The organism is Streptomyces sp. NPDC053426 (assembly GCF_055585405.1).
Window position 1 is genome coordinate 461373 of record NZ_JBVJKE010000001.1, and the last position, 113208, is coordinate 574580.

The window sequence follows — 113208 nt, forward strand, 5'->3', positions numbered from 1 at the left end:
CGATCTCTGCGGGTGCATCGCGAACGGCACCAAGGCGCAGCCGCCGACCCGCTTCCATCCGAACGGCAGGACACCACCGCACCAGGATGGTTCCGCCTCCTCGAACTGGTGGAGGAGGAGGAAACTGTACGGGTGAGCGATTCCGGTGACTCCCGTGGGCCGGCGTCGGCCGAAGAGATCCACGCCTGTCTCGTCGAGCAATTGAACAGGGCGTTGAGGGCGCCGGAGACGTTCGGGGGTGAGATCGCCCTTCGGATGCTGATCGACCATCTGCTGACGGTGGAACGGGAGCGGGAGGCGTACGAGCGGCTGCGGCGATCGTGGGAAGAGCGCGTGATCCTCGGGCACCTCACGCAGGACGGGCCGACCGACCTCTTCTCGTCGTCCGGCATGCGCTCTGATCTGTGCTTCGAGGCGGCCGGCAGCCGCCGAACGCTGACCAGGACAGCCCTTTCAGTTCTTGCGGATGCGGCGCGCCTCGGCCACGAGTCTGCGGGGCAGCTTCGGCCCCGCACATGCGTAGTCGATCAACTGATTCCGGTAGGTGGTGTTCGCGAGTCCCGGCGCCAGGGCGATCAGGTCCCTGAGGTCGTTGGACGAGCCGGAGAGGCGGGTGCGGTAGGCGGCGGCCGCCGCGCGCAGCAAGACTTCGTGAGGTTCGTGTTCCAGGCCCTGCGCGGCGAGGCGTGCGGCTGCGGCGAAGTCGCCCTGCTCGGCGCGTACATCCGCCAGGTCCAGGTGGAGGGACCAGTTGACGCAGTCCAAGCGCAAGGCGTCTTCGAAGGCTGCCGCAGCCTGGTCCAGATCGCCCATCACGCGCCAGGTGGTCGCCCGCGCGACCGCGGTCCACATGACCCGATCGACGGCATCGGCGCGGTCGCACAGCGCGAAAGCCGGCTCGTAGCGTCCGCAGGCCCGGGGCAGCCGGGCCATGGCGGCCGGCGCCTCGGCACTCACCGCGTCGAGAAAACGCTCGTCGCCGAACCAGGGAGCGGCACCCCGTGCCACCTCGGGTCGCGCGCCCGTGACCGAACCGAGGGCCATCACCGCGTCGTCCATGTCCCCTTCGAGGCTCTCCTCCAGTTCCGAGCGGCGGTCCCGCCACAGCTCCGCGAGGGCCGCATACGGCTCCGGGGCTGCCGGTGCCGATGCGATCGCCCCCACCAGAAGTTTCAGGGCGCCGACCGGACTTCCGCCGCAGTGCGCCATCACGCCGGCGAGACCGACTCCCGCCGCCACCGACTGATTCGGCATCTCCACAGAATATTCGTGGCCAAAGGTTCTGTGAGCGCTTCCGCTTGGACGGCGGTACCGCCTCGGTGAACGTCCCGGAGCCGTCCTGCTGAGGTCACAGCAGCGAGAGATGGATCAGGCGGGCGCTCCCTCCCTCCCCCGTGTCGGTCGTCAGGGCCACGTAGCGGGTGGTCGTGTCCGTCGCGAGGCGGCGGGTGCGGCCGTGGCCGGTGAGCTTGCCGGCCGGTGTGTAGTCGAGGCCGTCGCTGCTGAACTCCACTCGGAGTGCGGGGACATGGCCGCTCGTCCAGTCCGTGCGGATGTCGTGGACCCGGAGTCGGCTACCGAGGTCGACGACCATGCGGCCTTGCGGGCCGGGCGTCCACGCCGTCGACGGCGGCTGAGGGGTCCGACATGCCGGCCCCACGTGGCAGATCGACTGACCGACGACGGGATTCGCCGCGTCGGTGATGTCCCGGACGCCGGTGCCGCTGCCCAAGGAGACCTCGCCCGGGTAGGCGACCTGCGTATTCGTGTAGCGAACGGTCGCGTAGTCGTTGCCCGGGAAACTCACTCCCGCGGCGACACCGACGACGATGGTCAGGGCGGCGTCGGCCTACCAGGTCCGGGCTCCCTGGGCGCACCAGCCCGGGACGAGCGCGTACAGCGTGGAGCCGGAGCGGGCGTTGAAGCCCACGGTGCAGCGGATGCCGGTGCTGTAGAGGGTGTCACCGCCGCGCACCGCGACGGCCGCCCGGCGCCCCGCCCGCTCCTCCGCGTGGGCGGCCGGCAGGCCGAGAAACCGCCGACCGCAGGGTTCCGGTGGTGAGCGGCGTCAGCGGTCCGGAAAGCGGGACACACCGATCAGGACGGTTCCAGTGAGGAAGAGCCCAGCGCCCACTGCCATGAGCCAAGGGAGCACGTTCCCTGACAGGGCGAAGGCGAAGACGACGAGAACGCAGCTGAGACCGCACCCCGCGAGCATCTGGCCGAGCCCATGAGGAACAGGACGCACGACGTGAGCCCGCTCCCAGGGATGGACCCATCCGGTGAGAAGCTCCACCACACCACTTGCCGCGACAGCCAGGGCGAACGCGATGAACGTCCCCAGCACCACATACTGCATCCCGCCTCCTCGGCGGTCATCGTGGCACAGCGGCGTGAGCCCGCCTGACCGCCGTGCGCGACCGGCGGTCGGTGGACGCCACGGCGTATCCTGCGCGTGTGGGGCTACGGTTCGAGACGCGCGGGTCCGACTCTCCGTGGGTCGACGCCGTGTGGACGTGCACGAGTGAGCAGGTCGCGGCGATGACGTCCGTCGCGGGGGTGCGGCTGGGCCTGGTGTTCTGGGAGCAGGACGGGCAGGCGCACGCGGGCGTCACCGGTCCCGAGACCCGGAGCGGGACGGCGCCGGTGCCGGAGGGTGCGACGTTCACGGGCATCGAGTTCGCCGTGGGCACGTCGTTGCGGGCCGTGCCCACGTCGGCGCTGGTCGACGGCGGCATCGGGCTCCCCGACACCTCCCGCCGTTCGTTCCGGCTGGACGGCGCGCGCTGGGAGACACCCGGGCCCGACGACGCCGAGGCGTTGGTCGAGCGGCTCGTCCGGGCCGGGACCGTGGTCCGTGACCCGCTCGTCACCGAGGTGCTGCGAGGACGGTGCCCGGCCGTCTCGGGGCGCACGGTCGAGCGCCGGTTCCGTGCCGCGACCGGGCTGACGCGGGGCGCGGTCAGGCAGATCGAGCGGGCGCGCACGGCGGCGGAGCTGCTGGCGGCCGGCGAGCAGGCCGCCGACGTCGTCGCCAAGCTCGACTACTTCGACGAGCCGCACCTGGCCAGGGCGCTGCGCTCCTACGTCGGACGCACCGCCGGGCAGCTGCGCGACGGCGCCGGCGGTGCGATCGCCCTCGACACGGGTCAGCGCTTGACGTCGTAGACCAGCTTGAGGATCCCGTTCGAGTAGGTCTCCGACTCCCTCGGCCTCAGCATCTGCTTGTCCCGGTCGGCCCGGCCGAACAGGCTCTTGCCGGCACCGAGCAGCACGGGGAAGACGAGCAGGTTGTACCGGTCGATCAGGCCCGCGTCCGACAGCCGCCGGGCCAGCTCCGCGCTCCCGTGGATGAAGATCGCGCCGCCCTCGCCCTCCTTGAGCGCGGCGACGTCCTCGGTCGAGCGCAGGATCGTCGTCGGCCCCCACCCGTCGACGAGGGCGTCCTCGGACAGGCTGCCCGACACCACGTACTTGGGCAGCTCCTTGTAGGCGGCGTGGTCCTCGGAGCCGGGCCAGACCGGTGCGAACGCCTCGTAGCTGCGACGGCCGAACATCAGCGCCGTCGTGTCGGCGAGCTCCTCGCCCTTCAGCGACCAGGCTTCCTCGACGAACTCGAGGTCCTTGAAGACCCAGCCGCCACTGCGGTGCCCCTCCTCCGGACCGCCGGGCGAGTCCACGACGCCGTCGAGCGACATGAAACCGGTGTAGACCAGGTCACGCATGCTGTTGTCCTCCTCCTGCTCGGGCAAGCCATCGGGGTTCACCGTAGACGGCGCCGCAACAGCCGTCTTGGACGGAAACGACACGCACCCCCGACGCCGCGGGAGTCGGTACGTACGGCACGTCGACTCCCCGTGGAGGACGGCATGTCCCTGGACCTCTTCGCCGGCACGAGGCGGTGTGGGAGGTCGCCGAGCGGGGCATCAAGGCCGTCGGCCGCGAGACGTACGAAGGTGGTGTGCCCAAGGTGCTCTACCGGGATCCGGAGGGCAACGAGATCAGCCTCGGCCGCGGACCGGGCTGACGACGATCGTCCCGGCCCGCCGGCGGAGGGCTGCTGCCATCATGGCAGTGCCATCGCCCGGCGCGGCCCCGGCAGACGAACGGAAGCACACGGATGACCACCCCGGATCATGAGTACCTCGCGGACGACTGCTGGATCATCGACGCGAACCTGCGGCCCTTGTGCGAGTCGGTGGGAGCCTTCGCCGGCTACGAGTTCGGCGACTCCGACTGGCAGGCCGTCGAGACCGCGCTGCCCGCGACGGACGTCGAGCGAGACGCCTGGTACGACTACCCCCTGCTCGGCCACGTGCCTCTCACTCTGTTCGTCGCAGCCGATCCGGGGTCGTCCGTGGTGTTCGTGAGAGTCGCGGGCGTGTCCGACGACCGCACCGCGGCGCAGGTCGAGGCGGCGCTGCACATCTTCGCGACATGGGAGGTGGCCTGATGGTCGCCTCGCTGCCGCTCGTGCCGGTGCCGGCGGCACGAGCGGGGGCGGGGACACGTCACGCGACGGCGGTGCCCTCGATCTCGACCATCAGGGTGGGGATCGCCAGCCGTGTCACCCCGAGCATCGTGGTGGTCGGCGCCACTCCGGCGGCGCCCAGCCGCGACGCCAGCACGCCGTAGTGCTGGAAGAGCAGGTCGACGTCGGTGGTGTAGACGTTGAGCCTGACGAGGTTCGCCAGGGTCATGTCGGCCCGGCCGAGGACGGCCTCCAGGTTGTCGAGGCTGAGTGCCAACTGCGCCGCCATGTCACCGTCGTGCAGGGGTTCGCCGTCGCCGCTCATCGCGGTCTGTCCGGCGCAGTACAGGGTCCGGGTGTGCCCGGTGACGACTTCGCCCTGGTTGTAGCCCAGCTCCGCCGACCACGTCCACGGGTTGACCGTCGTACGCTCCATGGCCACATGTCTCCAATCGATTCATCGACAGTACGAACGTCCATCGGCTCGGCAGCCGTTCACCTCTGACGTCGTGCGGAGAGCCTCGCAGCAAAAGCGTGACACCTTGTGTCATGTATTTCGGTAGTGTTTTCGGATGCGCGCCAACCGGTTGGTCTCGCTCGTGCTGCTGCTGCGCCGGCACGGCCGGCTGTCCGCGGCCACGCTGGCCCGCGAGCTGGAGGTGTCCACCCGCACCGTGCTGCGCGACATGGAGGCGCTGTCCGCAGCCGGCGTCCCGGTCTACGCCGAACGCGGCCGGAACGGCGGCTTCGCGTTGTTGCCCGGCTTCCGGACCGAGCTCACCGGGCTGAACCACGACGAGGCGCTCGCCCTGCTGGTCGCCGGTTCACGGCGCGGCGGGCAGGTGCTCGGCCTCGGCTCGGCGCTCGCCTCGGCCATGCTCAAGGTGGTGGACGCGCTGCCCGAGAGCCATCGGGACACGGCGGCCGACGCGGCGCAGCGGCTGCTCATCGACCCGGAGACCGACCTCCTCGCGCGCCGCACGGTCGCCGAGGAGGTGCCCGACGCCATAGCGGCCGAGGTCCGGCGCGCGGTGCTCGCCGGACACAGGCTGCGCATCCACTACGCGGCCGCGGACCAGGCCCCGAAGTGGCGCACGGTGGACCCGATCGGCCTGGTCACCGTACGCGACCAGGGCTACTTGCTGGCCACGAGGTCCGGCACGGACCGAACGTACCGGCTGTCCCGGGTGCTGGCCGCCGAGGAGCTCGACGAACCCGCGCAGCGGCCGGACCGGGTCGATCTGGACCGGGCCTGGCAGGAGCGCAGCACCCGGTTCCGGGCCGGCGGTGACCAAGTCGCCGTGCTGGTACGGGTGGACCCGGCGCGGCGGGAGGACCTGGTGGGCACCGCGCTGGCCGTCCTCTCGGAAGAGGCCGACGCGGACGGCCGACTGCGGCTGGAGGTGACCTTCCAGGACGCACGGCACGCCGAATGGGCGCTGTGGCAGCTCGCCACGCACGCGGAAGCCCTGGCCCCGCAGTGGTTGCGTGCCTCCCTGCGCGACCGCGCCACCGCGATGGCCACTCGGTACGGGGTGTCGTCCTGAAAGCCCGCCGACACAGCGGGACCCCCGTTCCCGAGAACCTGCCGCGCCCTTGATCGACACGGTCCCGGCACCGGACCGACGGATCACCGCAACCCGCTCCCCGTAGCCTGCGGGGCCGCGAGGGCCGCGTGCCGTGCTCTCCCACCGGTCGCCAGCCGGGTCATGGCCGGCCTGCGCAGCCCGCGGCCCTCCCCCACCGACCGCGAACGCGACATCCTCACCCACATGCGCCGTATCTACGGCAAACTGGGCGTCGACACCCGGGCGGGCGCGGTCGCGGTGGCGAAGGAACAGCGGCTGCTGCCCTGACCGCCGCCCGAGCCGGAGTACGGGCCTGCGAGAGGACTCCATGTGACTGCGTCGGCGTCAGGGGCGGGCGACCGGGACCCCGGTGCCCGGGAGGACGAGTACCGGCCGGATCCGCGCCGGTGGCGAGCCCTGTGGGTCACTCTGGTGGCCGGCTTCATGAGCCTGCTGGACGTCACGATCGTGGCGGTCGCGCTGCCCACCGTCCAGAACGACCTGCATGCCTCTCCCGCACAGGTGCAGTGGGTGGTGTCCGGCTACACCCTCACCTTCGCCCTCGCCCTCGTCACCGCCGGCCGGCTCGGTGACGCCCTGGACCGCCGCCGGATCTTCCTGCTCGCCCTCGGCGGCTTCGTGCTCTTCAGCGCGGCCTGCGGGGCCGCTCCCGACATCACCCTGCTGGTCGTGGCCCGCCTCGCCCAGGGCCTGGCGGCGGGCTTCATGGCGCCCCAGAACTCCGCGCTCATCCAGCAGTTGTTCCGCGGCGGCGAACGCGGCCGGGCCTTCGGCTACTTCGGCGCCACCGTCGGCATCTCCTCCGCCTCGGGCCCCGTCATCGGCGGCGTGATCCTCGCGCTGGCCGATCATCAGCAGGGCTGGCGCTGGATCTTCTACGTCAACGTCCCCATCGGCATCCTCGCCGTCCTGCTCGGACGCCGTCTGCTGCCACGTACCCGACGGTCCGGCCGGGGACATGTGGACGTGCCCGGCGTCCTGCTCCTCGGTCTCGGAGTCCTCGCGCTCATGTATCCGCTGGTCCAGGCGGAGTCCGGCGGATTGAGCCGACTGTGGTGGATGTTCCCGGCGGGCGCCTTGATCCTCACCGTCTTCGTCCGCCGACAGCACCGCCTCGTCGCCCGTGGCATCGGACCGCTGCTCGACCCGCGCCTGTTCACCACGGTGCGCGGCTACGCCGTCGGCGCCGGCGTCGGCACCCTCTATTTCATCGGCTTCAGCGGCGTCTGGCTGGTCTTCGCCCTCTTCTACCAGCACGGGCTGGGCTTCTCGCCCCTCCGGTCCGGCCTCGCTGTCACTCCGTTCGCCCTCGGCTCGGCGGGTGCGGCCGTGGTCGCGGGCCGGCTGGTGGACCGGCTCGGCCGCCTGCTCACCGTGTGGGGACTCGTGGGTGTGATCGTCGGCCTGGGCGGCACCGCTCTGCTGCTGCGCCTCGCGCCCCTGGACATCGCTCCCTGGATCGCCGCCCCCGTCCTGTTCCTCGGCGGTGTCGGCGGAGGCTTCGTGGTCTCCCCCAACATCACCATGACCCTTCGGGACGTACCCGTGCGGATGGCGGGCGCGGCGGGCGGCGCCCTGCAGACCGGGCAGCGGCTCGGCGCGGCGGTGGGCACCGCCGCCCTGCCGGGGCTCTTCTACCTGGTGCTCGCCAGGAGCGACGACTACCAGGGCGCCCTCGTCGTCGCGCTGGGCGCCGCCCTCACGGCGATGCTGGCGTCGCTGGCCCTGGCGGCGTTCGACTGGCGGCGCGACCGGCGAGCGCGCGACCCTCACCGGAAGTGCCCGGAGGAGGTCGCGAACAGCCCGGTGCACGCCCGGCAGAGCTGACCCACCCACCGGGCCCCTGTCGGAGTACCGGCGATGACGCGAACGACCGACGCGGATGCTGGACGTAATCGGCACGGCTGGTGTCGAGGAGCCGTTCCACCACTGACAGCACGTTCTCCGGTCCCGGCAGACGGCCGCGCCGATCCGGACCGCGATCGGCGCCGCCCGCACGACCACCGCCCTCGGACAACACCGAGAGTGGGTCGTGGTCGCCGCCGTGCCCCACAGGGCGATCGGTCGGGCGGGGCATGGCTTCGTGACGGCCAGGGCCTCGATCGGTTCCCGCGTGGCGCGGGCGTTGGTTCCGCGCTCTCCTTCCGGATCACAGCTCCGGCTCCCGGCCGCGACGAACCCGACGTCCGCGCCGAAGCCCTCGTCGCACGTCCCGACGGCCCGCCGCACCGCGCGGACGACGCCGCCCCGCTCGCGCCGCGCAGGATCGCACCGCCCGACGCCGGCCGGCCCCGGCTCGCGGTCGGCCGGACCGTACGCCTGTCAGGTCCGCACCCTCGTGGATCGTCCGGACCAGGGCTCCCATCCCGCTGCCCTCGCCGAACGCCGCGTGCACCAGGACGCGGCCGAGCGACAAGACGCCCCACGGCGGCTGCGGTTCACGCAGGTGACGACGGGGAGGACCAGGCCCGTTCAGCTCCGGCGGGGCCTCCCACTCGTCGGTCTCGGCCCTCAACCCGCGAACGCCGAGCACTCCGTATACGTATCCTCGCAAGGATCGCTTGTTCGCCGCGGGCGGACGCATGACGTGCTGGAGCGTCACGCGGGGTCCGCGCGGCGTTACGGTCGACCGGCCGCACCGGTCCGCCGCCGTGCGCCCGCCCACGGGCGGGCAGTGACTGCGGTTGCCCTGTCGGCGGGCAACCGCCCGGCCGAGCGGTTCCGTCAGTCGATCCCGTCGGCGCGGGGCAGTGCGGTCCGCGCCGCGGGGAAGCCACGGGGACCGCCTGGCCGCGGACAGGACGGTACGTGGGGAAGCACGGACTCACGAACCGAGTACCGTCCCGCCCTCTGCCGCCTTCCGGCTGTCGACCATGCCCGCGACCTGGACGCGGGAGGTGACTCCCAGCTTCGTGAGAATGTGCTCGACGTGGGTGTCGGCAGTGCGCTTCGAAATGACGAGGCGTTCGGCGATCTGCCGGTTGGTGAGTCCTTCGGCGATCAGGTCGGCGACCTCGCGTTCGCGCGGAGTGAGGGGGCCCAGAGCGCTGCCGTTGTCCACGTCCGGGGGCGGCGCGGACGTGCTGCGGTGCCCACGCCCGCAGGCGATGTCGATGAGGGCCGGCACCTCCAGCTTGGCTCCGTACGCGTAGACGTGGGTGAAGCGCTCGGCGCCCAGACTGAGCATGAGGGTGTTCTCGGTCTCGGTGTGCAGGGCGCTCAGCGCGCGCACTCCCCACAAGGTGGTGCCGACCTGCCGCCAGAGTGTCGTGGAACCGCCCAGGAGCGTCGCGGCGTGTTCGTATTCCTGTTCGGCGCACGCGACCCAGGACAGGAATTCCACGGTGGCCGCCAGGCTCATGGTCTCGCCCTGGTCGAGGGCGGACGGCAGCACCTCGCGACCCAGTTCCCGGCTTTCCGTGAGCCTGCCGTCCGCCCACAGCGCCAGCACGCGGGTGATGGTCATGTAGTTGCGTACCCATCGCTCCCGCGGGAGGTGCGCCAACTCCCGCAGACACTCCTCCGCCTCCCGCAGGGCTTTGGCGGGACTGCCGTGGGCGGCGTGGAACACCGCGGTGTTGATGTAGCCGGCCACCAGAGGGAACAGGTCGCCGGACGCCCTGAGCAGCCGCCGCGATTCCTCGTACGACGCCATGACGCGCTCGACGTCCCTGCTCCACATGAGCATCTCGTAGGTCTCGACGTAGAGGGCGCGGGCGCGCAGGAAGTCGTCGTCCAGGGACTCGGCCACGGCCCGGCAGCGCCGCACCATCTCCTGCGCCGCCCGGTCCGCCTGGAGCAGCCCGTAATAGGACCCGTAGTACAGGGCGACGCCCTGCTCGACGGTCGGCTCCGCCTCGGCTGCCAGGGCCTTGTCGATCCAGCGTCGCGCCTCGGTCAGCCTGCTTCTGCCCAGCCACAGCCCCCACAGTCCGTTCACGATCCGGAGCGCGGCCTCATCTGCCGGACGGGCGATGGCGAAGTCCATGGCGACCCGGAAATTGTCGAAGTCGGCGGTGAGCCGCCCTCCCCACTCGAGTTGCTGGTCGCCCAGCCACTCTTCGCCTGCCCGCTCGGCCATCCGCAGGAAGAACTCCTGATGACGCCGCGCGTACTCCTCGGTGTGGCCGTCTTGCTCCAGTCTCTCGGCTCCGTATTCCCGGACCGTGTCGAGCAGTCGATAGCGGTACTCGACGACGCCTTCCACTCGCTGCACCACCGACTTGTCCACCAGGGCACCGAGGAGGTCGAGTACGTCCCGCCCTTCCAACTCGCCTCCCGACCCGACTTCCTCGGCAGCCGCCAGGGTGAAGCCTCCGGCGAACACCGAGAGCCTTGCCCAGAGTTCCCGTTCGGCTGCCGAACACAGGCTGTGGCTCCACTCGATCGTGGTGCGCAGGGTGTGGTGGCGGGCCTGTGCGGTCCGCACTCCGGCAAGGAGCCGGAACCGGTCGTCGAGACGTCCAAGGATCTGTTCGAGGGGCATGGTCCTCAGCCGCACGGCGGCCAGTTCGATGGCCAGGGGAATGCCGTCCAGGCGCCGGCAGAGAGCGATGACTTCGGACCGGTTCTCCGCGGTGAGCGCGAAGGACGGCAGGGCGGCCTTGGCCCGGGCGACGAACAGGGCCAGCGCGTCGTTGTCGTGTTCGTCGGCGTCCGTGTCCGGGCTGGGCATCGGCGGGATCGGCAGGACGAACTCGCCGGGCAGGGCGACGGGTTGCCTGCTGGTCAGCAGGAACACCAGCCCCGACGAGTGGCTCAGAAGGATGTCGACGAACACGGCCATCGCCTCGACCAAGTGCTCGCAGGTGTCCAGCACCAGCAGGGCCTGCTTGTCCGAGAAGTGGTCGATCAGCTGATCCATCGGCTCCGTCGAGGCGACCTCCGGCAGGCCGACGGCGGAGGCCACCGTGTTGGGCAGAAACTCGGCGTCCCGCAGTCCGCTCAGTTCGGCGATGCTGACGCCGTCGGGAAAGTCGACGGCCATCTGGTGGGCGGCCCGAATCGCAACCCGGGTCTTGCCCACACCGCCGAGCCCGGTGAGGGTCACCACCCGGGCCTCCGTCGCCGCCCTGCGGACGGCCTCCAACTCGGAGGCGCGGCCGATGAACCCGGTTGTCTCGTTCCGGGCGCCGACTCGAGCCCACTTCCACTGCGTCACGAATTCCTCCCTCTGCGTAACCAAGAGCATCGCACGCAACGAGCGACCGACGTACCGGAGTTGCGGACGCGGACCACGTGTGCGGTCAAGCGTTCGCCCCCTCGTGGCCCGGCATGCAGGCGGCCACCGCGGCCGACGCTCGACCTGCCTAGGTGCACCTACGTGCCGCCCCACCCGTACGTATCTCCTCCCGCGCAGATACCGATCTTGCGCGGGACTCACATGGGCGGCAGGTGGCACAGGGCATAGTCGTCGGTGCCGCAGGGCCCGGCGGCACGCGGCGATTCGGCATCCCTGATGCGCTTCGCCCTGTTCCGATCCGGCACCGCCTACCCGAAAGCGAACCCACGTGACCAATCTCGCCGCCTTGTTGCTGGAAGCGGCCGTACGATTCCCACTCCGATCTGCTGTCCGGCTGCGGGAGACGATCCTGAGCTACGCCGAGCTGAACGAGCTGAGTGCCCGGGTGGCGGGCGGGCTGTCCGCCCACGGCGTGCGTGCGGGTGACCGGGTGGGGATGATGGTGCCGTACGCTCCGGCCTTTCCCGTTCTCTACTTCGGTGCTCTGCGTGTCGGGGCGATCGTCCTGCCGATGTACCCCCGTACCGAGTCGGCCGCGGCACGGCCTCGCGGAGACGCCCGCGGTGCGCGACTGGTCTTCACGTCTCACGACACCACGCAGGTCGACGGCGTCGAGACGGGCGACACGACCGCCGTCCCGGTCGGCCCCGACTTCCTCACCCAGATGGGACTCTGGCCCCAGGCCCAGGACGTGGTGAGCCGCGCCGACGAGGACCTCGCGGTCGTGGTTCCCGCCGAGGGCCCGGCGAACAGCCCCCACAGCCTGGCACTCAGCCATGGCACCTTGCGTGAACACGCGGTCGTGGCTGCCCGAAGGGCGTTGGAGCAGACGTTCACACCTGGCACGTCCGAGTTCCCGGGCAGCGGCCAGTCCCACGGCCTCAACGCCGTGATGCTCGCCGGAGCCTGCCTGGCCTTTGATCACGCGAGTACCGCGCCGGTCTCACGCGCCCTGCCAGGAAGACGCATGCCGGCCGACACCGCTCTCCCGGACGGGACCGCTGACAGTACCGGGTAGAAAGCCGTCGTCGCCCGGGGTGGCGTCCTCGGACACGGTGATCGACTCCCTGATCGTCCGCCGTCGGCCGGGCATCACGGCAGCGCGCACGCGGTCAACAGGCCACCGGCGGGGTCCTGGTAACGCTCTCTCGCAGCGCGGCCTCGTGGCCCGTCGACGGTGGAAGGCGCGCTGAACCGGGCAGCATGAACCCGCCGCGTTCTTCCCGAGCGGTACGACGGCCTGTACACCCCCCCCGCGAAGGGACTCGGCATGACTCTCGGAAAACTGTGCGCGCTCCTTGTCGCGCCGCTGATGCTGATTGTCGGGTTCGGGGCATCGTTCGCCGGAGCGTTCGCGCTGATCGCCGGGCTGCTGGCCGGCTCCGAAGACGGACCTCCGACATGTGACGGCAAGGTCATGCGCCCCGGCGACCAGTGCATGGTCAGCATCAACGGGCAGCGCTCATCGGCCGGTTACGACGAGATGATACGACGCCGCGAAGATACGCCGCGTAACTCGCTGATCCTTGGAAGTTCCTGCCTCGGCGGCGGCGTGGTGCTGTTGCTCGGCGGCTGGGGAATCGTGCGCCGGATGGGATCGAGTGACAACTGGTGAGCCCATGACAGCCTTGCTTCGGTGCGGGCGCCAAGGCCGTCGGGCTCTGGAAGCGGGTCAGCGGGGCACGTCCACACGCTGTGCGCCGACGACCGACAGCGGTTACGGGGCTCTCTCCGCTCGGAAGCCGGGGGTGACCGTGCAGATCACGACTCGCTGGTCCTGATCGGTGATGTCCGGGACGGCAGTCGAGCGTGAGGGGACCGATCACGGGGTGCCGAACGGTCTTGCGTGGGGCAGGTTCGGCCGACAGGTCGTGGGCCGCCCACAACCGGGCGAACTCCTCACCGCCGCCGGGACCTTCGATGCTCACGCGATTCACGTCTCCGGCTGAGACGGCCACCGCTCCCCGCTGCGGAACAAGCGCTCCAGGAAGGGCGACTGAGAGGGTGTCGACGGTGCGGGCGCGCCGTCCCCGCGTGCCACGGGCGGCCTTCTCCCGGTGCACGAGGTGGCATAGCGCCATGTCATTCGCACCATGGCGTGGTCGGACAGGTCATGGGGCGCAGCCGTTCGGCCAAGGGCCGCCGGACCGCAGGTGGATGCGCACTCGGTGGTCCCGCTCGGTGTCCGAGGTCCCCCGGCTCCAGGGCGCGTCCACGGCACGCGGCCGCGACCCGGAGCCGGGGATGCCGCCCGGCTCGGTCAGCCGGTGTGGACCTTCAGAGCGGAGCGGACGGCGGATTCCAGAGCGCCCTCGATCCAGGCCGGCTTGATCGAGGTGTGATCCCCCGCGAAGTGCAGGGGTCCTTCGGAGGTGGGGATGTCGGGAAACAGCTCCGTGTGCTGGCCGGGGAAGAGCACGGACGCCTCTCCGTAGGCGTAGTGGTCCCGCGTCCACGACTGGGTCCGGCATTTGCCGGTGAAGAACACCTCGCAGCGGCGGCCGAAGACCGCCTGCACTCCGGCGAGGGCGCGCAGACAGCGCTCCTCGTCGGCGTAGGCGTCCCACTTGAGGGCGTCGTCGGACCAGCTGTAGGAGGCGAGCACGATGCCGCCGTCGCTGCCTTCCATGGGCTGGGCGTGCTCGAAGTACATGAAGCGGTTGGCGTTGTCGCTGACGGCGCCGCCACCGCGGACGTGGGCGGCCTCGACCTCACCCTCCATGGCGGGCCTGAAGGCGGTGAAGCAGTGCTTGTAGTCATCGGGGATCGTCACCCCCAGGTCCTTCACCGACTTGTGGGCACCGAGATATCCGGCGTCCCTGACCTTGCCCGCCCGATACTTCTCGTAGAGGCCGTCCTCGATCGTGTCGAGGGCCCGCTTCCACTGTGCCTCCGTGAACTCCCACCAGCGCCGCGAGAATTCGAGCAGCACCTTGGTCGCGGAGTCGTAGTGCAACTCCGTGATGGCCCGGCGCTTGCCGTACGACAGCGGGGGGTCGAACGCGACGTGCCGCAGTCCGGAGAAGGGCACGGTGATGATCGCCTCGTCGCCCTCGAAGACCTCCGTGGTGCCGCCCTTACCCGTCTGGCAGTCCTCCGAGACGGTGTGCACCCGCACTTTGCCGCCCGCCCGTTCGACGCGTACGGCGCGCCGGTCGAGCCGTACCTTTCCCTTCACGGGCGCGTACAGCGCGTCGGCGAGCAGCGCGGTCCCGCCCTTGATCTCCCAGAACTTGGTCCCCGGGGAGATCAGTGCGCTGGACAGGAAGCTGTGCAGGAAGGAGAGGTGCAACCGCGAGGTGAGGTTCTGGACGGTGCCGACCAGGTCGATGGTGTGGGTGTCGAGCCCCGCGGCTTCGGTGAGGTAGCGGTACATGGACCAGTGTCCGTACCTCTCGAGCACCTCGGCCCACCCGTCGACAAGGGCGGTCCCCTCCTTGCCCCGGACGAGTCGGTGTACGGGTTCGAGCGCGTCGGCGAGGATGGCGGCGGCGGTCTTCTTCCGGTGCGCGCCGGTGACGTTGAAGGTGTCGTTGACCCTTTCCGGGTTCTTCTCGTAGTCGGCCCGGCGCTCATGGATGCCGTTGACGTGCATCCAGGTGCGATTGGTCTTCGTCGCCGGGTCGTCCGGGTCGACGTCCACCAGGTAGAACTCCTGGCGGGGAAGGTCGAACTTCTTCAGCAGGGCCATCAGGAGCGGGTGACTGTCCGGCAGCCGCATGGCACCGGCCTCGGCGTACTGCCGGGGATCGGCGAACGGCTGCGCGCCGTTCTCATGGCCGCCCTTGCGGAAGGTCTTGACCCGGCCGCCGACCCGGTTACCGTTGGCCTCGATCACGACGACGTCGTGGCCCGCCCGGTTGAGCAGGTCGGCGGCGAGCAGGCCGGCCGGCCCCGCCCCGACGACCAGTACCCGCTTGGTGGCCTTCCCCCTGCCGGTCGGCAGACCGTTGTCGACGATCTTCACGTAGGCCGGGACCAGGGGCTTGTCGTGTTCGTCGTGGACCACGACGGCGCGGGCGACCGTCCGGTACGCCTTCGGATCGGTGCCGGGCGGGGCCGCACCCGGCTTGACGGCGGGCGCGGTGGCGGGACTGAGCGCGGTCGCGGGGGTGGCGGAGGCCGCGGTGAGCCCGACCGCGAGCGCCGAGGCGCCGGTCGCCGTGACCACGGTGCGCCGGGAGGGAGCGGCGTCCTGGTGTGTCGACGGAGTGCTCACGTCTGAGGTGTTCGCGTTCTGAGTGTTCATCGCGCATCACTCTTGGTGCGCGAGCGGCACTCGGGGTAGCGCCTTCACACGGACGTGCCGCTCAAACCACCCGAACGGGTCTGCGGTCCGTGCCCATGTTCACCAGGGACCCGGGCGACCGGGCCCGTCGGCGGAACTCGGCGACGGCGCTTTCGTGTTCGGGGCATCTCCCGGCGTGACCGAGCGGGGCGGTGGAGACGTCGACGCGCGGCTCCGTAGTGCGGTGGCGGCGTGCGACGGCTTTCGGCGAGGTCGGTGAACCCCACCGCGCAGGAACGAGCGACCGGAGGCCGGCAGTCGTCCCGTCCGCCGGCCCGCGGGGCGAAGAAGTCGCCGAGGTCCGCCACGTCGTGCAGGGCGGCGGTGACGGACGCCGCCGAGGCAGGGGCTTCGTGCACGGTTCCTGTCTCCTTCCGACTCTCCGTCCGTACGGTCAGGGAGCCGTACGCCGTCGTGGCGGCGTGATGACGTACAGGTCGAGGACGTCCGGCGAAGGTGCCACGCCCGGTCCGCCCGCGCGTGCCCAGGCGGCGACGTCCTCGGTCGCGTCCGGGTCGTTGACCAGTCCGAGCCAGACGGGTCGGGCGCCTGCGGCCCTGCCCTCCGCGGAGGGCTGGACGACGATGACGTCGGCGTGTTCGCAGACGTCGAGGCAGGCGGACACCCGCACCGGCACCTGAGCGCGCAGACGTGCCGTCCGGGCCGCGTGGTCGGCTCCGGTCACTTCGGGGCTGCCGCAGCAGCAGTCGCGGCACCCGACGACGCGGCACGGCACGGGGCCGGCCGCCGCTTCGGTCCTCGCGTCGTCCGTCGTCCGTCGTTCGTCCGGTCGGCGTCGCGGGCATGCGGTGCCGTCCCTCTCTCCGGGGAGATCCGCCCCGGTGGTCCGTCGAGGAGGCGACCGCGTGAGTCTCCTGGCTCTCGGGTCGATGCTCGTCCCGGCCTTCCCACCCGTTGCCGGGCAGTGGCCTGTCGGGAAGCGCTCGCCGATCACAGTGGCGGGACCGCGCCGGATTCAGACCGGCTTCCTCGTTCCGCCGCCGCCTTGTCGCCGGACACCATCCCCTCCCGGGACACCGTCCCGCCCGCCCGGTGCCGACCGTCAGTCCGTCTCCTGGGCGTGGGGGGCCGTCGCGGGCGGATGGGCCGGACGGTCCCGTCCGCCGTCACGGCCCGACACCACCACGACGACCAGCCCTACGACGACGGCCCCGACCGCGACCCGTCCTGCCGCCCGCACCCACCACCCCGGACGGGCCGCTCCCCCGCCGGGGGAGCCCAGCCGTCCGGCCCGCCGGGCAGGTCTCAGCAGACGCAGCAACAGCAGCGCGGCGACCGGGAGTTGCAGTAGCCACAGCACGGTGCGCGGCCACTCCCCGTACCAGACGTTGGTTCCGTACAGGAGCGTGTGCCACACGCTCAGCACGTAGACGACGATCACGAAACGGTGCAGCCGTCGCCAGGTGTTCGCTCCGATGCGGTGCCGGACGTAGAACAGCAGCCCCAGCGGAATCGCCAGGTACAGGGCACCCTGCCCGATCGGGATGGCGACCTGGCCGGTCCCGGAGTCGTACCAGCCCGGCACGAAGGTGTCCGCGAAGGCCACCCACAGCCGTTCCGCCCAGTCCACCTTCGTCTCGTAGCGGACGAGTTCCGCCGCGAACATCAGCGCGTGGGCGAACATCAGCGCCGTCGTCGTCAGGCTCGTGGTGCGGTGCCAGCGCTCCAGCACCTGCCGGGAGACCGGCAGCCGGGCGGGGCGCGGCCCCGACAGCAGCAGACCGAGCATGACCGTGCCCCAGGCCCACAGCAGGCCCGACCACCCGAACGCCTGACTGAGCAGGTACATCCAGTAGGTGCCGGGGTCGTCCATGAACGGCATGACCGCGACCGTGTCCGACTCGCCGGACTCCATGCGCGCCCACAGGAGGGCGAACACGAGCGCCGTGACCACCATCGCCGCGGTGGCGTCGGGCAGGGCGGCCCGCAGGTCGCCGCGCAGCGCGACGCGGTCACCAGGGGGCCGTCGCCGTTCGGGCGGGGCTGCCGCCCCGTCTTCGTCCGGCCTCGCGTCTGACGTCATCAGGGGCCTCCGGGGCACGGGCCACCGCATAACGGTGCGCATGTGTCGTGAGGCAACGAGTCTGGCTGATGGGGCAGCGATCCCCAGAGGCGTTATCCGGCCAGAACCACCACGAGAACTGCGCGGGGCACACCTGGTTTCCGCCTCCCTCCACATTCAAGTCAACCGCCGGAGCCCCGCTGTCGCAGGAACACGAGCGCCTCCGCGCTGATACACGCAGCCGGTTCGCGCCTCCCGTCCGCACCGACGCCCGGTGGCGCGACGCAAGCGGGGACCCGGCGCGGATCCGGGGCTGTCCGCGGCGGTGAGCGGGAACGAAAGCCGTCGACCTGCCACCGCTCCCGCGTCCCGCGGGCTGTGCACGTGACCTCGTGGACCGGGTCGGCGGCATGGACGGTCGTACGTCGTGCGTGTGGCCGCGCCTCCTTCCCTGCCGGTGTCCGAGGACCGGGACGGAGGAGGAGTGTGTGCGTCACCCAGCCGGTTCTCTTCGGGCACACCGTCCCTGCCTGGGCCGACGCGCTGGCCGGTGGGCCGGGGCCGACGGCGCCGGGGCCCGGCATTCGCACCCGCCGGGGACACCATCCTTCGGGCCACACCGTGCCGGGTGTCTGCCACGGCGCTCCGGGCGAGCTGTACCGGGGCCCGTCGCGACCGGGCACCGAGCCTGAGATCGCGGTGGTGTCCTTTCCCGTGGACCGCCACACGCGCCGCCGCTCGGGGAGAAGCCGGTGCAGGCGGCCCGGCCCTTCCTGGACCGCTACGGCCTCGCCTCGCCCCCGGACGACCGGCGCAGCCACTCCGAACTGCCGGTGGACGCGGGTACCTGTCCTCCTTGAGAAGGAGTCGCACCCACCCGCTGGTCGTTCGACGGCGGAAGCGACAGCACCGGTCAGTGCTCAGCGGGCTCCCACCACATGAGATTGGCGGCTGCCCGGGCCACCGGCTCGATGATCTCCCATCCTTCGGCGATCAGCCCCTCGTCGATCCGCCAGATATCGACGACCGCGATCTCCGGCCCGCCGTCGGGGAGCCGCCGCCGCGAGTGCATCACGACGTGATCGCCGTCGGCCAGCAGGTGGTGGACGTCGACCCGCATATCGGCGAGCGGGGTGAGTGCCGCCTGTACGGCAGCGAGCCATTCCGCTCTGGTCGAGGAGGTCGAGTCCGGCCTGTGATGGACGAAGTCATCGCTCAGCGACCGTTCGAGCGCGTCGACGCCGCCCGTCTCGATCAGTTCCGCCAGTGCCCGTTGAACGACGCTCTTGTTGTCTGTGGTCATGGACGCAGTGTTTCCGCGGTCGCAACGGTTGTCGATGAAGTCGGATTTCATGGCGCGCGGCTCCACGATGAGTACCCTCGATGACGTGTATACGGTCGGGGAGTTGTTGCGGCAGTGGCGGCATCGCCGACGACTCAGCCAACTCGATCTTGCGATCGCGGCCGACGTCTCGGCTCGTCACGTGAGCCTGGTCGAGACGGGCAAGTCCAACCCGAGCGCCGACATGGTGCTCCGGCTCGCGGACCGGCTCGATGTGCCGTTGCGTGATCGCAACCGGCTGCTGCTCGCGGCCGGCTTCGCACCCCGGTACGCCGAGCGGTCCCTCGATGACGACGCGCTGTCGGCGGCCCGTGACGCGGTCGAGAGGGTGCTGCGCGCACATGAGCCGTACCCGGCGGTGGCCTTCGACCGCCGGTGGAACATCGTGCTGACCAACCGCGCGGTCGAGCCGTTCTTCGCGGACGTCGATCCCGACCTGCTACGGCCGCCGGTCAACCTGGTGCGGCTGGGACTGGACCCGCGCGGGCTCGCCCCTCTGGTCGTCAACCTGGACGACGTGCGTGTGGTGTTCCGCTCCCGTATCAGGCGTCAGCTCGCCGTCGCTCCCGACGCTGAGCTCACCGCGCTCTACGAGGAACTGCTGGAGCCCGATTCCGAGGACGCGCCGAGCCGATCGGTCGAATCCGATGTCCTGATCCCGATGATCCTTCGCTTCGACGGACGAGAGCTGCGGTTGTTCTCGACCATCACCACATTCGGCACCCCGATGGACATCACGCTCGACGAGGTCGCGATCGAGTCCTACTACCCGGCGGACGCGGAGAGCGCCACCTACTTCGAGGAGTCCGACGGTGGTGTTCGAGCAGCCGTCTGTCCCTGATCTCCTGCCGTGACGGTGGAGGGGGCGGTGCCGATGGTGTCGTTGATCGAGGAGCTGGAGGCCCGGGAGGCGGCTGCCGGGTGCGGGCCGCGCAAAACGAACCACGGCCGCTGGGCATCTCCCCACTTCGGCCATCACCGCTCAAGGGCACGCGGTGGGTTTCCTCGTCCTCCAGGACAAGGAGCCCTTTTCAACCTCGCGCCGAAGCTGCGAGGCGGAGCGCTCGGACGAAAACCCCTTGCGGCCGGGGGAGGCGATCGCCCTACGGTTGCTCCCCGTGACCATCGAGATGCCCTACCAGTCACTTCCGGTCGACCAGTCGGACGTGCGCTACGTCCATGGACCCGATTCCGCTCCACAGTTGGGCGTGCCCGCTGGTGAGACGGTCGCGTTCGAGTGGAGGGACAGCGAGGTCTACCCGGGCACCTTCCGGAAGTTCTGGGTACACGTGCCTGCACAGTACGACCCGGCGGAACCGGCATCCTTGATGGTCTTCCAGGACGGATGGTGGTACCTGGACCCCGCAGGGGAGGTACGCGGCGCGATCGTCCTGGACAACCTCGTCCACCGCGGTGACATCCCCGTCACCATCGGCGTGTTCGTCGATCCTGGCGTCTTCCCCGATGCCGAGAAGCCGAAGAACCGCAACAACGAGTACGACGCCTTCGACGACCGGTACGTCACCTTCCTCCTCACCGAGATCATCCCGCAGGTCGCGGAGCGGTACACCATCGCCCAATCGCCCGAACAGTGGGGCATCTGCGGCGGGAGCAGCGGCGGCAACTGTGCCTTTACCGCCGCGTGGCTGCGTCCGGACAAGTTCCGCCGCGTCATCGGATACCTGTCCAGCTTCGCGCAGATGCCGGGCGGCAACCCCTACCCGGACCTCGTCTCCCGCGTCCCCCGCAAGCCGCTGCGCATCTTCATGCAAGGCGGCCACCGTGACCTGCGCTGGAATGAGCCGCAGTGGAACTGGCTCGCCGAGAACCTGCGGGTGGCGGCCGCTCTCGCTGAAGCGGGCTACGACTTCCGCCTCGTCCTGGGAGACGGCGGACACAGCCCCAACCACGGCGGTGTCCTGCTGCCGGACGCTCTGCGCTGGCTGTGGCGGCCCGACGAGGATTGATCGGTACACGGCATCATCCGACCTCGCGCCGACTGCGTGGACCTCCTGGCCGCGCTGGTTCCCACGCTTCGACAGACCCTCGACCGTGCGGTGGCCAAGGCGTTCGTGATCCTGGACGGCACGCTGCTGCCCATCGACCGGATCGCCGCCGCACTGCCCGGCGCCATGCGCGACATCAAGGCGGCCCGCACCCACGGCATCATCGACGCCTTGGCCGAGGTCGGCCTGGTTCGCTACGGCGACGAGGGCTACCAGGGTGCCGACGGCACCGTACGGGTGCCTTCCGTGGCAAGCACCGCGACCTCTCCATCGGCCGGCAGGCCGTCCTCGCACCTCACATCGCACGGGCCTGAGATCGGAAAGGGCTCATGGTCGAGAGCGTGCTGCGAGTGCGGGCAGGTCACAGCACCGGAAAGCCCCGTCCGGTAGCCGTCCGAGTGGGACGGGTCAGGAGGACGTGACGGCTGGAGCCGTGCGGCAAGACGCACGGCAAGGGCCGGGGGCACGGGGCACGGGGCACGGGGCACAAAACTCACTCCTTTCCGGGGCACAGCAGGCCCGAGCAGTCCGACGGAACGCCCGACAGTGGCAATGGCCCATAAGCGGGCGTCAACGGATCATCGGACCCGCCACCGAGGTGAACAGCGAAGACGTCGTGAGGCACCCGAGCCGGCGATGCCTGTCCCCGTTCTCGTCCCTGCGCGAGATCGTCGTAGTCGTCGGGGGCGTCGCTCGTGCGCATGCGACCGGTGCGGGTGGTTCGGCCTTCCATGCTGTTCCCCACTGGTGCCGTGTCTGCGTTGAGTCGCCCGGTCGGCGTGGGCACATGTATCAAGGCCGCGGTCGTGCCGGCTGACGATCGCGGGCCTGGCGCCTGCGAGTTCGAGGCAGAGGGCCTTCAGCGGAGATGACCTGGACGTTGCCGCCGTGGTGCTTGTGCTTCCCGGACCACCAGAGGTCGGCGCCTTTGGGCCCGGGGGCGGCGACGCGGTCCGTACGGATGACGGTGCCGTCCAGGTCGAGATGGGTGTAGCCGGCGGCCGCCGCCCGTTCCAGCGCGGTGGACAAATCCGGGGCGTGGTCGGCGAGCACCGTCAGCCCTTCGTGCAGGTAACGGTACGCGGTGGGCACCGAAACCCGGTTGCCCCGGGCGAGTTGGGCCAGCCGGGCCCCGTCGACGAATCACCGCAGCACCAGGACACCCTGCTTGAAGACGCCCAGAGCGCGGGTCCCCCTGCGGGTGCCGAGCCGTTCGTGGTGCTTGCGCAAGAGTTGGGCGAGAGTCTCGGCTGTCTTCCTGCCGACGTCGAGTGTTGCGGTGTAGGTGATACTGGTCAACCCGTGAAGCCTCCGGGTTCCGGAACGTGATCTTCGCAGACCAGCTCCTACCAGGGGCTTCTCGCGTATCTGTTGCCAGGTCGAGCCCGTCTGACGGCCCTGGTCAGCCAGGAAGATCGCGGATCTGTCGGACGGGCGGCGTGGCCAATACCCTGAGCCCCGTCCGCACTACCTGGGGAGAGTCATGACAAGCAGGTTCACCGAGTTGGCCGTTGACTGCCATGATCCGGAGAGGCTCGCGGCCTTCTGGTGCGAGGTCCTGGACTTCAAGGTGATCGACCGGAGCGAGGGCAAGGTCGAGATCGGCTCCTGGGTGCCGACCGTCGAGGACGTTCGGGCCCGTCAGATGCCGCCCACCCTGCTGTTCATCCAGGTACCCGAGGGCAAGACCGTGAAGAACCGGCTTCACCTCGACGTCAGCCCGATCGACGGCAGCACCGAGGACGAGGTGACCAGATTACTCGGCCTCGGCGCCACCAAGACGGATGTGGGCCAGGGGTCAGACCGAAACTGGGTGGTCATGGCAGACCCGGAGGGCAACGAGTTCTGCGTCCTACGCACCCTGGCACCACAGACCTAGGGTCTGTGGTGAAAGTGCTGGTCACAGTCACTCGTTGACGGCCGCGACCAGCACGGTCGCTTCATGGCGGACGGCGAGTTCGTCGTACCGAGTGGCAACGGCCCGATGGCGCTTGAGCCGGTTGATCCCGCATTCGACCGCGTGCCGCTGCTCGTAGTCGTCCTTCTGGTGCCACGCGGCCGCTCACCACAAGGAGGAACGGACCTGAGTGAGGCTGACGCGACTCAACACGACGTCCCAACCCCGAAGGCTGGGACGTCGGTAGTTTCAGCCGCGCTTCCGGCAGGCCCTTACTCCTCGCGGCTGAGGGTTTGGAAGTTTCCACGATCAGGATTGCCCACGCTGCGCCGCATCTTCGGATGCGCCTTCGAGCCGCCGAATTCCCACGGGTTGCCATCGCAGACGCTGATCGACAGCTGCTTCGCCGCCTTGTCGTCGGGATACAAGCCCCACTCACCGGAGCCGCTGCACTCGGACACCTTGTCGCCGTCGCGGTTGTACTCGGCAAGGTTGGTTACGACAACGGTGCCATCGTCCTTGAAGTGCAGGGTCCCGGCCTCGCCACCGGTCCAGGTGCCTGGGATGTCGGCCCGAGCCAGTCTCTGCTGCTGCCACATGCACCCCGTGGCGAACACCGACACCGCGACCACGACCGCGACCGTCGAGACCACCGCACGCAACCTCACCGCAGCGACTCGCCCTCGTTCATCACGCATGACTCCCCCTTGCGTACGTCGCACCTGGTCGACGCTCGTGCCGGATCGGCAAGCGCGCTCACGATGCCACGAAATTTGAACATGTTCAACTCTGCGAGATCGTGAGCGTTGAGACCGATGAAGCCCATTTCGGCGATGGCAGCGGGGCCGGGCCGCCGAGACCCAGAGCAGTCGGCCACGATCGTCGGTGACGGCGATCACGAGCAGGCCGTGGCACACACCTTTGCCCGAGCAGTCGTACCGGTTCCCTTCCGGGTGCAGCGTCGGGTGCGGATCAGTGAACCGTCCGGCAGCATGATGCCGCCACCGTCCCGGTGATCTTCCTCAGCGCGCGATCCAGCCGTTGAGCACGGGCGGCCAACAAGCCGGCGACCTCGCGCACCTGGCGGGTGGCGGTCATGCGACGCACCCCGCTTCCACCGGCCAGAACGCCAGGCCGCCGGTCACAGCGCAGCTCCACCAGCACCAGGGCGGCGATCTTCCCGAGCGGCAGCGCCCGCCAGGTCCTCCCCGTGGGGTGCCTGCGGACGGTGGTTTCCGGGAGCTGCGCACGTGTGGGAACCGTGCGCGGTGGGCAGAGCGCTGAAGCGGGTCCGATCAGTTGGCTGACGTGTTCCGTGTCATCTCGGCTGCCTCGGTGAGGGCGCGTTGTCTGAGGTCGCCGAACAGTTGCATCGTGACGGCGGCCAGGACGTCGTCCCCGCCGACAGTCCGCCTGTCCCCGCGGCGGGTGGACAGGGCGAGGAGCGGGTCCTTGAACAGCGGGGCCAGGGCCGGCTCGCCGGGCACCACCAGACTGACCGTCCCGAACCGCTTGACCCCGCCCTCGCGGACGACCTTGGCCGCGTCCCGGGCCAGATCCGTCAGGAACACGCTCGCGATTCCGTCCAGGTCGCGGACCATCACCGGGACCGCCCTCACCCCCCGGCTCCCCAGCAGCCTTCTCACACCGGCTTCGAACCGGTGGGCGCCGGCCACACCACTCGGTGTGCGCGCCCCGCGGCGCTCACGGACAGACACGAGCGCACCGTCGGCGTTGCGCACCTCGCCCAGCAGGCCGTGGAAGGTCGGACTGTGCAGGTACCACGCCGATCCCAACTCCACCTCGACGTTCCGCTCGATCGCCGAGATCAGGTCCTTGGGCATCAGCCTCTTCCTGGCCTCCTCGGCCGCCGCGCTTCTCGCGGCGTCGATGATCTCCGTCAGCACGGTCCGCGTCACCGACGCGGCGGCCCACGCGGCTGACCGAGAGACGTGCAACGAGGTCACGTCCCTGAACACCGCTTTGACGAGCTGAGGCTTGAACGGCAGGTCGGTGACGACGGAAGCGGTCTGCGGCCCGCTGCGCTGGGTGCGTGGGCGTTGTGTGGTCATCGAAGAATGTGCTTTCTGCTGTCGGTGGTGTCCGTGGTTCGTGCCGCGCCGGAGGAGCGAGACGACAGAGTTCTGCGGAAGGCGCCGAGCCGACGCAGGGCCTGCCGGGCGGGGGTGCCGCCGGGCGACGTGCTGTGGTGCGGCGCCGTGCCGGTCAGGCGACCTGGTACCTGCCGACCTCCAGGAAGTGGCGCAGTGCTTCGGGTGTGTTGTCGTCGAGGGCGGCGTTGGCTGCCGCACGCAGGGCCGGGCTGGCGGCCGGGTCGGCGAGGATCCGGACTACGGCCACTCTCAGGTCGTCTGCGTCCGGCTCGTCCGCGGACGAGGACGCCGCGGGCACCGTCGCCGCAGTCGGTGCCGCCGTAGCGGCGAAGGACGGGGTGGCAAGCAGGAGGGCCGGGGCGAGGATGCCCGCGGCGATGCCGGGCGCTACACGATGCAGTCGCAAGGGTAAAGCTCCTCTTGGTCGGCCGGGCACGTGAGTTGAGAACGCCTCAGGGCGTTCACTTCGGTCATGCTGCCACCCGGGTCTGACAGTGGCTCACTGCCCTGCAGCGGTCGCATGGCACCATGGCCACGGACATGGCGATCGAGCTGGCGGTGAAGGTGAAGCGGGAGGTCCCGGACTGCTTCGTCTCCTTCGGCGGGCACAGCGTCTCCTTCGTCGCCGAGGACGTGCTGGAGCAGGCGGCCGGGGCGGTGGTCCGGGGCGAAGGCGAGCCGGCGATCGCGCCGCTGCCGGAGGCGGTGCGCGACGGCGGGGTCGACGGCGTCCCCGGTATCGTCACCGCCGCCGGACGCAGTCCCGCGCCGCTGATGATGCACGGCGTCGACGGACCGCTCCCGGCCCGCGACCTGATGCGCGTCGTCGCCGCGTCCCTCATCGGCACCACCATCGAGTGGTACGACAACTCATCAGATCAGAGCTGCGACCTGCGCGTTTGCCGAGTCTGCCCCTTCGAAGTCAGCACCGAACCAGCACCGAACCAGCACCGGAGATTCTCGTGCCGGGTGAGAGAGCGGGAAAGTACGCCCAGGCCGGCTCGGAACTCGGCCACGGACCCCGAAGCAGGTCACTCACCGTAACGAGCTCACCGTCCGGCTGCGCACCGGTCTGAGCCATCGCGCCGCCGGCGGGGCCTGGGGCCGGGAGACCGAGCGTGACCGCGCACGGCAGCGCCGGGACGCCGAGGCACAGCCGCTCCTGCACGCCTGGGAGACGTACCAAAGCTCGCCACACGGTTTCCGCGGCCTGCGTGCCGTCACCCGGTCCGTCTTCCACCACACCCGGATCCTCGTCCTGGACGGATCCGGCGTGGAGGTCGGCCGGTACCACCAGCCGGACGGCCCGCTCACCCTGGTCGACGAGCGGGTGCGCCGAGGCACTCGACGCCCTGCGCGCGCACGGGGTGGACGTGGACACACCCGAGGACCTGGCGTCCCTCAGCGACTTCCCGGGCGCCGTGATCGTCACGGGCGGAGACAGGTGACCGATCCGCCTCTCGAAAGTGGTCCGCCCATTCCAGCTCGAAGTCCATCTCGCTGCGCGGCCGCCGGAAGGACGAACCGCCGGACTGCAGCTCCCGCTCCGTGGCCACCGCGGTCCGCCGCCACCCGGTCAGCCCGCCGACCCCGGTGAGGACCAGCCGCTGGGCGAGTTCGTCGGCGGTCTCTGCGTACGGGTCGGCGAGCGCGTCGCAGCCCTGCTGCCGGAGCATGGAGTGCGGACTTGGTGAGGTTGCCGAGCTTGTCGTAGCCGTAGGTGGTGACCGCGCCACCGGGGGCGGTGACCTTGGTCAGCCGGTCCAGGTCATCGTAGCCGTAGGAGGTGGTGCGTCCGTCGGCGTCCTTGCGACGGACCGGAACCCGTCGCCCGGGACGCTCCCACCCGCCTGTGCCCGTCGCCCCCGGTCGCGCGGTGGACCGCGTCTGAGAATTCCGGCTTATCTGCTGAAAGGCAATCGGACTTGGACGCGAAGAGAACACCATGGATCAATCAGTGCATGCGAACTCTTCGGCGAACCCTGGACTCCGGCGGAGCCGCGGACGGCGCGGGGGCGGGATATGGCACGGTGCTCGTGTCCATCCTGACCGCGACCTTCATCGGCGGTTTCGACTCCAGCATCATGCTGCTCGCGGCTCCCACGCTGCAGAGCGCGCTCGGAGCGTCCTTCGCCCAGACCCAGCTCGTGGTCGTCGGATACACGACGGCGTACGCGGTCGCCCTGATGACCGGGGGCCGGCTCGGTGACGTCTTCGGCCGCAGGCGGGTCTTCCTCTGCGGCGCCGCGGGCTTCACCCTCACCTCGGCCGTCTGCGCCCTCGCGACGACACCGACCGTCCTCATCGTGGCCCGCGTCGCCCAGGGCCTGACCGCCGCGCTGATGCTGCCCCAGGTCCTGGCCATCATCCGCGCCTCCCTGCCCCCCGCGGTCCAGCGCCGGGCCGTCGGGCTCTACGGCGCCACCATCGGGCTGGCCTGGGTCGCCGGACCGGTCTGCGGCGGCGCGCTGATGGCGTGGGACCCGTACGGCCTCGGCTGGCGCGGTCCCTTCCTGGTCAACCTGCCCATCGGCGTGCTGATCATCGCCGGTGCCTGGAAGCGGGTGCCCGAGAGCCACGGGCCGCGCAAGCGGCTCGACGTGACGGGCGCGGTGCTCCTCGGCGCCGCCCTCTTCCTGCTACTGACCGTGCTGGGCGGCTCCCTCGCACTCGCCCCGGCCCGGCTCGCCTTGGCGCTGGGGGCGGTCGGGGCGCTGCTGGCGGTGTTCTGGGCGCGGGAGCGCCGACTCGAAGCGCGTGCGCTGTCGCCCGTCGTCCCGCCGGACCTGTTCCGGCAGCGCCGCTTCGCCCGGGGCCTGGCCGCGGTCCTGGCCTTCTACGCCAGCAACCAGGGCTTCCTCGCCCTGCTCGCCTACTACGTTCAGGACGGCCTGGAACGAAGTCCGCTCGCGACGAGCCTGCTCTTCGCGCCCCTGTCGGCCGGTTTCGCGCTGGCGAGCGCCGTCGGCGGGCGGATCCCCGCGCACTCCGAACACAGGACCGCGCTGGGCGGCATCGCCCTGATGGCGACTGGCCTTGCGGTCTTCGCCGCCGTGGTGTGCTGGGCCCCGGTCTCCCTCCAGCTGGCCGTGATGCCCGGCGCGCTGGGCATGCTGGGCCTCGGGCAGGGGCTGGTGGCGGGCCTGCTGATCTCGCTGGTGCTGAGCACCGCGCCCCAGGAGGACAGCGGCGCGGCCAGCGCCGTCCTGCTGACGGTCACCCAGCTCGCGCACGCCGGTTCGGTGGCGGTCGTCGGCTCGGTCTTCAGCGCCCTCCTCGGCGGGGACCCCGGCGCGGGCGCCCACTCCGCGGCGGACCACGCGCGGGCCGCCACCTCCACGACCCTGGTGGTGCTGGCGGTGTGCGTGGTGGCGGGGTTCCTGGTACACCGGCTGTTCTCCGGCGCCGCGCGGCGACCGGAACCCGCCGGAGCCTGATCCGGCCGGTCCGGAGCCGACGGCCGTCGGACCGTTCGCGGTTCGCCGGGAGTTCACACAGCGGCCGCACAGCGTGTGCGGGAAAGTGAAAGGCGGACGCACGAGCGGCAGTCGAAGGCGGGTCCGCGCTCTGTAGAATCCGTCCTCGTGGAGTTACGGCACCTTCAGTACTTCGTTGCGGTGGCGGAGGAGCTGCACTTCGGGCGTGCGGCGGAGCGCTTGGGCATCGCGCAGCCCGGCCTGAGCCAGCAGATCAAGGCACTCGAGCGGCGCCTGTGTACCGAGCTCTTCGAACGCGACCGGCGCGGGGTGGAACTGACCGAGGCGGGGCGCGTCCTGCTGCCCCTGGCGCGGGATGTGCTGAGCAGGTGCCGCAACCTCCAGGACGTCATCCGCACCTACGGCACGGGCGAGGTCGGCCGGCTCCGCATCGGGATCGCCCGGTCCGCGGCGGGCGGCATCACCGACGTCCTGGTCGAGAGCTTCATGGCGGACTCGCCCCGGGTGGAGGTGCGGCTCTCCAGCGGGCACACGGCCGCCCACGAGCAGGAGCTGAGCGCGGGCGCGATCGACGTGGCGTTCGTGCGCCTGCCCATACAGAACACCGGCGAGCTGGTCAGCCGGGAAGTCGCCCAGGAGCCGCTGGTGGTCGCCCTGCCCGAGCGGCATCCGCTGAGCGCGCGGCGCACCGTGGCGCCGGGGGACCTGTCCGGCGAGCCGCTGGTGTGGTGGCCCCGCGAGAACGGGCCGGGGATGTGGGACAGCATCCTCGACCAGGTGTTCGGGCCGGGCAGCCGTCCGGAGATCTCCCGCTGGGAGCCCGAGGAGGAGCGGATGCTGCACGCTGTCGCCCATGGGCACGGGATCACCGTCCTCGGGGAGGGACGGGCCGGCCGGCTGTCGGTGCCCGGCGTCGCGATCAGGCCCTTCGCCCGGCCGGTTCCGACGCTCGCGCTCGGTCTGGCCTGGCGGAGCGACAGCACGCTGCCCACCCTGCACCGGTTCCTCGATCACGCCGCGGCGCTGATCGACGCCTGCGCCTGACGCGGGTGCCGCGGCCGCCGGTTCGCCGCGGTCTCAGCCGTCGAGGCGGGCGCGGAGCGCGGGAAAGTCGTTGGTGACGACCGTGCGGAAGTTGCGCACCACGGGGCTCGTCTCGCCGCGCCGCCACACGAGCTGGATGGGCAGCGGCTCGGGTCTGGGGGTGAGCTGGCGGAACTCGACCCCGGGCTGCCGCAGCGCGGCCATCGTGCGGGGGACGATGGAGACCCCCACCTCGGCGGCGACCAGCCCGATGATGGTCTGCATGTGACCCGCTTCCTGCGAGACCTGGACCTCGAAGCCCGCGGCGCGGGTCAGGCCGGTTATTCGGTCGTGCAGCGCCGGTCCCATCCGCCGGGGGAACATGATGAAGGGCTCGCCGGCCAGCTTCGCCGTCGGCAGCGGCGAGATGGGCGCCAGCGGGTGCCGGCGGGGCAGCGCCGCGACCAGGACGTCACGGAAGATCTCCTGGCTGGCCAGGCCCTCCGGGATCTCGCTCTCGCCCAGGGCGTGCAGGATGCCCATGTCGATCCGGCCGGCGAGCAGTTCGTCGACCTGGCGGGCGCTGGGCAGTTCCCGCACCTGGAGCTCCACGCCCGGGTAGACGCGCCGGAAGCGGCGCAGCAGCCGCGGGATCAGCTCGGGGACGGCCGAGCCGACGAAGCCCAGGGACAGCTCGCCCACATCGCCACGGCCCGTCTGCCGCGCGGTGAGCTGGGCCCTCTCGACATGGTGCAGGGCGCGACGGGCCTCGGCGACGAAACTCTCGCCCGCCGCCGTAATGCTGACCTCCCGGGTCGTCCGGTCGAACAGGGAGACGCCTAACTCGTCCTCCAGCTTCCGTACCTGCTGACTCAGCGTCGGCTGCTGGAGACCCAGACGCCGGGCGGTGCGACCGAAGTGGAGCTCTTCCGCCAGTACCACGATGTAGCGCATCTGTTCAAGATTCATACCTCCATGCAATCACAGGGGTTGAATCCGATGAACAGTCAACGGAGCGCCCGAATCCATCAACGACACTGTGAAGCATGCGACTTCGATCCTCCGTTTCCGCACTGGCCATGACCGTCGCCGCACTCGCCGTCGCTCTCGTGCCCGCCGGTCCGGCGGCCGCGCACCACGGCTGGGAGCACTACGACACGACCACTGCCTACTACGTATCCGGCACCGTGACGGGCGTGCGGTGGGGCAACCCGCATCCGGAGGTGACGCTGCGCGTCGAGGACAAGCAGGTCCCGGACGGCTGGGCCGACCGGGAGATCCCCTCGGACCTGGAGGACATCGGCGGGCGGCAGGTCATGGAGGCAACCCGCGACTACTCCGGGTCCGGTGACGAGCTGACCCTGTTCCTCGCCCCCATCGAGCGGCTGTCCGCCTGGGGCATGGAGGGCGAGGTGGAGGAGGGAGAGAAGCTGGAGGTCGTCGGCTACCTGGACCGGGAGCACGACGACGAGCTGCGCCCCGAGCTGATCGTGCTGGAGGACGGGCAGGCGATCCGTCAGCGCTCCGTGCCCCTGCCGGTGGCGCCCGAGGCCGCGTCCGGGGACGACACCGCGGCGGCGCCGGGCGGGTCGGCGACCGGCGGTGACGGTGGCGGGGACGGCGCGGCGGACGGCGCGACGGACACCGTGGCGTCCGAGTCCGACGACTCCTCCGACACGACGGTCTGGCTGGTGACCGGCGGTGCCGTCCTGCTGCTCTTCGTCGCAGGCGGCTACTACGTGGTGCGCCGCGGCAACAGGGCCTGATCCGTGGACGACTTCTTCTCCTGGCTCGAACGGTCCGGCCTGGGCGAGACCGTCCGCACGACGCCCATGGTGTACTCCTCGCTGGAGAGCGTGCACATCCTCGGCATCGCGCTGCTCGTCGGTCCCGCGCTCGCCTTCGACCTGCGGCTGCTCGGCGTAGGCCGGCAGATGCTGCCCGTCACGGCGGCCGCCCGGCATCTGCTGCCGTTGTCCCGCTTCGGACTCGCGCTCGCGGTCGCGACCGGAGCGGTGATGTTCGTCGCCGGCGCGGTCGCCGTCGGCAACAGCGGCGCGGCGCCCTGGAAACTCGGTCTCCTGATCGTGGCGGGGATCAACATCGCGGTCTTCCACCGGGGTGTCTACCGCGGGGTGAACGCCTGGGACGTCGACGTCCCGACGCCGGTGGGAGCGAGGATCGCGGCCACCGTCTCGATCCTCGTGTGGTGCTCGGTGATCGTGGCCGGCCGTCTGCTCGCCTACACCTGAGACGCGGGCCCGCGCCCCGCTCCGACTTCCCCATCAGGCGAAGCCCTCCCCTCAGCGGGGAGGGCTTCGCCTGTGTGCGCGCCCAATTCCAACCGACCGGTATCTCATCATCTGAGAACTCCGAGTTCTCAGTGACGGTAGCGTTAATTTCGCTTTACGCCTTCGCGATTACGTTGTCATGGTCGAATAAAGGCGCGGCATTAATTTCTCTTTACCTGTTGATGCGTTGACTCCGCGCGGACTAGTGTGACGGCCGAGTGCCGGGATGCGCACGGAAACCGGAGGAGCTTTGCTAATCAACAGTCAAGACCGGCTCCAGGAACTTCTGGAAGCTCAGGCAGAAGCCAAAGACCATCTTGACAGAACCCCCACCGAATCCTTCTACGAGGAAAAGCTCCGGCGCGTCTGGGAGAGAGCATCGGGCGTAGCGGCCTACGGGATGCTCGGCTCCTTCTCCATGGAGCGTTTCCGCCGGCTCCGGATCACGCCCAAGGACGAACTGAAGAAGCGGCCGCTGGAATTCTGCGCCGTCACCCCGGACGACGCGGACAAGTACTACGAGACCACCGGCACCACCGGCCGGGCGACCCCCACCCCGCGCCTGGCGGCGGACGTCATCCGCAACGCGGTCTCCGTCGCCGAGGCCTGGCGTCCGCTGCTCTCCGAGGACGACCGGGTGCTCAGCCTGCTGCCCTCGGACGTCGTGCCGGTCGGCGACCTCATCGCCCAGGTCTGCGAATACCTCGGCCTCGTCCACACCCGGGCCTACCCCTTCGCGACCGGCATCTGCGACTGGGACCGGCTGACCGGCATCTGGCGCACCCTGCGCCCCACCACGGTCTTCGTCGCCCCGGGTGTGGCCCAGCAGCTCACGCGGCTGCTCAAGCGGCGGGGCGACCTCGACGAGCTGAGCGCGAGCGTCTCCCGGATCATGCTGCTCGGAGAGGTGAACACCGAACCCTTCCGTCTCCGGCTGGGGTCCTGGTGGGGCGCCTCCGTGTACGACGCCAGCTACGGCAGCACCGAGACCGGGACGCTCGCCACCTCCTGCCGCGCCGGCCGCCACCACCTGATGCCGGCCACCAACTACTTCGAGCTGGCCACCGACGCCGGTGTCGTCCCGCTGCGCGCCGGCGTCCGCGGACGCCTGGTCGTCACCCCGCTGAACATGCACGCCAGGCCGCTGCTGCGGCTGGACACCGGCGACGAGGTCACCATCACCGACGGCTGCGCCTGCGGCTCGCCGGCCCCGTCCGTCGTCGTGCACGGACGCAGCAGCGACGCGCTCGTCCTCGGCGGCGCCAAGGTCACCGTCCGGGACCTCGAAGAGGTCGTGTACGGGGTGACCGGCGCCACCGGATACCTCATGGAGATCGACCCCGACGGCACGCCCCTGCGTCTTCTGCTGGAACGCGACAGCGATTCCGACCGGAGTCGGGAACAAGAAATGGCGGAAGCCGTACGCACCGCATCGAAGGATTCGCTCCGGCTTTCCTGGGACACCGTCGCATTCGTCAACACACTGCCCGCGACGACGAAAAGCGGCGGCTCGCAGAAAAGCTGGAAGCGCACCAACATACGCGTCGTGGAAAAGGTCGCATGATGGTCTCCAACATATCGGTCTCCGACATATCAGTCTCCAAGGACCTTGTGGTCGACCCCTCGGCCGTCGGCACGGCGAGCGGCCAGCCCGATCTGTGGTGCACCTACGCCGCCATCCGCACCATCGCCTGGCTCGGCCGGCCCGACGGATTCGTCGACGCGGAGCGGACCGCGCGGTACCTCGCCTCCCGCCGCAACGGCGACGGCGGATACGCCTGGAGCCGCGGCATGGCCTCCGACGCCTGGGCCACGTACTACTGCACCCAGGGACTCACCGACCTGCTGCGTCTCGGGGTCGCCGACGCCACGCCGTCCGACGTCGAGCGGACCACGCGCTGGCTGCGCACCACCTGGTCGGGCGACGCCTTCGCCATGATGCCCGGACAGGCCCCGGACGTCTGGGCGACCTTCTTCTCCACCCGCACCGCCGTCGAGATCTGCGTGGACGGCGAGTCCGTCGACGCCGAGCGGCTGCTGAAGTGGCTCGCGGGCCTGCAGACCGCCGACGGCGGCCTCGCCTGGACCCCGGAGCACGCCGCCCGCGGCGAGGCCGACGCCCGCGCCTGCTTCTACGGCGTGCTCGCCTGGCGCGCGCTCGCCCGGCTCGGCACCCACCCGGCCCCCTGGGACACCGGCCGGCTGGTGGACTGGCTGCGCGCCCAGCAGACGCCGCAGGGCGGCTTCCGGTTCTCGCCCGACGCCGAGGTGCCCTGCATGTGGGCCACCTACCGGGCGACGGTCGCCCTGGACGCACTCGGCAGCGGTCCCGCCGACCCCGGGGCCTGCGTGTCCTGGATCGCGCGCATGCGCGGCGCCACCGGCGCCTTCGTCCGATGGGAGGGCTACCCGGTGGAGGACGTGTGGGCGTCGTTCTGCGCCATCGGCTCGCTGCGCGCCCTGCGCGCGCCGACCGGGCCGTACGCCGACGCCGTCGTGGCCCGGATGCGGCAACTCGCCTGCGCAGACGGCGGCTACACCTACCGCGAACCGGCCCTCGCCGCCGACGCCCTGTCCACCTCGGCGAGCATCCTCTCCGACCTGGCCCACGGCGGCCCGGACAGCCCCGACATCGACACCCGGCGCCGCTGGCTGCGCGGCTGCCTGCTGCCCAACGAGGGCGGCGTGATGTACATGCCCGCGCGCGGCAGCGAGGTGCGCTGCACCCTCTGGGCGCTGGAGGCCGGCGCGCTGCACGGCGCCGGGCACCTCGCCGGGCGCATCGCCCCCTGGCTGCGCGGACTGCAGAACCCCGACGGCGGCTTCGGCTACTGGGAGGGCCGCGGCTCCGACGTCGTCTCCAGCGTCGCCGCGGCCGAGATCGGGCGCATCCTCGGCGACGGCCACGGCAGCCCCCTGGAGCCCTCGGCGCTGCTGCGGTTCCTGGAGTCCTGCCGCACCCCCGGACCCACCGACGGAACGCCGTGGCAGGCCGGCAACGTCCCGGGCGGCGAGCCCACCCTGCGGTCCACCCTCCAGGCGCTGCGCGCCCGGCAGCTCCTCGGTGACGCCGACCCGCAGGCCGTGGCGCAGGCCCTGGCCCGCCACCAGGTGTCGGGGGGCGGCTTCGCCAACACCGGCAACCGGATCCCCGACCTGCTCAGCACGTACGAGGCGGTGCTCACCGCCGGCCGGCACGGCATCGCGCTCGACCGCGAGCACATCCGCCGGTTCTGCGACCGGGTCACCCAGGAGCACGGCACGGCCTGGACGCCCCTGGCCCCCGCCGACGGCCGCGACCTGCTGGCCGAGTGCGTCGGCGACCTGCTGCGGCAGTGGGTGGGCGCGGACATCGCCGAACTGCCTGCCCTGACCATCTCCTGAGGCGGTACCGCATGCCCACCATCACCATCACCACGCCCGAGCTGTCCCCACCCGCCCGCCGGGCCGTCGCCGTCCGGCTGACCCGCTGGCTGACCGCCCGCGGCGTCGTCCTCTCGCACGTCGTGATCCGGTTCGTCACCGAGCCGCCCGGCAGCCTCTACACCGGTGCCATGCCGGTCGAGGCCCTGCCGTCCCCCGGTGACGGCGAGTCGATCCACCACGCCGGTGTCGTCTGCCAGATCGGCGTGGACCGGGACGAGGCCTTCCGCGACGCCCTGGCGGACGAGATCGGCGCCGCCCTGAAAGTCGGACCCGGCACCGCCTTCTTCCACCTCGACATGCAGCCCGCGGCCCGCGGCAACGTCTACGTGGCCGTCGACGGCCGACTGTGCCGCGCCGACCTGCTCGGCGCCGCCCCCGAACAGATCAAGGAGCCCGCAGCATGACCACGACCCCCGTGATCCCCGACAACGACCAGATCCTCACCCGGCTGCGGACCGCGCTGACCGTCCCGCTCGGCGACGCGGTGCGGGGCGTCGACCCCGACGCCGACCTCGCCGAGACGCTGGGCGAGCGCTACGACAGCCTCGCCGCCATGGAGTGCATCACCACCGTGGAGACCCACTTCGGCGTCGAGGTCGACTTCGTCGCCGACGACGTACGCCACGTCTTCTCGACGCTGTCCCGCATCGCTGAGTTCGTGCAGGGCCGGCTGGAGGACGACGCGGCCTTAGGGGCGGCGCCCGATGCCTGAGGCAGCCACCGAGGGCCGCCCCGGCTCCGCCCCGCGCACGGAGGTCGAGTTCGCGACGTCCGGCCACACCGGCACACCCGTGTCGTGGTGGCGTGGCGCGGACCAGCTCGCCTACGAGGCCGCCCTGGTCACCGACCTGCTCGTCGGCGAGGTCGACCACGTGGTCAACTTCGCTCCCACCCGGCACCTCTTCGGGCACCTCTTCGGCGAGGTGCTGCCCCGCACCCGCGGGGTCGACGTCCACCACGCCTGGCGGCACGCGGTGACGGACGTACCGCCGCTGCGGTCCGGGGCCCGCACCCTGCTGGTGTGCCTGCCCTCGGCGTGGCCGCTGCTGCGCCGGCTGCTGCCCGCTCTCGGCGCCCTGCCCCGCGTGGTCGCCCTGCACAGCACGGCCGCCGCACCACAGGCGGCCAAGGACGTCGTACACGCCCTGCGCGGCACCGGCTTCACCGCCCACGCCCTGCTCGGCTCCACGGAGACCGGAGCCGTCGCCCACCGCCCCGTCGCGCCGGCCGGCACCGACGACGGCCCGTGGCGGCTGCTGCCCGACGTCGCCCTGGTGCCGGAGCCGGCCGCCGCCCCCGCCGCGGACGCCGCCGCCGACGCCGTCCAGCCGCTCCACGTCATCAGCCCGCGCATCGGACGGCGGCACGACCTGCCCGCACCACCCGACTCCTGGCGCACCGCGGACCTGATCCGCCGCCGCGCGCCCCGCGAGTTCGACCACCTGGGCCGCGCCTCACGGCTGGTGAAGGCCAACGGCGTGCGCGTCTGGCTCGACGCGGTGGAGGCCGCGCTGGCCGGCGCCCTCCCCGGCCTGGACGTCACGTGCCTGCCCGTGCCCGACGGAGTGCGCGGCGAGCACTACGAGATCTACTGCGCCGCCCCCGGGCGGCACGGCGACGCGGCCGTCGCCGGACCCCGGCTGGTCCGCCGGACGCTGGCCCGCCTGCTGCCCGGCGTACCCGGTCCGCGAACCGTCCACCTGGTCGACCGCATCCCCCGCTCGGCGGTCGGCAAGGTACGGATCCCCGAACTGCGCACCCCCGAACGCGCCCCGGCCCCGCGCGCCCCGGCACCGCGGCCCGCCGCACCGCGCGAGACCGCACCCCGCGCCACCGCACCGCGCGTCCCCGAACTCGGCACATCCGCCTGAACACGACGGCGAGCACACCCTCCCCGTGGTCCCGCCGCTGTGACCACACCCGCCGGACACCCATGTTGAGGAGTCATGTCCAACACTCGTTTGCTCATTCCGTCGCGCGCTGCCCAGCAGCCCGACTGGACGCGCTGGGACGACCTGGACCGCGTACTCGGCGAACTGGCCAGACGGCCCGCCCTCGTGAGCGAGGAGACGACCGCCGCCCTGCGCGAAGAGCTCGCCTTCGTGGCGCGCGGCACCGCCTTCGTCATCCAGGCGGGAGACTGCGCCGAACTGTTCTCCGACAGCGGGCCGGAGCGCATCCGCGCCAAGGCCACGGCCCTGCACGCACTCGGTGACCTCTTCGAGTCCCTCACCAAGCTCCCCGTCGTACGCATCGGCCGCTTCGCCGGCCAGTACGCCAAGCCCCGCTCCAACCCCTGGGAGCAACTGCCCGACGGCACCCGCGTCCCCGTCTACCGGGGCGACGCCGTCAACGGGGCCGAGGCGACCGCGTCCGCCCGGCAGCCGGACCCCCACCGGCTGCTGCGCGCCTACGAACTGGCACAGCGCGCCCTGGTCGAACTGCGCACCGCGCCGCCGGCCTCGGGCACCGTGTCCGCCGTCCTCGCCCCCACCTACATCAGCCACGAGGCGCTGCTGCTGGAGTACGAGCACGCCCTGCTGCGCTCCGACGCGCGGGGCGGACGGTACGCCTCCTCCGCTCCGTTCCTGTGGATCGGCGAACGGACCCGCCAGCCCGACCACGCCCACATCGACCTCGCCGCCACCGTGTCCAACCCCGTCGGCGTCAAGGTGGGCCCGGACGCGTCGCCCGCCGACGTGACCGCCCTGCTGGACCGGCTGAACCCAGGCAACCAGCCGGGCCGGCTCACCCTCATCGTGCGGATGGGCGCCGAGCGGATCGGCGTCGCCCTGCCCGCGCTGCTCGCCGGCCTCGGCCCGCGCGCCGCCGAGGCCGTCTGGATGACCGACCCCATGCACGGCAACACCCGCACCACCGCCGCCGGGCAGAAGTCCCGGGTCCTCACCGACGTCCTCTCCGAGGTCGAGACGTTCTTCACCGTCATGCGCGCGCACGGCCTGCACGCGGGCGGCCTGCACCTGGAATCGGCCCCGGACGACGTCACCGAGTGCGTGCTGCGGACCGAGGACCTCGCCGTCGACACCCCGCTGCCCCGGTACGAGTCGGCGTGCGACCCCCGGCTCAACCCCGCACAGGCCGCGGAGGTCGTCCGCCTCGCCGCCTCGCTGGCCGTGGGCCCCACCGCGTGATGCTCCCGGCCTCGCCCCACGTCCCGACCTCGCCTTACCGCTCGACCTCGCCCCACCTCCCGACTTCTCCCACCGAACGAACGAGAGGCCGACAGCAATGTCCGTCACCTCCGTGCTGCCCGCCGAGGACCAGCGCCTGAACCGCCGTCGTCTGCTCGGCGCCGGACTCGGTGCCGTCACCGCCGCCGTCGCCGCCCCCCTCGCGGCCGGCGGACCGGCGATCGCCGCCCCGGCGGCCGGCACCACGCCCGCCCTCCCTGTGCCCCAGGTCGCCGAGATCGCCCGCATGGGACCGATCGGATGCGAGGGCATCGTCTTCGACCGCGCCGGCCGGCTGTTCATGTCGGACACCCTGGGCACCGACATCCTGTCCATCCGCCCCGACGGCTCGTCCGAGGTCTGGTCGCGTGGCCTGACCGGCGCGCCCAACGGCCACAAGGTGCTGCCCGACGGCACCCACCTGGTGGCCCAGATGGGCCCGCCCGGTGCCGTCCTGTGGCTCGACCCCGACGGCAACGTCCTGCGCACCCTGACCGAGGACGACCGGGGCCGCCCCCTGCGCGCCCCCAACGACGTCACCGTGGACCCCCGCACCGGCGCCTGCTGGATCTCCGACCCGGGCCGCTTCGCCACGGCGGAGCCCGGCCGGGTCTACTACCTCGACAACCCGCGCGGGCAGCTGCGGACCGTGGTGGACGAGGGCGTCCTCCACTTCCCCAACGGCCTCGCGCTCACCCCCGACCGGCGGTTCCTGATGGTCTCCGAGGGGGGCCGCAACCGCGTGATGCGGTTCCCCGTGCGCCGGGACGGCAGCCTCGGGGAGCGGAGGCTCTTCGCCGCGCTGCCCTCCCAGCCCAATACCTGGACCAACGGGGAGGCCATGCCCGACGGCCTCGCCTTCGACGCCGACGGCCGCCTCTACGTCGCCCACTTCGGTACGGGCCTGCTGCGGGTGTACGACGCCCAGGGACGCGACCTCGGCTCGCTGGACTCCCGGTGCCCCTGCATCACCAACCTCGTCTTCGGCGGCCCCGACCTGGACCAGGTCTTCGTCACCGGGCACCTCGGCACCTCGCTGAGCGACCCCGGCCCCGCCGTCGTCATCCGCCTGACCCTGCCGGGGATCCGCGGCCTGTCGCTGCTGACCCCGGACGGCGTCTGAACCCGCACCCGGCCGCGCGGACCGCACCACCCCGCCCGGCGTGACCGCCCGCGGGCCCGCTCCGCCACCACCCCCTCCGGTGGCGGCGCGGGCCCGCGGCACGACACCCACACGAGGAACCGGATTGACCACGCTGAAGATCGACGGCCGGTCGCTGACCCTGGACGACGTCCACGCCGTGGCCCGCACCCCGGGGGCCCACGTCGAGTGCACGGCGGAGGCCGCGGAGGCCATGCGGGCCTCCCGCGAACTGAAGACGCGGCTCATCGCCACGGGCGCCCCGCTCTACGGGGTAACCACCGGATTCGGGGACAGCGCCAACCGGCAGATCTCCGCGGACAAGGCGGCCGCCCTCCAACGGAACATGATCCTCTACCACCTCAACGGTACCGGCCCCCTCGCCCCCGACGAGGTCGTGCGCGCCACCCTCCTGATCCGCGCCAACTGCCTGGCGCGGGGGAACTCGGGCGTACGGCCGGCCGTCGCGGCCCACCTGCTGGACCTGCTGCGGCACGACGTCCTGCCCGCCGTACCGGAACGCGGATCGGTGGGAGCCAGCGGCGACCTGATCCCGCTCTGCTACGTGGCCGCCGCCCTCATCGGCGAGGGCGAGGTCCGCCAACGGGGAGTCCTGCGCCCGACCGGCGACGTGCTCTCCGCCCTCGGCCTGACGGCACTGGACCTCGAAGCCAAGGACGGCCTGGCGCTCATCAACGGCACGTCCTTCAGCGCGGCCTACGCCGTCCTCGCGGCGCACGACGCGCACCGGCTCGCCGCGCTCGCCGACATCTGCACGGCCCTGGCGTCGGAGGCGCTCCTCGGCAACCGCGGACACTACGCGGCCTTCATCCACGACCAGCGGCCCCACCCCGGCCAGCGGACCAGCGCCCGCCGCATCCACGACCTGCTGGAAGGGTCGGACCTCTCCCGGCCGCACAACCAGATCGTCGACGCCGCCGGCTCCCTGGACGGCCAGGGGTACGCGGTGCTGCGCCGCAGCATCCAGGACCGCTACTCCCTGCGCTGCGCACCCCACGTCAACGGGGTCCTGCGCGACACCCTGAGCTGGGTCGCCGAGTGGCTGACCACCGAGGTCAACGCCTCCACGGACAACCCCCTGTTCGACGCGGCGAACAGCTCGGTGCACAGCGGCGGCAACTTCTACGCCGGACACGTGGCGCAGGCCATGGACGCGCTGAAGGTCGCCGTGGCCAACGTCGCCGACCTGCTGGACCGGCAACTGGAACTCCTGGTCGACGAGAAGTTGAACAACGGGCTCACCCCCAACCTCATCCCCCGCTTCGCCGAGGACTCCTGGGAGGCGGGCCTCCACCACGGCTTCAAGGGGATGCAGATCGCCGCGTCGGCCCTCACGGCCGAGGCGCTCAGCGGGAGTTCGCCCGCGAGCCTGCACTCCCGCTCCACGGAGGCGCACAACCAGGACAAGGTGAGCCTGGCGCCCATCGCCGCCCGCGAGGCGCGCTCCGTCGTCGCGCTGGCGGAGGAGGTTGCCGCGATCCATCTGCTGGCCGCCTGCCAGGCCCTGGACCTGCGCGGCCCGGACGGGATGAGCCCGCGGACCCGCGCCGTGCACCGGGTGGTCCGCGCGGCGGTGCCGTTCACGGACCGCGACCGGCGTCTGGACGACGCCATCCGGAAGGTGCTCGGGCTCTTCCGGGCCGACACCCTCACCCGGGCCGCGGACCAGGCCGCCGCCACCGACTGAGGAGGGGCCGCGGACACCCCTGCGGCCCGACCCACCGAGCAGAGGGCCGCGGCCGGCGCCGCGACCGCGCGAAAGGGATGCAATGCCACGACTGATCATCGTCACGGGCGCGGGCTCGGGCATCGGCAGGGCGACCGCGGAGCGCTTCGCGGCGCACGGCGACACCGTGCTGCTCGCGGGCCGCAGACCCGACCGGCTCCGCGCCACGGCCGACGGACTCCGCGCGACGGTCGACGGGCTCAAGACCCCGGCCGGCGGGCTTACAGCCTCGGCCGACGGTCCCACGGCCCCGGCCGACGGGTTCCGCGCGACGGCCGACGGGCATACGGCCCCGGCCGGCGGGCTCCGCGCCTCCGCCGACGCTGCCACAGCCCCGGCCGACGGGCTTCGCGCCCCCGCCGAAGTTCCCACCGCCCCGCCCGACGGACCGGACGCCGCATCCACCCGTGCCGACGTCCACTGCGTCGCGGCGGACCTGTCCCAGGAGGCCGGCGCGCTCCGGCTGCGGGAGCACGTCGAGGCGCTCGGCCGGCCCGTGGACGGTGTCGTCTGCTGCGCGGGCGCCCCGGCGGCCACGGCCGGCGACGGCGGCCTCAAGTCCGTCGCCGCCGAGTGGCTGGACGCGTACGGCAGCAACGTGCTGACCGCGGTGCTCACCGTCGAGGCACTAACGCCCCTGCTGGCCGACGGCGCGAGCGTCGTGCTCTACAGCTCCATCGCCGCCTACCGCGGCTCGGCGGGCTCGGGCGCCTACGGGGCCGCGAAGTCCGCCCTGCACTCCTACACCCACCACCTGGCCGCCCGCCTCGGACCGCGCGGCGTCAACGTGAACGCCATCGCCCCCGGCTACGTGGCCGACACCGAGTTCTTCGGCGACCGCATGACGCCGGCCCGCGAGTCGCTGCTGATCCGGCAGACCGCCCTGGGCCGGCCCGGCACCCCCGCGGACGTGGCCGGGCTCGCCCACTTCCTCTGCTCACCGCAAGGCGCCTACATCACCTCGCAGATCCTCCAGGTCAACGGTGGCTCCCAGCACGGGGTCTGACGACTTCACGCTCACGGCACGGCACGACAGACAGGAGCGGTATTCATGAAGACGGGAGGGCCCCAGGCCGTGGCCGACGCGGAACTCGTCGCCCGGATCCCGGGCTCCAAGAGCCTGACCAACCGCGCGCTGCTGCTGGCCGCGGCGGCGCCCGGCACCAGCCGCCTGCGGGCACCGCTGGTCAGTGACGACACCGTGGCCTTCCGGACGGCCCTGAACGGACTGGGCGCGCGCGTCGAGGCCGACGACGCCGACCAGTGCTGGACGGTCACCGGCACCGGGCGCGGCCCGGTCGGACCGGCCCAGGTGTGGTGCGCAGACGCGGGCACCGCCGCCCGCTTCCTGCCCCCGTTCGCGGCGACGGGCCGGGGCACGTTCGTCTTCGACGGGTCGGAGCAACTGCGGGCACGGCCCCAGAAGGCGCTGGCCGACGCGCTGACCCGGCTCGGCACCCACGTACGGGCGCACGAGGGCGGACGCCTGCCGCTGCACCTGGAGACCTCGGGGCTCGACGGCGGCGAGATCACCCTGGACGCATCGATGAGCAGCCAGTACGTCTCCGGCCTGCTGATGGCGGCCCCGCTCACCCGGCGGGGCCTCACGCTCGACGTCCGGTCGCTGGTGAGCCGCCCCTACCTCGACATGACGCTGCGTCTGATGCGGCACTTCGGCGCGCGGTTCGAGGTGGACGAGACGGGCGGCCGCATCGAGGTGCGGCCGGGCGGCTACCGGGCCGCCGACGTGGTCGTCGAACCGGACGCGTCCACGGCGTCGTACGTCTTCGCCGCCGCCGCGGTCACCGGCCGGACCGTGACCGTGCCGGGCCTCGGGGCGGACAGCTCCCAGGGCGACCTCGGCTTCGTCCGCGTCCTGGAGCGGTGCGGGGCACGGGTCACCGTCGGCGCGCAGTCCACCACCGTGACCGGTGACGGCAGGCTGCGCGGCGGCTTCGACGTGGACATGGGGGACGTCTCCGACACGTTCATGACCCTCGCGGCGATCGCCCCGCTCGCCGACGCCCCGGTGACCATCCACGGCATCGGGCACGCCCGGCTGAAGGAGTCCGACCGGATCGCCGCGGTCGCCGCGAACCTGCGGGCCTGCGGCATCCGGGTCGAGGACGGCAACGACTGGATCACGGTGCGTCCCGGCACACCGGGCCCGGCCCGGATCGCCTGTCACCGGGACCACCGGATCGCCATGTCCTTCGCGGTCCTCGCCCTCGGTTCCGGCGTCCGCCTGGAACTGGACGACCCGGCCTGTGTGAGCAAGACCTTCCCGGGGTTCCACGCCGAACTGAACCGGCTGTTCCCCGGCCATTCCATTCCGGCGAGCAGTGAGGAGCGGCGGTGAGCAGGTTGCGCTGGCTGACCGGTGGGGAGTCCCACGGTCCGGCCCTGGTGGCCGTACTGGAGGGCCTTCCGGGCGGTGTCCCGGTCACCACGGAGATGGTGGCGGGTCACTTGGCGCGGCGGCGGCTCGGCCACGGGCGCGGTGCGCGGATGAAGTTCGAGCGGGACGAGGTCACCTTCCTCGGTGGTGTGCGGCACGGTCTGACGCTGGGCTCCCCGGTCGCGGTCATGGTGGGCAACACCGAGTGGCCGAAGTGGGAGCAGGTGATGGCCGCCGACCCGGTGGACCCCGAGGTGCTGGGGCAGTTGGCGCGCAACGCGCCGCTGACGCGTCCGCGCCCTGGCCATGCGGATCTGGCGGGGATGCAGAAGTACGGTTTCGACGAGGCCCGGCCGATCCTGGAGCGGGCGTCGGCGCGGGAGACGGCGGCGCGGGTGGCGCTGGGCGCGGTGGCGCGGTCGTACCTGAGGGAGACGGCCGGTATCGAGATCGTCTCGCATGTGGTGGAGCTGGCGGCGGCGAGGGCGCCGTACGGTGTGTACCCGACGCCGGCGGATGTGGAGCGGCTGGACGCGGATCCGGTGCGGTGTCTGGACGCGGACGCGTCGAAGGCGATGGTCGCGGAGATCGACCAGGCCCACAAGGACGGTGACACCCTCGGTGGTGTGGTCGAGGTGCTGGCCTACGGTGTTCCGGTGGGTCTGGGTTCGCATGTGCACTGGGACCGTCGTCTGGACGCCCGGCTCGCCGCGGCGCTCATGGGGATTCAGGCGATCAAGGGTGTGGAGGTCGGGGACGGTTTCGGGCTGGCGCGGGTGCCGGGTTCGAAGGCGCACGACGAGATCGTCACGACCGGTGAGGGCATTCGGCGGACGTCGGGGCGCTCGGGTGGTACGGAGGGTGGTCTGACGACGGGTGAGCTGCTGCGGGTGCGGGCGGCGATGAAGCCGATCGCGACGGTGCCGCGGGCGCTGCGGACGGTGGACGTGGCCACGGGTGAGGCGGCCGCCGCGCATCATCAGCGGTCGGACGTGTGTGCGGTGCCGGCGGCCGGGATCGTCGCGGAGGCGATGGTGGCGCTGGTGCTGGCGGACGCGGTGGCGGAGAAGTTCGGCGGGGACAGCGTGACCGAGACCCGCCGCAACGTCCGCTCGTACCTCGACCACCTCCACCTCCGGTGAACGCCCCGGCTGCCCGCCGTACGCGGTGCGCCGTGCTCGGCGCACCGATCGCCCACTCCCTCTCACCCGTGCTGCACCGCGCCGCCTACCGGGAACTCGCCCTCGCCGGCTGGTCGTACGACCGTTTCGAGGTCGACGGGACGCGGCTGCCCGGCTTCCTCGCCGGGCTCGGACCCGAGTGGGCCGGCCTGTCCCTGACGATGCCGCTGAAACGGGCCGTCATTCCGCTGCTCGACGAGATCAGCGAGACCGCCGCCTCGGTCGAGGCGGTCAACACGGTCGTCCTCACCGACGACGGCCGGCGCCTCGGTGACAACACCGACATTCCCGGGATGGTGGCGGCGCTGCGGGAACGGGGCGTCGAGCGGGTCGACTCGGCGGCGGTCCTCGGCGCCGGAGCGACGGCCGCGTCGGCGCTGGCCGCCCTCTCCCGGCTGTGCGCGGGCCCCGTCGTCGCCTACGCCCGCGGCGCGCACCGGGCCGCCGAGATGCGGCAGTGGGGCGAACGGCTCGGCGTCGACGTCCGTACGGCTCCCTGGGCGGACGCGGCCGAGGCCCTGCGCGCCCCGCTGGTGGTCGCCACCACCCCGGCCGGTGCGACGGACGCCCTCGCCCCCGCCGTGCCCGAACACCCCGCCACCCTCTTCGACGTGGTCTACGCCCCCTGGCCGACCGGGCTCGCGGCGCGCTGGTCCGTACGGGGCGGTGCCGTGGTCGGCGGACTCGATCTGCTGGTCCACCAGGCGGCGCTCCAGGTGACCCGGATGACGGGCCGCGGCCCCGCGCCGCAGGACGCCATGCGCGCGGCTGGGCAGCGCGCCCTGGAGCGGGGGAGCACGGGCCCGGTCGTCGTCCTGGTCGGGCCGATGGGCGTCGGCAAGTCCACCGTCGGGCAGCTGCTCGCGCAGCGCCTGGGCGTCGGTTACCGCGACACCGACGACGACATCGTGGCCGCCGAGGGCCGGACGATCGCCGAGCTCTTCACCGAGCACGGCGAGCCGCACTTCCGCACCCTGGAGAAGCGGGCCGTGCGCCGGGCGCTCACCGAGCACGACGGAGTCCTGGCGCTGGGCGGCGGCGCGGTGCTCGACGCGGACACCCGCGCGCTGCTGGCCGGACAGCACGTGGTCTGTCTGTCCATGGAGGCGGCGGAAGCCGCCCGGCGCACCGCTCTGAACGCGGACCGGCCGCTCCTTGCGGCCGACCCCCATGAGCGGTGGCGACGGCTGGCGGAGGCCCGTCGGCACCTCTATGCCGAGGTCGCCCGCGCCACGGTCGCCACCGACGGCCGTACGCCCGCCGAGGTGGCCCGCGCCGTCCTCGACGCACTGGAGGCGAAGCAGGTATGACGACGCGGATCCAGGTCGGGGGCTCTGCGGGGACCGCGCCGTACGAGGTGCTGGTGGGGCGTCGGCTGCTGGGTGAGCTGGCGGGTCTGGTCGGTGAGCGGGCGGCGCGGGTGGCGGTGATCCACCCCGAGGCGCTGGCCGAGACCGGTGAGGCGTTGCGGGCGGACCTGGCGGAGCAGGGTTTCGAGGCCGTCGCGATCCAGGTGCCGAACGCGGAGGAGGCCAAGACCGCCGAGGTCGCCGCGTACTGCTGGAAGGCGCTGGGGCAGTCCGGGTTCACCCGCACCGATGTGATCGTGGGTGTGGGCGGCGGGGCGACCACGGATCTGGCGGGGTTCGTGGCGGCGACATGGCTGCGCGGGGTGCGGTGGATCGCGATCCCGACCACGGTGCTGGCGATGGTGGACGCCGCGGTGGGCGGCAAGACCGGCATCAACACCACCGAGGGCAAGAACCTGGTGGGCGCCTTCCACCCGCCGGCCGGGGTGCTGTGCGACCTGGCGGCGCTGGAGTCACTGCCGGTCAACGACTACGTGTCGGGGCTGGCGGAGGTCGTCAAGGCCGGTTTCATCGCCGACCCGGTGATCCTGGACCTGATCGAGTCCGACCCGCGGGCGGCGCGCTCGGCGGCCGGCCCGCACACCGCGGAGCTGATCGAGCGGTCGATCCGGGTGAAGGCGCGGGTGGTCTCCTCGGACCTGAAGGAGGCCGGGCTGCGGGAGATCCTCAACTACGGCCACACCCTGGGCCACGCCATCGAGAAGAACGAGCGCTACCAGTGGCGGCACGGCGCGGCCGTCTCGGTCGGCATGCACTTCGCCGCCGCGCTGGGCCGGCTGGCGGGCCACCTGGACGACGCCACCGCCGACCGCCACCGCAGCATCCTGCGGTCGGTGGGCCTGCCGCTGAGCTACCGCTACGACCAGTGGCCCAAGCTGCTGCAGGCCATGCGGGTCGACAAGAAGTCCCGCGGGGACCTGCTGCGCTTCATCGTCCTCGACGGACTGGCCAAGCCGACCGTCCTCGAAGGCCCCGACCCGGCCATGCTCCTCGCCGCCTACGGCGAGGTGGCCGCCCGCCCTTCGCCGGAAAGGGCCTGACCGGGTGAGCACCGAACCGACCACCACAGCCCTCGAGTGGACCGAGCTGGACCAGCGGGCGGTGGACACCGCACGCGTCCTGGCCGCCGATGCCGTACGGAAGGTCGGCAACGGCCATCCGGGTACGGCGATGAGCCTGGCCCCGGCCGCCTACACCCCCTTCCAGAAGGCGGTGCGGCACGACCCGTAAGAGCGTAGGACCGCCCAATCACCCACGAACGGGTGACACCACATCACCGGAAACGGAACTTAACGCCCTCTTGGTCAGCACCAAACCAGCACGGGAGTCAGCACGGCACCGTCAAATCACCCTGAACCACGCGTCCCGGACGACACTCGGTTCGATCATCATCGATCCCCTGAACCGGCTTTCCATGAGCCGGCATGGTGGCCGCACGCATAGCCGACCCCCGAACTATGTTGCCCCGCCACATGTGCGCCTGACCTGCGGATTCCTACGGTGTGGCGACACGCAAACGTCCCCTAAAGGTTGTTGCAGAAGGTCGGTGCCAGGCAGGTCGCAGTGGTGTCTGACCTGCTGTTTCACCGTGTCATGGCGAGGTTGTGCATGGTGGCGACGGCCTGGACGGCGTGGTGAAGGCCGTCTCCTTTCTGGCGGCAGTCGCGGAGGATCTTCCAGTTCTTCATGCGGGCGAAGGTGTGCTCGACGCGGGCCCGGACCCGGCGGTGTTCCGCGTTGTCCTCCTCCTGGCCGCGCAGGAGGGGCCGGCCGGCCCTTCTGCGGTGCGGGACGATCAATCCGGTGCCCAGGTAGGCGCCGTCCGCGAGGACCGTTGTCCCGACCGCCGTGGCCGGCAGGTCCGAGTCCCGCCAGACGTGGGCGTCGGCCTTGTTGCCCGGCGCCGGGCGGGCGCTCGCGACGACCAGGCGGCTGTCCGCGTCGATGATGACCTGCACATTCGCCGAGAACCGGTAGTTCCTCGACGAAGCACCGACCGTGCGGTCCCGGACCGGGATCAAGGTTCCGTCCACGATCCACAACCGATCCACATCGGCGATCGGCTGCGGCGCCGGCTCCAACGCCAGTAACGGCCGCAGACGCTGGATCACCCGACAGACGGTGGCCGGGGAGATCCCGAAGAGCGGGGCGAGCTGCCGCATCGTGAGGTTGGTGCGGTAGTACACGGCCACCAGCAGCACCCGATCCGCCAGCGGCAGACGCCACGGCCGACCGCCGCCCGGACCGTTCCCGCCCCGCTCCCGGACCACCTTCACCAGCTTCACGAACCGGTCGATTCGCAAGCCCGTGAACGTCTCCACCCACACCGGCTCAGCCCTCAACACCCCACCCATACAGGGAAAATGCCCAAGACTAAGCCTTCTGTAAAGGGTGTTGCACAAGGCTGTGAACTGGGCATCTTCCTTGCATGGCTGGGGTGTTGAGGGTCGAGCGGGTATGGGTGGAGACGTTCACGGGGCTGCGGGTGACGCAGTTTTCGCGATTGCTCAAGGCAGTGCGGGAGCGGGGCGGCAACGGCACGATGCAGGGCCGGCCGTGGAGCCTGCCGCTGGCCGAGCGAGTGCTGCTGGTCGCGGTCTACTACCGGACGAACCTGACCATGCGGCAACTGGGACCGCTGTTCGGAGTGTCCTCGTCCACCGTGTGCCGGGTGATCCAACGTCTCGGGCCGCTGCTGGCGATCGAGCCCGTCTCGCGTCCGGCCGATGCGGCGGACCGGTTGTGGATCGTGGACGGCACCCTGGTCCCGGTCCGCGACCGCAAGGTCGGCGCGTCCAGCCGCAACTACCGCTTCTCCGCGAACGTGCAGGTCATCGTCGATGCCGACACCCGTCTCGTGATCGCAGCGGCCCGGCCGGCACCGGGCACCACCGCGGACGTCCACGCCTGGCGCGCTTCCGGCCTCGCCGAACACTGCCATGACGTGACCGTCCTGGGCGATGGCGCCTACCTCAACTGCGGGATGGTCGTGCCGCACCGCAAACGCCCTCACCGGCCCCTGCTGCCGGGCGAGGAGGACGACAATGCCGCCCACCGCAAGGTGCGTGCCCGAGTGGAGCATGTGATCGGCCGCATGAAGAACTACAAGATCCTCCGCGACTGCCGACAGCACGGCGACGGCCTCCACCACGCCGTCCAGGCCGTCGCCCACATGCACAACCTCGCACTCACATCATGACCAGAAGACTGCGATCAGGACCCTGACCTGCCCAAACGCAGCCTTGTGCAACACCCTTTAGGGTCTGTTGCGAAAGTGCACGTGGCGCACGCCGCCTCCGCCGGGCCCGCCGCACCGCACCCCGACAGCGCCGTCCTCGTCCTCGACGGCCGCGGCGAGGCCGCCTCCCACCTCGCCGGGCGCTACCACGACGGCAGGCTCCGCACCCTGGCCGCCCAGTCGCTGCCCGACTCCCTCGGCCTGGTCTACGAGGAGCTGACCGAGCACCTGGGCTTCCTGCGCAGCAGCGACGAGTACAAGGTCATGGCCCTCGCCTCCTACGGCAAGAGCCGCATCAGCGTGGTCTTGCCGCTGCCGTTGCGGCCGAGCAGCGCGAGCGCGCGCCCCTCGTGGGCGTCGAAGTCGAGGCCGCTGAGGACGGTCGGCCCGTCCTCGTAGGCGAAGGACGCACCCCGCAGGGAGACCAGTGCGGGCTCGCTCATGTCAGCGGCCTTTCGAGTACGAGGGTGAGGGCGGCCAGCGCCGCCAGCAGGGCGAGGCTCGCCCCGGTGAACCGGACGGAGACCCGGGCCTCGGGCAGCAACACGCGCAGGGAGCCGTCGTAGCCACGCCCGGCGAACCCCGCCTGCAGCCGGGCCGCCCGGTCGAAGGCCCGCACGAACGCGGTCGCGCCGAGCCCCGCCAGGGACCGCCAGGCCGCGGCCCGGGTGGTGTGCCCGAGCCGCGCGGCCTGCGCCGCCCGGATGCGGCGCACCGAGTCGAGCAGCAGGAAGCTCATCCGGTACGTCACCAGGGCGACGTCGACCACGGGCGCGGGCACCCCGGCGCGCACCAGGCGCGGCAGCAGATCGGACATCGGGGTGGTGAACGCGAACAGCAGCACCCCGAGCGACGCCGCCGACGTCCGCAGCAGCAACTCCCCGGCGCGCGACGGCCCGTCGTCGGCCAGCGACACGAACCCCTCAGGTCCGCCGACCTGCACCAGCAGCGTCGCGGCGCCCGTCACGCAGAAACCCAACGGCACCTTGTACGCCCGCCACAGCCCCCGGCCCGGCACCCCGGCCGGGCCGAGCAGCAGCACCAGCGCCGTCACCAGCACCAGCGCCGCGCCCGGCCAGGCCGGCAGCGAGATCGCGAGCACGGTCAGGCCGAGCCCGAGCACGGCTTTGTCCACGGGATGGCGGCGGCGCCAGCGACTGCCGTGCGCCGCCGCGTCGATGGGCAGCACGGGAGGTCAGTCCCCGTCCGTTGCCGGGCCCTTGGCGGGTTCCCCGGCATCGGCCGAGGCCGCCGCGCGGGCCCGTTCCTCGCCCTGCCGCCTGCCCCGGCGCAGGCCGAAGTAGTAGGCGAGGACGCCCGCGCCGATCGCCGCCTGGAGGGAGAACAGCCCCGACTCGATCTCCCCGGACGGCGGTTCGTACAGCGGCGAGAACCAGGGCTCGTAGTCCGGCTCGTTCTCGACGATCGCCGTCTCCGCCTCGCCGTCGGCGCCGGTGAACGGCTCCTCCTTGTGGTCGCCCAGACCGAGCGCCAGCGGCAGCACCGCCAGCGCAGCCACCGCGAGCAGCAGCAGATTGATCTTCGTGTTGCGCTTCACCGGGCCACCGCCGCACGCTTCGCGGGCTTCGCCAGCAGCACCCCGAGCCGGGTCAGCTCCCCCTTGCTGGACTGCACCAGCAGCCGCATCACCAGCACCGTCAGCAGGCCCTCGCTCACCGCGAGCGGGATCTGCGTGACGGCGAAGATGGCGCCGAACTTGCCGAGCGCGCCCAGGAACCCGCTGCCCGGGTCGGGGAACGCCAGCGCCAGCTGGACGCTGGTGACGCAGTACGTGGACAGGTCGGCGACGAACGCGCCGCCGAAGACGGCGCCCATCAGCGGCACGTCGTACCGGCGCAGCAGCCGGTAGACCCCGTATCCGGCCCAGGGGCCGACGATCGCCATGGAGAAGACGTTGGCGCCGAGCGTGGTCAGCCCGCCGTGCGCCAGCAGCAGCGCCTGGAACAGCAGCGTGATGGTGCCGAGGACCGCCATCAGCGGACGCGGCACCCCAGGCGATCGCGTGCGCCGGAGGCAGGAAACCCTCGGCTATGTGCATGGCTCAGCAGACCCTCTCCAGCACCTCGTGGATGGTTGACGCGCCTTGGCCGGTCTCCTGGCTGACGGGTACCACCGCCCGTGCCCCGCCTTCCCGGGTCCCGAAGGACCCAGTGGCTGCCCGTAAGGGCTGGAGCCGGACTTCCCGATCACAGTGGCGAGGGCCGCACCGGCATCACACCGGATTTCCCGTTCACCAAGGCGTGGTGACAGTAATCGGCCCCCGGGGGTGGTGACAAGCGGGCATCAGGGGCGCGAATCCGGGCGCACACCCGCACACCGGTGCACTCGGACACCCCGGAGGTGCCATGTCTCACACTCGACGGCCCTGGAGGAGTTCCGGTGGACCGCGGAGGGGGCCCGGTCAGCGCCAGGCTGACCGGGGCCCCTCGTCGGTACTGTGGACGGGACTCTCAGACGTACGGCATGAAGGTGGCCACGAACAGGTTCTCGTCGCCGTCTTCCGCCGCGCTCTCGAACTCCTCACAGACCTCGGGTCGAGCGAGGCAGGGGAAGTCCTCGTAGCTCTGCACCGTCACCCCGTATTCGGGATGTTCCGCCGGAGTGTCCCCGGACAAGAGCAGCGGACCGACTCCGCCCGCTCGCGTGCTCCAGCCCGCCGACCGGAGGGACTTGGCGATGTCCTCGACGGGATCGCCGTCCGCGGACACCGGGGAGACGGCAAGGAGGGCGAGCGATTCCTCCCAGTCGTTCCCCGGGTTCGAGGAGTGCCCTTCGGCCAGGATGCGCACATTCCCGGAAGCGGCGGACTCGACCACGTCGTCCGGCACACCGGGCAGCTGCATCCACTCACGGATGAGAATCCACCCGGCCGCCAACACGACGACGGCCACGGCCGCTCCCGTCAGGCGGAGCGTTCTTGTCCATTGCAGGATCATCCACAGTTCCTCACGACGTTGGAGCAGAAGCCGCCCGGATCCCCGTACTGAGTGGCCGGCAGCGACGACAGCCCGAACAGGTCGGACATGGACTGCCCGGTTCCGGACAGGTAGGCCATGTTCGCGTCGAACCGCGCCGATCTCCTGGAGATGATCGAGCTGCTCTGCGCCAGGTTGTCACCCGGGACGCGCAGACGGGCCGCCTCGTCGTCGCTGAGCGAGTAGCCAAGATACGCCTGCTTGGCGTTGCTGCCCCTGGTGGTGTCCACCTTCAGTTTCAGGACCGCGACGGAGACGGCGAACTCCTCGTTCACATTCAGCGCGTGACGGATGGCATCGAGCGATGTGCCCTCGAATTCATCGTAACCGGCGTCGATCAGCGTCTGGCGAGCGGTCGCCGCCTTCATCTGCACGGAGCCGGAGCTGGGGTCCCTGTCGATGAGCCTCGCGGTCCACGCGCCGCCAGTGGAGACCCCCCACTTCGCCATCTCGTCCAGGCCCTCCGGCCACGTCGTGTAGAACGGCTGCTCCTGCATGAGCAGGGCGACGACCAGTTGCTCGTCGACACCGTACTTCTTCGCGTAGGCGAGGCCCCAGGCGACGGTCTGGCTGCTCAGCTTCTGCGCGTCGGCCTCGCTTCCGCCGTAGGAGTCCGTCCCGGGGGCCGGGTCCAGATCGGCGCTCGGCTCGACGTAGTCGATGTCCCAGCCGCCCGCGCTGTTCATCCGGCAGCTGTACCCGGACTCGTTGCACTCGACCGGGCGGTGGCCGTCGTACTCGATGAACGTGGACGGGTTGCCGCCGCCGAACGCGTAGCGGTTACCGGTCATCAGATCGGTACCGAGACCCATGTCGGCGAGGGCGCCGTTGTACATGTCCCGGGTCGTGAAGCGGTTGAGCCCCGGGTCGTAGTTCCGGAAGCCCATGTCGTAGGTGCCGGAGTGGGCGTCCCAGCGCTTGGCGTTGTAGCGGTAGGGGTTGTACGCCTCCTTGGTGGGATCGGTGGCGCTGGGCTTGTCGACGCCGGTGAACTCGGAGTCGTCGTCCGCGCCGTAGGCGGTGTAGCCGTAGGTGGCCTTGGTGTTGCCGGTGTCGTCGGTCAGGGTCTCGACGTCGGTGTGGCTGTTGTAGCCGTAGTAGCCGTCCTCGGTCGTGCCGTCGCCGTTGTGCTTGACCTGCGACAGGCGCTCGCCCCACGGGCTGTACTGGTAGGACTTGGTCAGCTCGCCCGCGACCTTCTCGTCCAGGACCTCGGTCGACAGGCCCAGGTACGCGAAGTCGGTGGTCTTGCCGTCCGTCGTCTTCGACGCGGTGCGGTCCAGCGGGTCGAAGGTGTACTTCGTCGACTTCAGCGCGCCGGTGTCGTCCATCTTCTGGGACTCCACGACGTGGTCGAAGCCGTCGTACACGCTCCGCTCGACGATCTCACCGTCGGAGGTGACCGACTCCTGACGGCCGAAGGGGTCGTAGTTGTAGTCGGCGGTGACGCCACCGGTGCTGGCGGTCAGCAGCCGGTTGCGGTCGTAGCCGTAGACGGTCTCCTTGCCCTTGACCGTCTGCCGGATGACGTTGGCGTTGTCGTCGTGGACGTAGGTCTCGGTGGCGGCGCCGTTTCCGGTCTTCACCGACTCCCGCAGCCGGTCGGCCGGGTCGTAGGTGTAGTCGGTGGTGGAGGACAGGTACGCCGTGTGGTTGTCGGCGTTCATCTTCTCGGCCACGTCCTGCGCCTTGTTGCCGTTGGCGTCGTAGGCGTAGGTGTGCGAGGCGACGAGGGTGCCGTTGCCCTTGTTCTCCACCGAGGTCTTCAGCGAGCCGTCGAGGTAGTAGGTGTAGTCGACCGTGTTGCCGTTGGCCTTGGTCTCCTTCAGTTTCTGGCCGCGGTCGGTGTAGGTGTACGAGGTCACCTTCGGGTCGGCGTCCGTCGCCGACTTGCCGACCGACACCGTCTTGACCAGCTCGCGCAGGTCGTAGGTGTACCGGGAGAACTGGTCGGGGTGGGTGACCGTCTCCGGCTGGCCGTTGGCGTCGTAGGTGTACGAGGTGGCCTTCTTCTCCTGCCCGGCGAGCGCCTCGGTGACCTTCTGGACCTGGTTGAGGCCGGTGTAGGCGACCGAGTAGGCGTCGATCCTGGCCCCGGACGAGGTGTCGTCGATCGAGGTCAGGTTGCCGTTGACGTCGTAGGCGTAGGCGAAGGTCTTCTTCTCGTCGTCGGTCTCACCGCTGGTGTCGCGGACCAGCTTGACCGCGTCGGCGACGGCGACGCCGCCGCTGTTCTGGTCCAGCTTCAGCTCGGTGTCCTCGCCCTGCTTGAGGCTGTACGAGCCCAACTGCACCCAGGTCCGCGGGTTCGCGGTCTGGTCCTTGGTCACCGACGGTTCGGTGGTGGTGCCGTGGGTGAGCGTGTACTTGGCCGTGGTCGCGGCGCCCGTCACCTCCGGGTACTTCACGTACGCGGTGTAGGTGCCGTCCTTGGGGACGTTGAGCGTCCAGGTGAAGGCGTCGGTGCCGGTGCCCGCCGCGTGGGTGACGTGGTCGTAGCCCTGCTGGCCGGTGCGGTCCCCCTTCGTCCAGGTGCCGGTGGAGGAGGTGTTCTGGGTGTCGGAGTTGTCGACGAGGACGACGCTCCTGCCGACCGGAACACCGTCGTCCGACTTCGACTTGAGCTTGCCGTCGGGGTAGTACGTCCAGCTCATGGTGCGGTCCGAGGAACCGCCCGCCGAGGTCAGCGTCCTGGCCGTCTGCTTGCCGAGGTCGTTGTAGTCGTACGTCGTGACGATGTCCCACGGGTCCGTGGTCGACCGCACCCAGCCGTTGTCGAAGTAGCTGTAGGTGGTGTCGTTGCGGACCGTCTGCCCGTCGGACGGCGGCAGCGAGGTCTTCGCCACCCGGCCGACCGCGTCGTACACCGTCTCGGTGTAGACGTTCGGGTCGTTGTGGCGGGTGTCCGCCGGATCGTAGGGCTGGTACTGCTTGACCGGGCGGTTCAGCGCGTCGTACTCGGTGCGCTGGGTGAACGCCGTGGTCGTCCCGGCCGCGACGGCACGCGGCGTGATCAGCTTGGTGCGGTTGCCGACCTCGTCGTACTCGTACTTCGTCGTCCGGTAGGTGATCGACGTGGTGCCCGAGTGCGGGACCTTGATCGCGGAGACCTTGCCGCGCTCGTCGTAGGAGACGGTCGTGGTGTTGTTCTCGGCGTCCGTGGTGGAGACGACCAGCGAGTCCTTGTCGTAGGTCCGCTCGGTGGTCTTCCCGGCCGCGTCGGTGACCTTGGTGACCCGGTGGTTCAGGTCGTAGGCGGTCTTGGTGGTGTAGTCGGTGGTGCCGGCGGTCGCGTTCTTCTTGGGGTCGACGACCGTGACCAGGTTGCCGACGTTGTCGTACTCGTAGGAGATCTTGTCACCCGCGGCGTTGACGACCGAGGTGAGCTGGTAGATCGCGTCGTAGTGCTGGGTGGTGACGTAGTCGGTGGTGTCGGTGGTGGTCAGCGTGCCCTTGGGCTCTGTTGTGGTCTTGAGGTTGCCGACCTTGTCGTAGGTGTAGGCCGACTTGCGTTCGGCCGACGTGCTGGTGTCCTTGGGCGCGGTGGCCGAGGTGACCTGGTCGGCCGCGTCGTAGACCGCCGTGGAGACGGCGCCGTTGGGGACCGTCGACTTGGTGACGTTGTCGTTGGCGTCGTACTCCGGGGCCGGGACGGTGACCAGGACGCCCTTGTCCTGCTCCTTGGGCGTCGTGCTGGCGAGCGGACGGCCGAAGGTGTCGTACTTCTGGGTCGTCGCCTTCTCGTTGGGGTCGGTCACCTTGGTGACGTTGCCGCGGTCGTCGTACTCGAACAGCGTCTCGTTGGTCAGGGCATCGGTGATCGTCGCCGGGTAGCCCGTGGGCCCGAAGCCGCTGTACGACGTCGAGTTCTCGTTGGCGTCGATCGCCTTGGCGAGCTGGCCGTAGGAGTCGTACTCGTACGACGTGGTGTAGTCACCGGCGGTCGTCGTGGCGACGCCCTTGGGGTCGGTGACCGTCTTCAGGTTGCCGAAGGTGTCGTAGCCGAACTGCCAGGCGCGGCCCTCGGGTGAGGTCTTGCGGAACAGGTCGGCGGAGTAGCCGTCGGCGCGGGTCTGATACTCGAACTTCGCCGCGTTGGCCGGGTAGGTGCCGGGCGCGCAGTCGGACTGCGGCGGGACGCCGGTACTGTTGTTCTCCGCGTCGCGCTGCCAGAGCGAGTAACCCGTCTTCTGGTCGTAGCAGTACGCGGTTTTGGCGCCGTTGTCCTCCTCCAGATACGTGACGTTGTTGTCGGCATCCCACACCATCTTCGTGACCTGTGACTTCGCGTTCGTCGTCTCGACGGCGCGACCGAAGTCGTCGGTGACGTACCGCGTGGCGTGGTTCTCGGCGTCCGTCACCGTGGTCCTGGTGAAGCCCGTGTTCACGGTGTCGGCCGCGTAGGTGAAGCCGGTGTCGCCGCCGAGGCGGTCGGTGATGGTCTTGGTCCACCAGTGGTACTTCGGGTTGTCGCCCGCCGTGGGGGTGTTGTACGCGAGCTGGGTGGCGTTGCCGCGCGGGTCGGTCGCCTTGACCAGCTTGACGTTCTTGTTGCCCTGGGTGGCGTCGTAGGTGAACTTGAAGATCTTCGGCTGCGCGGCGCCGTCACCGTCGGTGAACTGCCCCAGCAGGCCCTTGTCGGTGTAGTAGAAGGAGATCTTCCGGCCGGAGATGTCCGTGACGGACTTGATGTGGTCGTAGATCTTGGAGTTGGTCAGGTTGGAGCCGGTGACCTTGGCGCCGGTGTCGTCGATGTAGTCGTACGACGCGTCGCCCTTCTTGTAGTAGTCGACCGTGAGGGACTGACGGCCCGCCGGGTCGGTGATGTACGTGAGGAACTTCGTCGGCTTGTTGTTGGACTTGCGCTCCTCGTACGTGTACGTCTGCGTGTTGCCGTTCTTGTCGACCACCGAGGTCAGATAGCCGTCGCAGCCGAAGTAGAAGCGGGTGCCGTCCGGGCGCAGCAACGTCCAGGCGTCCGGCACCGGTCCACCGCGAGTCCCCCCGCTCTCCCCTTCACCGTCCAAGGAACCGGAACGCCTCGCTCTCAACTACAGCAGCCGCGTACTCTTCGGCGACCAAGCCAGGTGGCACGCTGCCAGAGAATCCTCGATCAACGGCTCCGCTGTGTGCACCGCGTCAGCGATGCATACCAAGGCGTCTACACAAACGTTATGGACGGCGACCTCGTCACTGCGAGGATCCGGTCGTACACCGGCGAGTTCCACACGAGAGGTTTTGGTGGACTCGTCGTAGGACCAGGTGCCTTCTGCGGGGGAAGCTTGGTCAAGGGACTGTGGCCGATGCCGGTGATAGTCCATGCCGCGCCGGTCGTCCAGCGCGATGAACCGGTGATCGCGCTGAAGTGTGACGAGGTGCTTCACGAGGGCCTCCAAGGGCCTGAGCTCGCTTTGCTTGGCTGCCTGGGGCAGCGTCTTCGACCAAAGCTCCCGAGTGGGGGAGAAAGTCTGCCACGCGCTTTTCGCAACAGACCCGGGTGGGAAACCCTGAGCGGACTTGACATTCTTGGCACTGTTGATGACCACCGCGGCAGCCGGATTGCACAGCAGGATGCGTAGCACGAGGTTGGCCAGGCTGTGTGCTGTTCCCAGCAGGAAGTGGGAACTCATCTCGCATAGCGCTCGCACTGCCATGCGCTGGGTGTACTCGATAGCCTGCACGTGCTGCCGATCTCGCTCGATATCGGGTGACCGCCAGCGCTGTGCATCCTGCTCAGCGGCCCAGGCGAGAGTCAACTGCTCACCGATGCTTCCCGCGAGGCCATGAAGTTCCACCACTCGGTTGATCAACAGGCCGTAATTTGTGACGTTGGTCCTTCGCAGCAGTGCCATTGACGCCATCCCTGCTGCTGATCCCTTGCCACTGTGCGACTGCCAACGCATGGCGATGTCTTCGATGTCCTTGCGGGGATCGGTCGTCGGCGGCTTCCCACCAGCGGTCATGGGTGGGGTGAAGGAGCCGAAGCTCAAGGCAGATATCCACTGCTGTGTCATGCATGGATCGTAAGGCCGCTTGACATGCTGATTTGCCGTACTTTCGCTGCAGCTTCCATCCTCGCGCTTTCACCAAGCGGGCTGTCCGAGGGTTGATCAAAAAGGCGGGAAGTGCCTGTGAACTGCAACGACGGGACTTGCTGAGGAGCCTGTCGGCTGCAAGGAAAGAAGCGCTTCCCAGGTGGAGAAGCGTATCGGTGCTACCCGCGTGTCCGCGTCGAGGGCGGCGGTCGTGGGGCGGTCTCGCAGGCCGGGCCCGTGCTGCTGGTGGAGACGGTCCGCAAGACCGGCCTGCACCAGGCGCTATCGGCGGCGTTCGCGCCGTGGCGCAAGGCCCGGACGGTGCACGATCCGGGCAAGGCGCTGCTGGATGTGGCGTTCGCGGTGACGCTGGGCGGGGACTGCCTGGCCGATGTCGCGATGCTGCGGGCCGAGCCGGCCGCGTTCGGGCCGGTCACCTCCGATTCGACCGTCTCCCGGCTCGTCGACACCCTCGCCGCCGGCGGGATACGGGCCCTGACCGCCCTCCGCGCCGCAGTACGCGAATCGCTGGAGGCGAGCCTGCGACGTCTGAAAAACGATCGAGTGGACCTGTTGTGGGCCCACGCTCCCGACTACGCGACTCCTATCGAAGAAATCAAGCGGTGTCTTCTGCGGGCGTGCGCCCCTGGTCACCCGCGCTTCCGGTCGCCACACACCGCCCGGTCCAGCAGACGGACCGCGGCCTCCACCTGCTCGAGGAAGCGCTTCTCGTCACCGAAGCGCGTGGTGAAGACAGCGGCCGCGGCCGACACCCGGCCGTCGGGCGTGACGGCGGTCTCGGAGGCGGTGCCGAAGGACGTACCGCCGTGGTACCAGATCCCGCCCCCGCAGCCCTCGGCCGGGCGCCAGGCGAGGCCGAGCCCGTAGCGGGTCCTGCCGCCGGTGGCATAGCCGGGCGCCGGGACGGTGGTGCGCATCTGCTCCAACTGCTCCGGCGGCAGCAGCCGACCGCCCATCAGGGCGCGCAGGAAGGTGTTCATGTCGCGGGTGGTGCTGATGATGCCGCCGTCCGCACCGCCGCCCACGGCCAGCGTGGTGTCGGTGAGGTCGTCCCGGCCGGGGAACTGCGTGTACCCGGCGGCCGTCGGCATCGGCACGTACGGCGAGGTGCCTGGTATCAGCGTGCGGCGCAGCCCCAACGGCTCGATGATCCGGTCGTGCACCTCCTGCGCCCAGGGGTTGCCGGTGGCCTTCTCGATGACCATCCCAAGCAGCACGTAGTTGGTGTTGGAGTACGCCCACTGCGTCTCGGCGCCCGGATCGTCCGCGTCCGGCAGCCAGCCGGGGGCGCGCTCCATCGCCACGGCGACCTGCTCCTCGGGGGTCTGCGAGCGGAACCGCTGTGCGTGGAAGCGCTCGGGCGTCAGCTCCGCCGGGTCCTCGAAGGTGATGTCCGTGTAGTTGGCCAGGCCGCTGGTGTGCTGGAGCAGGTTGCGCAGGGTGATGCGGCTGCCGTCGTTGCCGTTGCCGGCGACCACCCCGGGCAGCCACTGCTCGACGGTGTCGTCCAGGCTCAGCGTGCCTTCGCCGACGAGCTGGAGCGCGGCCACGGCCGTGAAGGTCTTGGTGTCACTGCCGATGCGGTAGTAGGCGTCGAAGGGCACCCGGCCCCCGTCCTTCAGGCTCGCGGTGCCGGACCGGGCCTGCGTCTCGCGCCCGGCCGCGTCCCGGGCGAGCACCGTCAGCCCGGTGGCTCCCGTGTCTCGCACCGCGTCCGCGTCCCGCTGCAGCCGCGACCGCGTGTCCCTGCCGGTGCCCATGGCCTCCGCCGTGGTGCCCGGCCCGAGAAGCGATGCGGTCCCGATTGCGGCGACCCCGGCCACGGCCAGCCCCGCACGCCACCGTCCGGACCGGCCCCACCGCGCACTTTTCGTGATCTCCATGGCCGGAACGCTACGGAGGGCCGGCGCCGCGGACCATCCGGCTGGCTGCCCGGACGGAGGTGGTGCTGACCCCCCTACCACCCGGCGGCCACCACCCTCCTTGCCGTCCCCCTGCTGATTGTGCCGGTGAGAAGCAGCAACGCGTGATGGTGAGTTCTGAGGTCGTCAGCGTCCTGTCGGTTCACAGCCACCGACACGGTGGAGATTAACTCGGTGGTGAGATCGCTGTAGAGGGCCCGGCACCAGTCCGTCGCGCCCGTCGAAGTACCGGTAGAGCGCGGGGAGGGACTCACGCCAACCGCACTCGCCACCGCTGCCAGCGTCAGCCCGTCAATGCCCTCCGCGGCCGCAATCTCGCGCACTGCTCGGCGCGTGTCGAGCAGGAGCTGTTCGCGTTGGCGTTGCCGGCGGATGCCAGAGGCCGTCCTTGCGCCGTCCATGGCGAGAGTCTCCTCCTCAATTCGCGGCTTCGCGTCGAGTGCGTGCTGCCGGACCCATAGTTCGAAGTCTCTTGCGTCATAGGCGGATTGACCCTGTCGACCCGCTCGAACGACTTGCACTGACGGCGCAGCGCCCCGCTAGATGTGTTGTCCTGGGACGTTGGTGACATGCGTGCTGGGTTCTTGAAATGGGGGAGGGCCTCCGGGTTCGGTGTGGATTGCGACATCTCCACCGAGTTCAGGAGGCCCTCGTGGTCCACCGTAATGCCCCGCTGACCGAGACCGGGAGACTCCGCCTGGCCCGCTGCGTCGTCGAGGACGGATGGTCCGTGCGGCGGGCGGCCGAGCGTTTCCAGGTCAGCCACACCACCGCCAGCCGCTGGGCCCGCCGCTACCGGCAGCTCGGCGTCACCGGAATGAGCGACCGCTCCAGCCGCCCGCACCACCAGCCCCGCAGGACCGCGGCCGCCGTCGAGGAGCAAGTTCTCCGGCCGCGACGCGAGCACGGGATCGGGCCGCTGCCACTGGCCGTCCGATGCGGCATCGCCGCCTCGACCGCCCACCGCATCCTGGTCCGGCACGGCCTGCCGCCACTGGCCGCCCTGGACCGGGCCACCGGCGAGCCCGTCCGCCGCTACGAACGCGCCCGACCCGGCGAACTGGTCCACATCGACGTCAAGAAGCTGGGCCGGATCCCCGAGGGCGGCGGCCACAAGACTCTCGGTCGGGCCGAAGGCCACCGCAGCCGGACCAACGGCGCCGGCTGGGCCTACCTGCACACCGCCCTCGACGACCACAGCCGCATCGCCTACACCGAGGACCTGCCCGACGAGACCGCCCCGACCTGCGCTGCCTTCCTCGTCCGGGCCACGGCCTACTTCGCATCCCTGGGCATCCGCATCGAACGGGTCCTGACCGACAACGCCTAGGCCTACAGCAAGAACACCTGGCGGAACACCTGTCGCGACCTGGACATCAGCCCCCGCTGGACCAGGCCCTGGCGGCCCCAGACCAACGGCAAGGTCGAACGCTTCCACCGCACCCTGCTCGACGAATGGGCCTACCAGAAGCCCTACACCTCAGACCACGAACGCAGGGAAGTGTTCACCCACTGGCTGCACTGGTACAACTACCACCGACCCCACACCGGCATCGGCGGCCACACACCCGCCAGCCGCGGCACCAACCTCTCCGAACGACACAGCTAGAGCGTGTCTCTTTGATTCATTGGTCAGTTGATCGGATGTGTCCGTCCGGTTAGTGATCACTGATGTGATGCGGGACCGGATCGAGCCGTTGATGCCGGCCGATCCGGTCGGCGGTCGGCGGTCGGCCGATCACCGCCGAACCCTGGAGGCCATCGCGTGGAAGTGCCGCACCTGCTCGCCCTGGCGGGACCTGCCCGACGAACTCGGCTCGTTCCAGACCGCCCACAAACGGCTGCTCAGGTGGGCCGTGGACGGCACCTGGGAACGCATCCTTGCCGCGGTCCTGGCAGCGCCGACGACGCTGACGACATCGGCTGGACCGTGTCGGTGGACTCCACCGTCTGCCGGGCTCACCAGCATTCCGCCGGCGCCAGGAAAAAAGGGCTCCAGGCCGGGCCGAACCCGACGGCCACGCGCTCGGACGCTCCCGCGGCGGCCTGAGCACGAAGGTCCATCTCGCCAGTGACGCCCGTGCATGGCCCCTGGCCCTCCGCGTCACCGCAGGCCAGGCGGGCGAAGCCCCGGCCTTCGAGACCGTCATGGCCGCCATCCGCGTTCCGCGAAGCGGCCCCGGACGACCGAGGACCCGCCCCGATGCCGTCTTCGCGGACCGCGCGTACTCATCCCGCGCGATCCGAAGTCACCTCCGCCAACGCGGAATCCACGCTGTCATCCCCAGCCCTCCGACCAGATCGGCCACCGGCTGCGGCGAGGCAGTGCCGGAGGCCGGCCGCCCGCCTTCGACGCCGAGGCATACAAGCAGCGCAACTCAGTCGAACGCTGCATCAACCGGCTCAAGCAATGGCGCGGCCTGGCCATGCGGACCGACAAGCTCGCCATCGCCTACCAGGCCGCGCTCCACCTCGCCGCGATCCTCATTTGGGCACGGCGATAGACCGCTCAGCGATCGACCACCCAACATGCGTCCGCAGGCCAAGAGCCCGTGCCAACGATGTGCTCCACGAGCCTGAATGCCTCACGGATGGGGACGGTGTCCTCATCCGGATACTCGTCGCCCTGCCCGTTGGAGAGGACGAACCCGTCGCTCGACCCCGCAGTTCCGGGGTCCACGGCGTGCTCGCCGGGATCACCCTCACCTTCGAACAGCACCACCATCGCTCGCTCGGCATTCGTCACGAAGACCAGCAACCGTCCAGACGAACTGGTCAGCCACGTCTCAAGCAGCCCGCTGTCGATCCTCGACCGAAGAGCCCCCACCACCCCCGCCGACGACACAGGGGCTGGGCTGTCGTCATTGATCACCCATGACTCGATCACGAGCACGACGATCTCACGGACGGATCCAAGAGACAGACCCTAGCCGAGATGGCCAGTTCAGCTACTGGTGGAAAGCCAGTCGGTCCGGCCGTAACCGCTCCCGAACTCACGCGTCCCGGCCGCGCTGGGAGGGAAACGCATCTCCGTACGGACGGTTGAGCGGGTGCGATCGCAAATCAGGCAGCTGAGAGAGCCACGGGCACACGGACTCCTTCGAGGCACCGACCGCATCATGCGCGCCAGTGCGTTCGACCTCACGTCGAAGCCGCACCGGAGCGCTCCGGTGCGGCTTCGACGTCTCACGGAACCGGGCAAAAATCCCACCAGGACCGACCTCGGTGGGACCTCGTCATATCACCTGCGTGTCACACAGCCATCAGCAACTAGGCAGACCGCCTCGGACCAAGAGGCTCTGACCTGCAATTTCATGCCCGCAGTGGACTGCCGTAGACGCCCCTGGACGGTCTCTACAACCTGTGCCATGTGGTACCGCACACGCAGGCAACTCCCATATTTCGGCGGTCCCAGATTTCGTGTGCTGCAACTGTCGAAGTCGCTGACTTCGAACTTCTTGCGGTGGCCAGCCCGGGGTTCTTGAAGATGAGGGGCCAATGCTCCCGCTGGAGGCGGACCCCTGTGGAGCACTTCAACTGCTGACTGAAGGCGCAGTACGGCGTAATTGGGTCCCGGAGGTCTAGCTGGTCCCTACTCAGATGGTCGACGGCGCCGTGAAGGTCGTCGACCGCCGTCCTGCAGCGGCGGGGATTGCTGCTACTAATCAGTAACCGACAACAATTCTGATTGTTGTCGGTAATCTTGCCTCCTGCACGCGACGCTGCGAGAGACACCAGGGGTGGGAATGCATCAGCCGAACGTCATCGGTGACTGGCGCGAGTACGAGGACGACCACAAAGGAATCCGGGTCCGCGTCCACTCGCTCAAGAAGGGGGACATCCCGCCCGAAGGCCGGGACAGCGACGCGAAGGGGCTCACCTACTTCAGCTTCCGCGTCACGGTTGAGAACCGTGCTGAGGAATGGTTCGAGATCAAGCTGGAACGGCGCCACATCGATGTCCGGGCCGGCAGGGACGGGGACTCCGTGTACCTCGACTACAACTCCCGGGAGATTGAAGGCTTCAAGCTGTATCCGCTGCGTCGCGCCTCAGCAACCTTCTACGCAGCCGCTCCCGCCCGCCGCCTCGACATCCTCGACATCCAGATCCGCATGCGCATCGACGACGAGCCGTCCGACCCGCAAGTGTGGGTCGGCGGCGCCGACGTGCCAGAGGCAGCTACCCGCACCTCCAAGAAGGCCACCCGCGCCAAGGATTCCCTCGCCAACGAAGTAAGCAAGTACCTGCAAGAACAGGGAGATGCGTGACGTGGGCGGCGCGTCCCGGCCCGCCCCGGAGAAGGATGCATCGTCAGCATGAGTCTGCGCGGTCAAACCGACGAGATCGTCGACGCCGAACTCGTCGAGGATGGGGAGCTGGTGCCCGTCGCTCCGGCGGCTGGGCTCCCGCTCGTCGACCAGCACACGGTGCTGATGCCCGGCGAGGCCATCCCGACGACCGGCGATCCGCGCACGACGTACACGGATCGGGACCTGTACGTCAGCGAGGAGACCGCCCAAGCCATCAAGGAGGCCGACGCGGAGGGATCGCCGCAGCGGCGCACCGCGATGCGGTTGTTCGAGGCGTGGTGTGCGGAGCAGGGGCGGGTGGCGAAGCCGTGCACGACGGCGACGTACACCGAGTACGGCCGGCACTTGATGGCGAAGGGCCTGAAGGCCAGCACGATCCGGCACTACATGTCTCTCATCCGTACGTCGATGCCGGCGGGGAAGAAGCCGGACAACAGCCTGTATCTGGCGCTGTTGGCGCAGTACCGGCGGAAGAACAAGCGGGCGCTGCGCAGGAAGGAGGCGTTCCCGATCACGCTGCCGTACCTGGTGCCGATGATGGAGAAGGCGGAGGCGGACGGCCGGCCGATCGGCTGGCGGGATGCGGCGATGTTCGCCTTTGGGTACCGGTTCCTCGGCCGCAGCGCTGAGGACGTCGGCTTGGACCTGGAGGACGTGATGATCCTCGACGATCGGGTGCTGGTGTGGCTTGCCGAGGACAAGACCCACAAGGGTGAGGAGCAGACGATCGCCCTGCATGACCGGGCGGACCTCAACCTGGTGTTTCGGATGCGTCGTTGGGTCGGCTACCTCGAGCAGCAGGACATCACGACCGGGCCCCTGTTCCGGGAGGTTCTGCGGAGTGGAAAGGTCGCGACGCCGGAGACCCGGGCCACGAAGGGGGGCGGGGCCACCAAGCGGGGCATCTACCTGCGCCCGCAGACCGTGAATGACCGGGTGAAGCTGTGGTTCGCGGCAGCCGGGCTGAAGAGCGACGGGCGTCCCGTCTCCTCTCACGGCCTTCGCGCCGGCGGCGCTACCGACCTCGGAGTGAGCGGCGCGACGGACGAGGAACTCTGGGAGGCCGGCCGGTGGAAGAAGGGCTCACCCATCCCCCGTGAGCGGTACGTACGCCCGGTCCAGGACGCCAACCGGGACGTCTTCCAGCGGGTTCCGGTGCACGATCTGGCGGTCGCGGCCGAGGGGTAGTACGCAGGAACGTCCGCCCCGCGCCCTCCGCGCGGTTACGGTGGTCGAGGGGGCCCGGTACTGCATCCCCCGTCGGTACCGGGCCCTTTCCTGCGCCGTCAGGCCCGGCCGCGGAGGCGCGCCCACATGGATGAGCGGGGCTGGGATACCGCTACGACGGCTTGTCCGAACGCTTCGAGGGCCGTCTCAAGCCGGGTGGTGTTCTTGATGTCACCGACGGCCGCAAGCAGTTCGTTCGTCGTCTCGACGACACGCTCCCACGGATGATCACCGCGTTCGGCATACGTCGGCACTGCCCATGCCTACGCCACCACCATCGTCGACCACCTCTCTCAGTGGACGCCCGGACTCCTGCGCATCCACTTCTACAGCGTCATCGCGTGGACCCCGAAGTCGGCGGCTACCTGCTCGACCGTCACGCCCGGGCCGCGATTCCTCGCGACCCGTACGACATCCTCGCGGAACTCTTCCGGATAAGGCTTGGGCACAGCGACATCCTTCCCACCCGCCCCACAGGGCAAGCCAGTTCAGATGTCACCCGATCGCGCAACAGACCCTTTCTCATGATGTACCGCCAGCAGACGAAGAACCTCCTGGGACCAGGATGCACCGTGCCCAGACTCAGCGCCTTTGCCAGTGCTGACGGCGGCTGAGCGGCAAGGCCGGACTCGGTCTCTCAGTCCGGTCACCTGCCGCGCAACGACTCTGAGTCGATCAATCCCAGATGCCCGAGTTCAACGGAGCGTAGTCAGCACCAAGTCAGCACGGGACAGGTGAGGACGGGTGATGACGTGGGATTTTAGTCAGCACCAAACCAGCACGGGAGTCAGCACCGCACCGTCAAATCGTACTGAACTACGCGTCCCGGACGGCACTCGTTTCGACCACCACCGATCTCCTGAACCGCCTTTCCACGAGTCGGCATGGTGGCCGCACGCATAGCCGACCCCCGAACTATGTTGCCCCGCCACATGTGCGCCTGACCTGCGGATTCCTACGGTGTGGCGACACGCAAACGTCCCCGTCACACCCCAGGAAGTGGTGCCGATGTCGTCGCCCGCAACCGCTCCACCAGCCCCGAACAACCTCAAGCGCATCGTCGCCGCGTCCCTCATCGGCACCACCATCGAGTGGTACGACTTCTTCCTCTACGGCTCCGCCGCCGCGCTCGTCTTCAACAAGCTGTTCTTCCCGGACTCCGATCCGCTGGTCGGCACGCTGCTGTCGTTCCTGACGTACGCCGTCGGGTTCGCCGCGCGGCCGCTCGGCGCGCTGGTCTTCGGGCACTACGGGGACCGGCTCGGGCGCAAGAAGCTGCTGGTGCTGAGCCTGTTGATGATGGGCGGGGCGACGTTCGCGATCGGGTTGCTGCCCACCCACGCGACCATCGGCAGCACCGCGCCCGTGCTGCTCACCGTGCTGCGGCTGGTCCAGGGGTTCGCGCTCGGCGGTGAGTGGGGCGGTGCCGTGCTGCTGGTGTCCGAGCACGGGGACGCGCGGCGGCGCGGGTTCTGGGCCTCGTGGCCGCAGACCGGCGCGCCGGCGGGGCAGTTGCTGGCGACCGGTGTGCTGTCGCTGCTGACCGCCGTGCTGTCGGACTCCGCGTTCGAGGCGTGGGGGTGGCGGATCCCGTTCCTGCTGTCCGGGGTGCTGGTGATCGTGGGTTTGTGGATTCGTCTCTCTGTCGACGAGTCGCCGGTGTTCAAGCAGGCGCTGGAGCGGGCCGAGGCCCGCAAGGCGGACTCGGGCGCCGAACGGATGCCGGTCGTGGCGGTCCTGCGGCACCACTGGCGTGATGTGCTGGTGGCGATGGGGGCACGTATGGCGGAGAACATCAGCTACTACGTGATCACCGCGTTCATCCTCGTGTACGCGACCACGTCCGCCGGGGTCTCGAAGCAGACCGCGCTCAACGCGGTGCTCATCGCCTCGGCGATCCACTTCGCCGTCATCCCGGGCTGGGGCGCGTTGTCCGACCGGCTCGGCCGGCGTCCGGTGTATCTGATCGGCGCGGTCGGGGTGGGGCTGTGGATGTTCCCGTTCTTCGCCCTGATCGACACCGGCGGTTTCGGCAGCCTGCTGCTGGCGGTGACCGTGGGTCTGGTACTGCACGGGGCGATGTACGCGCCGCAGGCCGCCTTCTTCTCCGAGATGTTCGCGACCCGGATGCGCTACTCCGGTGCCTCCATCGGCGCCCAGTTCGCCTCCGTCGCCGCGGGTGCGCCGGCGCCGCTCATCGCCACCGCGCTGCTCTCGGACCACGGCAGCTCCACGCCGATCGCGCTCTACGTCATCGCGGCGAGCCTGCTGACGGTCGTCGCCGTGGCGGCCGCCGAGGAGACCCGGCACCGGGACCTGTCGGACGCGGACCCGTCGGGTGACGCGGACGGACCGGTCGAGGCGGCCCAGGACGCGCGCACCGTCTGATCCCGCACGGCACCGGCCCCCGTACACGCCCCGCGTACGGGGGTCAGTGCCGTGCGGGAGGCGGCGTTCCCGCGGACAGGCGGTGCAGGCGCAGGGCGAGCTGGATCTCCAGGGCCCGGGCCGGGCCCTGCCAGTCGTCGCCGAGGAGGCGGCCGACGCGTTCCAGCCGCTGGGCGACCGTGTTGACGTGGACGTGCAGTTCGTCCTTGGTGCGGGCGGGGCTCATGCCGCAGGCGAAGTAGGCGTCGAGGGTGCGCAGCAGCTCGGTGCCGCGTCGTTCGTCGTACGCCACGACCTGGCCGATGGTGCGGGTCACGAAGCCGGCGATGTCCCGCTCGCCGGCCAGCAGCAGCCCCAGGAAGCCGAAGTCCTCGGCGGCGGAGCCGTCACCGGCGCGGCCGAGGAGGCGGAGGGCGTCCAGGCAGCGGCGGGCCTCCGCGTAGGCCGCCGCCACGGTGTCGGGGCGGGCGGTGAGGTGTTCGACCGGGGCGGACGCGCCGACGGTGACCGGTTCGTGGACGGCCGTGCCCAGGTGGCGGGCGGTGCGGCGGGCCAGCTCTGTGGCGGTGTCGCCGGGGGCGAGGGGCAGCAGCAGGACGGTGCCGCCGTCACGTGCGGCGGCGAGGCCCTGCCGGGTGGCCGCGAGGTGGGAGGCCGCGGCCCACAGCCGTCTGCGGGCGTCCGCCTCCTCGTCGGCGTCGGCGGCGGGTCCCTCCAGGCGGGCGGCGAGCACGGCGTGGGTGGCGTCGAGGTCGGCGCGCAGCCGGTCCGCGCGCTCGCGCAGCAGGCGGGGGTCGCGGTCGCGGGCGTCGAGCAGGTCGTCGAGCAGCTCGCCGCGGACGCGCTGTTCGGCCTCGGCGGCGGAGCGGCGGGCGAGCAGCAGGAGTGAGGTGACCATGGCCGCGCGTTCCAGCGTGCGCTGGTCGACGGGGTCGAGGCCGGGGTGGCCGCGCAGGACCAGCGCGCCGAGGAGTTCGTCGCCGGCGGCCACCGCGGCGATCCAGTCGTCCCGGTGCCGTACCGCGTGGCCTTCCGCCCGTGAGGACTCCAGGGCCTGGGCGGGGGCCGCGGTGGCCTCGGTGAACTCGACCGTGCCGTCCAGGACCTGGGAGACGGCGGCGGCCACGTCGTGCACCCCGCCGCCGCGCAGGACCAGCTCGGCCAGCCGGTCGTGGACGTCCGAGGCGCGCTCGATGACCGCGCTGCGGTCCTTGATGATCTCGTTGGCGCGTTCCAGGCCGGCGAGGGCCGAGCGGGTCTCGGCGAGCAGGTTGGCGGTGTCGATGGCGGCCGCGGCGAGGGCGGCGAAGGAACCGAGCAGGGCGATCTGCTCCCGTTCGAAGACCCTGGCCCGCCGGTCCGCGGCGAACAGGACGCCGATGACGTGGTGCCCCAGCATCAACGGCACGCCGAGGATGGCGACGAGTCCCTCGTCCCGCACGCCGGTGTCGATGCTGTGGGTGTGCTGGAAGCGGTCGTCGCGGAAGTAGTCGTCGGTGACGTAGGGGCGGGCGGTCTGGGCGACGAGGCCGCCGAGCCCCTCCCCCATGCCGAGGCGCAGTTGCTGGAAGCGGGCGGCGACCGAGCCCTCGGTGACCCGCATGTAGGTGTCGCCCCTGACCGGGTCGTTCAGGCTGAGGTAGGCCACGTCGGTGCCGAGCAGGGAGCGGGCGCGCTGCACGATCGCCTGGAGCACGGCGTCCAGGTCGCGCAGTCCGGCGAGGTCGTGGGCGGTCTCGAAGAGGGCGGACAGCTCGGCCTCCCGGCGGCGGCGCCCCTCCAGCTCCGCGCGCACCCGCAGGGCGAGCACCTTGGCCTGCTGGAGGGCGGCGATCCGCTCGGCGGGCAGTCCCTCGGCGCGGGCGAGCAGCACCGGCTGCTCGTACGCCTCGGCGGAGGCGCCGCGGGCCAGCAGCTCCAGGAACGGCGTCTCGGCGCCGCCGGAGGCGGGACGGGCGTCGGGACGGGCCCGCCCCGGCGCTCCGGCAGCGAGGGCGGGACGCTCGGCGGGCTGCACGTGATCGCGGGACATGCTCACAGGATTCCTCATCCCTCGGCCGCCCCGTCAGGCCTGTGGAAAACTCTGTCGGCCGACGGCCGGCCGCTGGTGGCCGGTGCCTCAGTGCGCGGTCCAGCCGCCGTCCAGGACCAGTGAGGTGCCGGTCACGAAGGACGCCCGCGGGCCGCACAGATAGGCCACCGCCTCGGCGACCTCCTCCGGTTCGATGAGCCGCCGGACGGCACTGTCCCGCAGCATCACCTCGGACAGGACGCGTTCCTCGGGGATGCCGTGGGTCCGGGCCTGGTCGGCGATCTGCTTCTCGACCAGTGGGGTGCGCACATAGGCGGGGTTCACACAGTTGGAGGTGACGCCGTGGGGCGCGCCTTCGAGGGCGGTGGTCTTGGACAGTCCCTCCAGGCCGTGTTTGGCGGCCACATAGGCGGACTTGTAAGCGGAGGCGCGCAGACCGTGGACCGAGGACACATTGACGATGCGGCCCCATCCCTGGCCGTACATGTGGGGCAGGGCGCCCCGGATGAGCCGGAAGGGTGCCTCCAGCATCACGGTGAGCATCGTGTGGAAGACGTCGGGCGGGAACTCCTCGATGGGGCGGACCAATTGCAGCCCGGCGTTGTTGACCAGCACGTCGGTGCCGGCGGCGGCGAGTTCGGCGGCGTCCAGGTCGGTGAGGTCCAGGACGTGCGGCTCGACGGCGCCCCCGGCGTCCCGGGCCGCCTCGGCGAGCGCTTCCAGGCCCGCGGCGTCCCGGTCGACGGCTCTGACCTCGGCCCCGGCGGCCGCGAGCCGCAGCGCGCAGGCGCGGCCGATGCCGCCGGCGGCGCCGGTGACGAGGGCGGTACGGCCACCGAGGTCGAGCGGGGTGGCGTGGGGGGCCGGAAGGGCACGGGGCGCGGTCATGTCTCGACCCTAGGCACCACCCCCACGGCGCCCCATGTGGGCAAGCCCTACAGTTCAGCCAGTTCCAGTGGGGTCGAACCATGTGGGTGCGTCGGACATGGCTTGCTTGATCCGGAAGTGCGCGAACTCGTTCAGCTCCGGCAGCGCGTCCACGGCGAACCAGCCGACGTCCAGCGACTCGTCGTCGTTGACCCGTGCCTCGCCGCCGAGGGCACGGCAGCGGAAGGTGATGTCCATGTACTGGCAGACGTCGCCGTTGCCGTACGTCACCGGGTCCAGCGCCTGGACCAGTACGACCCGCTCGACGGCGCAGCGCACCCCGGTCTCCTCCTCGACCTCCCGCACGGCGCAGACCGCGGGCTGCTCCCCGGGGTCGGGGATGCCGCCGATCACCGACCACTTGCGGGTGTCGGTCCGGCGGTTCAGCAGGACTCTGCCCTCGTCGTCGAAGACGAGGGCGGTGACCCCCGGGAGCCAGAGGAGCTGATGACCGGCGGAGGCGCGCAGGGTGCGGATGAAGTCAGGAGTAGCCATGCCCCGACCCTAACCGGCCGGTCAGGGTCCTCCCCGGCGCTTCAGGGGGCGTGCGGCGGGCGTACTACCGCACGTCACCGGCGCGTCGCCCGCGCACCCCGGCGACGACGGGCCGGCCCAGTCCGCCCGCGGCGACCAGGACGAGGGCGATCTCCGGGAGGATGCCGAGGCGGGTGGCGGGGGTCCGGGAGGTGCGCAGCGGCACCTCCTGCACCAGCGAGTCGGCGACGAACATGCCGGTCCTCTGCGTGATCTCCCCGTCGGGCATGATGACCGCGCTGACCCCGCTGGTCACCGGCACGGTGACGGCGCGGCTGTGCTCCACGGCGCGGACCCGGGACATGGCGAGCTGCTGGTAGGTCATCTCGCTGCGGCCGAACGTGGCGTTGTTGCTGGGCACCGAGATCATCTGGGCGCCGGCGGTGACCGTGTCGCGCACCGCCCAGTCGAAGGCGGCCTCGTAGCAGGTGACCAGGCCGACGCCGGCACCGTTCATGGTGAAGACGCCCGGCTCGCCGCCCCGGCTGAAGTCCCGGCTGACCATCGACGTCCAGTTCTCGTTGATCGCCCCCACCAGCGAGCGCAGCGGGAGGTACTCGCCGAACGGCTGGATCTGCCGTTTGTCGTAGGTGTCGACGGGGCCCTTCTCCGGGTCCCAGAGGATCTGCTCGTTGAGCAGCTCGCCGTCCCTGTCGACCACCCCGCCGACCGAGATGGGCGCGTCGATGGCCTTGGCCGCCCTGTCGATGACGGTGCGCGCGTCGGGGTTGGTGAAGGGGTCGATGTCGGAGGAGTTCTCCGGCCACAGCACGATGTCGGGGTGCTCGGCCCTGCCGGCCGCGACGTCGGCGGCCAGGCGCTCCGTCTCCCGCGCGTGGTAGTCGAGGACCGCGCGCCGCTGGGCGTTGAAGTCGAGACCGAGGCGGGGCACGTTGCCCTGGATGACGGCGACGGTCACGGTGCCGGCCTCGGCCTTGTCGCTGACCAGCGACCGGGCGGCGAAGGCGGCCACCAGCGGCACGGCGACGCTCAGCACGCCGACGGCCGCCGCGGCCCGCCGTACGGTTCCGGTGCGCCGGGCCCGCAGGGTCAGCCGGACGATCTCGTACAGGCCGAAGCCGCACAGCACGACGGCGAAGCCCAGCACCGGGGTGCCGCCGAGCGCGGCGAGCGGCAGGAAGACGCCGTCCGCCTGACCGAACGCGACCTTGCCCCAGGGGAAGCCGCTGAACGGCACGCGCGCGCGTAGCGCCTCACCGGCGATCCACAGCGCCGCCGCCCACACCGGCCACCCGGGGAGTTTCGACACCGCGGCGACGCCCGCGCCGACCAGCGCGACGAAGACCGCCTCGATCACCACGAGGGCGATCCACGGGCCGGGCCCGACCTCCACACCGGTCCACACCAGCAGCGGCAGCAGGAAGCCGAGGCCGAAGAGGTAGCCGAGGCCGAGCGCCGCCTTCCAGCTCCGGCCGCGCAGCGCCCAGCCGAAGACGGCGAAGGCGGGCAGGGCCAGCCACCACAGGGTGCGCGGCGGGAAGCTGACGTAGAGGAGCAGGCCCGAGAGCGCGGCTGCGGCGGCCGGGAGGAGGCGCACCAGCCGCCCGCCCCGCGCCGGGGGCGCGGTCTGCGGCGGCATCGGGTCCGACTCGTCGACGGAGGTTGCGGTGACGGTCACTCCGGGAGTCTACGGCGCGTGACCTGGCGGCCGACAGCACGGTCGGCGGGGTGCGGTAGGCCGGGCAGGCCCTCGCCGCCCCCGGGTGCGCGGGCTGTGTGCGGGCTGTGTGCAGCATCGTTTCCTCGCGACTTGTCACCACACATCCCCAAACCGGGCACCAGCCGTTACCGTGTGCCGGTGCCCTGGTCGTGCGGCCCGTCGCGGCGCCGGCGGCGGCCGGGGCCCGTCACAGGTCGGGGGCGACGACGTGGTGCGGGGTGCGGGGTGGGTTCCACAGGGATGGCTTCCGCCGGTCCGGATGCGGACGGCGAGAGACGGATCGGTGCGGACGCGGCGGGGGTCGCGGTGCTGGGGGCCTGCGCGGCCTGGCCACTGATCACGGCGGCGGTCCGGGGCGGCCGTCCCGAGGGGATGCTGCTCGCGGTCCTCGCCGTGACCGCGGGCTACGCGGCGGGCCGGATCGGCGGTGCGCTGCTGCCGGTGGCGGCGCCGTGCGCGGGTGCCCTGGCCGGCGTCGGCCTGACGGTGACGGTGCCGCATCTGGCGCCGGGCCCGCAGATCACCGCTCCGCTGGGGCACGCCGGCGCGACGACCGCGATGCTGGCCCTGTCGGCCGGTGCCGCCTGCTGTGCGGCTTGGGCGGCCTCCGCGCGGGCGGTGCGGTTCGCGCTGTGCCTGCCGGCCGCGGGGGTCGTGGTGGCCGCGGCCGTACTGGGCTCCGTCTCCGGGTGCGTCGCGGGCGCGGCGGTGCTGCTGTGCTCCCTCGCTGTGGGCCGGATACGGCGTCGGGGTGCCGCCCTCGCCGGGCTGGCCGTGGTGGCCTCCGGGGTGACGGGGCTGATCTGGGCGGTGGCCGACGGCGCTGTGCCGGAAGGGGTCGCAGCGTCGCTGGAGGGGCGGCTGACCGCGCACCGCGTGGGGCTGTGGCGGGACGCGCTCGGCATGGTCCGGGAGCATGCGTGGCTGGGGGTGGGGCCGGGGCGTTTCGGGGAGCTGAGCACGGCGTCGGGGCAGTCGCCGTCGGCGGACGGCAAACCGCATTCCGCGCCGTTGCAGTTGGCGGCGGAGCAGGGGGTCGTGGGGGTGGTGCTGTTGGGGGTGGCCTTCGGGTGGCTGTTGTACGCGTTGTGGCGCAGTCCTCGGGGGACGCCGGTGGTGCTCAGTGCGGGGGTTTCTCTGACGGTGCTCGCTGTCGTCGCCGCGGTGGGCAACGCGTTGAGCTTCACGGCGGTGTCCGTGGGGGGCGGGGTGCTGGCGGGGCTGGCCACGTCGCGGCCGTTCACGGAGGACGTGGGGCGCCGTGATGCGCGTCCGCGCGGGTGACTCGGCGCTCACGGGGGTGTTCGCGCGGGTGACTCGGTGCTCGCGGGGGGAGTCGCGCTGCCCGGCGCTTGCGGGGTGCCTCCCCCACTCCCGGTTTCTCCCCCATTCTCGGCTTCGCTCGAGCGGGGGAGGCACGACTGCCCGCGGAGGGCAGGGACGCGGCATGGCTGTGTGGTCAGTGCTTGTGGGGGCGGAGGCGGTCTCGGATCACTGTCACCGCTGCTTCCGCGTCGTCCACCGTCACCGTGAAGGTGTGGCCGTCCCACAGGCGCAGGACGATGCCCTCACCGCGGCGCACGACGACCGCCGTGCCCTTCTCGGGGCGCCAGCGGTACCCCCAGCCGCCCCAGTGCCGCGGGGTGACGTGCGGGGCGAACTCCGCGCCCGCGACGTGCGAGAGCGGGATGCGGCGGCGGGGCACGCCGATGTGGCCGCAGCGCACCTCCAGGTGGTCCTCGTCGACCCGCAGCGCGACATGCACGAAGGCGAGGGTGCCGAACAGGACCAGCAGCCCGGCGGCGATGCAGCCGACGACGGCCATGGCCAGCGGCGCGATGCCGGACGTCCACTTGGAGTCGACGGCCAGCGCGATGCCGAGCGCCAGGCAGGCGACGCCGATCAGCGCCAGGAACCACTGGAAGCGGTTGGTCGCGCGACCGGTCCAGACCTCGGGGTACGGGGCATGCTCGCCGCGGCGGTGGTCCCTCATGGATTCGAGGTTACTCAGGATCCGCTCCGCGGGTACCGCGTGGCGCTGCGTTACTGGGCCGTCCGGGCGGCAGCGGCGTGCCGCAGCAGCCGGCCCTCCGCGTAGGTGAGGGCGGCCGTGGGCAGCGCGCCCTCGCGTCCGCTCAGCAGCACCGTCAGGGTGCCGCTCGCCGGCGCCTGGGGGGCGGGCTGCTCGCCGAGGCGGCGCAGGGCCTGGGCGGCCACCGCTCCGGCGGAGCCGTGCAGGGCGAGCGGCGGGTGGCCGGGGCGCTGCACGGCGGCCCGGATGCGCTCGGCGACCAGTTCGTAATGGGTGCAGCCCAGGACGACGGTCGTCACGTCGTCCGGGGTGAGTTCGGCGGCCGCGGCGACGGCTGCGTCGATCGCCGTCTCGTCCGCGCGCTCCACCGCCTCGGCAAGCCCCCAGCACGGCACCTCGGTGACGGTGACGCCGTCGGCGAAGTTCTCGATCAGGTCCCGCTGGTAGGGGCTGCCGGTCGTGGCCGGTGTGGCCCAGATCGCCAGCGGTCCGCCGCCGGCCGCGGCCGGTTTGATCGCCGGGACGGTGCCGATGACCGGCAGACCGGGCTCGAGGCGGGCGCGCAGCGCGGTGAGGGCGTGCACCGTGGCGGTGTTGCAGCCGACGATCAGCGCGTCGGGCCGGTGCGCGGCGGCGGCCTCGGCGACGGCGAGGGCGCGCTCGGTGAGGTCCTCCGGGGTCCTGGGTCCCCAGGGCATGCCGTCGGGGTCGAGGGAGAGGACGAGATCGGCGTCGGGGCGCAGCCGCCGTACCGCGGCGGTGGCCGCCAGCAGCCCGATTCCGGAGTCCATGAGCGCGATCTTCACCCGGCCACGATAGACGATGAGCCGCTTCGGGCCCCTGCCGTGGGGCAGACTGCGGCAGGTGAGCGCCATTGTGTGGAGTGCCGCCGGATCACTCGCCGCCTGGTGGTGGCTGCTGTTCTGCCAGGGCTTCTTCTGGCGTACGGATGTGCGGCTCCCGCCGTCCCGCGACCCGGGTACCTGGCCGTCGGTGTGTGTCGTGGTCCCCGCGCGGGACGAGGCGGCGGTGCTGCCCGCGAGCCTGCCCTCGCTGCTCGCCCAGGACTATCCGGGCCGGGCCGAGGTCTTCCTCGTCGACGACGGCAGCACGGACGGCACCGGGGAGCTCGCGCGGGAGCTCGCGGACCGGCACGGCGGGCTGCCGCTCACGGTGGGCTCTCCGGGCGAGCCGCCCGCCGGCTGGACCGGCAAGCTGTGGGCGGTGCGGCACGGCATGGGACTGGCACGCGCGCGTGACCCCGAGTACCTGCTGCTGACGGACGCCGACATCGCGCACGCCCCGGACAGTCTGCGCCGGCTGGTGGCGGCGGCTCGTACCGGGGGGTTCGACATCGTGTCGCAGATGGCCCGGCTGCGGGTGGCGAGCCTCTGGGAGCGCCTGGTCGTACCGGCGTTCGTCTACTTCTTCGCGCAGCTGTACCCGTTCCGCCGGATCGGGCGGGAGGGGACCCGTACGGCCGCCGCGGCGGGCGGCTGTGTGCTGCTGCGCGCCGAGGCGGCCGAGCGGGCGCGGGTCCCGGACGCGATCCGGGGGGCCGTCATCGACGACGTGGCGCTCGCCCGCGCGGTGAAGCGGAGCGGCGGACGGGTCTGGCTGGGGCTCGCGGACCGGGTGGACAGCGTGCGTCCGTATCCGCGGCTGCGCGATCTGTGGCGCATGGTGTCGCGGAGCGCGTACGCGCAGTTGCGGCACAGTCCGGTGCTGCTGGCCGGTACGGTCGCCGGGCTGGTGCTGGTGTATCTGGTGCCGCCCGTCGCGGTGGTCGCGGGCGCGGTGACGGGGAGCGGGGCCGCGGTGGTCCTCGGCGCGGCGGCCTGGCTGGTGATGTCGGGGACGTACGTGCCGATGCTCCGGTACTGCCGGCAGCCGCTGTGGCTCGCTCCCCTGCTGCCGTTCACCGCGTTCCTGTACCTCCTGATGACGGTGGACTCGGCGGTGCAGCACCGCCGGGGGCGCGGTGCGGCCTGGAAGGGCCGCACCTACGCACGTCCGGACGCCGTGCCGGACGAGGGGTGAACAGCCCTCACTTGCGGCCGGGGGTCCAGTTCATGCCCCATCCGTAGGCGTGGTCGACGGTGCGCTGCGGGCTCACTCCCCGCTCGGGGACCAGGTAGCGGGCCTCGCGCTGGACGACGAGCTCGCCGCCTCCGGTGTTGGTGATCAGGGCGAGCGCGCACACCGTCGAGGGGACGGTGCACTCGTCGAGGGAGAAGTCGATCGGCGCGCCGTGCTGCGGCCGGAGCGTGACCGTGGCGTGCAGGTCGGCGAAGGAGCGGGCGCCCTCGTAGATGGTGACGAAGACGAGGACGCGCCGGAGGAGGTGTTTGTGGTCGAGGTTGACGGTGAGGTTCTCGCCGCTGCTCACGGCACCGGTGCGGTCGTCGCCGTCCAGGTGGATGAAGGGGGGCTGGTGCAGTGCCCCGAAGGCGTTGCCGAGGGCCTGGACGACGCCCTTGCGCCCGTCGGTGAGCTCGTACAGGGCGCACAGGTCGAGGTCGAGGTCGGAGTGCATGGCGACCGGGCGGCCCAGCTTGCCGGCCCAGCCCGAGAACTGCTTGCGGACCTCCCAGTTGAGGTTCACGTGCAGGGCGCCCGACGTGCCGCCCTGCTTGGTCAGGGAGACGGAGGGCGCCGCCTTGGTGAGCGTCACCTTCGTCAGCCGGACCGGCGTGGGGGGCGCGGACGGCGGAGGCGGTGCGACCGGAGGGGGCATGGTGACCGGGGGCGCGACGGGCGGCACCGGGGCCGTGGGGGCGGCGGGTGCCGCGGGGGCGTGCCGCGGTTCGTCCACCGTGATGCCGTAGTCGGTGGCGAGGCCCTCGAGTCCGCTGCTGTACCCCTGGCCGACGGCGCGGAACTTCCAGGCGCCCTGGCGCCGGTAGAACTCGCCGAGGACGAACGCCGTCTCGGTGGTCGCGCCCGTGCTGTCGAAGCGGGCCGCCACGGTGCCGTTCGCGGCGTCCTTGACCTCGATGTACAGGTCCTGGACCTGTCCGAAGGTGCCGCCGTCGCAGGAGGCGGCCAGGATCACCGTCTCGATGCCGGGCTCCACCCGCGTGAGGTCGACGAGCAGGGTGTCGGTGACCCGCCCTCCCGCGTCCCGCTTGCCCTCGTGGCGTACGGCGCCGGAGGCGTGGGCGGGCTGGTTGTAGAAGACGAAGTCGTCGTCGGAGCGGACCTTCCCGCCGGTCAGCAGGAGGGCCGAGGCGTCCGCGTCGGGTACGCCGGGGCCGGAGCGCCGGCCCACGTCCACCCGCAGTGCCGTCGTCGGCACCGGTGTGTTCGATCCCTTCGGCATTGACATGTCCGCCCCCATCACGGGTCGCCGCGCCGGGCCGGGCCCCGGCATCCGTCGGTGTTCGTGCGCACAACTTATTCCCCCGCGCGGGGAACTCCCATGGGGAGTGCGCGGGAACCGGTGGCCGACCGCCGGTAACCCGCCCGGAACTCGGCCTTTACACGAAATACGCCTGCCGATGTGCCCGTTTTCCATAAGTTCGCTCGTATTGGGGATCCCCAGTCACGCCGGGCACGGAAAACAACCCTCTTATCGGTCTCCCCAACCAGCACATCGTGGGCTTAACTTATGTGCCATGACCTCCCCCCGCTCCACTTATGGCGGCGGCTACTATTCCGCTGCCTTCCCGGACACCCCGATCTACGACTCCCTCGTGGCCGAGCGGGGTACCCCGCAGATCGCCCCGATCCGGGTCCCCGCCGCGTACGAGGCGCCGGCCAGTCATCTGCCCGCCCTCCCCTCGGCGTTGCCCGCCCTCCCGGCGGCCCCGTCCCAGCCCTCCTACGGCTACCCGCAGATGCCGCAGCCCGCCCCGCTCCAGCAGGCGCCCGCGGCGTACATCCCGCAGCAGGCGACCGCGCCGCGCGGCTACCCCGGCCCCCAGCCGCAGCCGCCGCGTCCGGTTCCGCCCGCGGGCTACGAGGCGATGCGCCCCGCGGCTCCGCGGCCGGGTCCCGCTCCCTACCAGGACCCGTACAACGGTCAGCAGTACCGCGGGTACTGAGCCTGCCCGGGGCTGTCGGTGCCGTACGGCACGACGGCCCCGCGGGCATGCCCGTCCGCACCCGATTCGCCGGAGGCCCCGAGGCCGCCTCCGGCCGTCCCTGGGGAGGGAATCGGACTTCTGCCCAGCGGGGCGGGAAACGCAGTTCCGGCCTCGGACGGCGCCGACCACCGCGCTCCGTACGGGACGCCGCCGGACTTCTGACCGGCGGCGTCCCGCTGTCCGCGGCGGGAACGCGCACAGCGGCGCCGTCGCGGAGGTCCGCGACGGCGCCGTTCCCGTCGCGGGCGCGGGAACCGGGCCCCGGGCTCGCGCGTTGGCCTTTCATGAGAGATCCGTGAAAGGACCCGCGGGGGAAGGGGGCGCGGACCGTGCGAGCGATCAGCGGACTCTGGCGCTGGCGGCACAACCCGTTGTGCCGCGGGACCGACCTGGCCGAGGCCTGGGTGGCGTTCACGACGCTGCTGCTCGTCCTCGTCGCCGCACCGGTGGCCGGCTTCCTCACCGGAGGCGCCGCCCAGGACGCCCTGCAGCGTTCCGTCCGCGCACAGCACCAGTCCCGGCACCTGGTGACGGCCACGGTGGTGCGCGGGCTCGACCCGTCTCCGTCGGCCGCCGACCCGGAGACGTCCGCCGGCGGGGATCCGCGCCACCGTGTCCTCGCCCACTGGACCGCGCCGGACGGCACCGAGCGGAGCGGGCCGGTGCCGACGCGCCTGAAGGACCCCCGGCCGGGCGACCGCTTCCGGATATGGACCGACGGGCACGGGACCACGGTGGCCCGCCCCCTGGACACCATGACGGCCACGACGCACGCCGTGCTCGCCGGCGTCGGCGCCGCCCTGGCGACCGCGGCCCTCGTCGAGGGCTTCAGGCGGCTGGCCGTCCGGCACATGGTCCGCCGCCGGTACGCGCGTTGGGACCGGGCATGGGAGAAGGCGGGCCCGGACTGGGGCAGGACCGGGACCGGCAGCTGACCGACGTCACGGCTCTGGTCAACCCGGTGCCCGCGCGCACGCTACGGTGGTCCGGCCGAACCGATCGGCGGCAACACGCGCGTGAACGAGCCACGTACGACAAGGTGGGGGCACAGCTACGCCATGGCACAGGGCACGGTCCAGGTGACGCACACCGGCACATCGAGGTGGCGGCGCCGCACGGGTGAGTACGCATCGCTCGCCGCCGCCCTGGAGGCCGCGGCCGAGGGCGACGTCCTCACCGTCGCTCCCGGGACCTACCGGGAGAACCTCGTCGTGCAGCGGGCGGTGACCGTGCGCGGCCCCGAGGGCTCACCCGGCTCGGTGCGCATCGCGCCCCCGGACGGCGTTCCACTGACCGTGCGCGCCTCGGCGGTGGTCCAGGACCTGCACGTGGAGGGGCAGGACGCCACCGCCCCGGCCGTGCTGGTCGAGGGGGGCACCCCGGAGCTGCGCGACATACGCGTGGTCACCCGGTCCGCGGCCGGCATCGAGGTGCGCGGCGGCGCCCGGCCCACGGTGCGCCGCTGCACGGTCGACAATCCGGCGGGCGCCGGCATCGCCGTACTGGGCGGCGGGGGCGGGGTGTTCGAGGAGTGCGAGGTGGTCGCCGCGGGGCAGGCGGGGGTCGCGGTGCGCGGCGGCGCCCACCCCCGCCTCGAGCGCTGCCGGGTGCACCACGCCTCGGGTTCGGGACTGACCGCGACCGGGGAGAACTCGGCGCTGGAGGCGGTGGGTTGCGAGGTCTACGAGGTGCGGGGCAGCGGTGTCCAGGTCACCGGCCGCGCCACCGCGCACCTCACCGACTGCGAGGTGCACCGTACGACCGGGGACGGCGTCACGCTCGACACGGACGCGGTGCTGACGCTGGCCGACTGCCGGATCCACGACATCCCGGAGAACGCGGTCGACCTGCGGTCCCGTTCGGTGCTCACCCTGACCCGCACCAGCGTGCGGCGGTTCGGCCGCAACGGTCTGTCGGTGTGGGACCCGGGCACGCGCGTGGACGCCAACCAGTGCGAGATCTTCGACAGCACCGGCGACTACCCGGCGGTGTGGGTGAGCGACGGCGCCACCGCCGTACTGGACTCCTGCCGGGTGCACGACGTGCCGGACGCCCTGTTCGTGCTCGACCGCGGTTCCCGCGCGGACGTCGTCGACAGCGATCTGACGCAGGTGCGCAACACGGCCGTGTCGGTGAGCGACGGCGCCACCGCGCAGCTCGACGACTGCCGGATCCGGGAGGCGGCGACGGGCGCCTGGTTCCGCGACCACGGCAGCGGCGGCACGCTCGACAACTGTTCCCTGGAGGGCGTGCAGACCGGCGTGATCGTCACCAAGGGCGCCGACCCGACCGTCGAGCGCTGCACGGTCGACTCCCCCGCCGAGGCCGGTGTCTACGTCTCGGCCGGCGGCCGCGGCACCTTCGTGAACTGCCGGGTCACGGGCAGCGGCGGCTACGGCTTCCATGTGATCGACGGCAGCCGTACGACGCTGCGGAAGTGCCGTACGGAGCGCTGCGCGCGCGGTGGGTACGAGTTCGCCGAGGGCGACGCGGTGTCCGGTTCGGGCGGTCCCGTCGTGGAGGACTGCACCAGCGACGAGAGCGGGAGCCTGGAGCCGGCGACGGCACCGGAGCCGACCGCCGTGCGGACGGTGAGCCACACCACCGGCCTGCTGAGCGCCGTTCCCGCCGCCCGCACGACCGAGCCGGCACCGCCCGCCCCCGAGCCGGAGCGGGAGACCCGCACCTCCAAGGCCGTGCTGGGTGAACTCGACGCGCTGGTGGGCCTGGAGAGCGTCAAGCGCGAGGTGCGCGCCCTCACCGACATGATCGAGGTGGGCCGGCGTCGGCAGCGGGCGGGCCTGAAGGCGGCGTCGGTCAAGCGGCATCTGGTGTTCACCGGCTCCCCCGGCACCGGCAAGACCACCGTGGCCCGTCTGTACGGCGAGATCCTCGCCTCGCTCGGGGTGCTGGAGCAGGGGCATCTGGTCGAGGTGTCCCGGGTCGACCTGGTCGGCGAGCACATCGGCTCCACGGCGATCCGCACCCAGGAGGCGTTCGAGAAGGCGCGCGGCGGTGTGCTGTTCATCGACGAGGCGTACGCGCTCTCCCCTCAGGACGCCGGGCGCGACTTCGGCAAGGAGGCCATCGACACGCTGGTGAAGCTGATGGAGGACCAGCGGGACGCGGTGGTGGTGATCGTGGCCGGCTACACGGCCGAGATGGAGCGGTTCCTGTCGGTCAACCCGGGTGTGGCGTCCCGTTTCTCGCGGACGATCACCTTCGGCGACTACGGCCCCGAGGAGCTGCTGCGGATCGTGCGGCAGCAGGCCGAGGAGCACGAGTACCGGCTGGCGCCGGGCACCGACGAGGCGGTACTCGCGTACTTCACCGACATCCCCAAGGGGCCCGCGTTCGGCAACGGGCGCACCGCGCGGCAGACCTTCGAGGCGATGGTCGAGCGGCACGCGAGCCGGGTGGCCCAGCTCGACGAGCCGACCACCGACGACCTGACCCTCCTCTACGCCGGGGACCTGCCCCCGCTGTCCTGAGCACCGTCGGGCTCCCCCACCACCTGCCGGGGTGCCGGTACGTCCGGCCGCAGGCGGGCGAGCAGCCGGTGCCGTTCCTCGGCGAACGCCGGGTCGGCCTGGTAGTCGGAGTGGCCGAGGATCGGCGAGGGCAGGGGGTGGGCCTCGGTGCGGCCGTAGGCGAGGGGGTCCTGGAGCGCGGGGCGGTCCACTGCGGGGCCGCCGTCGCCGGGCAGCCGCATCGGGCCGCCGATGGGGTCGGTGCGCCGGTAGAGGTTGCGCCAGCAGTCGACCTCCCGGTGCAGGGAGCCGAGCGCGTCCGGTCCGAAGTGGGCCGGGAACCAGCGGCCGTAGAGCCGCTCCAGCGGGGAGCCGTAGGTCAGCAGCGCGACGCGTCCGCGGGTGGACGGCGCGAGCTGCCAGGCCGTGGCGGCGGCGAGGACGCTGCCCTGGGAGTGGCCTGAGATCACCAGCCGGCCGCCGGTGGCCCGGGTCCAGGTGGCGATGCGCCAGGTCAGGTCGGGCACCGCGCGCTCGGCGTAGCAGGGCGGCGCGAAGGGGTGCGCGGCGCGCGGCCAGAAGGTGCCGACGTCCCACAGGATGCCGATGGTGCGCCGCGCGGAGGCGTCCTTGTAGGCGCGGCGGCCCGAGGCGACGAGGAGTATGAAGCCGAGTCCGATCAGCCAGGAGCCCAGCGCCTGCGCGGTCTCGGCGGCGCCGTGGACGACGGCGTACGAGCCCCGGGCGGCCTCGCCGGGTGTCTTGTCGGTGGTCAGGGCGCCGACGAGGGCGCCGGCGCCCAGCAGCAGCGTCGCGGCGGAGGTGACGGCGAGGACGCGCGGCGCGCGGTCGGTGAGCGCGGCCATGGCGCGCACGGAGGCGATACGGCGGGTGCGGCCGGGGTCGCCCGTCTCGCCGGGGTGCTCGCGTTCCACGGCGGCGCGCTCCGCGCGTGCGAGCCGCCAGGCGCGCCGGGCGAGCCGCACGCACAGCACCAGCAGCAGGAGGAGGAGCGGCGGGATCACGGAGGCCTGCCAGGTGAGCAGCACGGGCGGGCCGGGGATCGAGGTCCCGGTGCCGTCCAGCCAGTCGGAGACCCGCTGGGAGACACCGCCGGACATGACGCCGCCCAGCGCGCAGGCGAGCATGGCGACCGCCGGTCCGGCCAGGCCCCGTATCGCGGCGCGCCGGTCGGGGTCGGTGCGGTGCAGGCCGTGGGCGACTCCGGCGAGCACGATCACCAGCAGGCCCTGGGCGAGGGCGAGGGCGCCGAAGGCGGCGTCGCCCGGCAGCCTGCCCGCCGACTCCCAGCCGGGGCGCTCCCACCCGGCGTAGAGCAGGGTGAGGGCGAGCAGGACGAGGGCGGCGAGCGGCAGGTACCGCACCAGGTGCCGGTCGAGTCCGGCGTCCAGCCGGCGTTCGGAGCGGCCCCGGCGGCACACCACCCACACCACGACGCACGCCCCGGCGGCCAGTGCCGCCTCCAGGAGCACGCCGAGGACGTCCAGGACGGCCGGGCCGCCCGGCTCGCGGTCGTGGCGGGCGGCGGCGGAGCCGACTGCGGCGGCGACGGTGAGCAGTCCGGCGGCGGTGTGCGCGGCGCGCAGCCGGGCGACCAGGCGCCGGCCGTACCAGAAGCCGGGCCGGCCCAGTGCGGTGCGCCCGTCGTCCTCCTCGGGCCCGTGGTCGTGGGTCATCGGCTGCTGGGACTCGTACACGCTCCAGGTGCGCAGGGACAAGAACCACAGCAGGCCGGTGAGGGCGGCCGGCACCAGGGCGGCGAGCGCCAGCCTGCGGCCCGGCGCGCTCCACCAGCCGCCGTCGGACGTCCCGGGCGAGAGGAAGCCGAGCCAGGAGTGCCGTTCGGCGCACGCGCGCGTGCCCGCGCACTGCCAGGCGGCCAGGTCGAGGGCGACCTCGCAGGCGGCCGCGACGAGCAGCACCGTCAGGCTGAGTCCGGCCAGCCGCACCAGCAGCCCGTACAACCGGACCGCGCGCCGGCGGCCGTGGGCGGTGGGGCGCATCCAGTGGGCGAGGTTGACCACCATGAAGGGGAGCAGCAGCAGCCACAGGGCGCGGGTGCCGTTCCCGGAGGTGAGGTTGCACCAGACGTAGGCCTCGGGGACGGGCCCCTCGCGCCGCCCTGCGGGCCCGCGCTCGGCGTCGACGTCGTCGGCGCGGCGGAACACGGCGGCGATGTCGTCACCGGTGATCCGTACCGTGCGCGGGTCGTCGAGCATCTCCTCGGGGGTGGTGCCGCCCACCCCGTGGACCAGGAGTTCCAGGGCGGTCCCGTCGGCGCCCTCGGCCGGTCCGTGTCTCTGCGCGTTCTCCACCGATTCGCACTTCCCCCGTGACGCCCCGTCGGCTCCGTCCGTGCGGGCACAGGATCTCCCATGGCGGAACGGCTCACACCTCTCGTCACGTAATCTCCCCGGTCCGTGTGACAAGCAAGCGGCATGCGGAGAATCGGTGACATGTGCGCGACGAGCCACCGGTGGAGCCGCGCGGGGCACGGCATGCGAGGATGGGACGTCCGCGCACCGATGACGGTGGGAAACCCGCTCGTCGCAGAGGGTGCGGGGCGTGTCGGACGGTTTGCGGCGAAAGGACCGGAGCGTACGTGAGCGAGAATCAGAACCTGCTCGCGGAGCAGCGGCGCACCCTGATCCTCGACGAGGTCCGGCGCCGGGGCGGGGTCCGGGTCAACGAGCTGACCCGCAAGCTCGGCGTGTCGGACATGACGGTCCGCCGCGACCTCGACGCGCTGGCCCGGCAGGGCGTGCTGGAGAAGGTGCACGGCGGCGCGGTCCCGGTGGTGGAGGCAAGCACGCACGAGCCCGGGTTCGAGGCCAAGTCGGGCCTGGAGCCGACCGCCAAGGAGGACATCGCGCGGGCGGCGGCCGAACTGGTCTCCCCCGGCGCGGCGATCGCGCTCTCGGGCGGTACGACGACCTTCGCGCTGGCGCACCGGCTGCTCGACGTCCCCGACCTCACGGTGGTCACCAACTCGGTGCGGGTGGCCGATGTGTTCCACGCGGCGCAGCGCACGTCGGGGCCCCGGCAGGGCGCGGCCACGGTCGTCCTGACCGGCGGGGTGCGCACCCCGTCCGACTCGCTGGTGGGTCCGGTGGCCGACCAGGCGATCGCGGTGCTCCACTTCGATCTGCTGTTCCTCGGGGTGCACGGCATATCGGTGGAGGCGGGACTGTCGACGCCGAACCTCGCGGAGGCGGAGACCAACCGGCGTCTGGTGCAGTCGGCCCGGCGGGTGGTCGTGGTCGCCGACCACACCAAGTGGGGCACGGTGGGGCTGAGTTCGTTCGCGTCCCTGGAACAGGTCGATACCCTGGTGACGGATTCCGGGCTGCCCGCGGGGGCACGCGCGGAGGTGTCCGAGCATCTGCGGCGGCTGGTGGTGGCGGGCGAGCCGGCGGAAGAGGCGGAGGCCGCGGACATCTGACGGCCCGGCAGCCGGCCGCCCGGCCACCGGGTCCGGGGAACTCGTCGAGGGGGTACGCCCATGGTTCACCGTCTGCGCCCCGTGGGGCACGAGTTCGTCCGGGCGGCGCCCGTACGTCTGGTCTTCGGGCGGGAGATCGCCGCCGCGCCGGAGCGGGTGTACCGCGCGCTGGCCGAGGACGTGACCGGCTGGGCGGAGTGGTTCGGGGCGGTCACGCTGTCCCGCCCCCTCGACGGCGGCGCGGGACGTGAGATCCGGCTCCGGGGCGGCACCCGGTTCCGCGAGACGGTCCTCGTGGCCGAGGGGCCCGGGGTGTACGCCTATCGCGTCGACGTTACGAACGCGCCGGGCGCCCGTGCCCTGGCCGAGGAGTGGCGGCTCACCCCCGCCGGGACGGGCACGCGGGTGCGGTGGACGTTCGCGGCCGACGGCACCGCGCCCTTCCGGCTCGTGCTGAAGGCCGCCCGGCCGGGGCTGGGGCGGGCGTTCCGCTCCGCGGTGACCTCGCTGGACCGCCGGCTCGCGGGGTAGGGGGTGCCGTCCGGATCAGGCCGGCTTCAGGCGACGGCGCCTTGCGGCCGAGCCGAGCGGGGTCCGGTGCGTGCGGCCGCAAGGCGGAGGAGGACGCCAGGGCGGAGCCCTGGCGACCGACGACAACGCGGCTGGGGGCACCTCCCACGCCTTTCAGGCAGTGGGGGAGTGCGTGCCGGGCCCCACGACCCCGGCAAGACCCGAACGACACCCCCCGGCCCTCAGTCGGGCCAGACGCCGGTCCGCAGCAGGGACTCGATCGCCGCCGTGTACGGCGCGATGTCCAGGCCCTGTCCGGCCAGCCAGGCGTCCGAGTAGTACTTGTCCAGGTACCGGTCCCCCGGATCGCACAGCAGCGTCACCACGCTCCCCCGCCGCCCGTCCGCCACCATCTCCGCGACGATCTTGAGCGCGCTCCACAGCCCGGTGCCGGTGGAGCCGCCCGCCTTGCGGCCGATGACCCGCTCCAGGGCCCGCACCGCGGCGACACTGGCCGCGTCGGGCACCTTCATCATCCGGTCGATCGCGCCGGGCACGAAGCTCGGCTCCATACGGGGCCGGCCGATGCCCTCGATACGGGAGCCGCGGTCGCAGGCGACGTCCGGGACGCCGGTGGTCCAGCCCTCGAAGAAACACGAGTTCTCCGGGTCGGCGACACAGACGCGGGTGTCGTACTGCATGTAGTGGACGTAGCGCGCGAGGGTCGCCGAGGTGCCGCCGGTGCCGGCCGTGGCGACGATCCACGCGGGTTCCGGAAACCGCTCCAACTCCAGCTGGCGGAAGATCGATTCGGCGATGTTGTTGTTGCCCCGCCAGTCGGTGGCCCGCTCGGCGTAGGTGAACTGGTCCATGTAGTGGCCGCCGGTCTCCGCCGCGAGGGCGGCGGACGCCTCGTACATCGTGCGGGGGTCGTCCACGAAGTGGCACCGACCGCCGTGGAACTCGATCAGGCGGCACTTCTCGGCGCTCGTCGTGCGCGGCATGACGGCGATGAAGGGCACGCCGATCAGCTTCGCGAAGTACGCCTCCGACACGGCCGTGGAACCGCTGGACGCCTCGATCACCGGGCGGCCCGGACGGATCCAGCCATTGCAGAGCCCGTAGAGGAAGAGCGAACGGGCCAACCGGTGCTTGAGGCTGCCGGTCGGGTGGGTCGACTCGTCCTTCAGGTAGAGGTCGATGCCCCACCGCTCGGGCAGCGGAAAGCGCAGCAGATGGGTGTCGGCCGAGCGGTTGGCGTCGGCCTGCACCCTGCGCACGGCCTCTTTCAGCCAGGCCCGGTAGGCGGCGTCACTGTGGTCGACGTCGAGGGTGGCACCGGTCAGGGTCTGTCGGGGAGTGCTCACGGCAGGGCTCCTTACACTGAGCGCCGACGGCGTCTCACGCGGCCGGCACCCCGATCATAAGCACCATCCGCACCACCTCCCACCTGCATAAACACACCTTTGAGCCACTCAAAGGCACCCTGGGGCGCGCAGCGTGGCGACAGGGGGGCGCATTGGCGCGAGTGCACCCCGGGCGCCGGGGAACGACGGCGCGCGCACTGGTGCTCGGCGGCGGGTGGGGGCAGACTGCACCGGCGTGAGCAGGGCCCCGTACGGGGGCACACTGGAGCTGGGCAGGAGCCGGCCCGTGGAGCACGGTCCGGCTGCACCGACGCGCACAAGGGGGCGGGTGGCATGGCGGAGCCGGAGTTCACGGCCACGGGCGTGCGGATCGGCAAGCGGCTGCGTTCGCTCACCCGGGCCGGCCAGGTCCGGATCAGCGAGGGCCGGCTGGAGCTGCTCACCAGCTACGGCAGCGAGATCGACAGCGCGCCGGTACAGGCGGTACGGGCGTCCAGGCCCTGGTTCGCGCCAGAGGACCGGGCGCTCGCGGACCTCAACGGCAACCGGTACTCGCTGACCCTGGGCGATCACGACCCCGCGCCGGGCGAACCCGGTCCGCCCGCCGCCAGTCGTTTCATCGAGGCCGTGCGCCGGGCGTCGGGGCGCGGCGCCTGAGATGTCCGTGACTTGCGTCACTTCACCTCTTACGTCACGCTGGTCTCACGTCACTCTGGGTTTACCGGCGATAACGCTGCGAACCAGCCCGCCGGCCATGACAGCAGGCGGCAGCGTCACGCAGGCGCCCTGCTGGATCCGCCTTCCGTGTTCTTCCGGACCTCACGTCGGGGAGTCGCAGCCGTGATCACTCACCCAAGCAGGCACTGCGCGGTGGAGCTCCAAGCCCTGCCGTCGCGGATCGGCCAAGTCCGCAGAATCGTATCTGCGCAGTTGCGCTACTGGCATATGGACCCGTTGATAGACCGGGCAGCGCTCGGTGTGACGGAGTTGTTGTCCAACGTCCACCGGCACGCCCAGCCCGACAAGACGTGCACCGTCGAGATCGAGCTGCTGCTCGACCGGCTCAAGGTGTCGGTGCACGACCACGACCCACGCCTGCCGGTCATGGCGGACGCGAGCCCGCTCGCCACGTGCGGGCGCGGGCTGGCGATGGTCGCCGCGATGAGCGAGAGCTGGGGCGCGGTGCCGGACGGCGAGTCCGGCAAGATCGTGTGGTTCACCCTGCCGACACCGTCCACGACCGCCGCGCCCGCCTGGGACCGGCAACCGCGGCTCACGGCCGGCGAGCCCGCCGACCACCGCTTCGCGGAGGTCGCCCTCATGGAACCCACCACCGAAGACCACCACACCGAACGGACCCCCGCCCGCTCCACCGTCCCCGGCTGACACGGGCGAGGCGGGTCGGCGGGAAGCCGGTCGTGGAACCCCCGGCTCCCTCCCGGCCCACGGATCCCCGGCAGCGGGCACGCCGCCACCGGCCGAGCGCTTCGACAGTTCCAACGACCGTCCCCCGACGGTTCGTTCCCGATACGGATGTGACATTTCGTCCAGCCCGCCAGCCTGTCGCGGCACCCCGCGCGCCCCTACCCTCCGGAGCCTGACGGACCGATGGGTGAGGGAGCACGGTGAGCACAGCGGCGGCAGCGGGGACCTGGAGACTCGGGGACCTGGAGGTGAACCGTGTCGGCTACGGCGCGATGCGGCTGACCGGCAACGGCATGAGGGGCAACTCCGACGGCAGGCCGATCGACCGCGGCGCCGCCGTCCGGATCCTGCACAGCGCGTTCGAGCGGGGCGTCAACCACATCGACACGGCCGCCTTCTACTTCTCGCCGCTGCGCTCGGCGAACGAGATCGTCAACCGGGCCCTCGCGTCCTGGCGCGACGACGTGGTCGTGGTGACCAAGGTCGGTCCGGGGCGCGACCCTTCCGGCCAGTGGCTCGCCATGGCCCGCCCCGACCGGCTCCGCGGCCAGGTCGAGGAGAACCTGCGCCAGCTCGGCCGGGACCACCTCGACGTGGTCAACCTGCGTGTCAACGACCCCGGGACCTCGGTGGCCGAGCACTTCGGCGCCCTCGCCGAGCTGCGCGAGGCGGGTCTGGTCCGGCACCTCGGGCTCTCCAACGTCCGGCCGGAACACCTGGCCGAGGCCCGGGAGATCGCCCCGGTGGTCTGCGTCCAGAACGCGTACGGGCTCGACCGGCGCCGTTCCGACGAGAGCGGGCTGGTGGACCTCTGCCGGGAGCTGGGCATCGCCTTCGTCCCCTACTTCGCCCTCTCCGGCCTCCGGCGTGAGGCGGCCGCGGCGCCTGAGCGGGACGCGCGCGTCCACACGGTCGCCCGCGCCCACGGCGCCACGCCCGCGCAGATCCGTCTCGCCTGGACCCTGCACCGGGGACCGCACGTACTGGCCATCCCCGGCACCGCGAACCCGGCGCACCTCGCCGAGAACATCGCCGCCGGCGCCCTGCGGCTGGCCGAGGAGGAGCTGGCCCTGCTCGACGAGCCGGACGCGGCCGGGGCGTGAGCGGGGGCGAGGCGTCTCAGACCGTCATCGCGCACCTCCCTTGCCGTGCCGGCCGAACTGCTCGTCCAGGACGGACAGCCGTCGCCAGTACTCGTCCTCGTCGATCTCGCCGGAGGCGAAGCGGTGGCCGAGTACCGCGATGGGCGAGGTGTCCTCCACCGTGGGCCGCCCGGGGCCACGGCGTCCGCGCCACACCGTGCGGCGCAGCAGGGCGATGCCGCCGCCGATGACCAGGGCCCAGATCACGGGGAAGAACAGGATCCACGGGCCGGGCCCGCCGTCGCCGAAGTGCGCCAGGGTCTGCATGATCGTCCATCTCCTCGGATGCGTTGTCTCGTCGCTCCTTGCGCGACGTCTCCGAGCGTCGTCCCGCGAGGGGGGCCGGGGCGTCGTACGGCCGGCGGCACTGTGCGTACCTCGCGGGGAGTACGCGGACGGCCGTGTCCCGCCGAGGAGGGCTCGACTTCTGTAACTACTGGTATGTACAGTGCGGGGATGAGCACCTCGGAGCGGCTGATCGAGTCCACCCGCGAGCTGCTGTGGGAGCGCGGCTACGTGGGCACGAGCCCGAAGGCGATCCTGGAGCGGTCGGGCGCGGGCCAGGGCAGCATGTACCACCACTTCAAGGGCAAGCCCGACCTCGCGCTGGCCGCGATCCGGCGGACCGCCGAGGAGATGCGGGCCACCGCCGAAGCGGTCCTCGCCGGGCCGGGCACACCGTACGAGCGGATCGAGGCGTATCTGCTGCGCGAGCGCGACGTGCTGCGCGGCTGTCCGGTCGGGCGGCTCACCATGGACCCGGACGTCATCGCCGACGACGCGCTGCGCGCCCCGGTGGACGAGACCCTGGACTGGCTGCGCACGCGGCTCACCGGGATCGTCGAAGAGGGCAGGCAGCGGGGCGAGTTCGCGCCCGCGCTCGACAGCGCGGAGATCGCCGCGGCCGTCGTCGCGACCGTCCAGGGCGGCTACGTACTGGCCCGCGCCTCCGGCTCCCCCGCCGCCTTCGACGCGGGGGTGCGCGGTCTGCTCGCACTGCTCGCGCCGCGGGAGCGGTGACTCCGTCAACTTCCGTCGAGGAGACCTCCGTTGCATGCCCTGCAGTACGAACTCACCCTGCCCGCCGACTACGACATGGGGATCGTCCGGGACCGGGTGGCCCGGCGCGGGCACCTGCTCGACGCGTGGCCGGGCCTCGGCGTCAAGGCGTACCTGGTGCGCGAGCGCGGGGTGCACGGCTCGCCGGTCAACCAGTACGCGCCTTTCTACCTGTGGAACACCGTGGAGGGCATGAACGCCTTCCTGTGGGGCGGCGGCTTCCAGGGCATCGCCGACGACTTCGGGCGTCCCCCGGTGCGGCAGTGGACCGGCCTGGCGTACGAGGAGGGGGTGGCCGCGGACGCTCCGGCCGCCGTCGCCGTACGGCACCGGCGTCCCGTGCCGGACGGGGTGCGGGTGGGTGAGACGGCCGAGGAGGCGGTGGAGGAGTGCGGGCGGCTGGCCGGCCGGGACGGCGCGGTGCTCACGGCGGTCGCCGTGGACACCGCCCGCTGGGAACTGGTGCACTTCTCGCTCTGGGCGCGGGACGCGCCCGGGGCGGACGGCGAGGTCTTCCAGGTGCTGCACCTGTCGGCGCCGGAGCGGGACGCGCTGCCCCGGGGACGCCGGTGGTGAGCCCGGTCCGCACCGCCCTCGGCGACGTCCCGCCCGGCTGCTCCCCGGTGGCCCCGGCTCCTCGGTGAGGAGTCGCGCAGCCGGCCGTGTTTCCGTGAGCGGGACGGCTCGGCGGGGACACCGCGACCGTCGCCGCCCGCTCGGTGAACGACGGTCCCGGAACGCGTATCCGCCGGTCCGGTTCGCGCACGCCGTGGGTGAGGAGGCGGTGGGGCGCGTCCTCGGCGGGGATTCCGGCCGGGTCCTCGCCGTGGGCCGACGTCGGCGTCCGGCCGGGCGCCGGTGGTCAGCCGCCCGCCTGGTCGCTGTCCTTCATCGCGCCCCAGCCGTGCCAGCGCTCGACCTCGAGCCAGCCGCTGACCCTCGCCCGCTCCCGGTCCGGGTACGGGTTGCCGGTGTAGTGGCGGGAGAGGCGGTCGATGTCGGCCAGGTCCTCGTCGTCGTAGAGCTCGGTCACCCGGCCGATCAGGGTGACGTGGGTGTACCAGCCGTCGCCGTCCAGGACCGTGAGGGTGACGCGGGGGTCGCGGCGGACGTGCTTCAGGCGTACCCGGCCCTCGTCGAAGTTGACCAGCGCGCGGCCGTCCTCCCACAGGTACCAGGTGGGGGTGGACACGGGCGCGCCGTCGGAGCGCAGCGTGGCCATGACGCAGGGGTTGGCCCTGCGCAGCAGGTCTTGCGCCTCGGGGGGAAGCGGGGGCTTGGACACTGCGGACTCCTTCGTGCTCGCGGTTCGGCCGATCAGGTGGTGGGGTCGTCGTCGAAGCTGGCGTAGTAGGCGGCGGCCATGTCCTCGTCGCCGTGGCCCCGGGCGCCGGCCCGCTCGAACCGTTCGGCGCTCGCGGCGGCCACGTCCAGGCGGACGCCGTGCTGCTCGCCGGCCCGCACGATCAGTCTGGCGTCCTTCGCCGCGGTCGTCACGGCGAACTGGGCCGGGGTCAGCCGCCCGTCGAGGATCATCCGGGCCTTGGCGTGCAGATGGCCCATGTCGAGCGGGCCGCCGGCGATGAGGTCGAGGAAGCCGTCCGGTGCGACGTCGAGGGCCTTGGCCAGGGCGAGTGCCTCACCGGCGGCGGTGGTCGCGGCGAGCACCCAGCTGTTGGCGACCAGCTTCAGACGGGTCGCGGCGGCGGTCGCGCCGTCCTCGCCTGCCCACACGGTGCGGGCGCCCACCGCGTCGAACACCGGTGCCACCGTGTCCCGGCCCTCGGCGGGTCCGGCGGCGAGCACGGTCAGCTGTCCGGCCTCGGCCGGCTGGCGGGTGCCGAGGACCGGGGCGTCGTAGAAGAGCAGGCCGTGCTCGCGGGCGAAGCCGGCCAGTTCGGCGACGCCCTCGACGCCCGCGGTGGTGGACTGCGCCCAGACGGTCCCGCGGCGCAGGGCGGGCGCGGCCTGACGCATCGTCTCCAGGGTGGCCGGGCCGTCGTACAGCATGGTCAGCACGGCGTCGGCGGACTCGACCGCCTCGGCGGGGGTGCCGGCGACGTGCGCGCCGTCGGCGGCGAGCGGTTCGGCCTTCGCGCGGGTACGGTTCCAGGCCCGTACGGTGTGCCCCGCGCGCAGGAGGTTGCGGGCCATCGCCGCGCCCATGATGCCGGTACCCAGGACGCTGACGGTGAGCTTGTCGGTCATGACTCCGCTTTCTGTCGGTCGGGCCGCCTTATCGCACCAGTGCCCCGAGAGGATCGTCCAGCACCGGCTGCCAGGCCAGTTCCGCCGCGCCGACCAGACTGTTGTGGTCCAGGGTGCAGGGGAGGATGGGGACGCCGCCACTGCGGCCCCACAGGCTGCGGTCGGCGACGACGGCGCGGAGCCGGTCCGGGTCGGCCTCCAGCAGGGTGCGGTGCAGTCCGCCGAGGATGATCCGGTCCGGGTTGAGGATGTTCACCAGTCCGGCCAGGCCGAGGCCGAGGCGGTCGATGAGGGACTCGGTGGCGGTGCGCACCTCCGGGTCGTCGTACTGGCCGCGGACCAGGTCCTCGGCCTGCTTCAGCAGGGAGAACTCGGGACCCGGCGCGCGGCCCGCCGCGGTGAGCAGGGCCAGCGGGTCCGCCTCGACGTCGAGGCAGCCGCGGCTGCCGCAGTGGCAGGGGCGGCCCTCGGGGTTGACGGCGAGGTGTCCGACCTCCAGGGCCAGGCCCGAACTGCCCGAGTGCAGACGGCCGTCGAGCACCAGCGCGCCGCCCACCCCGCGGTGTCCGGTGGCCACGCACAGCAGGTCGCGGGAGCCGCGCCCGGCGCCGTGCCGGTGTTCGGCGAGGGCGGCGAGGTTGACGTCGTTGGCCGCGAAGGCGGGCCCGTCCAGGCCGGCCGCGCGCACCTGCTCGGCGAAGATCTCCCGCACCGGGGCGCCCGCCGGCCAGGCCAGGTGCAGGGGGTTGAGGGCGAGCCCCTCCGGTTCGGCCACCGCCGACGGCACGGCGAGCCCGGCGCCCACGCACCGCCGTCCGGTCTCCTCCAGCAGTTCGGCGCCGGCCGCGACGACGGAGCCGAGCACCTTCGCCGGGTCGGCGTCGACGACCTCGCAGCCGGGCGCCGTGGCGACGATGCGGCCGCCGAGCCCGACCAGGGCCGCCCGGAAACCGTCGGAGTGCACCTGCGCGGCGAGCGCCACGGGCCCGTCCTCGGCGACCGAGAGCCGGTGCGAGGGGCGCCCCTGCGAACCGGCCGCCGCGCCGGGCCGGGCGTCCACCCGGATCAGCCCGAGCGCCTCCAGTTCGGCGGCGACCGCGCCGGCCGTCGCCCGGGTCACGCCGAGTTCGGCGGTGAGCACCGCGCGGGTCGGCGCGCGTCCGGTGTGCACGAGCTCCAGCGCGGGTCCGAGCGCGCCGCGCCCCCGGTCCAGCCGCGTCCTCGAGGTGGTCCCTTCCCCCGCCGGCCGGGGGTCCGCCTTCCCGCTCATGAAGGCGAGTCTCCCATGATCCGCAACCGGAGGCGGACTACGGACCACTGACCCGCAGCGTGATGTTCAGCCTTCCGGCCAGTCCCAACTCGGGCGGTGCCGTGCCCGCGTGCACCCGGGGAACGCCGTGGTACGCGAGCCGGGAGGGCCCGCCGAAGACGAACAGGTCGCCGCTGCGCAGCTCCACGTCCGTCCAGGGGCGGTTCCGGGTCGCCGTGCTGCCGAAGCGGAAGACGCAGCTGTCGCCGAGGCTCAGCGACACCACGGGCGCGTCCGACTCCTCGTCGCTGTCGCGGTGCATGCCCATACGGGCGTCACCGTCGTAGAAGTTGACGAGCGCGATGTCGTACGCGGCACCGCGCGCGGCGTCCGCGCCCAGCGCGTCGGTCACCGCGCGGCGGCCCAGCTCGCCGAGCCACGCGGGGAACGGTTTCACCGGCGCGCCGTCACCGTCGACGACGGTGCGGGCGTAGCCGTACGGATACCAGTGCCGGCCGAGGCACACCTGCCGGGCGGTCATGGTGCCGCCGCCGGGCGTGCGGACGGTGCGCAGTCCGGCGGGCGGCCTCGCCCAGTCCCGGCAGGCGTCCAGCAGCCCGCGCTGCTCCCGCGCGTCCAGCCAGTCCGGCACGTGCACCGCGCCGGACGCGATCTCGCTCCGTGTCCGGGGGAACAGCTCGGCGTCCATGCCTCCCATCCTGCCGGACGCACCCTGAGCTGCGGCTGGGCTAGCCTGGTCGGACGATGAACGACCGTATGACGACTGCGTGGGGCGAGCCGGTGCTGGCCAGGTTCCCCGAAGATCCGCGGGACAGGCTGCGGGCCTGGGACGCGTCCGACGAATATCTCCTCAGGCATCTCGCCGACCGGCAGGTCCCGCTGTCCGGCGCGGTCGTGGTCGTCGGCGACCGCTGGGGCGCGCTGGTGACGGCGCTCGCCGCGCACCGGCCGACGCAGATCACCGACTCCTGGCTCGGGCAGGAGGCGACCCGCGCGAACCTGTCCCGCAACGGCGTCGAGCCGGGCGCGGTCCGGCTGCTCACCACGCAGGATCCCCCGCCGGCCCGGATCGACGTGCTGCTCGTCCGGGTGCCGAAGAGCCTGGCGCTGCTGGAGGACCAGCTGCTGCGGCTGGCGCCGGCGGTGCACGAGGGCACGGTCGTCGTCGGCACCGGCATGGTGAAGGAGATCCACACCTCGACGCTGGACCTCTTCGAGCGGATCCTCGGCCCGACCAGGACCTCGCTCGCCGAGAAGAAGGCCCGGCTGATCCTCTGCTCGCCCGACCCCGCGCGGGAGCGTCCCGCGAACCCCTGGCCGTACCGCTACACGCTGCCCGACGGCATCGGCCCGGTGTCGGGCGCGACGGTCGTCAACCACGCCGGCGTCTTCTGCGCCGACCGCCTCGACATCGGCACCCGGTTCTTCCTGAAGCACCTGCCCGCCGGTAAGGACGGCGGACGGGTGGTGGACCTGGGCTGCGGCAACGGCGTCGTCGGTACGGCGATGGCGCTGGCGGATCCGCGCGCCGAGGTGCTGTTCGTGGACGAGTCGTTCCAGGCGGTGGCGTCCGCGCAGGCCACGTACCGGGAGAACGGCGTGCCCGGACACGCCGAGTTCCGGGTCGGCGACGGCCTGTCGGGCGTACCGGCCGGCAGTGTCGACCTGGTCCTGAACAACCCGCCCTTCCACTCCCACCAGGCGACCACCGGCGCCACGGCCTGGCGCATGTTCACCGGCGCCCGGCGCACCCTGCGCCGGGGCGGCGAACTGTGGGTGATCGGCAACCGCCACCTGGGTTACCACGTGAAGCTGCGACGGCTGTTCGGCAACAGTGAAGTGGTGGCCTCGGACCCGAAGTTCGTGGTGCTGAAGGCCGTGAAGCGGTAGCTCAGGACTCCGCGGGGACCGGCCCCAGCGCCTCGATGATCCCCACCACCGCCCGTGTCATCGCCTCCCGGCCCACCGTGAGGTAGCCGCGGGAGTCGACCGCCCCGGGGCGGTCGGTGAGGAACTCCCTGATCGCGCCGGTCATGGCGATGTTCAGGGCCGTTCCCACGTTGACCTTGGCGATGCCGCCCGTGACCGCCGCCGCGAGTTCGTGGTCGGGGAGGCCGGAGGAACCGTGCAGGACGAGGGGGACGTCCAGGGTGGCGGCCAGCCGTTCGAGGAGGGCGTGGTCGAGGGTGGCGGTGCGGGTGGTCATGGCGTGGGTGGTGCCGACGGCGACGGCCAGCGCGTCCACGCCGGAGTCGGCGACGAAGGCGCGGGCCCGGTCGGGGTCGGTACGGGCGCCCGGGGCGTGGGCGTCCGGCACGGCCTGCCCGTCCTTGCCGCCGATCTCGCCCAACTCTGCCTCGATCCAGAGCCCTTGGGCGTGCGCCCAGTCGACGGCGGCCCGGGTCGCGGCGAGGTTGTCGGCGTAGGGCAGCCGGGCCGCGTCGTACATCACGGAGCCGAATCCGGCGTCCGCGGCCTGGCGCAGCAGGGTGTCGCTCTGTACGTGGTCGAGGTGCAGGGCGACGGGGACGGCGGCGCGTTCTGCGGCGGCGACGGCGGCGCGGGCGAGCGGGAGCAGCCGGCCCTGGCGGAACTTCACGGCGTTCTCGCTGACCTGGAGGACGACGGGGGCGTCCGCCGACTCGGCGCCGGCGATGACGGCCTCGACGTGTTCGAGGGTGATGATGTTGAACGAGGCGACCGCCGAGCGGTGGGCGGCGGCGCGGGTGACGAGCTCGCCGGTGGTGGTGAGGGGCACGGTCCGTCCTTTCCTGCGGAGTTCCGTCCTTTCCCATGGGGTCAGGGCGCGAGGACGACCGAGCGGGTGAGGTGGCGGGGCCGGTCGGGGTCCAGGCCGCGGGCCGCGGCGACGGCGACCGCCAGCCGCTGGACGCGGACGAGTTCGGCGAGCGGGTCGAGGGTGCCCTCGATCCACAGTCCGCCGGTGTCCCGCACCTGCCGGGCCAGCCCCTCCGGCGCGTCGCCGAACATCCAGGTCGCGGTGGTGGAGGTGGTGATGCTGATGGGTCCGTGCCGGTACTCCATCGCCGGGTAGGCCTCCGTCCAGGCGAGGGCCGCCTCGCGCATCTTCAGTGCGGCCTCGTTGGCCAGGCCGACGCTCCAGCCGCGGCCGAGGAAGGTGAACTGGGCGCGGTCCACCAGCCCTTCGGGCAGCGGGTCGGCCAGTGCCGTACGCCCGTCCTCGACGACCGCGTCGGTGTGCAGGCCCAGATGGGCGCGGAGCAGGGTGAGGGCCGTGGTGGCGAACCGGGTCTGGACGACGGAGCGTTCGTCCGCGTAGTCGAGGACGGCCGTCTCGTCGGCGAGTGACATCACGGGGGTGGCCGGATCGGCGGTGACCGCGGTGGTACGGGTGCGGCCCTTCAACCGGCCCAGCAGGTCGAGGACTTCGGTGGTGGTCCCGGAGCGGGTGAGGGCGACGACACGGTCGTAGGCCCGGTGGTGCGGGAACTCCGAGGCGGCGAAGGCGTCGGTCTCGCCCTGGCCCGCGTCCTCGCGCAGGGCCGCGACCGCCTGCGCCATGAAGTACGACGTCCCGCAGCCGACCACCGCGACCCGCTCCCCCGCCGCCGGAAGGACCGGGGCGTGGGAGGGGGCCTGCGCGGCGGCGCGGCTCCAGCACTCGGGCTGACTGCTCAGTTCGTCCTCGACATGGATCATGCCGCACCCCCGAAGGCTCGGTGATTGTTCTTGCAACATTGGGCGAGGTTTCGAGCAAAATCAAGCATCCGGTCGAAGGCCGGGTGCGTTAGGGTCGCCGAAGACCGAAGGAGCCCCGGGGAGACGACGGGAGGGCGGATGTCGCGGGACGCCCGCTGGAAGACGCTGCTGGAGCTGCTCGTCGAGCGCGGCCGGCTGGACGTCGAGGAGGCGGCCGGCGAGCTGGCGGTGTCGGCCGCGACGATCCGGCGCGACTTCGACCAGCTCGCCGAACAGCAGATGCTGGTGCGCACCCGTGGCGGCGCGGTGGTGCACGGGGTGTCGTACGAGCTGCCGCTGCGCTACAAGACCGCGCGGCACGCCTCCGAGAAGCAGCGCGTCGCGAAGGCGGTGGCGGATCTCGTCGCGCCGGGCGAGGCGGTCGGGCTGACCGGCGGTACGACCACCACGGAGGTGGCTCGGGCGCTGGCCGTACGCGGAGACCTCACCTCGGGCTCACCCGCGCTGACCGTGGTGACGAACGCGCTCAACATCGCCAACGAGCTGGCCGTGCGTCCCCAGTTCAAGATCGTGCTGACCGGCGGGGTGGCGCGGGCCCAGTCGTACGAGCTGGTCGGGCCGCTCGCGGACGGGGTGCTGGGACAGATCACCCTCGATGTGGCGGTGCTCGGTGTCGTCGCCTTCGACGCCGTGCACGGGGCGGCGGCCCACGACGAGGCGGAGGCGGCGGTCAACCGGCTGCTGTGCGAGCGGGCCGAGCGGGTGATCGTGGCCGCCGACTCCAGCAAACTGGGCCGGCGGGCGTTCGCCCGGATCTGCGCCGCCGGGCAGGTGGACACCCTGGTCACGGACACGGGAGCGGACCCGGAGACGGTACGCCGCTTCGAGGAGGCGGGACTGCGGGTCGTGGTGACCTGAGCCGGTCCGGCCGAAGCTGCCTAAGCTGGCACATGAGCACGGCGTGCCGGCCCAGGGAGGCTGCGATGGACGCGACGGCCAGGAAACAGGACGGGTCCGGGGCGCGCCGGTACGTGCCGATCGCCGACCACGGGCTGATCGGCGATCTGCGCAGTGTGGCGCTGGTGGGCACCGACGGCACCATCGACTGGTACTGCTGCCCGTCCTTCGACGCGCCGAGCGTGTTCGGCGCGATCCTGGACACCGCGCGGGGCGGCTGCTTCGAGCTGGCGGCGGCCGTGCCGGCCCGCACCAAGCAGTTCTACTTCCCCGACACCAATGTCCTGATCACCCGGTTCTTCACCGAGGACGGCGTCGGTGAGGTGCAGGACTTCATGCCGGTCGGCGGCACGCCGGTCGAGGAGGCCCGGCACCGGCTGATCCGGCGGGTGCTGTGCGTACGCGGCTCCGTGCCGTTCCAAACGCTGGTGGCGCCGCGGTTCGACTACGGCTCCCGCCCGCACACCGTGCGGCTGACCGGCGGCATCGCGGTCTTCGACTCCGAGGAACTGTCCCTGGCGCTCACCGCGACCGTCCCGATGGAGACCGACGGGCCGGACGTACGGGCCGGGTTCAAGCTGGCCGAGGGGGAGACGGCGGTGTTCGCCCTGGACCAGGTCGGCCCGGAGGTGACGCCGAGCCGCTGCGAGTGCGGGGAGGCGGAACGGCAGTTCGCCGCGACGGTGGCGTACTGGAGGCGGTGGCTGTCCTCCTCACGGTACCGGGGCCGCTGGCGGGAGATGGTGCACCGCTCCGCCCTCACCCTGAAGCTGCTCACCTACGCGCCGACCGGGGCGATCGTGGCGGCGCCGACGACCAGCCTGCCCGAGGAGCTCGGCGGGGAACGCAACTGGGACTACCGGTACGTGTGGGTGCGCGACGCCGCGTTCTGCGTGTACGCGCTGCTGCGGCTGGGCTTCACCGAGGAGGCCGAGGCGTTCATGGGGTTCGTCTCCCGGCACATCAGTCCGGGCGACCGCAAGGCCTCCGGCCCGCTGCAGATCATGTACGGCATCGACGGCCGCGCCGAACTCCCCGAGCGTGAACTCGGCCATCTGGAGGGCCACCAGGGCTCGGCACCGGTCCGCGTCGGCAACGCGGCGGTCGACCAGCTTCAACTGGACGTCTACGGGGCGCTGATCGACTCCATCTACCTCTACGACAAGTGGGCCGAGCCCGTCTCCAGCGAGCAGTGGGACCATGTGACGGCGCTGGTGGACTGGGTGTGCGCGCACTGGGACCAGCCCGACGAGGGCATCTGGGAGACGCGCGGCGGACGGAAGAACTTCCTGTACTCGCGCCTGATGTGCTGGGTGGCGATCGAGCGCGCCATCCGCATGGCCAACCGGCGGGGACTGCCCGCCGACCTCCCCCGCTGGCAGTCGAGCCGCGACACCATCTACCGGCGGATCATGAGCCGCGGCTGGTCGGCGTCGCGCCGGGCCTTCGTCCAGCACGAGGACGGGGAGGTGCTGGACGCCTCGATCCTGATGATGCCGCTGTCGAAGTTCATCGCGCCGACCGACCCGAAGTGGCTGTCGACGCTCGACTCCCTCACCGAGGACCTGGTGTCCGACTCGCTGGTCTACCGCTACGACCCGCTGGTGAGCCCCGACGGACTGCACGGCGACGAGGGCACGTTCTCCATCTGCTCGTTCTGGTACGTCGAGGCGCTGACCCGCGCCGGGCGCCTCGACGAGGCGTCCCTCGCCTTCGAGAAGATGCTGACCTACGGCAACCATCTCGGCCTGTACGCCGAGGAGATCGGCCACACCGGGGAGCAACAGGGCAACTTCCCGCAGGCGTTCACCCACCTCGCCCTGATCAGCGCCGCGTTCAATCTGGACCGGGCCCTGGGATGAGGTGCGGTGACCGTGCGGGGGACCGCCGTGGCGGGACGCCGTCCGGCTCGCCACGGCCGCGCGCCTTCCGGGCCGGCCGGGGTGGGCGAGCCCGCGCGGATGGATCATGCGTACCGTGGGCACCTGGTGATTCGTCGACGATGCCACCGCGGGAGAGACAGATGAGCGAGCCGCCCACCACCGACCACCCGGACGTCACCCGTCCGCTCACCAAGCCCGTACCGCCCGCCGACGGACTGCGCAGGGTCGCCTCCGCGGTCCTCGGCGATCTCAGGGCCGTGGACGGCGCCCTGTACGCGGCGGTCGCCGCCACGCCGACGCCCACGCTCGACCGGGCGCTGCGCAGGCTGTCCCACACGGCCGACCACTCCAAGATCTCGTTCGCCATCGCCGGGGCCCTCGCGCTGAGCGGGGCGCGGCCGCGGCGGGCGGCGCTGGCCGGGGTCGGCGCCATAGCCGTGGCCTCGGCGTCGGCCAATCTGCTGGGCAAGCGGCTGGTCCGCAGGGCCCGGCCGGACCGGGAGGCGGCGCGGGTGACCGTGGACCGGCACGTGCCGATGCCGACGTCGGCGTCGTTCCCCTCGGGGCACACGGCGTCGGCGGTCGCGTTCGCGACGGCGGTGGGCACGGTGCTGCCCGCGGCGTCGGTCCCGTTGGGGGCGCTGGCGTGTGCGGTGGGGTACTCGCGGGTGCACACGGGTGTGCACTATCCGGGTGATGTGGCCGCCGGGGCGATCCTGGGCATCGCCAGTGCGGCCACCGCGCTGGCCGTGGGCGCGGCCCGGCTTCCGGCGTCGTACGCCCCGCACCGGATACGGTCCCTGCGCCGGCCGTGACCCGCGGTCGCCGGCGCGGCCCGTTCCGCGGCCGCCGGTGACGGGGACCGCGCCCGGTCCGTCGGCCGCGCTCCCGCGCCCGCGGGATCAGCCCGAACGAGCGATGACCTGTCCGACGACGGAGCAGCGCCTCTCGCACTGCGGACAGGTCGCCTCGCCGAAGGCACGGGTGAGGAGCGCGCCGGCCAGATGGAGCGCTTCACGAAGACCGGAACCCCGGCGACCCCCCTCAGGGCCGACGTCCCGCCGATACCGGCTCCGGTGGGCGACGCCGCGTCCACGGGCTCGCCCGGGCCCGGTCACCGCACAGGCCCAGCGAGGCGGAGACGGCGCCGTACGCGCTCAGACGTGCCGTGCTTCCGCCCCTGGCACTCACGGTCCGGTCATCGCGCACACCCACGAGGGACGGAGCGGAGTGTCCGCCCGCAGGTGAGCGGCGAGTTCACTCACCGCCGTACGGCACGGTGACCCCCGGCAGCGCGTACTCGTCCCGCCGCCCGCACATCCCGTACCCACCGCGCCGGCTGGGCTCCGCCCCGTACGCCGTCGCACCGGTCAGATGGGCGAAGTCACCGTCCGCCAGGGCGTCCAACTGCGCACCCGTGCGTTCCGCGGCCGCCAGCGCGCCCGCCCGCCACAACTCCCGCCACACCGGCACCCGTTCCCGCACCAGCCGCGCGGCCGCCCGCAGGAACTCCCGGTACGGTCCGTCGTCCCCGGCGGAAAGCGCCTCCCGCAGCACGAGGTACCCCTCGACCGCGAGGTCCCGCCGCCGCCGCGCCGCCGCCTCCACCCGCGTGCCCGTACCGGCCGGGAGCGTCGCGGCGTCCGCGTACCGTCCGGGGTCGGCCAGCACCTCTGCCGGGAAGGTGAACACCGCGTCCCCGGCCTCCGGCAGCCCGCTGTTCTGCATCAGCACCGTGACCCGCAGATCACCGCCCTGCACCATCCGGTGCACGGTCCCCGGCGTGAACCACGCGACCGTCCCCGGCCGCAGCGGGACGTCCCGGTATCCGTCGGAACTCAGCGTCTGCACGGCACCCCGGCCGCCGGTGACGACGTACGCCTCCGTGCACACCGTGTGCAGGTGCGGGCTCCCCCCGCACACCCCGTCCACGGCCTCCCACTCGTACGCGCTCAGGTGCGACAGCCCCACGGCCCCCGGCAGCGGCGCACCGTCCCCGCTCACCACGGCAGCCCGCCCAGATACGCCTCCACCCGCTCCCGGTCCCACGCACCGTCCGCGACCACGATCCGGTAGCGGTACGAGAAGGACTCCCCCGGCGGCAGCGCGAACTCCTCGAAGAACGCCCACGAGAACGCGACCGACGGTATGGGCTGCGAGCGCACGAACCAGTGCGACGGGTGGACGGCGCTCCCGTCGAGGTTCTCCGGCGCGTGCGCGAAGACGAGCGTGGAGTGACCGTCGTGCTCGTCGTGTTCGGCACTGAACGAGAGCCACGGCCCCTGCGTACCCATGAATTCCTCGGCACCGGCACCGACGTCCGGCACCAGGACCGTACCTCCCGTGAAGTCGCGCGGCCCGCGCCACTGCAGCCCGGTGTAGCCGGCCATCTCACGGCCGGCGGTGGTGGGTGAGCCGAACTCCAGTGCCACGTCACGCAGGTTGGTGAGCCGGATCGACCAGTCCAGCACCCAGGCCCCGGCCTCCTCGTCGACCGAGTGGACACTCAGTCCGCGTTCCTCGCGCGCCCACTCGGCGCCCCCGTTCTCCACCCAGGTGAGGTCCTCGGTGCAGTCGAACCGGTCGGCCCCGGCCTCGAACGTGGAGAACCCGTCGTGCCGCATCGACCCGATGCGTTCGGGCAGGGGCAGGTAACCCCGCCCGTGCACATACGAGTTGCCGCCCCAGAAGTTCTGCCCGGACAGGTGACTGGCCGTCATCTGCAGGCCCTTGTGCCAGCGGTGGTCGTTCGGCCGGTACCCGGTGACCGTACGCCCGCCCAGCGTCCGCACCGGATGGGCGTACGGCTTGCGGGACTCGAACTCCTCGGGATCGGGCCGGTAGACGTACCGCAGGATCTCCGTACCCCCCGCGGCCGTCACCACCACGGCGTCTCCGACCTCATGAGTGACGCGGACAGTCATCAGTGCTCCTCGGGCGCCCAGTCGGAGTGGCCACCGTGCATGGCCGCGTAGAACGGATCACCGGGGCCGATCTCCCCGGCCCGCACCGGCAGCCCGGTGAACGCGGCCTTGTACAGGGCGGCGGCGAACTCGAGCGTGCTCCGCGCCTCCGCCCCGCTCCCGAGCGGTCGCGTACCGGCGTCGTAGGCGTCGAGGAGGGTGCCCAGCTGCGCCGTGTGCGAACTGGGCACGTCCTGCGAGGGCGTGCGCCACGCCGCGGCGCGCTCGGCGGGGACGTGCCGGGCCGGGGTGTAGGCCCAGTCGTCGTTGACGTGCCCGTACAGGTGGGTGAGTTCGACCGTCGCGTCGGCGCAGTCGACACGGATCCGGCTCACCTCGTCCGGCGAGAGCACGCTGTTGACGACGGTGGCGAGCGTGCCGCCCCGGAAGCGGACCAGGGCGGTGGAGACGTCCTCGCTCTCGGTGTCGTGGACGAGGCGCGCCGCCATGGCCCGGATCTCCTCCCACTCGCCGAGCAGGTGCAGCAGCAGGTCGTACTGGTGGATGCCGTGCCCCATGGTGGGTCCGCCGCCCTCGGTGGCCCAGCGTCCGCGCCAGGGCACGGAGTAGTACGCGCCGTCCCGGTGCCAGGTGGTCTGGCAGTGCGCGACCAGCGGGGCGCCCAGCTCACCGCCGCGGATCAGCTCACGGGCGTGGACCGCGCCGGAGCCGTAGCGGTGCTGGAAGATCACGGAGGCGTACGCCCCCGAGGCCTCCTCGGCGGCCGCGATGTCGTCGTACTCGGCGAGCGACAGGCACAGCGGCTTCTCGCACAGCACCCAGGCGCCGGCCTTGAGCGCGGCCACCGTCTGCTCCCGGTGGAACGACGGCGGGGTCCCGATCAGCACCAGGTCCGGCCGTACGGCGTCCAGCATCGCGCTCATCGAGGTGAACCCGGCGACCTGCTCCCCGGCGGTCGCGCGGAAGGCGTCGAGCCGGCCCTGGTCCACGTCGACGGCGGCGACCAGTTCGGTGCGGTCGGCGTGGGCGCGCAGCGCGGGCAGATGGCCGCCGCTGACGATGGCGCCGGTGCCGACGACGGCGACACGGCGGCGGACGGGGGGCAAGGACATGCGGCGCTCCTCGGAACGACGACGAAGACAGACCGGAAAGCACCTCAGAAAGCGCTTACTCTCATGGTCGACCCTAGGCCCGCCCGCAGACAGGGACAACCCCGTGCCCCGTATTCGAGATCAGCCGAAGTCGAAGCCGAAACCGGAGCCGAAACCGGAACCCCACCCCTACGCCCGCACCCCGCCCCCCGACCGCAGCCCTCCGCCCTGCCCCAGGAACCGGTACCGCCGCTCGGGCCGCCCCGTCGCCCCGTACCGCAGCGACACCTCCACGGCGCCCACGGTGTGGAAGTACTCCAGGTACCGTCGGGCGCTGACCCGCGAGACCCCGGTCAGAGCGGCGCACTCGGTGGCCGACAGGGTGCCGTCGGTCTCGCGCAGGGTCCGCTCGACCAGCCCGGCGGTCTCCGCGCTCATGCCCTTGGGCAGCACCGGGGACACCGGCCCCGCCGCGCCGCCCGCCAGCACCCGGTCGACGTCCGCCTGACCGCGCACCACCGTGTCGAGCATCCGTCCCCGCTGCACGGCGTAACGCTCCAGCCGCCCCCGCAGGTCCTCGAAGTCGAACGGCTTGAGCAGGTAGTCGACGACCCCGTGCCGCACCGCGCCGCGCACCGCGTCCGCCTCCCGGGCGGCGCTGATGACCATCACGTCGCAGTCGTGCCCGGCGGTCCGCAGCCGGGGAATGACATCGAGACCGAAGAGATCGGGCAGATACAGGTCGAGCAGCACCAGATCGGGACGGAGTTCGTCCACGGCGGCGATGGCCTGCTCCCCCGTCCCCGCGACACCGACGACCCGGAACACGTCGAGGCGCTCGACGTAGGCCCGGTGCACCCGGGCCACCCGGAAGTCGTCGTCGACCACGAGTACGTCGATCGCGTCGGCTGTCGTGGGCACGGAACGATCGCCCCGACCACTGTCCATCGGCTTGCTCCTTCCGCCACCGCGTCGGTGAGGTGACCGGAACCGCCCATCATGGCCCCCACCTGCGGCTGGGGAAAGAGACGTGCGCCACTGGCGCACCCGCGCTGACGCAATGACCACAACCTCCATTGGTTCCGCAAGCGCGACAGCCCGGCGGCACGCGGGCACCATGTGGCCCGCGTCACCCTCCCCCACAGGGCCTGGCGTGATCCCAGACGACCGACCGACAGGTGGTGGCATCCGTGCGCCTGCGCACACCCCTCGCCCTGCTCGGGGCCGCCGTGCTCGTACTCGTGGGCCCCCCGCTGCTCACGACCGGCAGCGGCACCGAGACCGGCACGCAGATCCCGGGTCTGCGCTTCATGGTTCCCAACTCGCCCGGCGGCGGCTACGACATCACGGCCCGTACGGCCGCGAAGAACGCGGAGGACGCCGGGCTCACCCACTCCATCGAGGTGTTCAACCTGCCCGGCGCCGGCGGCACCGTGGGCCTGAGCCGGCTGGTGAGCGAGCACGGCAACGGCAAGCTCGCCATGTCGATGGGTCTGGGCGTGGTCGGCGCCGTCCGCTCCAACGACGCGCCGAAGACCCTCGCGGACACCACCCCGATCGCCCGGCTCACCGAGGAGCAGGACGTCGTCGTGGTCGGGAAGGACTCCCCGTACAGGACGATCGACGATCTGATCGGCGCCTGGCAGGAGAACCCCGGAAAGCTCCCGGTGGGTGGCGGGTCCTCCCCCGGCGGGCCCGACCACCTCGCGCCGATGCTGATGGCGCGGGCGGCCGGCATCGCGCCGAAGGAGGTCAACTACATCCCCTTCGACGGCGGCGGCGAGCTGCTCGCCTCGATCCTCGGCAACAAGGTCGCCTTCGGTGTCTCCGGTGTCGGTGAGTACCTCGACCAGATCAACTCCGGTGAGCTGCGGCTGCTCGCGGTCACCGGCCCGGAACGCGTCGCGGGGCTCGACGCGCCCACCCTCCAGGAGGCGGGCTACGACGTGAACTTCACCAACTGGCGCGGCCTCGTCGCCCCGCCCGGCCTCACCGACGCCGAGCGCGACAAGCTCGTACGCCTGGTGCGGGAGCTGCACGACTCCGATGAGTGGCGGGAGTCGATGAAGCGGAACGGCTGGGACGACGCCTTCCTGGCCGGCGAGGAGTTCGGCGCGTTCCTGGACTCCGAGGACAAGCGCGTGGTCTCGGTGCTGAAGGAGCTCGGACTGTGACGACCTCGACCACGGACACGACCCGGGCGCCCGCCCCCGGACGGCGCTCCTGGCTCCGCGACCACTCCGAACTCGGCGTCTGCGCCCTGCTGCTGGCCCTCGGCGTGCTCGTCCTGACCGACGCGCTCACCATGGACGTCGACATCACCCAGCGCGGGCCCGTGGGCCCGAAGACCGTACCGATCGTGGTCGGTGCCGGTCTGCTCGTCATCGCCGCGCTCCTCGCCGTCGACGTGCTGCGCGGCGGCCGGGGGCAGGCCGAGACCGGCGAGGACGTCGACCTGTCCGAACCCGCCGACTGGCGCACGGTGCTGCTGCTCGCCGGGGTGTTCCTCGGCGCCGCCGTGCTCATCGAGCCGCTGGGCTTCCCCGTCGCGGGCGCGCTGCTCTTCTGGGGCGCGGCCTTCGCGCTCGGCAGCCGCAGAACCGACCGCGACCCGCTGATCGCGGCGGTGGTCTCCTTCGTCACCTACGCCGTGTTCAACAACCTGCTCGGAGTGCCGCTGCCCGGCGGTCCGCTGATGGGAGTACTGTGACATGAACGCCCTCAACTCCCTCATGGACGGCTTCGGTACGGCCCTCACCCCGCTCAATCTGCTCTGGGCCGCCGTGGGCGTACTGCTCGGCACTGCGATCGGTGTGCTGCCCGGCATCGGCCCGGCGATGGCGGTGGCGCTGCTGCTGCCGGTGACGTACGGGCTCGAGCCGACCGGCGCGTTCATCATGTTCGCCGGGATCTACTACGGCGCGATGTTCGGCGGTTCGACCACCTCCATCCTGCTGAACACGCCCGGTGAGAGCGCGGCCGTGGTCGCGGCCATGGAGGGCAACCCCATGGCCAAGTCGGGACGGGGCGCGCAGGCCCTCGCGGCCGCCGCCATCGGGCACTTCGCGGGCGGCATGGTCGGCACGGTCCTGCTGGTCGCGCTGGCCCCGACGGTCGCCGATCTCGCGGTGGACATCGGCGCCCCGGACTACTTCGCCATCATGGTGCTGGCGTTCATCGCGGTGACGTCGGTGCTGGGTTCGTCCCGGATCCGGGGTCTGGCCTCGCTGCTGATCGGGCTGACGATCGGCCTGGTGGGCCTGGACCAGATGACCGGCCAGCAGCGGCTGACGTTCGGCTCGCTGCAACTGGCCGACGGTGTCGACGTGGTGATCGTGGCGGTGGGTCTGTTCGCGATCGGTGAGGCGCTGTGGGTGGCCGCGCATCTGCGGCGCCGGCCGCCGGACCCGATCCCGGTGGGCCGGCCGTGGCTGGGCCGCGCCGATGTGCGGCGCACCTGGAAGTCCTGGGCGCGCGGCCCGTTCATCGGCTTCCCGTTCGGCGCGATCCCGGCGGGCGGCGCGGAGATCCCGACGTTCCTGTCGTACGTCACGGAGAAGCGGCTGTCGAAGCACAAGGACGAGTGGGGCAAGGGTGCCATCGAGGGCGTCGCGGGCCCGGAGTCGGCGGCGTCGGCCTCGGCGGCGGGCACGCTGGTGTCCATGCTGACCCTGGGCCTGCCGACCACGGCGGTCGCGGCGGTGATGCTGGCCGCGTTCCAGCAGTACGGAATCCAGCCCGGCCCGCTGCTCTTCGAGCGCGAACCGGACCTGGTGTGGGGCCTGATCGCCTCGCTGTTCGTCGGCATGGTGCTGCTGCTCGCCCTCAACCTGCCGCTGGCCCCGGTGTGGGCGAAGCTGCTGCGCATCCCGCGGCCGTACCTGTACGCCGGGATCATGTTCTTCGCGGCGGTGGGCGCGTACGCGGTCGGCGGCGAGGTGATCGACCTGGTGATCCTGCTGATCATCGGCCTGATCGGGTTCGGCATGCGGCGGTACGGACTGCCGGTGCTGCCCGCCATCATCGGGGTGATCCTCGGCCCGGCCGCCGAACAGCAGTTGCGCCGCGCCCTGCAGATCAGCGACGGCAGTGTCACGGGTCTGGTCGACACGCCGTTCTCGGTGATCGTCTACGCGGTCGTCGTGCTGCTGCTGGCCTGGCCGCTGGTGCGCAAGGCGCTGCCCCGGAAGGGCGCCCGGACCTGATCGAACGCGTCGTTCGCCGGTCGGGGCGCGGCATGCGAAGGCCGCGCCCCGACGGCGTACGGGCATCGGGGCGCCGGGACCGTAATCCGTTCAGCCCCTTGACGCGTTAATGACAACAGTGGCTTGATGTCCGGCATGGGAGCGCTCCCACCTCGTCAAAGGAAGGGGAAACCATGCGCGACACCCGCCTCCTGCGCTTACGCACGCTTCCGCTCCTCGGCCTGCTGGCCGCCCTGCTCCTCCCCCTCGGGCTGACCCTCGCGCCGGGCGCCGCGGCCGCACCGGCGGCCGACCCGGTGCGCGTCATGCCGCTGGGCGACTCCATCACCGGGTCGCCGGGCTGCTGGCGGGCCCTGCTGTGGAACCGACTGCTGGACGCCGGGCACACGGACATCGACTTCGTCGGCACCCTGCCCGCCCAGGGCTGCGGCGTGGCGCACGACGGGGACAACGAAGGGCACGGCGGCGAACTGGTCACCGACGTGGCGGACCGGAACCTGCTCCCCGCACGACTGGCGGCGACGCTGCCGGACATCGTTGTCATGCACTTCGGCACGAACGACGTCTGGAGCAGCGTCTCCCCCGACCGCATCCTCGCCGCCTACACCGAGCTCGTGGGCCAGATGCGGGAGTCCAACCCGGACATGCAGGTCCTCGTCGCCCAGATCATCCCCATGAACCCCGGCACCTGCGCCGCCTGCGCCCAGCGCGTGGTCGACTTCAACGCCCGCATTCCCGCGTGGGCCGCGGCGACGAGCACCGACCGCTCCCCGGTGACCGTGGTCGACCAGTGGACGGGTTTCGACACGGCCACCGACACCTATGACGGCGTGCACCCGAACGACGCCGGCAACGAGAAGATCGCCGCACGCTGGTTCCCGGCCCTGTCCGCACTCCTGGAGGAGGGCGTCCCCGGCAACCCCGGCGACCCGGACGAGCCCGGTGACGCCACCTGCACCGCCTCCTTCCGGGCGGTCTCCACCTGGCAGGGCGGCTACCAGGCCGAGGTGACGGTGCGCAACACCTCCGCCGTCCCCGTCACGGGCTGGACGGTGACGGTCGTACCGGCCGACGGCGCACGCGTCGGCCAGCTCTGGAACGGCACCCTGAGCACGGCCGCCGACGGCACGGCCACCGTCACCGACGCGAGCTGGAACGGGGCCCTCGCCCCCGACGCGAGCACCTCCTTCGGCTTCATCGCCACCGCCCCGGCAACCTCCTCGGCCCCGGCGGCGACCGTCGACTGCACGGCCGCCTCCTGACCGCACGGCGCACAGCAAGGACAACCGACCGCACCCCCACTGGAGCCGCCATGAGACCCCGTACGCCCGCCTCCCCACGAGCCGTCGGCCTTCTCGCCGCCCTTCTGGGACTCCTCCTCCCGTTCCTCGCCTTCACCACTCCGGCGCACGCGGCGCCCACCGGGTTCCGCGTCGAGAACGGCCGGCTCCTCGAAGCGTCCGGGAACGACTTCGTGATGCGCGGCGTCAACCACGCGCACACCTGGTACGACGACCGGATCAGCTCGCTGGCCCACATCAAGGCCAAGGGCGCCAACACCGTGCGCGTCGTCCTCTCCAGCGGTGACCGCTGGACCCGCAACGACGCCGCCGACGTGGCCGACGTCGTCGCGCAGTGCAAGCAGAACCGGCTGATCTGCGTCCTGGAGGTGCACGACACCACCGGCTACGGCGAGCAGAGCGGAGCGGCCACCCTTTCCCAGGCCGCCGACTACTGGATCAGTGTCCAGAGCGCCCTGGCCGGCCAGGAGGACCACGTCATCGTCAACATCGGCAACGAGCCGTACGGCAACACCGGTTACACGGCCTGGACGGCCGACACCAAGGCGGCGATCCAGAAGCTGCGCGACGCCGGGTTCGACCACACGCTGATGGTCGACGCCCCCAACTGGGGCCAGGACTGGGCGTTCACCATGCGCGACAACGCCGCCTCGGTCTTCGCCGCCGACCCGGACGCCAACACCGTGTTCTCCATCCACATGTACGGCGTCTTCGACACCGCCGCCGAGATCAGCGACTACCTGGGACGCTTCGTCTCGGCGAAACTCCCGATCGTGGTCGGCGAGTTCGGCCACAACCACTCCGACGGCGACCCCGACGAGGACACCATCCTGGCCGTCACCCGGCAGCTCGGCCTCGGCTACCTCGGCTGGTCCTGGAGCGGCAACGGCGGCGGCGTCGAATACCTCGACATGGTCACGAACTTCGACCCCGACCAGCTCACCAGCTGGGGCGAGCGCCTCTTCAACGGCGCCGACGGCATCGCGGCCACGTCCGAGGAGGCCGCGGTCTACGGATCCGGCCCGGGCGACGACACCACGGCCCCGACCGCTCCCGGCACCCCGGCCGCCTCGGCGGTGACCGCCACGTCCGCGACCCTCACCTGGGGCGCCGCCGACGACGCGAACGGTGTCACGGGCTACGACGTCGTACGGATCGACGGCGGCGCGGAGACCGTCGTCACCACGACGGCCGGCACCTCCGCCACCGTCACCGGCCTCACCGCGGACACGGCCTACACCTTCGCCGTCTACGCCCGGGACGCCGCCGGCAACCGCTCGCAGCGCTCCGCCACGGTGACCGTCACCACGTCCTCCGGCGGCACGACGGGCGCCTGCGAGATCGGCTACCGGGTGACCGGCGAGTGGCCCGGCGGCTTCCAGGGCGAGGTCACCGTCCGCAACACCGGCAGCTCCGCGGTCAACGGCTGGACGCTGACCTGGACCTTCCCGGCCGACCAGCGGATCACCAACATGTGGGGCGGCACGCCGACGCAGAGCGGTTCCGAGGTCAGCGTCGCCTCCGCCTCGTACACCGCGTCGATCCCCGCGTCCGGCTCGGTCTCCCTGGGCTTCACGGCCTCGCGGACCGGCGCGAACCCCAGCCCCACCGCGTTCGGCCTGAACGGCGCGGACTGCTCCGTGG

99 protein-coding genes, 14 pseudogenes and 2 riboswitches (1 of these 115 cut by a window edge) are annotated in these 113208 nt (G+C 71.8%); of the genes and pseudogenes, 62 read left to right on the plus strand and 51 right to left on the minus strand.

The annotated features are described in order from the left end of the window. Positions 1-453: 453 nt before the first annotated feature. The 4 genes from ACZ62B_RS01810 to ACZ62B_RS01825 all read right to left on the minus strand — a co-directional run bounded on the left by ACZ62B_RS01810 (position 454) and on the right by ACZ62B_RS01825 (position 2359). A complete protein-coding gene (locus ACZ62B_RS01810) occupies positions 454-1254 on the minus strand; it encodes a hypothetical protein (protein ID WP_344560361.1) in 801 nt (266 codons plus the stop codon). Between the two features lie 94 nt (positions 1255-1348). After that, positions 1349-1807: a discoidin domain-containing protein gene (locus ACZ62B_RS01815; protein WP_468885918.1), complete on the minus strand. Its 459-nt coding sequence runs from the start codon at positions 1805-1807 to the stop codon at positions 1349-1351. Positions 1808-1849: 42 nt separating this feature from the next. Beyond that, on the minus strand, positions 1850-1975 hold the full coding sequence (locus ACZ62B_RS01820) for a hypothetical protein (RefSeq protein ID WP_468885917.1): 126 nt from the start codon (positions 1973-1975) through the stop codon (positions 1850-1852). Between the two features lie 93 nt (positions 1976-2068). Beyond that, the gene (locus ACZ62B_RS01825) at positions 2069-2359 is read right to left on the minus strand and encodes a hypothetical protein (RefSeq protein WP_468885915.1); all 291 of its coding nucleotides are present in this window, start codon (positions 2357-2359) and stop codon (positions 2069-2071) included. 98 nt (positions 2360-2457) lie between these two features. Here ACZ62B_RS01825 and ACZ62B_RS01830 point away from each other — a divergent pair, with 98 nt between their 5' ends. Beyond that, entirely contained in the window at positions 2458-3168 is a 711-nt protein-coding gene (locus ACZ62B_RS01830) for a helix-turn-helix domain-containing protein (RefSeq protein WP_344560357.1), read from the plus strand. Here the strand turns inward: ACZ62B_RS01830 and ACZ62B_RS01835 are convergent. Further along, complete coding sequence (locus ACZ62B_RS01835; protein WP_344560453.1) at positions 3150-3725, minus strand: dihydrofolate reductase family protein; 576 nt, start codon at positions 3723-3725, stop codon at positions 3150-3152. The genes ACZ62B_RS01830 and ACZ62B_RS01835 overlap by 19 nt on opposite strands. Positions 3726-3901: 176 nt before the next feature. Between ACZ62B_RS01835 and ACZ62B_RS01840 the strand changes: the two genes are divergently transcribed. Next, a complete protein-coding gene (locus ACZ62B_RS01840) occupies positions 3902-4027 on the plus strand; it encodes a hypothetical protein (RefSeq protein WP_344560356.1) in 126 nt (41 codons plus the stop codon). A gap of 93 nt (positions 4028-4120) precedes the next feature. Beyond that, complete coding sequence (locus ACZ62B_RS01845) at positions 4121-4453, plus strand: hypothetical protein (protein ID WP_468722575.1); 333 nt, start codon at positions 4121-4123, stop codon at positions 4451-4453. 58 nt (positions 4454-4511) lie between these two features. Here the strand turns inward: ACZ62B_RS01845 and ACZ62B_RS01850 are convergent, their stop codons facing one another. Further along, positions 4512-4907, minus strand: a complete 396-nt coding sequence (locus ACZ62B_RS01850; protein WP_344560354.1) for a RidA family protein — start codon at positions 4905-4907, stop codon at positions 4512-4514. A gap of 136 nt (positions 4908-5043) precedes the next feature. Here ACZ62B_RS01850 and ACZ62B_RS01855 point away from each other — a divergent pair, with 136 nt between their 5' ends. The 3 genes and pseudogenes from ACZ62B_RS01855 to ACZ62B_RS01865 all read left to right on the plus strand — a co-directional run bounded on the left by ACZ62B_RS01855 (position 5044) and on the right by ACZ62B_RS01865 (position 7887). Beyond that, the gene (locus ACZ62B_RS01855; protein WP_344560353.1) at positions 5044-6018 is read left to right on the plus strand and encodes a helix-turn-helix transcriptional regulator; all 975 of its coding nucleotides are present in this window, start codon (positions 5044-5046) and stop codon (positions 6016-6018) included. A gap of 114 nt (positions 6019-6132) precedes the next feature. Then, a pseudogene (locus tag ACZ62B_RS01860) lies at positions 6133-6327 on the plus strand (DNA-binding response regulator); the annotation flags it as partial. A 42-nt stretch (positions 6328-6369) separates the two neighbouring features. Next, the gene (locus ACZ62B_RS01865) at positions 6370-7887 is read left to right on the plus strand and encodes an MFS transporter (RefSeq protein ID WP_468722573.1); all 1518 of its coding nucleotides are present in this window, start codon (positions 6370-6372) and stop codon (positions 7885-7887) included. Between the two features lie 997 nt (positions 7888-8884). On the opposite strand, the gene ACZ62B_RS01870 is transcribed toward ACZ62B_RS01865, so the two are convergent. Beyond that, positions 8885-11221 (minus strand): ATP-binding protein, encoded by a 2337-nt coding sequence (locus ACZ62B_RS01870; protein WP_469689130.1) that lies wholly within the window; start codon positions 11219-11221, stop codon positions 8885-8887. A gap of 349 nt (positions 11222-11570) precedes the next feature. On the opposite strand from ACZ62B_RS01870, the gene ACZ62B_RS01875 reads away from it, so the two are divergent. Together ACZ62B_RS01875 and ACZ62B_RS01880 are read left to right on the plus strand one after the other, a co-directional pair. Next, the gene (locus ACZ62B_RS01875) at positions 11571-12320 is read left to right on the plus strand and encodes an AMP-binding protein (protein WP_469689131.1); all 750 of its coding nucleotides are present in this window, start codon (positions 11571-11573) and stop codon (positions 12318-12320) included. Positions 12321-12572: 252 nt separating this feature from the next. Further along, positions 12573-12917, plus strand: a complete 345-nt coding sequence (locus ACZ62B_RS01880) for a hypothetical protein (protein ID WP_344560456.1) — start codon at positions 12573-12575, stop codon at positions 12915-12917. A 193-nt stretch (positions 12918-13110) separates the two neighbouring features. Here the strand turns inward: ACZ62B_RS01880 and ACZ62B_RS01885 are convergent. The 5 genes and pseudogenes from ACZ62B_RS01885 to ACZ62B_RS01905 all read right to left on the minus strand — a co-directional run. Continuing rightward, a pseudogene (locus tag ACZ62B_RS01885) lies at positions 13111-13383 on the minus strand (MmyB family transcriptional regulator); the annotation flags it as partial. Between the two features lie 179 nt (positions 13384-13562). Beyond that, the gene (locus tag ACZ62B_RS01890; protein WP_344560349.1) at positions 13563-15521 is read right to left on the minus strand and encodes a flavin monoamine oxidase family protein; all 1959 of its coding nucleotides are present in this window, start codon (positions 15519-15521) and stop codon (positions 13563-13565) included. Positions 15522-15984: 463 nt separating this feature from the next. After that, on the minus strand, positions 15985-16326 hold the full coding sequence (locus tag ACZ62B_RS01895) for a (2Fe-2S) ferredoxin domain-containing protein (protein WP_469689132.1): 342 nt from the start codon (positions 16324-16326) through the stop codon (positions 15985-15987). 112 nt (positions 16327-16438) lie between these two features. Further along, positions 16439-16627: riboswitch (cobalamin riboswitch) on the minus strand. 26 nt (positions 16628-16653) lie between these two features. Beyond that, positions 16654-17634, minus strand: coding sequence for a ferric reductase-like transmembrane domain-containing protein (locus ACZ62B_RS01900; protein ID WP_344560347.1), 981 nt, complete (start codon positions 17632-17634; stop codon positions 16654-16656). An 892-nt stretch (positions 17635-18526) separates the two neighbouring features. Then, positions 18527-18916, minus strand: coding sequence for a nuclear transport factor 2 family protein (locus ACZ62B_RS01905; RefSeq protein ID WP_344560346.1), 390 nt, complete (start codon positions 18914-18916; stop codon positions 18527-18529). 85 nt (positions 18917-19001) lie between these two features. On the opposite strand from ACZ62B_RS01905, the gene ACZ62B_RS01910 reads away from it, so the two are divergent. The 3 genes and pseudogenes from ACZ62B_RS01910 to ACZ62B_RS01920 all read left to right on the plus strand — a co-directional run. Then, positions 19002-19796, plus strand: a complete 795-nt coding sequence (locus ACZ62B_RS01910; protein ID WP_344560452.1) for a helix-turn-helix domain-containing protein — start codon at positions 19002-19004, stop codon at positions 19794-19796. 277 nt (positions 19797-20073) lie between these two features. Beyond that, positions 20074-20922 carry an alpha/beta hydrolase gene (locus ACZ62B_RS01915; protein WP_469689133.1) on the plus strand — a complete coding sequence of 283 codons (849 nt, stop codon included), beginning with the start codon at positions 20074-20076 and terminating at the stop codon, positions 20920-20922. A 27-nt stretch (positions 20923-20949) separates the two neighbouring features. Then, positions 20950-21260, plus strand: a pseudogene (locus ACZ62B_RS01920) (IS5/IS1182 family transposase); the annotation flags it as partial. Positions 21261-21807: 547 nt separating this feature from the next. On the opposite strand, the pseudogene ACZ62B_RS01925 reads toward ACZ62B_RS01920, so the two are convergent. Then, a pseudogene (locus ACZ62B_RS01925) lies at positions 21808-22260 on the minus strand (transposase); the annotation flags it as partial. Between the two features lie 184 nt (positions 22261-22444). Between ACZ62B_RS01925 and ACZ62B_RS01930 the strand changes: the two are divergent. Beyond that, positions 22445-22840, plus strand: a complete 396-nt coding sequence (locus ACZ62B_RS01930; RefSeq protein ID WP_344560344.1) for a VOC family protein — start codon at positions 22445-22447, stop codon at positions 22838-22840. Positions 22841-23130: 290 nt separating this feature from the next. Here the strand turns inward: ACZ62B_RS01930 and ACZ62B_RS01935 are convergent, their stop codons facing one another. From ACZ62B_RS01935 to ACZ62B_RS01950, 4 genes are all read right to left on the minus strand, one after another. Then, positions 23131-23556 carry a hypothetical protein gene (locus ACZ62B_RS01935; protein WP_344560343.1) on the minus strand — a complete coding sequence of 142 codons (426 nt, stop codon included), beginning with the start codon at positions 23554-23556 and terminating at the stop codon, positions 23131-23133. A 274-nt stretch (positions 23557-23830) separates the two neighbouring features. Further along, positions 23831-23956 carry a hypothetical protein gene (locus ACZ62B_RS01940; protein WP_469689134.1) on the minus strand — a complete coding sequence of 42 codons (126 nt, stop codon included), beginning with the start codon at positions 23954-23956 and terminating at the stop codon, positions 23831-23833. 197 nt (positions 23957-24153) lie between these two features. Next, positions 24154-24930 carry a hypothetical protein gene (locus tag ACZ62B_RS01945; protein WP_469689135.1) on the minus strand — a complete coding sequence of 259 codons (777 nt, stop codon included), beginning with the start codon at positions 24928-24930 and terminating at the stop codon, positions 24154-24156. Between the two features lie 154 nt (positions 24931-25084). Beyond that, positions 25085-25378: a hypothetical protein gene (locus ACZ62B_RS01950; protein WP_469689136.1), complete on the minus strand. Its 294-nt coding sequence runs from the start codon at positions 25376-25378 to the stop codon at positions 25085-25087. Between the two features lie 137 nt (positions 25379-25515). On the opposite strand from ACZ62B_RS01950, the pseudogene ACZ62B_RS01955 reads away from it, so the two are divergent. Beyond that, positions 25516-25798: pseudogene (locus tag ACZ62B_RS01955) on the plus strand (hopanoid C-3 methylase HpnR); the annotation flags it as partial. Between the two features lie 484 nt (positions 25799-26282). Here ACZ62B_RS01955 and ACZ62B_RS01960 read toward each other — a convergent pair. Further along, on the minus strand, positions 26283-26648 hold the full coding sequence (locus ACZ62B_RS01960) for a hypothetical protein (RefSeq protein WP_469689137.1): 366 nt from the start codon (positions 26646-26648) through the stop codon (positions 26283-26285). Positions 26649-26933: 285 nt separating this feature from the next. Here ACZ62B_RS01960 and ACZ62B_RS01965 point away from each other — a divergent pair, with 285 nt between their 5' ends. Further along, positions 26934-28409 (plus strand): MFS transporter, encoded by a 1476-nt coding sequence (locus tag ACZ62B_RS01965; RefSeq protein WP_468722558.1) that lies wholly within the window; start codon positions 26934-26936, stop codon positions 28407-28409. Positions 28410-28556: 147 nt separating this feature from the next. Beyond that, complete coding sequence (locus ACZ62B_RS01970; protein WP_344560338.1) at positions 28557-29453, plus strand: LysR family transcriptional regulator; 897 nt, start codon at positions 28557-28559, stop codon at positions 29451-29453. A 33-nt stretch (positions 29454-29486) separates the two neighbouring features. Here the strand turns inward: ACZ62B_RS01970 and ACZ62B_RS01975 are convergent, their stop codons facing one another. Beyond that, entirely contained in the window at positions 29487-30401 is a 915-nt protein-coding gene (locus tag ACZ62B_RS01975; protein WP_344560337.1) for a LysR family transcriptional regulator, read from the minus strand. Positions 30402-30478: 77 nt separating this feature from the next. Here ACZ62B_RS01975 and ACZ62B_RS01980 point away from each other — a divergent pair, with 77 nt between their 5' ends. The 17 genes and pseudogenes from ACZ62B_RS01980 to ACZ62B_RS02060 form a co-directional block, all read left to right on the plus strand. Next, positions 30479-31198, plus strand: a complete 720-nt coding sequence (locus ACZ62B_RS01980; protein WP_468885905.1) for a DUF6152 family protein — start codon at positions 30479-30481, stop codon at positions 31196-31198. A 3-nt stretch (positions 31199-31201) separates the two neighbouring features. Continuing rightward, a complete protein-coding gene (locus ACZ62B_RS01985; RefSeq protein ID WP_344560335.1) occupies positions 31202-31684 on the plus strand; it encodes a DUF6644 family protein in 483 nt (160 codons plus the stop codon). Positions 31685-32141: 457 nt separating this feature from the next. Further along, positions 32142-33287, plus strand: coding sequence for a phenylacetate--CoA ligase family protein (locus ACZ62B_RS01990; protein ID WP_398537634.1), 1146 nt, complete (start codon positions 32142-32144; stop codon positions 33285-33287). After that, entirely contained in the window at positions 33284-35107 is a 1824-nt protein-coding gene (locus ACZ62B_RS01995; RefSeq protein WP_469689138.1) for a prenyltransferase/squalene oxidase repeat-containing protein, read from the plus strand. Before ACZ62B_RS01990 ends, ACZ62B_RS01995 begins: the two co-directional genes overlap by 4 nt. Before the next feature lie 11 nt (positions 35108-35118). After that, complete coding sequence (locus ACZ62B_RS02000; RefSeq protein WP_344560332.1) at positions 35119-35553, plus strand: hypothetical protein; 435 nt, start codon at positions 35119-35121, stop codon at positions 35551-35553. Next, positions 35550-35861 carry an acyl carrier protein gene (locus ACZ62B_RS02005; protein ID WP_468722549.1) on the plus strand — a complete coding sequence of 104 codons (312 nt, stop codon included), beginning with the start codon at positions 35550-35552 and terminating at the stop codon, positions 35859-35861. The genes ACZ62B_RS02000 and ACZ62B_RS02005 overlap by 4 nt, the downstream gene beginning before the upstream one ends. After that, on the plus strand, positions 35854-37020 hold the full coding sequence (locus ACZ62B_RS02010) for an acyl-CoA synthetase family protein (RefSeq protein WP_468882761.1): 1167 nt from the start codon (positions 35854-35856) through the stop codon (positions 37018-37020). The genes ACZ62B_RS02005 and ACZ62B_RS02010 overlap by 8 nt, the downstream gene beginning before the upstream one ends. Before the next feature lie 75 nt (positions 37021-37095). Further along, complete coding sequence (locus ACZ62B_RS02015; protein ID WP_344560329.1) at positions 37096-38301, plus strand: 3-deoxy-7-phosphoheptulonate synthase; 1206 nt, start codon at positions 37096-37098, stop codon at positions 38299-38301. Positions 38302-38398: 97 nt separating this feature from the next. Next, positions 38399-39463 (plus strand): SMP-30/gluconolactonase/LRE family protein, encoded by a 1065-nt coding sequence (locus ACZ62B_RS02020; RefSeq protein WP_468882765.1) that lies wholly within the window; start codon positions 38399-38401, stop codon positions 39461-39463. Between the two features lie 124 nt (positions 39464-39587). After that, positions 39588-41189, plus strand: coding sequence for an HAL/PAL/TAL family ammonia-lyase (locus ACZ62B_RS02025; protein WP_469689139.1), 1602 nt, complete (start codon positions 39588-39590; stop codon positions 41187-41189). A gap of 82 nt (positions 41190-41271) precedes the next feature. Next, positions 41272-42234 (plus strand): SDR family NAD(P)-dependent oxidoreductase, encoded by a 963-nt coding sequence (locus ACZ62B_RS02030; RefSeq protein ID WP_344560326.1) that lies wholly within the window; start codon positions 41272-41274, stop codon positions 42232-42234. 45 nt (positions 42235-42279) lie between these two features. Further along, the gene (aroA, locus tag ACZ62B_RS02035; RefSeq protein WP_344560325.1) at positions 42280-43587 is read left to right on the plus strand and encodes a 3-phosphoshikimate 1-carboxyvinyltransferase; all 1308 of its coding nucleotides are present in this window, start codon (positions 42280-42282) and stop codon (positions 43585-43587) included. Next, positions 43584-44768: a chorismate synthase gene (gene aroC / locus ACZ62B_RS02040; protein ID WP_468722540.1), complete on the plus strand. Its 1185-nt coding sequence runs from the start codon at positions 43584-43586 to the stop codon at positions 44766-44768. Before aroA ends, aroC begins: the two co-directional genes overlap by 4 nt. Next, positions 44765-45592: pseudogene (locus ACZ62B_RS02045) on the plus strand (shikimate dehydrogenase); the annotation flags it as partial. The gene aroC and the pseudogene ACZ62B_RS02045, both read left to right, overlap by 4 nt. A gap of 42 nt (positions 45593-45634) precedes the next feature. Further along, a complete protein-coding gene (locus ACZ62B_RS02050; protein ID WP_398537677.1) occupies positions 45635-46117 on the plus strand; it encodes a shikimate kinase in 483 nt (160 codons plus the stop codon). Beyond that, positions 46114-47217: a 3-dehydroquinate synthase gene (aroB, locus tag ACZ62B_RS02055; RefSeq protein ID WP_469689140.1), complete on the plus strand. Its 1104-nt coding sequence runs from the start codon at positions 46114-46116 to the stop codon at positions 47215-47217. The genes ACZ62B_RS02050 and aroB overlap by 4 nt, the downstream gene beginning before the upstream one ends. 4 nt (positions 47218-47221) lie before the next feature. After that, positions 47222-47404 (plus strand): annotated as a pseudogene (locus ACZ62B_RS02060) (hypothetical protein); the annotation flags it as partial. A 356-nt stretch (positions 47405-47760) separates the two neighbouring features. Here ACZ62B_RS02060 and ACZ62B_RS02065 read toward each other — a convergent pair. After that, positions 47761-48531, minus strand: a complete 771-nt coding sequence (locus tag ACZ62B_RS02065; RefSeq protein ID WP_344569341.1) for a transposase — start codon at positions 48529-48531, stop codon at positions 47761-47763. 74 nt (positions 48532-48605) lie between these two features. Here ACZ62B_RS02065 and ACZ62B_RS02070 point away from each other — a divergent pair, with 74 nt between their 5' ends. Together ACZ62B_RS02070 and ACZ62B_RS02075 are read left to right on the plus strand one after the other, a co-directional pair. After that, on the plus strand, positions 48606-49376 hold the full coding sequence (locus ACZ62B_RS02070) for a transposase family protein (protein WP_469689141.1): 771 nt from the start codon (positions 48606-48608) through the stop codon (positions 49374-49376). A 78-nt stretch (positions 49377-49454) separates the two neighbouring features. Further along, a pseudogene (locus ACZ62B_RS02075) lies at positions 49455-49709 on the plus strand (carbamoyltransferase N-terminal domain-containing protein); the annotation flags it as partial. On the opposite strand, the pseudogene ACZ62B_RS02080 reads toward ACZ62B_RS02075, so the two are convergent. The 7 genes and pseudogenes from ACZ62B_RS02080 to ACZ62B_RS02110 form a co-directional block, all read right to left on the minus strand. After that, positions 49700-49858: pseudogene (locus tag ACZ62B_RS02080) on the minus strand (ATP-binding cassette domain-containing protein); the annotation flags it as partial. The pseudogenes ACZ62B_RS02075 and ACZ62B_RS02080 sit on opposite strands and share 10 nt — an antisense overlap. Beyond that, a complete protein-coding gene (gene cbiQ, locus ACZ62B_RS02085) occupies positions 49855-50604 on the minus strand; it encodes a cobalt ECF transporter T component CbiQ (protein ID WP_469689142.1) in 750 nt (249 codons plus the stop codon). The pseudogene ACZ62B_RS02080 and the gene cbiQ, both read right to left, overlap by 4 nt. Positions 50605-50610: 6 nt before the next feature. Further along, positions 50611-50973: an energy-coupling factor ABC transporter substrate-binding protein gene (locus ACZ62B_RS02090; RefSeq protein ID WP_469689143.1), complete on the minus strand. Its 363-nt coding sequence runs from the start codon at positions 50971-50973 to the stop codon at positions 50611-50613. After that, a pseudogene (locus tag ACZ62B_RS02095) lies at positions 50970-51474 on the minus strand (energy-coupling factor ABC transporter permease). The gene ACZ62B_RS02090 and the pseudogene ACZ62B_RS02095 overlap by 4 nt, the downstream one beginning before the upstream one ends. A 30-nt stretch (positions 51475-51504) precedes the next feature. Further along, positions 51505-51689: riboswitch (cobalamin riboswitch) on the minus strand. 197 nt (positions 51690-51886) lie between these two features. Then, positions 51887-52372, minus strand: a complete 486-nt coding sequence (locus tag ACZ62B_RS02100) for a hypothetical protein (RefSeq protein ID WP_361038003.1) — start codon at positions 52370-52372, stop codon at positions 51887-51889. Then, positions 52369-57399, minus strand: a pseudogene (locus ACZ62B_RS02105) (golvesin C-terminal-like domain-containing protein); the annotation flags it as partial. The gene ACZ62B_RS02100 and the pseudogene ACZ62B_RS02105, both read right to left, overlap by 4 nt. Before the next feature lie 63 nt (positions 57400-57462). Next, positions 57463-58425: a hypothetical protein gene (locus ACZ62B_RS02110; protein ID WP_468885884.1), complete on the minus strand. Its 963-nt coding sequence runs from the start codon at positions 58423-58425 to the stop codon at positions 57463-57465. A 181-nt stretch (positions 58426-58606) separates the two neighbouring features. Here ACZ62B_RS02110 and ACZ62B_RS02115 point away from each other — a divergent pair. Next, positions 58607-59019 (plus strand): annotated as a pseudogene (locus ACZ62B_RS02115) (transposase); the annotation flags it as partial. Between the two features lie 77 nt (positions 59020-59096). Here ACZ62B_RS02115 and ACZ62B_RS02120 read toward each other — a convergent pair. Further along, positions 59097-60350, minus strand: a complete 1254-nt coding sequence (locus tag ACZ62B_RS02120) for a serine hydrolase domain-containing protein (protein WP_468885883.1) — start codon at positions 60348-60350, stop codon at positions 59097-59099. 74 nt (positions 60351-60424) lie between these two features. Then, positions 60425-60790, minus strand: a complete 366-nt coding sequence (locus tag ACZ62B_RS02125; RefSeq protein ID WP_468885882.1) for a hypothetical protein — start codon at positions 60788-60790, stop codon at positions 60425-60427. A 251-nt stretch (positions 60791-61041) separates the two neighbouring features. Between ACZ62B_RS02125 and ACZ62B_RS02130 the strand changes: the two are divergent. Together ACZ62B_RS02130 and ACZ62B_RS02135 are read left to right on the plus strand one after the other, a co-directional pair. Continuing rightward, positions 61042-61998: pseudogene (locus tag ACZ62B_RS02130) on the plus strand (IS481 family transposase). Between the two features lie 67 nt (positions 61999-62065). Continuing rightward, a pseudogene (locus ACZ62B_RS02135) lies at positions 62066-62893 on the plus strand (IS5 family transposase). 5 nt (positions 62894-62898) lie between these two features. On the opposite strand, the gene ACZ62B_RS02140 reads toward ACZ62B_RS02135, so the two are convergent. Continuing rightward, complete coding sequence (locus ACZ62B_RS02140) at positions 62899-63282, minus strand: hypothetical protein (protein ID WP_468885879.1); 384 nt, start codon at positions 63280-63282, stop codon at positions 62899-62901. Positions 63283-64135: 853 nt separating this feature from the next. Here ACZ62B_RS02140 and ACZ62B_RS02145 point away from each other — a divergent pair. Continuing rightward, positions 64136-64657, plus strand: coding sequence for a hypothetical protein (locus ACZ62B_RS02145; RefSeq protein ID WP_114873073.1), 522 nt, complete (start codon positions 64136-64138; stop codon positions 64655-64657). A 48-nt stretch (positions 64658-64705) separates the two neighbouring features. After that, on the plus strand, positions 64706-65887 hold the full coding sequence (locus tag ACZ62B_RS02150; RefSeq protein ID WP_468885877.1) for a tyrosine-type recombinase/integrase: 1182 nt from the start codon (positions 64706-64708) through the stop codon (positions 65885-65887). Between the two features lie 98 nt (positions 65888-65985). On the opposite strand, the gene ACZ62B_RS02155 is transcribed toward ACZ62B_RS02150, so the two are convergent. Continuing rightward, positions 65986-66180: a hypothetical protein gene (locus ACZ62B_RS02155; RefSeq protein WP_468885875.1), complete on the minus strand. Its 195-nt coding sequence runs from the start codon at positions 66178-66180 to the stop codon at positions 65986-65988. A gap of 87 nt (positions 66181-66267) precedes the next feature. Between ACZ62B_RS02155 and ACZ62B_RS02160 the strand changes: the two genes are divergently transcribed. Both ACZ62B_RS02160 and ACZ62B_RS02165 read left to right on the plus strand, forming a co-directional pair. Then, on the plus strand, positions 66268-66540 hold the full coding sequence (locus ACZ62B_RS02160) for a hypothetical protein (RefSeq protein ID WP_155553632.1): 273 nt from the start codon (positions 66268-66270) through the stop codon (positions 66538-66540). A gap of 394 nt (positions 66541-66934) precedes the next feature. Beyond that, on the plus strand, positions 66935-68314 hold the full coding sequence (locus tag ACZ62B_RS02165) for an MFS transporter (protein WP_469689144.1): 1380 nt from the start codon (positions 66935-66937) through the stop codon (positions 68312-68314). Positions 68315-68357: 43 nt separating this feature from the next. Here the strand turns inward: ACZ62B_RS02165 and ACZ62B_RS02170 are convergent, their stop codons facing one another. From ACZ62B_RS02170 to lnt, 4 genes are all read right to left on the minus strand, one after another. Further along, the gene (locus ACZ62B_RS02170) at positions 68358-70346 is read right to left on the minus strand and encodes a helix-turn-helix domain-containing protein (RefSeq protein WP_468722536.1); all 1989 of its coding nucleotides are present in this window, start codon (positions 70344-70346) and stop codon (positions 68358-68360) included. An 87-nt stretch (positions 70347-70433) separates the two neighbouring features. After that, positions 70434-71234, minus strand: coding sequence for a 3-hydroxybutyrate dehydrogenase (locus ACZ62B_RS02175; protein ID WP_469689145.1), 801 nt, complete (start codon positions 71232-71234; stop codon positions 70434-70436). A gap of 54 nt (positions 71235-71288) precedes the next feature. Continuing rightward, a complete protein-coding gene (locus tag ACZ62B_RS02180) occupies positions 71289-71768 on the minus strand; it encodes an NUDIX hydrolase (RefSeq protein WP_468722532.1) in 480 nt (159 codons plus the stop codon). Positions 71769-71832: 64 nt separating this feature from the next. Beyond that, positions 71833-73446: an apolipoprotein N-acyltransferase gene (gene lnt / locus ACZ62B_RS02185; protein WP_469689146.1), complete on the minus strand. Its 1614-nt coding sequence runs from the start codon at positions 73444-73446 to the stop codon at positions 71833-71835. Between the two features lie 282 nt (positions 73447-73728). Here lnt and ACZ62B_RS02190 point away from each other — a divergent pair, with 282 nt between their 5' ends. Further along, positions 73729-74772 (plus strand): O-antigen ligase family protein, encoded by a 1044-nt coding sequence (locus tag ACZ62B_RS02190; protein WP_468722529.1) that lies wholly within the window; start codon positions 73729-73731, stop codon positions 74770-74772. 175 nt (positions 74773-74947) lie between these two features. On the opposite strand, the gene ACZ62B_RS02195 is transcribed toward ACZ62B_RS02190, so the two are convergent. Both ACZ62B_RS02195 and ACZ62B_RS02200 read right to left on the minus strand, forming a co-directional pair. Continuing rightward, a complete protein-coding gene (locus ACZ62B_RS02195) occupies positions 74948-75481 on the minus strand; it encodes a hypothetical protein (RefSeq protein ID WP_344562196.1) in 534 nt (177 codons plus the stop codon). Positions 75482-75531: 50 nt separating this feature from the next. Further along, positions 75532-76326, minus strand: coding sequence for a glutamate racemase (locus ACZ62B_RS02200; protein ID WP_344562194.1), 795 nt, complete (start codon positions 76324-76326; stop codon positions 75532-75534). A gap of 16 nt (positions 76327-76342) precedes the next feature. Here ACZ62B_RS02200 and ACZ62B_RS02205 point away from each other — a divergent pair, with 16 nt between their 5' ends. After that, on the plus strand, positions 76343-77560 hold the full coding sequence (locus ACZ62B_RS02205) for a glycosyltransferase (RefSeq protein ID WP_344562192.1): 1218 nt from the start codon (positions 76343-76345) through the stop codon (positions 77558-77560). Positions 77561-77567: 7 nt separating this feature from the next. On the opposite strand, the gene ACZ62B_RS02210 is transcribed toward ACZ62B_RS02205, so the two are convergent. Further along, a complete protein-coding gene (locus tag ACZ62B_RS02210) occupies positions 77568-78842 on the minus strand; it encodes a TerD family protein (protein WP_344562346.1) in 1275 nt (424 codons plus the stop codon). 295 nt (positions 78843-79137) lie between these two features. Here ACZ62B_RS02210 and ACZ62B_RS02215 point away from each other — a divergent pair, with 295 nt between their 5' ends. The 3 genes from ACZ62B_RS02215 (at position 79138) to ACZ62B_RS02225 (ending at position 83099) form a co-directional block, all read left to right on the plus strand. Continuing rightward, a complete protein-coding gene (locus ACZ62B_RS02215) occupies positions 79138-79566 on the plus strand; it encodes a DUF6643 family protein (protein ID WP_344562190.1) in 429 nt (142 codons plus the stop codon). Between the two features lie 371 nt (positions 79567-79937). Further along, on the plus strand, positions 79938-80543 hold the full coding sequence (locus tag ACZ62B_RS02220; protein WP_344562188.1) for an Rv1733c family protein: 606 nt from the start codon (positions 79938-79940) through the stop codon (positions 80541-80543). A gap of 123 nt (positions 80544-80666) precedes the next feature. Further along, entirely contained in the window at positions 80667-83099 is a 2433-nt protein-coding gene (locus ACZ62B_RS02225) for a right-handed parallel beta-helix repeat-containing protein (protein ID WP_469689147.1), read from the plus strand. Here ACZ62B_RS02225 and ACZ62B_RS02230 read toward each other — a convergent pair. After that, positions 83069-85414, minus strand: a complete 2346-nt coding sequence (locus ACZ62B_RS02230; RefSeq protein WP_469689148.1) for a hypothetical protein — start codon at positions 85412-85414, stop codon at positions 83069-83071. The genes ACZ62B_RS02225 and ACZ62B_RS02230 overlap by 31 nt on opposite strands. 287 nt (positions 85415-85701) lie before the next feature. Between ACZ62B_RS02230 and ACZ62B_RS02235 the strand changes: the two genes are divergently transcribed. Both ACZ62B_RS02235 and ACZ62B_RS02240 read left to right on the plus strand, forming a co-directional pair. Beyond that, positions 85702-86541, plus strand: coding sequence for a DeoR/GlpR family DNA-binding transcription regulator (locus ACZ62B_RS02235; RefSeq protein ID WP_344562184.1), 840 nt, complete (start codon positions 85702-85704; stop codon positions 86539-86541). 60 nt (positions 86542-86601) lie between these two features. Beyond that, a complete protein-coding gene (locus ACZ62B_RS02240) occupies positions 86602-87072 on the plus strand; it encodes an SRPBCC family protein (RefSeq protein WP_468885870.1) in 471 nt (156 codons plus the stop codon). 221 nt (positions 87073-87293) lie between these two features. Here the strand turns inward: ACZ62B_RS02240 and cds1 are convergent, their stop codons facing one another. Continuing rightward, the gene (gene cds1, locus ACZ62B_RS02245) at positions 87294-88418 is read right to left on the minus strand and encodes an L-cysteine desulfhydrase Cds1 (protein ID WP_344562180.1); all 1125 of its coding nucleotides are present in this window, start codon (positions 88416-88418) and stop codon (positions 87294-87296) included. 333 nt (positions 88419-88751) lie between these two features. Between cds1 and ACZ62B_RS02250 the strand changes: the two genes are divergently transcribed. The 3 genes from ACZ62B_RS02250 (at position 88752) to ACZ62B_RS02260 (ending at position 90946) form a co-directional block, all read left to right on the plus strand. Then, the gene (locus tag ACZ62B_RS02250) at positions 88752-89075 is read left to right on the plus strand and encodes a hypothetical protein (RefSeq protein WP_030865918.1); all 324 of its coding nucleotides are present in this window, start codon (positions 88752-88754) and stop codon (positions 89073-89075) included. A gap of 183 nt (positions 89076-89258) precedes the next feature. Next, positions 89259-89804: an ATP-binding protein gene (locus ACZ62B_RS02255; RefSeq protein ID WP_468885405.1), complete on the plus strand. Its 546-nt coding sequence runs from the start codon at positions 89259-89261 to the stop codon at positions 89802-89804. Positions 89805-90043: 239 nt separating this feature from the next. Next, entirely contained in the window at positions 90044-90946 is a 903-nt protein-coding gene (locus ACZ62B_RS02260) for an oxidoreductase (protein WP_468722516.1), read from the plus strand. Between the two features lie 24 nt (positions 90947-90970). On the opposite strand, the gene ACZ62B_RS02265 is transcribed toward ACZ62B_RS02260, so the two are convergent. Continuing rightward, positions 90971-91252, minus strand: a complete 282-nt coding sequence (locus tag ACZ62B_RS02265) for an SHOCT domain-containing protein (protein WP_344562174.1) — start codon at positions 91250-91252, stop codon at positions 90971-90973. A 189-nt stretch (positions 91253-91441) separates the two neighbouring features. Here ACZ62B_RS02265 and ACZ62B_RS02270 point away from each other — a divergent pair, with 189 nt between their 5' ends. Together ACZ62B_RS02270 and ACZ62B_RS02275 are read left to right on the plus strand one after the other, a co-directional pair. Continuing rightward, a complete protein-coding gene (locus ACZ62B_RS02270) occupies positions 91442-92005 on the plus strand; it encodes a TetR/AcrR family transcriptional regulator (protein ID WP_469689149.1) in 564 nt (187 codons plus the stop codon). Between the two features lie 30 nt (positions 92006-92035). Further along, complete coding sequence (locus ACZ62B_RS02275; RefSeq protein ID WP_344562168.1) at positions 92036-92620, plus strand: DUF4865 family protein; 585 nt, start codon at positions 92036-92038, stop codon at positions 92618-92620. Between the two features lie 286 nt (positions 92621-92906). On the opposite strand, the gene ACZ62B_RS02280 is transcribed toward ACZ62B_RS02275, so the two are convergent. From ACZ62B_RS02280 to ACZ62B_RS02295, 4 genes are read right to left on the minus strand one after another with little or no spacing between them, the layout of a single operon-like run. Further along, the gene (locus tag ACZ62B_RS02280) at positions 92907-93329 is read right to left on the minus strand and encodes a PPOX class F420-dependent oxidoreductase (RefSeq protein ID WP_344562166.1); all 423 of its coding nucleotides are present in this window, start codon (positions 93327-93329) and stop codon (positions 92907-92909) included. Positions 93330-93361: 32 nt separating this feature from the next. Further along, positions 93362-94252, minus strand: coding sequence for an NAD(P)-dependent oxidoreductase (locus ACZ62B_RS02285; protein WP_469689150.1), 891 nt, complete (start codon positions 94250-94252; stop codon positions 93362-93364). A gap of 28 nt (positions 94253-94280) precedes the next feature. Next, entirely contained in the window at positions 94281-95522 is a 1242-nt protein-coding gene (locus ACZ62B_RS02290; RefSeq protein WP_468885409.1) for an ROK family protein, read from the minus strand. A gap of 37 nt (positions 95523-95559) precedes the next feature. Next, the gene (locus ACZ62B_RS02295) at positions 95560-96210 is read right to left on the minus strand and encodes an alpha-ketoglutarate-dependent dioxygenase AlkB family protein (RefSeq protein ID WP_468885411.1); all 651 of its coding nucleotides are present in this window, start codon (positions 96208-96210) and stop codon (positions 95560-95562) included. 68 nt (positions 96211-96278) lie between these two features. On the opposite strand from ACZ62B_RS02295, the gene ACZ62B_RS02300 reads away from it, so the two are divergent. Further along, positions 96279-97412, plus strand: a complete 1134-nt coding sequence (locus ACZ62B_RS02300; RefSeq protein WP_469689151.1) for a methyltransferase — start codon at positions 96279-96281, stop codon at positions 97410-97412. A gap of 1 nt (position 97413) precedes the next feature. Here the strand turns inward: ACZ62B_RS02300 and ACZ62B_RS02305 are convergent, their stop codons facing one another. Then, on the minus strand, positions 97414-98280 hold the full coding sequence (locus tag ACZ62B_RS02305; RefSeq protein WP_469689152.1) for a class II fructose-bisphosphate aldolase: 867 nt from the start codon (positions 98278-98280) through the stop codon (positions 97414-97416). 41 nt (positions 98281-98321) lie between these two features. Continuing rightward, on the minus strand, positions 98322-99203 hold the full coding sequence (locus ACZ62B_RS02310) for an SIS domain-containing protein (RefSeq protein WP_469689153.1): 882 nt from the start codon (positions 99201-99203) through the stop codon (positions 98322-98324). Between the two features lie 138 nt (positions 99204-99341). On the opposite strand from ACZ62B_RS02310, the gene ACZ62B_RS02315 reads away from it, so the two are divergent. The 3 genes from ACZ62B_RS02315 (at position 99342) to ACZ62B_RS02325 (ending at position 102858) form a co-directional block, all read left to right on the plus strand. Beyond that, the gene (locus ACZ62B_RS02315; protein ID WP_468722501.1) at positions 99342-100121 is read left to right on the plus strand and encodes a DeoR/GlpR family DNA-binding transcription regulator; all 780 of its coding nucleotides are present in this window, start codon (positions 99342-99344) and stop codon (positions 100119-100121) included. 65 nt (positions 100122-100186) lie between these two features. Beyond that, complete coding sequence (locus tag ACZ62B_RS02320) at positions 100187-102022, plus strand: glycoside hydrolase family 15 protein (protein ID WP_469689154.1); 1836 nt, start codon at positions 100187-100189, stop codon at positions 102020-102022. A 161-nt stretch (positions 102023-102183) separates the two neighbouring features. Beyond that, positions 102184-102858 (plus strand): phosphatase PAP2 family protein, encoded by a 675-nt coding sequence (locus tag ACZ62B_RS02325; protein WP_344562149.1) that lies wholly within the window; start codon positions 102184-102186, stop codon positions 102856-102858. Positions 102859-103300: 442 nt separating this feature from the next. On the opposite strand, the gene ACZ62B_RS02330 is transcribed toward ACZ62B_RS02325, so the two are convergent. The 4 genes from ACZ62B_RS02330 to ACZ62B_RS02345 form a co-directional block, all read right to left on the minus strand. Continuing rightward, entirely contained in the window at positions 103301-104047 is a 747-nt protein-coding gene (locus tag ACZ62B_RS02330) for a cupin domain-containing protein (protein ID WP_382053342.1), read from the minus strand. Further along, positions 104044-104967 carry a DUF6807 domain-containing protein gene (locus ACZ62B_RS02335; protein ID WP_468722495.1) on the minus strand — a complete coding sequence of 308 codons (924 nt, stop codon included), beginning with the start codon at positions 104965-104967 and terminating at the stop codon, positions 104044-104046. The genes ACZ62B_RS02330 and ACZ62B_RS02335 overlap by 4 nt, the downstream gene beginning before the upstream one ends. After that, positions 104967-106079 (minus strand): Gfo/Idh/MocA family protein, encoded by a 1113-nt coding sequence (locus ACZ62B_RS02340; RefSeq protein ID WP_469689155.1) that lies wholly within the window; start codon positions 106077-106079, stop codon positions 104967-104969. Before ACZ62B_RS02340 ends, ACZ62B_RS02335 begins: the two co-directional genes overlap by 1 nt. A 168-nt stretch (positions 106080-106247) precedes the next feature. Further along, complete coding sequence (locus ACZ62B_RS02345) at positions 106248-107006, minus strand: response regulator (protein ID WP_468885417.1); 759 nt, start codon at positions 107004-107006, stop codon at positions 106248-106250. Between the two features lie 242 nt (positions 107007-107248). Here ACZ62B_RS02345 and ACZ62B_RS02350 point away from each other — a divergent pair, with 242 nt between their 5' ends. The 5 genes from ACZ62B_RS02350 to ACZ62B_RS02370 form a co-directional block, all read left to right on the plus strand. Beyond that, the gene (locus ACZ62B_RS02350) at positions 107249-108232 is read left to right on the plus strand and encodes a Bug family tripartite tricarboxylate transporter substrate binding protein (RefSeq protein ID WP_469689156.1); all 984 of its coding nucleotides are present in this window, start codon (positions 107249-107251) and stop codon (positions 108230-108232) included. Beyond that, on the plus strand, positions 108229-108768 hold the full coding sequence (locus ACZ62B_RS02355) for a tripartite tricarboxylate transporter TctB family protein (RefSeq protein ID WP_344562137.1): 540 nt from the start codon (positions 108229-108231) through the stop codon (positions 108766-108768). Before ACZ62B_RS02350 ends, ACZ62B_RS02355 begins: the two co-directional genes overlap by 4 nt. Position 108769: 1 nt before the next feature. Next, on the plus strand, positions 108770-110263 hold the full coding sequence (locus ACZ62B_RS02360; protein WP_344562135.1) for a tripartite tricarboxylate transporter permease: 1494 nt from the start codon (positions 108770-108772) through the stop codon (positions 110261-110263). Positions 110264-110436: 173 nt separating this feature from the next. Further along, positions 110437-111525 (plus strand): GDSL-type esterase/lipase family protein, encoded by a 1089-nt coding sequence (locus tag ACZ62B_RS02365; protein ID WP_469689157.1) that lies wholly within the window; start codon positions 110437-110439, stop codon positions 111523-111525. Positions 111526-111575: 50 nt separating this feature from the next. Next, a protein-coding gene (locus tag ACZ62B_RS02370; RefSeq protein WP_469689158.1) for a cellulase family glycosylhydrolase crosses the window boundary here: on the plus strand, positions 111576-113208 show its 5' portion. The gene runs 5 nt beyond the window's last position; 1633 of the gene's 1638 nt are visible here — the first part of the coding sequence; it begins with the start codon at positions 111576-111578; its stop codon lies beyond the right edge, outside the window.

Coding starts and splice junctions, on each gene's coding strand:
- ACZ62B_RS02335 (WP_468722495.1), bottom strand. CDS start 104,967: ATGACTGTCCGCGTCACTCATGAGGTCGGAGACGCCGTGGTGGTGACG.
- ACZ62B_RS01900 (WP_344560347.1), bottom strand. CDS start 17,634: ATGACGTCAGACGCGAGGCCGGACGAAGACGGGGCGGCAGCCCCGCCC.
- ACZ62B_RS01880 (WP_344560456.1), top strand. CDS start 12,573: ATGACTCTCGGAAAACTGTGCGCGCTCCTTGTCGCGCCGCTGATGCTG.
- ACZ62B_RS01975 (WP_344560337.1), bottom strand. CDS start 30,401: ATGAATCTTGAACAGATGCGCTACATCGTGGTACTGGCGGAAGAGCTC.
- ACZ62B_RS02315 (WP_468722501.1), top strand. CDS start 99,342: ATGTCGCGGGACGCCCGCTGGAAGACGCTGCTGGAGCTGCTCGTCGAG.
- ACZ62B_RS01990 (WP_398537634.1), top strand. CDS start 32,142: ATGGAGCGTTTCCGCCGGCTCCGGATCACGCCCAAGGACGAACTGAAG.
- ACZ62B_RS01850 (WP_344560354.1), bottom strand. CDS start 4,907: ATGGAGCGTACGACGGTCAACCCGTGGACGTGGTCGGCGGAGCTGGGC.
- ACZ62B_RS02180 (WP_468722532.1), bottom strand. CDS start 71,768: ATGGCTACTCCTGACTTCATCCGCACCCTGCGCGCCTCCGCCGGTCAT.
- ACZ62B_RS01855 (WP_344560353.1), top strand. CDS start 5,044: ATGCGCGCCAACCGGTTGGTCTCGCTCGTGCTGCTGCTGCGCCGGCAC.
- ACZ62B_RS02295 (WP_468885411.1), bottom strand. CDS start 96,210: ATGGACGCCGAGCTGTTCCCCCGGACACGGAGCGAGATCGCGTCCGGC.
- ACZ62B_RS02015 (WP_344560329.1), top strand. CDS start 37,096: ATGTCCAACACTCGTTTGCTCATTCCGTCGCGCGCTGCCCAGCAGCCC.
- ACZ62B_RS01930 (WP_344560344.1), top strand. CDS start 22,445: ATGACAAGCAGGTTCACCGAGTTGGCCGTTGACTGCCATGATCCGGAG.
- ACZ62B_RS02145 (WP_114873073.1), top strand. CDS start 64,136: ATGCATCAGCCGAACGTCATCGGTGACTGGCGCGAGTACGAGGACGAC.
- ACZ62B_RS02340 (WP_469689155.1), bottom strand. CDS start 106,079: ATGTCCTTGCCCCCCGTCCGCCGCCGTGTCGCCGTCGTCGGCACCGGC.
- ACZ62B_RS01945 (WP_469689135.1), bottom strand. CDS start 24,930: ATGACCACACAACGCCCACGCACCCAGCGCAGCGGGCCGCAGACCGCT.
- ACZ62B_RS01940 (WP_469689134.1), bottom strand. CDS start 23,956: ATGACCGCCACCCGCCAGGTGCGCGAGGTCGCCGGCTTGTTGGCCGCC.
- ACZ62B_RS01825 (WP_468885915.1), bottom strand. CDS start 2,359: ATGCAGTATGTGGTGCTGGGGACGTTCATCGCGTTCGCCCTGGCTGTC.
- ACZ62B_RS01995 (WP_469689138.1), top strand. CDS start 33,284: ATGATGGTCTCCAACATATCGGTCTCCGACATATCAGTCTCCAAGGAC.
- ACZ62B_RS02240 (WP_468885870.1), top strand. CDS start 86,602: ATGGTTCACCGTCTGCGCCCCGTGGGGCACGAGTTCGTCCGGGCGGCG.
- aroB (WP_469689140.1), top strand. CDS start 46,114: ATGACGACGCGGATCCAGGTCGGGGGCTCTGCGGGGACCGCGCCGTAC.
- ACZ62B_RS02215 (WP_344562190.1), top strand. CDS start 79,138: ATGACCTCCCCCCGCTCCACTTATGGCGGCGGCTACTATTCCGCTGCC.
- ACZ62B_RS02005 (WP_468722549.1), top strand. CDS start 35,550: ATGACCACGACCCCCGTGATCCCCGACAACGACCAGATCCTCACCCGG.
- ACZ62B_RS02000 (WP_344560332.1), top strand. CDS start 35,119: ATGCCCACCATCACCATCACCACGCCCGAGCTGTCCCCACCCGCCCGC.
- ACZ62B_RS02300 (WP_469689151.1), top strand. CDS start 96,279: ATGACGACTGCGTGGGGCGAGCCGGTGCTGGCCAGGTTCCCCGAAGAT.
- ACZ62B_RS02225 (WP_469689147.1), top strand. CDS start 80,667: ATGGCACAGGGCACGGTCCAGGTGACGCACACCGGCACATCGAGGTGG.
- ACZ62B_RS02285 (WP_469689150.1), bottom strand. CDS start 94,252: ATGACCGACAAGCTCACCGTCAGCGTCCTGGGTACCGGCATCATGGGC.
- ACZ62B_RS02210 (WP_344562346.1), bottom strand. CDS start 78,842: ATGCCGAAGGGATCGAACACACCGGTGCCGACGACGGCACTGCGGGTG.
- ACZ62B_RS02120 (WP_468885883.1), bottom strand. CDS start 60,350: ATGGAGATCACGAAAAGTGCGCGGTGGGGCCGGTCCGGACGGTGGCGT.
- ACZ62B_RS02290 (WP_468885409.1), bottom strand. CDS start 95,522: ATGAGCGGGAAGGCGGACCCCCGGCCGGCGGGGGAAGGGACCACCTCG.
- aroA (WP_344560325.1), top strand. CDS start 42,280: ATGAAGACGGGAGGGCCCCAGGCCGTGGCCGACGCGGAACTCGTCGCC.
- ACZ62B_RS02310 (WP_469689153.1), bottom strand. CDS start 99,203: ATGATCCATGTCGAGGACGAACTGAGCAGTCAGCCCGAGTGCTGGAGC.
- ACZ62B_RS01835 (WP_344560453.1), bottom strand. CDS start 3,725: ATGCGTGACCTGGTCTACACCGGTTTCATGTCGCTCGACGGCGTCGTG.
- ACZ62B_RS01980 (WP_468885905.1), top strand. CDS start 30,479: ATGCGACTTCGATCCTCCGTTTCCGCACTGGCCATGACCGTCGCCGCA.
- ACZ62B_RS01905 (WP_344560346.1), bottom strand. CDS start 18,916: ATGACCACAGACAACAAGAGCGTCGTTCAACGGGCACTGGCGGAACTG.
- ACZ62B_RS02365 (WP_469689157.1), top strand. CDS start 110,437: ATGCGCGACACCCGCCTCCTGCGCTTACGCACGCTTCCGCTCCTCGGC.
- ACZ62B_RS02110 (WP_468885884.1), bottom strand. CDS start 58,425: ATGACACAGCAGTGGATATCTGCCTTGAGCTTCGGCTCCTTCACCCCA.
- ACZ62B_RS02070 (WP_469689141.1), top strand. CDS start 48,606: ATGGCTGGGGTGTTGAGGGTCGAGCGGGTATGGGTGGAGACGTTCACG.
- ACZ62B_RS01960 (WP_469689137.1), bottom strand. CDS start 26,648: ATGCTCCGGCAGCAGGGCTGCGACGCGCTCGCCGACCCGTACGCAGAG.
- ACZ62B_RS02360 (WP_344562135.1), top strand. CDS start 108,770: ATGAACGCCCTCAACTCCCTCATGGACGGCTTCGGTACGGCCCTCACC.
- ACZ62B_RS02020 (WP_468882765.1), top strand. CDS start 38,399: ATGTCCGTCACCTCCGTGCTGCCCGCCGAGGACCAGCGCCTGAACCGC.
- ACZ62B_RS02190 (WP_468722529.1), top strand. CDS start 73,729: ATGGCTTCCGCCGGTCCGGATGCGGACGGCGAGAGACGGATCGGTGCG.
- ACZ62B_RS02065 (WP_344569341.1), bottom strand. CDS start 48,531: ATGGGTGGGGTGTTGAGGGCTGAGCCGGTGTGGGTGGAGACGTTCACG.
- ACZ62B_RS02265 (WP_344562174.1), bottom strand. CDS start 91,252: ATGCAGACCCTGGCGCACTTCGGCGACGGCGGGCCCGGCCCGTGGATC.
- ACZ62B_RS02170 (WP_468722536.1), bottom strand. CDS start 70,346: ATGTCCCGCGATCACGTGCAGCCCGCCGAGCGTCCCGCCCTCGCTGCC.
- ACZ62B_RS02195 (WP_344562196.1), bottom strand. CDS start 75,481: ATGAGGGACCACCGCCGCGGCGAGCATGCCCCGTACCCCGAGGTCTGG.
- ACZ62B_RS02270 (WP_469689149.1), top strand. CDS start 91,442: ATGAGCACCTCGGAGCGGCTGATCGAGTCCACCCGCGAGCTGCTGTGG.
- ACZ62B_RS02320 (WP_469689154.1), top strand. CDS start 100,187: ATGGACGCGACGGCCAGGAAACAGGACGGGTCCGGGGCGCGCCGGTAC.
- ACZ62B_RS02125 (WP_468885882.1), bottom strand. CDS start 60,790: ATGGACGGCGCAAGGACGGCCTCTGGCATCCGCCGGCAACGCCAACGC.
- ACZ62B_RS02345 (WP_468885417.1), bottom strand. CDS start 107,006: ATGGACAGTGGTCGGGGCGATCGTTCCGTGCCCACGACAGCCGACGCG.
- ACZ62B_RS01935 (WP_344560343.1), bottom strand. CDS start 23,556: ATGCGTGATGAACGAGGGCGAGTCGCTGCGGTGAGGTTGCGTGCGGTG.
- ACZ62B_RS01810 (WP_344560361.1), bottom strand. CDS start 1,254: ATGCCGAATCAGTCGGTGGCGGCGGGAGTCGGTCTCGCCGGCGTGATG.
- ACZ62B_RS02100 (WP_361038003.1), bottom strand. CDS start 52,372: ATGATCCTGCAATGGACAAGAACGCTCCGCCTGACGGGAGCGGCCGTG.
- ACZ62B_RS01845 (WP_468722575.1), top strand. CDS start 4,121: ATGACCACCCCGGATCATGAGTACCTCGCGGACGACTGCTGGATCATC.
- ACZ62B_RS02205 (WP_344562192.1), top strand. CDS start 76,343: ATGAGCCGCTTCGGGCCCCTGCCGTGGGGCAGACTGCGGCAGGTGAGC.
- ACZ62B_RS02030 (WP_344560326.1), top strand. CDS start 41,272: ATGCCACGACTGATCATCGTCACGGGCGCGGGCTCGGGCATCGGCAGG.
- ACZ62B_RS02050 (WP_398537677.1), top strand. CDS start 45,635: ATGGGCGTCGGCAAGTCCACCGTCGGGCAGCTGCTCGCGCAGCGCCTG.
- ACZ62B_RS02250 (WP_030865918.1), top strand. CDS start 88,752: ATGGCGGAGCCGGAGTTCACGGCCACGGGCGTGCGGATCGGCAAGCGG.
- ACZ62B_RS02175 (WP_469689145.1), bottom strand. CDS start 71,234: ATGACCGCGCCCCGTGCCCTTCCGGCCCCCCACGCCACCCCGCTCGAC.
- ACZ62B_RS02325 (WP_344562149.1), top strand. CDS start 102,184: ATGAGCGAGCCGCCCACCACCGACCACCCGGACGTCACCCGTCCGCTC.
- ACZ62B_RS02010 (WP_468882761.1), top strand. CDS start 35,854: ATGCCTGAGGCAGCCACCGAGGGCCGCCCCGGCTCCGCCCCGCGCACG.
- ACZ62B_RS02165 (WP_469689144.1), top strand. CDS start 66,935: ATGTCGTCGCCCGCAACCGCTCCACCAGCCCCGAACAACCTCAAGCGC.
- ACZ62B_RS01965 (WP_468722558.1), top strand. CDS start 26,934: ATGCGAACTCTTCGGCGAACCCTGGACTCCGGCGGAGCCGCGGACGGC.
- ACZ62B_RS02150 (WP_468885877.1), top strand. CDS start 64,706: ATGAGTCTGCGCGGTCAAACCGACGAGATCGTCGACGCCGAACTCGTC.